We start from the raw sequence: 111,599 nt of genomic DNA, 5'->3' as shown, positions 1-111,599 counted from the left end.
CGCGGCGAGACTCTGGATTGCTTCGCTTCGCTCGCAATGACGGGTGGAAAGAGTTGCGCTCGCAATGACGTGCAGAGGGCCGCGCTCAGCCCCGCCGCTTTGCGTTCGCGGCGATCGCCATCAGCGTGCGCTGGGCGATGGCGGCGGCGAGCATCGATTGCTTGCGGGTGTCGAGCGCCGCGGTCGCGAGCTGCTCGATGACGGCGGCGAGCTTCGCCACGCTGAAATTGCGCAGCGCGGTTTCGACCGCGGGCTTTCGTGAGAAATGCAGCCGCGGGAAGCCGCCATCGAGCACGGCGGAGGCGGGCTGGCCGTCGGCGATGGCGAGCGCGGATTTGTGCAGCCACGCAGCCTGGCGCTGCGCGGCGGAGATGATCACGCCGGGATAGGTGCCCGCGATCATGGCTTTTGCGAACTCGGTCTCGACGATGTCGGGCCGCCCGGCGAAGGCGCCGTCGACGATCGGGTCGAGCTTCAGCTCGGAGGCGTCCGCAACCACGGCCATCACGTCGTCCAGCGTGACCTCGCCTTTGCCGTGGGCGTAGAGCGTCAGCTTGCGCAGCTCGTTGCGCGAGGCCTGGCGGTCGCCGCCGAGGAACGACATCAGCGCCGCGCGGGCGTCCTGCGCGATACGCAGGTTGGCGATACGCAGCTCGTCGTCCATCAGCCTGGCGAGATCGCGCTCGGTGTCGGGATAGCAGCCGATCGCCACAGCCGTCTTGGCGCGCTCGCAGGCCTTGCGCAGCGGCGATTCCGGGCGGAGCTCGCCGGCCTCGATCACGATGCGGCAATCCTTCACGTTCATCTCGGCCAGCGTCTCGATTCCGCCGGCAAAGCTGCGCGAGCCGGCGCGAACGCGAATGGCGCGGCGGCCGCCGAACAGCGGCACCGTCATCGCCTCGTCGACGAGGCGCGAGGGTTCGCCGGAAAGCTCGTCGCCGTCGAGCCTGACCAGGGAGAACGGATCGTTGGGGTCATCGACGCTGGAAGCGATCAACGCATCGGCGCGCTCGCGCACGAGGCCGGCATCGGGACCGTAGAGCAGGATGATCGGACGGCCCGCATCGGGGCGGGCGAGGAAGCTGTCGATCTCTTTTCCGCGCAGCGCGACCATCGGGCCCCATCGTCATTCCGGGGCGCGCAGCGCGCGAACCCGGAATCCGGATATTTTGGATCGAGATTCTCAGGTGCGCAATTGCGCACCATAGTTCGCCCAGCGGGCGCCCCTGGGAGTGTTTACGTCCCCGCGGTAAAGAACGAGGCGAGCCGGGTCGTGATGTTCTCGGCAATCTCGTTGGCGGCACGGTCCTCCGCATCGCGCACGGCGCGGGTGCGGGAGAAGCGCTGATAGGATCCCGGCATGTCGTAGGACACGCGCGAGAAAGTCGAGCCGGTCATGACGGACTTGCCGGTCACCACGTCGATCAGATTGTATTGGGCGTCGATGCCGAGATTTTCGCTGGTCGGCAGTCCCGTCGCGGTGCTGACGATCAGTGAGGAGCGGCTGGAGGTGAAGCGGATGTCCAGCCGGTGGGTCGGCGGCATGCCCGTCGCCGAGCCGTAAAGTTTGAAAGCAAGCGCGTTGCGGATCTCGACGCCGACGCGGGCCTCGCGGGAGGCATTGGGCTTGCTGATCGGGGGCAGCTCGACGCCCATCAGCTTCTCGCGCAGGCCGGGAGTGCCGTCGTTTCGTTCGGCATACATCGGCTGGAAGCAGCCGGCCGTCAACGCGGCCAGGGCGGCGACCGCCAGCAAGCGGGCTGCGATGCGGATCCTAGCCGACAACATTTACGATCCTCTTGGGGACGATGATCACCTTGCGGACGGGCTTGCCGTCCAGCGCCAGCTTTACCGCATCGAGTGCCAAAACGGCAGCCTCGATTTCCGGATTCTGGGCCGCTGTTGCAACTGTGACCTCACCCCGCTTCTTGCCATTGACCTGGACCACCAGGGTCACGCTGTCTTCAACCAGCAAATCGCGTTCGATTTGGGGCCAATTGGCCTCGGAAACCAGCCCGCTCTGGCCCAGAACCTGCCAGCACTCCTCGGCGAGGTGCGGCATCATCGGGGAGAACAGCTGCACCAGGATCTGGCCGGCTTCCCGGATCGCCCAGGCCAGGTCAGCGGACGGCTGGCCGGGGCGCTGCAGGATCTCCGAGAAGCTATTGGTGAATTCGCGGATATGGGCGAGGCAGACGTTGAAGTGCAGCCGCTCGATCCCGGTAGTCACCTTGTCCAGCGCACCATGGGCGGCCTTGCGCAAGAGGGTGGCATCCGGGCCGAAGCTGGCCGGCCGGGCCGTCGGCGCGCCCTTGCCGAGCTCGACGGAATCGTTCACCAGCCGCCACAGTCGCTGCACGAAGCGCGAGGCGCCCTGGACGCGCTCGTCGCTCCAGATCACGTCGCGATCGGGCGGGGAGTCCGACAGCATGAACCAGCGGGCGACGTCGGCGCCGTAGGTCTCGATGATGTCGTCGGGGTCGACCGTGTTCTTCTTCGACTTCGACATCTTCTCGATCGGGCCGATCGTGATGTCCTCGCCTGTGCCGAGCAGCGTCGCGCGGCGCCCATTGCCGCCAACCTCGACCTTCACGTCGGCCGGCTGCACATAGGTACCGTCGGCCTTCTGGTAGGTTTCGTGCACCACCATGCCTTGCGTGAACATGCCGGCGAACGGCTCGTCCAGCGCGATGTGCCCGGTCGCTTTCATGGCGCGGGTGAAGAAGCGGCTGTAGAGCAGATGCAGGATGGCGTGCTCGACGCCGCCGATATACTGGTCGACCGGGAGCATTCGGTTGGCGACCGCGGGCGTGGTCGGCGCGTTCTCGTTCCAGGGATCGGTGAAGCGCGCAAAATACCAGGACGAATCCACGAAGGTGTCCATGGTGTCGGTTTCGCGCTGGGCCTTGCCGCCGCATTTGGGGCAGGTGACGTGCTTCCAGGTCGGATGATGGTCGAGCGCGTTGCCCGGCCGGTCGAAGGTCGCGTCGTCGGGCAGCTTCACCGGCAGGTCGGCATCCGGTACCGGCACCACGTCGCATTTCGGGCAATGGATGACGGGAATCGGGCAGCCCCAATAGCGCTGCCGCGAAATGCCCCAGTCGCGCAGGCGGAAATTGACCTGCCGCTCGCCGACCGGCGCGTTGCCGCGCAGCTCGGTCTCGAGGCGCTTCGCCACCTCGTCCTTGGCCTGCTCGATGGTCATGCCGTCGAGGAAGCGCGAATTGATCATGCGGCCGTCGCCGTCATAGGCGGTGTCGGTGATGACGAACGACTTCGGGTCCTGGCCCTCCGGACAAACCACGGGCGTGTTGCCGAGACCGTACTTGTTGACGAAGTCGAGGTCGCGCTGGTCGTGCGCGGGGCAGCCGAAGATCGCGCCGGTGCCGTATTCCATCAGCACGAAATTGGCGACATAGACCGGCAGCTTCCAGGAGGGATCGAACGGATGCACCGCGCGGATGCCGGTGTCGAAGCCCTGCTTCTCCGCGGTGTCGATGATCTCCTGCGCGGTGCCGATCTTCTTGATCTCGGCAATGAACGCGGCAAGCTCGGGGTTCTTCGCGGCCGCGGCCTGTGCCAGCGGATGATCGGCCGAGATCGCCATGAATTTCGCGCCGAACAGCGTGTCCGGGCGCGTCGTGAAGATCTTCAGCTCGCTCTCGCCGGCCGGCGTCGTCGCCGCATCCAGCGCGAAGCGGATCAGCAGGCCTTCGGAGCGGCCGATCCAGTTGCGCTGCATCAGCCGCACCTTGTCCGGCCAGCGGTCCAGGGTATCCAGCGCCGACAACAGCTCCTGCGAGTACTTCGTGATCTTGAAGACCCACTGATTCATCTCGCGCTGCTCGACGACAGCGCCCGAACGCCAGCCGCGGCCGTCGATCACCTGCTCGTTGGCGAGCACGGTCATGTCAACGGGATCCCAGTTCACCTTGCGCTTCTCGCGCTCGGCGAGGCCTTCGCGCAGGAAGTCCAGGAACATCTTCTGCTGATGCTTGTAATAGGAGGGATCGCAGGTCGCGATCTCTCTGGACCAGTCCAGCGACAGCCCGATCGAGCGGAGCTGCTTCTTCATCGCGGCGATGTTGTCGTAGGTCCAGGCCTTGGGCGCGACCTTGCGCTCGATCGCGGCATTCTCGGCCGGCAGTCCGAAGGCGTCCCACCCCATCGGGTGCAGCACGTTGAACCCCTTGGCGCGCATGAAGCGGGCCAGCACGTCGCCGAGCGTGTAATTCCGGACATGGCCGATATGGATGCGCCCGGACGGGTAGGGGAACATCTCGAGCACATAATATTTCGGCCGCGAATCATCGTTCCTGGAGACGAAGATCGCCTGCTCGTCCCAGAGGCGTTGCCAGCGCGGTTCGGCGTCGCGGGCGTTATAGCGTTCGGAGGTCATGGAATCGTTGGGGTTTTTGTGGGTCCGGCCGTCTCAAGACGGCGGACTAGGCCATAGAAGTCCTCAAGGGGTCAATGGGTTGCCGCGATTTGGAACCATGACCGTCGGCCTCCGCATAACTACGAGGATCGATGTTGGGGCGCGATTAAGGGCTCGATGCCATGTTGCGGCCCGACAGGACGACCGCGATGGATTCGAGCTTCGACGATCCCGACTACGACTATGCCGCCTCCATCGCCGGACGGGCGATGCGCAGCATGGCCGAACAGCGGATCGCGCCGACCCCGACCAATTTTGCGGTCTGGTACCAATATTTCGCGGGCAGCCATGACGATCTGCGCAACGCGATCGATCTCCTGATCGACCACAATCGTCCCTTTGACGCCAGAACCAATCAGGACCTGTTCGAGACCTATGTCGCACCCCAGGTGAGCGCCACCGCCGTCGACACCTCCGAACGGCTGCATGCGCTCATGGGTACGGCGAGGGAATTTCTGGCGACCGCGATCGCTGACAACCATTCGCAGATGCGGGTCATCAGCGCGGTGGCGGACCAGGGCAAGGCTGGCGTCGATCCGAAGGCGCTGGTCGCCCAGCTCATGAACGAGCTGGCCCGGGCCGCCACGAAGGCGACCCAGCTCGAGGCAGGCTTTGCGGAGAAGACCCGCGAGCTCGACGTCATCAGGGATTCGCTCACGAGGTCGGAGGAGCGCGCCCGGACCGACACGCTGACAGGCCTTGCAAACCGGCGGGCGCTCGACGAATTCCTGCGCAAGGCGCAGGCGACCGCGGATTGGGGCGAGCCGCTCAGCGTGCTGATGCTCGACATCGACCACTTCAAATCCTTCAACGACAATTTCGGCCACGGCGTCGGCGACCAGGTGCTGCGCCTGATGGCCAAGGTGTTGCGCGAGAAGGTTCGCCCTCAGGATCTGCCGGCCCGTTATGGCGGCGAGGAGCTGATCGCGGTGTTGCCGGCCGCCGATCTCGCCTGTTGCGCCGAGATCGCCGAGCGCATCAGGCGCGCGCTTGCCGAATGCACGATCACGCGCCGCTCGACCGGCGAGATCCTGCCCAACATCAGCGTGTCGATCGGCGTAGCGCAGTACCGGCCCGGCGAAGCGATCACCGATCTCATCGAGCGCTGCGACCGCGCGCTCTATCTCGCCAAGGGCGGCGGCCGCAATCGCGTCGTGACGGAGACCGAGCTCGAGCGCGCGCGAGCTGCGGGCTAGGTTCGGGCGAGACGATGACCGGTGCGCTCCCTCGCCGCGCTCGCGGGGCGAGGTGAAGCAACAGCCCGCTAGGCGCTGGCCGCCATCATCATATCCGCCGCGCCGCTCTCGATCGCTTGGATGCCGTGCTCGACGACATTGTTGCGGCCGCGATGTTTGGCGGCGTAGAGCGCGGCGTCGGCGGCTTCGATCAGGTCGCCGGGACGCAGACTTTCGTTGGGCTTTGTCGCGGCAACGCCGATCGAGACGGTGACGATCATATGGGCCGAGGTGATGTGCGGCAGGCACAGCTTCAGCACGGTCGCGCGCACCTGTTCGCCGATTTTCACGGCGCGAGCCACATCGGTGTTCGGCAGCAACAGGCAGAATTCCTCGCCGCCATAGCGCGCCGCAAAGCCCATCGTGTCGGCGGCGATGCCGGACAGCGATTCGCCGAGCCTGGTCAGGCAGGAATCGCCTTCGAGATGACCATAGGTGTCGTTGAACAGCTTGAAATGGTCGACGTCGATCATCAGAAGCGCGAGGTCGCTGCCATATTGCTGCGCGCGCATCCATTCGAAGTCGAGCCGGCTCTGGAAGCCGCGGCGGTTGGCGAGGCCGGACAGCATGTCGATCGAGGCCATCACCGTCAGCCGGTCGTTGCTCGCGATCAGCTCGCGTTCGCGCTGGCTCAGTTGCGCGGCCATCGCGTTGAAGGCGCGGGCCAGCGGCACGAACTCGGCCGGCAGGCGATTGCGCGCGGCGCGGGCCGACAGATCGCCCTCGCCGAGGCGCTTGGCCATGTCGACGAGCATCTCGATCGGCTTGATGACGAGCTTCTCGGCAGCGATCAGCGCGCCGAGCAGGACGAACACGACGACGAAAGCGAGCTGGAGATAGGCGGTGCGGATGTCGCGGCTGACCGCCGCCGACACCTTGTCTTCGTCGATGCTGGCAATCAGGCGGGCATTGGTGCCGGCGATACGGATGTAGCTGACCGCGCGGCGCGAGCCGTCGGCGGCGAGGAAAGACAGTGAGCCCTCGTCCTGGTCCGACCGCAGCGCCCGGTCGGCGATGGCCGCCATCAGCGGCATGCTGTCGAGGGGACGACCGATCGAGCTGTGCTGATCGGCCGGTGCGGCCAGCACGGTGCCTGCGCTGTCGACCAGCACGGCGGTGATACCGGCGCGACCGCCCAGATTGCTCATCACCTTCGACATCCAGTCGAGGTTGACCGTGGCGAGCACGACGGCGTCGGCGACGCCGCTGAACGCGGACACCGGGTAAACCGCCATCACGGTCGGCGTCGGTGCCGGGCGCGACAGGATGAAATCGCTCAGCACGAAGCGGCCGCTCTCCTGGGCCTGCTGAAAATAGGGCCGGTCGCTGAGGTCGAGGCCGACATACATGTTGTTGGTGGCGCATTGGATGCGTCCGTCCTGGCCCGCGATCAAGAGCGTGCGGATCCAGGGCAGGTTCGACGGCAGGCTCGCGCGCAGCACGTCGCAGCTCTTGGTGACGCCGCCGGCGGAGGCGCGGATGAAAGCTTCCGCTTTCAGGATGGTCTCGACCGACGAGATCACCTCGCGTTGCGCATCGGCGCTATGTCTTGCGATGGTGGTGAATTCGGCCGTGGCCTGCGCGATCTGCCGCGCGCGGGTGTCCTCGAGCGAGCGGATACGCTCGAACATCAAGGGCGCCACCAGAATCACCGCAAGCAGCGCCAGCCGCGCCCGGATTCCGAGAACCTGCTTGAGTTTCGCCCGCTTGCGGTTGAGACTTATGCTTGCCATCTTCGTTACCCACCCCGCAGGGCAAGGTAAAGCGAAGGGTTCAAAAACTCTTTCTTGAACTCGGTAAAATTAGACTTACCTCGGTTAGGACTACAGCCAATCGACGTCATGACAGAAGCCAACGCCGCGCCGGTAACCGGCCATTCACCAAACGCGCTCGCCGCGGTCGAAGCCGAAATCGCCCGCGCCTGCAAGGATGCGCGGCGCGACCGCGCATCCGTGACGCTGATCGCCGTGTCCAAGACTTTCGCCGCGGATGCCATTACCCCGATCATCGAGGCCGGACAGCGCGTATTCGGCGAGAATCGGGTGCAGGAGGCCAAAGGCAAGTGGCCCGCGTTAACGTCTGTTTACCCGGGCATCGCGCTGCATCTGATCGGACCGCTGCAATCCAACAAGGCGAAAGAGGCGGTCGCGTTGTTCGATGCCATCCACTCGGTGGACCGTCCGAGCATTTGCCAAGCGTTAGCCAAGGAAATCGAATCCCAGAACAAGCACCCGCAGCTCTTCGTCCAGATCAACACCGGCGAAGAGCCGCAGAAGGCCGGTGTGGCGCCGGGCGAAGCCGACGCCTTCCTCGCCAGCTGCCGCGACACCTATGGGCTGACGATCTCCGGGTTGATGTGCATCCCGCCGGTCGACGAACCGCCGGCGGCGCATTTCGCGCTGACCGCCAAGATCGCCGCGCGTAACGGATTGACGAATCTCTCAATGGGCATGAGCGCGGATTTCGCCACCGCGATCATGCTGGGTGCCACCCATGTGCGTGTGGGCAGCGCGATCTTCGGGCATAGGTGATTGTCGTAAGCGAGGGCCGTGCCACAACCGAGCTCTTGAGTTCGTCATTGCGAGCGTAGCGAAGCAATCCAGGATTTTTCCACGGAGGTAGTCTGGATTGCTTCGTCGCAAGGGCTCCTCGCAATGACGGCGGAGCTGCCTACGCAAACCCCACCGACACTTTGCCCAACACCCCAAAGTCCACCGCAAGATGATCGCCGGCCGCAATCGGCAGCGGCGGATGGCACGTGCCGGTGGTCACCACCTGCCCTGCCCGCAAGGTGATGCCGAGCCCGGAGAGCTCATTGGCAAGCCAGGCGAGCGCGGCGCGGGGGTCGCCGAGCACGTTCTTGCCGTGGCCGACATAGCGCTCGCCGCGCAGCGTGATCTGCGGCCGCTCCTCGACGAGATCCATCGCGCGCCAATCTGCAGCGGTCGCCGCGCCCAGCACGAACAGATGCGCGCAGGCATTGTCGGCAATCAGCTGCGCCTCGCCGGCCCGGGCGAAATCGGCAAAGCGCGAGTCCGGAATCTCGATCGCGGGATGGAAGCTGTCGACGGCGGCCAGCACCTCGAAGGCCGTGTACGACGCTGCGCGCGGTGGCAGATCGCGGCCCATTCGGAAGGCGAATTCAGGCTCGCCGACGCGCATCTCGTTGCCCTTCATCGACGCAGTCCCGCCGTCGGCAATGACCGTGTCGCTCATGATGCGGCCGGCCAGCGGTCCCGTGACATTGATGTGCTTCTGTCCTGATACGCTGGTGGCTGCGATCTTCCAGCCGAACAGCTTTCCAGGCGAGTGGGTCTCGAGCGCAGCCTGGATGGCGTAGCCCTCGGTGCGGCTCTGTGGCCGCAACCGCGCGTCCAGCGCGTCAAGCTTGGAGCCGTCGCGCCAATGTTGAACGAGCACGCGCGAAGCGGCCGCGATCTGATCCCTGTCGAGCATGCATCCTCACCCGATGATGATTTTCGTTCGCGGGCCCAGGCGCCGCAGCAATTGCAGCATCGCCGATTTCGTCATCGAGACGCAGCCCGCGGTCGGACCGAAATTGTCGCGGGCCAAGTGCAGGAATACCGCGCTGCCACGGCCGGCGATCCGTGGCCGCGTGTTGTGGTCGATCTCGATGATGAAGTCATAGAGATGGTCGGTGCGCTTGAGCCGGTCGCCGCCCTGCCCTTCGCTCAGCCGGATTCCCTGGTTGTAGTGGCGGTCTCGGGGATCCTCGCACCAGGCGTCCTCGCCAGTGATGATCCGGGCCGGCAGGAAGCTTTGCGGGCGGCTGTGCCGGTCGCCCCGCCACCACAATCGCCGGGGGCGGAAGCTGCCCCTGGGGGTGCCGCCGTCGCCCTCGCGCTTGTTGGCGAGGATGCCGCCCCGCCCCAGCGCGACCGGAATGGTCAGCGATCCCGCCGTCAGCCAGCCTCGCCTGGGATTGCCGGCGGCAGGCTTAACGCGGATCGCGGAGAGCGGTCCGGCACTTCGATTCATGGTGTAACCGACTGAAGCAGCTCTGTTTTTCATGTGAACGTGCAATGTCGAATTCATTACAGGACATTCATCAAAACGCCCTGCTATTCTGGGTTAGAGTGGTTCTGGCTTGTGAATCGGTGCCAGCCCACTACTTCAACACGAACAACAATAACAACAGCGACCCCTAAACTTCCCCTCACGGCTGGGTGCGGCATGGATGCGCGCCGAGCCGGACCCCAAAAGGATGACCCCCTATGGCCAATGCCCGCAAGATCCTGATCGTGGATGACGATACCGATCTGCGCGATACGTTGGTGGAGCAATTATCGCTACACGAAGAATTCGAAGCCTCCGCCGTCGATACCGGCGCCAAGGGCGCGAGCGCCGCCAAGGCCAATGCCCCCGATCTCGTTCTGATGGATGTCGGCCTGCCCGACACCGACGGCCGTGAGGTGGTCCGCTCCCTGCGCAAGGGCGGCTTCAAGGCACCGATCATCATGCTGACCGGGCACGACACCGATTCCGACACGATTTTGGGGCTGGAATCCGGCGCCAACGATTATGTGGCCAAGCCCTTCCGCTTCGCTGTCCTGCTGGCCCGCATTCGCGCCCAGCTCCGCCAGCACGAGGCCAGCGAGGACGCGGTGTTCTCGGTCGGCCCCTATTCCTTCCGTCCCGGCTCGAAAATGCTCACCGCAGCCAATGCGCGCAAGGTGCGGCTGACGGAGAAGGAAACCGCCATCCTCCGCTTCCTCTACCGGGCCGGCCAGATGCCGGTCTCGCGCGAGACCCTGCTCCAGGAGGTCTGGGGCTATAATTCCGGCGTCACCACCCACACGCTGGAAACCCACATCTACCGCCTGCGCCAGAAGATCGAGAAGGACGCCGCCAACCCGGAAATCCTGGTCACGGAAGCCGGTGGCTACAAGCTGGTGCCGTGATACGCTCGAAGGGCAGGCGAATCGTTTTAGATCGCATGCCCTTGAGCCTCGGATCTGAATGTCAATCGACGACGACGTTGCGCTTCTCGAGCGGGTCCCGACACTGCGCCTGTTGGGCGACGCCTCGTTGCGCATGCTGGCGATCGGCTCCGAGCAGCGCGACTTCGTCCGCGGCGATACCTTGTTCAATCTCGGCGATGATGCCGATGCCGGCTTCGTGGTGCAGCGCGGCGCCTTCCGGGTCGAGGACGGCGCCGGCGCCGAGATGATCGCCGGTCCCGGCGCGTTGATCGGCGAGCTCGCGCTGGTGGTGCCGATGAAGCGGCCGTCGAGCGCGATCGCGCTGGAGCATTCCTCCGTCATCCGCGTCGCCCGCAGCCTGTTTCAGCGCGTGCTTGAAAGCGACCCCGCCGCCGCCGTGCGTCTGCGCGACGAATTCGCGGTGCGCTCCAGCCAGATCGCCAGCGACATATTGATGGCAGGCGCGAAGCTGACGTCGTAGCCCCTGTCATTCCGGGTTCGCGCTACCCGCGCCCCGGAATGACGGCAGGCGCTACACCTCCAGCGTCACCGTCACGGGCACGTGGTCCGATGGCCGCTCCCAGCTCCGCGCATCGCGCAGGATCTTGAAATCGCTGACCGCGTCCTTCAACGCGCGCGAGACCCAGATGTGATCGAGCCTGCGGCCGCGGTCACCGACGGTCCAGTCGGGCGAGCGGTAGCTCCACCACGTATAGACCTTCTCGGACATCGGAATGCGGTCGCGCGCGACGTCGACCCATTCGCCGGCTTCGAGCGCGGCCTTGAGCTTCTCGGTTTCCACCGGCGTATGCGAGACCACCTTCAGCAGCTGCTTGTGCGACCACACGTCGTTCTCGTGCGGGGCGACGTTGAGGTCGCCGACCAGGATGTGGCGATCCTCCCCGCGCGGATGCAGCGGGTCGCACGCCTTCATCTCGTCGAGGAAGCGGAGCTTGTGGTCGAACTTCTCGTTCAGCGCGGGATCGGGAATGTCGCCGCCGGCGGGCACGTAGAAATTATGCAGCACCAGCGGCCTTGCGATTTGAGCCTTCTCGCCGAACGAGACGGAGATGTGGCGCGAATCCACCTTGTCGCAGAAGGTGCGGATATCCTTCGAGTCGAACGGAATCTTGGAGACGATGGCGACGCCGTGATAGCCCTTCTGCCCGTTCAGCGCGATGTGCTCATAGCCGAGGCGCTTGAAGCGCTTCAGCGGAAAGGCGTCGTCGATGCACTTGGTCTCCTGCAGGCACAGCACGTCCGGCCGCGCGCTCTTGAGGAATTTCGCGACCAGATCGATGCGCAGCCGCACCGAATTGATGTTCCAGGTTGTGAGGGAAAGACGCATGGGAAATGCGTCTTAGCATGGATCGGCGCGGAGAAAATGCTTGTCCACAACGAGCTCTCGTAGGGTGGGCAAAGCGAAGCGTGCCCACGTGCCTGCCATGAGGTGAGAGATGGTGGGCACGGCGCAAACGCGCCTTTGCCCACCCTACGGCAGCGGAGCGCTTAACCCGGCGACTGGCCGTAATTGGTGAAATCGATCTTGAACATGCCGGGATCGAGCTTCTTGCTCGAATCCAGATTGTAGACCGCGATCGTGGTGTCGTAGCCCTGCGGGTCGGTGACGGTCCATTGCTTGAGCTGGCCGTCCTTGGCGCCGAACATCAGCAGCAAGCGGCTGGTGCCGACCAGCGCCTGCTTCTCCTCGATGGTGACGCTGACGAAGACGTCGTCGGCGGAGACGTTGACGACGTTGGTGTCCTTCATCAGATCGATGCGGTCGGACAAAAGGAAGCGCAGCGGCGTCTGCGACAGCGGATAGACATCCTGCGTCGCAAGCTTGCGGTCGCGCACCACCAGGGACGATCCGTCGGCGACGATGTCGATCGGGCTCGGCGCATCATATTCGAAACGCACCTTGCCCGGCTTCTGAATGTAGAAATCGCCCTGCGTCTTGCTGCCGTCGGGGCCGACCTGGACGAAATTTCCGACCAGCGTCTGCAGCGACGACAGATACGCGCTGACCTTGGCTGCCTGCGCCTTCTGGTTGGCATCGAAGGTCTGGAAGATGCTGCTCGGCACGTTGCGGCGCGGATCCGGGATCACCGGAGTGGGTGGCGTCTGCGTCGCGCCGGTGACAGCGGGTCCACCGCCTCCAGATTGAGCACCATCGCGGCCCTTCGGCGCCGGCTTTGGCACCGGCACGGTCTGCGCAAACGACGTCGCGGTCACCATCGCGGCAGTGACGAGCAGCACGCCAGCCACGCGCGCGCTTCTCGCAGCGATGGTGGCAGCGAATCGAATGTCCGGATGTCTTTCCAACGCGTCGTCCTGTATGGCTGGGCGCCTTTTTAGCGTGATTTCGGGCAAAAGCAGATATCGATTTTGCGTGAAATGATGTTTTGAGGCGACCGCCTCACATATGGCTGTCTTCTTCCTCGACCAGAATCTCGCGCTTGCCGGCGTGGTTGGCAGGTCCGACGATGCCTTCCAGTTCCATGCGCTCCATCAGCGATGCGGCGCGGTTATAGCCGATTTGCAGGCGGCGCTGGATATAGCTGGTCGAGGCCTTGCGGTCGCGCTTGACGATCGCAACGGCCTGCTTGAAGAGATCGCCGCCGCCGTCCGCACCCATGCCGCTGGCGTCGAACACGGCTCCGCCGTCCTCGTCCTCGCTCGGCTCTTCGGCGGTCACCGCCTCGAGATATTCCGGTTGCCCCTGCGTCTTGAGGTGACGGACCACCTTCTCGACTTCTTCGTCGGACGCAAAGGGTCCGTGCACGCGGCTGATGCGGCCGCCGCCGGCCATGTAGAGCATGTCGCCCTGGCCGAGCAGCTGCTCGGCACCCATCTCGCCCAGGATCGTGCGGCTGTCGATCTTGGACGTCACCTGGAAGGCGATGCGGGTTGGGAAGTTCGCCTTGATGGTGCCGGTGATGACGTCGACCGACGGACGCTGCGTCGCCAGGATCACGTGCAGGCCGGCGGCGCGCGCCATCTGCGCCAGGCGCTGCACCGCGCCTTCGATGTCCTTGCCGGCGACCATCATCAGGTCGGCCATTTCGTCGACGATGATGACGATGTAGGGCAGCGGGTCGAGCGAGAGCTTCTCTTCCTCGTAGATCGCCTTGCCGGTCTCCTTGTCGAAGCCGGTATGCACCGTGCGCGTCGGCTCCTCGCCCTTGGCCTTCAGCTCGAGCAGGCGCGTGTTGTAGCCGTCGATGTTGCGCACACCGAGCTTGGCCATGTTCTTGTAGCGCTCTTCCATCTCGCGCACGGCCCATTTCAGCGCGACCACCGCCTTCTTCGGGTCGGTCACGACGGGCGTGAGCAGATGGGGAATGCCGTCATAGACGGAGAGTTCGAGCATCTTCGGATCGACCATGATCAGGCGGCACTGGTCCGGGCGCAGCCGGTAGACCAGGCTGAGGATCATGGTGTTGATGGCGACCGATTTGCCCGAGCCGGTGGTGCCGGCGATCAGCATGTGCGGCGTGCGCGCGAGGTCGATGATGACGGGATCGCCGCCGATGGTCTTGCCGAGGCACAGCGGCAGCTTCGCCACCGTCTCGGTCGCTTCCTTCGCGACCAGCAGTTCGCGCAAATAGACCTTCTCGCGATGCGCGTTCGGCAATTCGATGCCGATGGCGTTGCGGCCCGGCACGACGGCGACGCGCGCCGACAGCGCGCTCATCGAGCGGGCGATGTCGTCGGCAAGTCCGATCACGCGGGACGATTTGATGCCCGGCGCGGGCTCCAGCTCGTACAGCGTGACGACCGGGCCCGGATTGGCTTTCACGATCTCGCCGCGCACGCCGAAATCCTGCAGCACGCCTTCGAGCGAGCGCGAATTGGTCTCCAGCTCGGCCTTGCTGAGCGGCTGGCGATCGCCGGCCTTCGGCGCGGCCAGCATGGAGACGGAGGGAAGATCGAACTTGTCGGAGGACTTCTTGGCGGGAGCCTTCGGCGCAGCCTTCTTGCGCGGGGCGCGCGCGACGGGCTCCTCTTCTTCCTCTTCGTCCTCGTCTTCGTGCTGATCCTCGTAGTCCTCGTCTTCGGACTGCGGCGAGATCGAGGGCGCAGCACGGCCGCCGCCGAGATTCGGCTCCTGGCGGTTGAACGCCACGGCCTTGGTCTTCGGTCCGCTCGAGACCAGCGAACGGTAGGCGGCACCACACAGCCAGATCAGCCGCGCCTTCGTGCTCATCAGCGCATGGAACAGCCAGCCCAGCGACACCGAGCCGCGATCGCCCTCCTCGTCTTCGTCGAGCGGCTTGTCGTCGTCCTCGATCTCGGTGTGCTCCTCGTCCTGCTCACGGGCGCCAAGACCGCAGGCGATCAGGAAGGTCGCGGCCATTGCGGCGAACAGGATCGTGCCGAGCACGATGCGGTAGATCGTGCCGGCGGGTCCGAAAATCACCGCGGGCGCGCGCACCAGGGCGTCGCCGACCACGCCGCCGAGGCCGGTTGGCAGCGGCCATGCGCCGCCATGCGGCCAGCAGCTGACGAAGCCCGCCGCGAGCACCGCGCAGAGAACCCAGGAGCCGAGCCGCAGCGCTTCGCGGTCGAATGGGCGATGCGTCATCATGCGCCAGCCCCAGACCGCGACGGTCAGGACCAGCATGATGGCGCCGAGCCCGAGGATCTGCATCGCGAGATCGGCGCCGATCGCGCCGGCATAGCCGAGGATGTTGCGGATCGGCCGAGAGGTGGCGTGGCTGAGGCTGGGATCCTGAACCGACCAGGTCATCAGCGCGGCCGAGGCAAGGCCCGCGAGCGCGATCAGGCCGAGACCGGTGAGCTCGCGCATGCGCCGCGCCAGACCCTCGCGGATCGATGGCGGCAGATGGCCGACTAGTGGAATGACGCGTTCGATTGCCGACATGCTCATGGGCCCGCCTAACCCAGAGTCTCGACTAGGCGATGCAGCGCCTGCGCCGTGGTCTCGCTGTCCTGCACCAGTGCGAGGCGAATGTAGCCTGCGCCGGGATTGAATCCGTCAGGCTGCTGCCGCGCCAGGAAGCTGCCGGGCACCACGCGGACGCCGGCTTCCCTGAACAGCTTGAGCGTCACGGACACGTCGTCGCCGATCGCGGACGTATTGAGCCAGACGCAGAAGCCGGCATCGGGGCGACGATAGCCGTAACGGTTGCCGATGATCTGGTCGGCGAGATCGAACTTGATCCGGTAGAGCCTGCGGTTCTCCTCGACATGCGCTTCGTCGCCGTAAGCAAACGTCGCGACATGCTGGAGCGGCACCGGCACCTGCGGCGCGGCGATGTTGCGCAGCTCCAGGAACATGCCGATGAATGTCTTGTCGCCGGCGGCGAAGCCGACGCGCAGGCCCGGCAGGTTCGAGCGCTTCGACAACGACTGGAACGCGGCCACACGGGTGAAATCGGGGCCGGCACATTCGAGCGCGCTGCCCGGTGCTTCGCGGGTGTAGATCTCCGAATAGCATTCGTCGCTGAGGATCATGAAGCCGTAGCGATCGGCGAGGCGCTTCAGGTGCGTGAAGTAGTCGCGCGAGGCGACCGAGCCCTGCGGGTTGGCCGGCGAGGCCAGATAGAACGCCACGGTGCGCGCCAGCGTCGCCTCGTCGATGGCGTCGAGATCGGGCAGGAAGCCGTTTTCGATCGTGGTCGGCAGATAGACCGGCTCGCAGGCTGCAGCCAGGGCGCCGGCGCCATAGACCGGATAGAACGGGTTCGGCATCAGGATGGCGGGCGTGCCCGGACGCGGGCCGACGTAGCGCTTTGCCGCAAGGGCGGCAAGGAACAGCCCCTCGCGGCTGCCATTGAGGACGAGAATCTCGCTTTTGGGGTCGAGCGGCCGCGGCAGCTCGAAGCGCGACGACAGCCAGGCGCTTGCTGCCTGGCGGAACGGGTCGGTGCCCTGGTTCATCGGGTAACGGCCGAAATCGGCGATGTGCTTGGCCAGCACCGGTCCGACGAAATCAGGCACGGGATGCTGTGGTTCGCCGACCGCGAGCGAAATCAAGGGCTTGCCGGGCTGATGCGGCGCCAGCAGCTCGTTCAGCCGGACGAAGGGCGAGCGTTCGTTGCTGGAGCTTCCACCGGCCTGCGGCGCGCGGGATGAAGCGGTCATGACCATTCTGGGCGCCAGTACTCTTGGAACGGCCGGTCGCGCACCACGGCGCCGGCGGGAAGCGGTTCAGTTCACCATAGATAGGGCGAGGTTAAGACGCGATTAACCATCGGCCGCCGCCTCCGTCCAGAGCAGGAATATTGAGGCTGGATCACAACGGGATGCGGGGCGGTTCCCCCCCTCCTGGGTCGTGCCTCAATTTGAAATTTCGGCGGTCAGAAGACCGCCGTGTCGGGAGGCGCGATATTGGGCCACCACTCCGCAATGGTGGCACAGGCGGCATCCATGTTGTTGAAGCGACTCACAGCATCGGTTGGAGCGCGATGGCAGACTCCACCCGAGGCATCAATGGTCAAGCAAAGTTGGCCCTCGGGTTCGGCCTCAGGCTCGGTTACCGTCTGATGCAGGTAACCCAGCATAAAGGCCGATTGCCAGTTCGCGACTTCGGGCGAAAGAGACTTGCCCTTGGCGTAGCGGAAGGCCGCGCCTCCGACCCTGATCTTGTTGGTCTTAGTCAGGCGACGGAGCCGGAATTGTATTTCGGTGGTGACCTTGACGCCGTTGAGTTCAATAGGATTAGCCTTACCTGGCGGATGAAACTCGACGCTCGGCAGGTCCAAATCCGGGAAGACCTCCGCAAAACGGTCAATATAGTCAGCATTATGGTCGAGCAGGTCTCGATCAAAATCGCTATCTGCCATACGGTTTCGCAGGCCGTTCGCTTTCTCGGTAAGTGTTGCGGTGCTGCCCTCTCCGTCGCGGAGGAACTTGGATATCGTCGATTTCGCCTCATCGTGCTGAACGAGGCGGGCAATCGGCTGATATTTGCAACCTCTCAAGATCGTGCGGCGCGTGCGCTCTGAGGCCGCCATAAAATCTGCAAGGTAGCGCGCCGAAATTTTCGGTTCGTTAACCACTCGGTGGGTCTTCTGAACGGGCATTAATCAAGCTCCTAGGTGAATGTCATGGCGAACTTCTATTTCAGTGTGAGTCTCGATAACGACCGCACACTTTGCGTTGCGCCCCTGACTAACCGGAAGATGGCAATGGCTGGGGTAGAGGTGCCGGACCCCAGCGGATACTTTTTATTCGAACAGCATGGCTCAGAAGAATTCGGCGGCGTAGAAATAATCGCGCAGGTCTTTTCTGAGGAAGCGGCATTACGGCTTCGCGATATGTTCAACATGGCTTAGGCCACCACGCGTTTCTTATAGGGCCGCGCTTCGCTGGGGCCGATTCGCGAGCGTCAATCAATGCTACCACATCGCTCATATTCATGGACGATTTTGCAATGGCGGCGGCCATTGCTGGGGTCATACGGAGCGTCTTGTGCATCTTCGCGAAGTTGTACCAAACGAAGTAGAGCGAGAGCGCGTGATAGTGGTTCTCCAACTTCTTTGAGAACGCATTTGTGAGCCGGGTAAAGCTGCGCATTGACATGCGCATGGTGAGGTTCTGGCGCTCCACGTAGGACGTGGAGATGTGGGCCACGTCGGGCGAACCAAGGATCAAGTCCTTATCGACGCCGATTAGCTTCGCCAGGCTGTAGCGCTTCTGAGCCTGCGGATCGCTGCCGTACAGTGTCGCCAACATGCCGTAGTCAACGCCATCGGCTCCAAATGCCTCGCTCACGGCGTTCAGATAGGCCTTGTGGCCGCCAGTGGTGAGTTGGACGCGCGGTTGGTGAGGCGGGGCTTAGGATCGGCAATGAAGTCGCTGGCGGCGCTCGCGTCACGGTCGCCAATCAGCCAAGAGATAATCAGTTTGGCATCAGCGTCGATAGCGGTCCAAGTCCAGACATCGCCAGAGCCGATGGGGGCCGCCTTCGCGCTCGGCACGTTCTCGGCCTTGGCATAGGCAAAACTCCTAATTTCATCGCACTGAACGCGCTGGGCCTTCACGTTGCGAACGGTTGCGCCGTGGAAGGCAGAGCAGGCACGACCGGCATCGATCAAGAGCTTGGTGACCGTGTTCAAGGAAACGTCAGCCACCCGAGAGATGGAGCGCATGGAAGAACCCTTGCAGAGCATCTGGAGGATCTGGGCGCGCTTCTCCATTCTGAGACTTTGACAAGTGAAAACCTCAGTTTGAAATAGATTCAGAGCCTGGGCGAGCAATGCCAGCCTAGGAAAATGTTGCTGAATCAATGATGTGTGCTATATTGAGGTGGCCCCGGCGACGGGGTTCGGACCGTGAACTCCCGTTTAGCAGACGGGTGCTCTGTCCACTGAGCTACGCCGGGGGTGAACCTCAAGCCGGCCGCAAGGCAACGATCACGCTCGCAACGCGATCATTGCCTCCGGTACCGATAGCTTCATGTTGTCATGTACCACCTACCTTTCGACCCGCCTTCAACGGGTGCCACACTTGGTTCGATCGGACTGCGTTATCCGGGGCTTAGGCCCCGGATTTCGTTAGGAGGTCAGGCCCTTTGCTGATGCCCCATTCGGCCAGACCATAACCTCCATATTCGCGAACGTTATTCAGAGCCTTTGAGTTGGATAGATAGGCTGACAGCGCTTTAGCTGGTTCGGCTCCGGTGATTTCAATGCCGGCCGCCGTAATCGCATTTAGCAATTCGCTGGCTGGAGCCCTTGCGGCCTTGGCTGCAAGGTATTTGATCGCAGCCGATTCAATGCGCTGAGTTTTGGTGCTTGCCAGCCAAAGCCGTTTTGGCGGTACGGGGTTATTAATTTTGACCTCAGCCGAAGGGCTGGGTTTGGGCCGGCCGAAATTGGCGGCATGTTCGCCGACATACCGCGCGTCAGGAGTGGCTCGATACAAATTGACCACCTTTTTGGCGAGCTGAAGTTTCTGGTAGGCGGGGGTCGCCTCCAGTTCCTTTTCGAGCCTTGCAACTTCAGCCTCTGCGGCCTTGAGCATGTCAGAGTCGGACATGGTTAATCCTCTGTTACTGGAACTCCAGTATCAGAGGTTCTGAGTCGCTTCAAGGGATTCTGGCTCAGAGACCCAGATTCACACCAAAAAAGTGAGGGAGCCGAATCTGCTACCCCTCGCGTTTGGCTTTTGCCGCCGCTGCTCTCTGAGCGATCCGAACGCGCTCATCCGGAGCAAGAGCGGCGGCCCTTGCCCTGCCGCCCGCTCGGCCGCCCTTCGCCCGATTCGGCGCCTTGCTGGGCGTGTTCTCGACCACCGGTCGCGATCCTGCCGATCAGCATGGCGCTCTGTACAGTGTCGGTGTGACGTTTCTCGCCCCTTGGACCTCTTGGCATCTTCAAACGTTCCTATGCGTGGGGCTATTTCCAACTAAGAGTACAACAAAATGAGTGATAATTTCGATCCAGCGTATATTGGCTGGGACCTACTTGAATCAGTCGGCGTCAACGAGCAGGGCTGGTATCTTCTCAACGACAACTTCAAGGTTGTGGCTGGCCCCTTCGCAAACAAGAAGGCCGCCCAAGATTACTCAGACGACCTCTAAGCTGGTCAATCGTCAAGGTGCCTCAGATTTCAAACTAAGGCACCCCCCTCTTGCAAGGGGAACCAGCCAAAAAGAAAGGGGCTCCAGCTTGCGCTGGAGCCCCTCGACGGTCAGGGCATTGCCGGGTATGTGCCCGAACCGTAGTTCTGGGCGCGATCCCCGAAGGAGACCGCGCCCGGGAGGAGTCACATGTTGTAGGCGCGCTCGGTGTGCTCGGTGATGTCGAGACCTTCACGCTCGCTTTCGACATTGGTGCGCAGACCGACGATCACGTCGACGACCTTGTAGAGGATCGCCGAGCCGACGCCCGACCACACCAGCGTGGTGACGACGGCCTTGATCTGGGCCAGCATCTGCACGGCGAAGTCGTAATCGGCGACCTTCGGCGGGATCGCGGTGTAGTCGATGATGCCGGCACCGCCGAGGGCGGGGTTGACGAGAATGCCGGTGCCGAGGGCGCCGACGATGCCGCCGATGCAGTGCACGCCGAACACGTCGAGGCTGTCGTCATAGCCCAGCGCGTTCTTCACGACGGTGCAGAAGAACATGCAGACCACGCCGACGACCAGGCCGAGGACGATCGCGCCCATGACACCGGAGAAGCCGGCGGCAGGGGTGACGGCCACGAGGCCCGCGACGGCGCCGGAGATGACGCCGAGCACCGACGGATGACCCTTGATGATCCACTCCGCGAACATCCACGACAGCGCGGCGGCCGCGGTGGCGACGAAGGAGTTGGTCATGGCAAGCGCAGCGCCGCCGCTGGCTTCGAGGTTGGAGCCGGCGTTGAAGCCGAACCAGCCGACCCAGAGCAGCGAGGCGCCGATCATCGACATCGTCAGCGAGTGCGGGGCCATTAGCTCCTTGCCGTAACCGACACGCTTGCCGATCAGGAGAGCACCGACGAGGCCTGCGATGCCGGCGTTGATGTGCACCACGGTGCCGCCGGCGAAGTCGATCGCACCCATCTTGAAGATCCAGCCGGCGTCGGCGTTGATCTCGTCGAGCTTGGCCTGCGCCGCGGTCTTTGCCGCCGCGTCAGTGGCCGCGGCGAGCGCCTTGGCAGCGTCCTGGATCATGTCCGGGCCGGGCCAGTACCAGACCATGTGCGCGATCGGGAAGTAGATCAGCGTGACCCAGAGCGGGATGAAGAGGGCGATCGCCGAGAACTTCATGCGCTCGGCGAAGGCGCCGACGATGAGGGCGGGCGTGATCGCCGCGAAGGTCATCTGGAAGCACATGTAGATGAGCTCCGAGATGTTGGCATCGACCGAGAAGGTCGCGGCCTTCGAGTCGGTGGTGACGCCCATCATGAAGGCCTTGGAGAAGCCGCCGATGAAGTCGGAGCCGCCGGTGAAGGCGAGGCTGTAGCCGTACACGGCCCAGATCACGGTGACGATGCAGACGGTGTAGAACACCTGCATCAGGACGGAGAGCATGTTCTTGGAGCGGACGAGACCGCCGTAGAACAGGGCGAGGCCGGGGATCGTCATCAACAGCACCAGCACTGTCGATGTCAGCATCCAGGCGTTGTCTCCCTTGTTGACCGTTGGCTCGGCGTAGGCTGCGGTCGCAGCGAACAGGCCGACTGCGAGAGCCGCCAATCCCGCGCCATAGGGACGCTTGAACGTCATAATATTCACTCCTGCTTGGATAAGGTTGAGCGCGAAATCAGAGGGCCGCGGCATCGGCCTCGCCGGTGCGGATGCGCACCGCGTGGTCGAGGTTGATGACGAAGATCTTGCCGTCGCCGATCTGTCCGGTTTTCGCGGCGGACGTGATGGCGTCGATGGTCTTGTCGACCTGGTCGGAAGCGACAGCGACCTCGATCTTGATCTTGGGCAGGAAGCTCACGGCATATTCGGCGCCGCGATAGATTTCCGTATGGCCCTTCTGGCGGCCATATCCCTTGACTTCCGTCACCGTGAGACCATGAACGCCGATGGCGGTCAGGGCGTCACGGACTTCTTCCAGCTTGAATGGCTTAATGATCGCCATAACAATTTTCATGGGTCCTATCCCCGCTTGGGCCCGGTCCGGACATGGCCGGGCGTTCTCGACTGGTTCGCCACGAGGGAGAAGTTCACTACGCGGGCACAGCCAGGACCCTTAGAATCAAATGCCGTGCCAGATCAGGCGTGTTGCCTAACGGACTATGAAGACGGGGGTTTTCGCGTTTGACGGGTATCGCGGTGCGGTGCGCTATTCCGTCGCGCCCAAAACGTGGTCACGTCTGCTCAAAATGCAAGCACGACAGGCTGCCGACACAATGTTGCTCATGTGTCGGGCAGCGAAATGGTAATTAAGTAGCGTCGGCGCTCATTGCAGGGCTTCACCGTGCTGCGAAATATCCAGCCCCTCGAGTTCCTGCTCACGGGATACGCGCAAGGGCACGAACAGGCCGACCAGCTTGAGCAGGATGAAGCTCACGCCTGCCGACCAGACGAAGGTGACGGCGACCCCGTAGAACTGGATCAGTAATTGCTGCGGATGGCCCTCGAACAGGCCGGCGGTGCCGCCGATGGCGCTGGTGGCGAACACGCCGGCGAGCAGGGTCCCGGTCAGGCCGCCGATGCCGTGGACGCCGAACACGTCGAGGGAATCGTCGTAGTCGAAGCGGTGCTTCAGCCAGGTGCAGGCCCAATAGCAAATCGCACCGGCAATGATGCCGATGACGATGCCGTGCCAGGGCGCCACGAATCCGGAGGCCGGCGTGATGGTGCCAAGCCCCGCCACCGCGCCGGAGATCATGCCGAGCACGGAGGGCTTGCGCCGCGTCGACCATTCGATCGCGCCCCAGGTCAACGCGCCGGCGCAGGCGGCGAGGTGCGTTGCGATAATCGCCATCACCGCGCGCGAATTGGCTCCGCCGGCCGAGCCGCCGTTGAAGCCGAACCAGCCGACCCACAACAGACCGGTGCCCATCACCGCAAGCGAAAGATCGAACGGCGAGAGATTTTCGCTGCCGTAGCCGTGGCGACGCCCCATTACCTTCGCTGCAACGAGGCCGCCGGTGCCGGCCGACAGGTGCACCACGAGACCGCCGGCGAAGTCGAGCACGCCCATGCTGTTGAGGAAGCCGCCGCCCCACACCCAATGCGCCAGCGGAATGTAGACGAAGATGAACCAGGCGACGGAGAACAGGAGATAGGCGGAGAACCGCATCCGGTCGGCGACCGAGCCCGCGACCAGCGCCACCGTGATGATGGCAAACGTCATCTGGTACAGCATGAACAGCGCTTCCGGGATGGTCTTCGCTGCCGGATTGACGCTGTCCAGGGTCATGCCGGCGAGAAACCAGCGGTCGAGCGTGCCGATCCACGGCCCATCGCCGACGAAGCACAGCGAATAGCCGAACGCGACCCAGAGAATGGAGATCAGCGCGACCGCGGCGAGGCTCTGCGCCATGGTGGCGAGCACGTTCTTCTTGCGCACCATGCCGGAATAGAACAGCGCGAGGCCCGGGATTGTCATCATCAGCACCAGCGCGGTGGCGACGATCATCCAGGCGGTGTCGGCGGCGTTGATCTCACTTGCCGCGGCTTGCGCCGATGATGTCGTGACCGACACAAACCCGATCGGCGCAGCGATACACGCCGCGCGGCGCAACAATCCGGCCATCTCGTTTCCCCCGGCATAGAAATGACGTCGCACCCTATGGCCTCGTTGCCCGGTGCGATCGACGAAGACGTTATTTGGTCAGAGCGCGTCGCTGTCGGTTTCGCCGGTGCGGATGCGCAGCGCGTGGTCGATCGGCGTCACGAAGATCTTGCCGTCGCCGATCTGCCCGGTGCGCGCGGAGGCGGTGATCACGCCCACGGCCTTGTCGGCGATGTCGGAGGCGACCGCGATCTCGATGCGCAGCTTGGGCAGGAAGTTCACGACATATTCGGCGCCGCGATAAATCTCGGTGTGGCCCTTCTGGCGGCCATAGCCCTTGACCTCGGTCACCGTCATGCCGTGGACGCCGATCGCCGTCAGGGCCTGGCGGACCTCATCGAGCTTGAAGGGTTTGATGATCGCGACGACGAGTTTCATGGTCAGGCCTATTCCCCGGGATGCGCTGCGCCGCATGTGCCGGGCGCTGCGTCAATCTGGCATCTTTCCGGGCAAATGGCACAAAAAACTTGCAGACTGAAGCGGAAAAACGTTTGGCCATGTGAACGGCCGCCTCTGTACAGGGCAACCGTTCATCCTTCACAATGCATTTTTGGCATGGATGCGGTGAACCCGGGCCGGCCAGGCGGGACATAAGTATTTTGAGGGGACGCTTCATGGCGAGTTGGTTCTACGCATCCGAGGGCAAGCAGCAGGGGCCCTTTCCGGAAGGGCAATTCCGCGATCTGGTCGCCCAGGGGGTCGTGCGCCCGGACACGCTGGTGTGGACCGAGGGCATGGCCGGCTGGCAGAAGGCCGCTGAAATTCCCGGCCTGGTCGGGGGCGGCGGCGCGCCGCCGATGATGCCGGCGGGCGGCCCGCCGATGACGGGCTCCGGTGGCTATGCCGGTGGCGGAGGCTCGCTGGCCGTCGATTTCGGCATCCTCGAGTTCACCTGGCGCACGCTCGTGCTGGTGATCGGCTCGTGCTTCATCATCCCGGTGCCGTGGCTGTTCGTCTGGTACACGAACTGGATCGTGCCCTGCTTCAAAGTCCCGGGACGACCCAATCTCAGCTTCACCGGCAACGCGATGACGCTGGTGCCCTGGTTCTTCGGCTTCATCGCTCTGGCGATCGCCCTCGGCTTCATCGGCAGCGAGATCTTGAGCAACCTGCTGTTCGTCGCGCAGATCGTGCTCTACTGGCTGCTGATCAAATGGATGGTCGCGAACCTCGCCTCCAACGGGCAGCCCCTGGGCTTGAGCTTCACCGGCTCGGTCTGGGCCTATATCGGCTGGAATCTGCTGTTCGCGATTTCCATCATCACCATCATCGGCTGGGCCTGGGTCGCTGCAGCGCAGATGCGCTGGTTCTGCCGCAGCATCGAAGGCACGCGGCGCGAGATCGTGTTCAAGGGCAGCGGTCTCGACATCCTCTGGCGCGGGATCGTCGCTGCGATCCTGTGCACCCTGATCATCCCGATTCCGTGGGTGTATCGCTGGATCATGAACTGGTTTGCCTCGCAGACCGTGCTCGCGCCGCGCGGCTCTCTTGGTGCATGATCCGGAATGCCTCGAACGCGAGAGAGACCTCGCGTTCGAGCTGATCATCCCTTGCGCTCGCGCACGGAGCCTTCCTGCGCGACCGAGGCGACCAATGTGCCGTCGGGCTTGAAGATGGAGCCGCGGGTCAAGCCGCGGCCGCCGCGTGCGCTCGGCGAATCCTGGGCGTAGAGCAGCCATTCGTCGGCGCGGAACGGGCGGTGAAACCACATGGCGTGGTCGAGGCTCGCCGGCATCATGCGCTTGTCGAACAGCGTGCGGCCATAGCGCGCCATGATTGCGTCCAGCAGCGAGAAGTCCGAGGCGTAAGCGAGCGCGCACATGTGCAGCGCCGGATCGTCAGGCAGCTTCGCCGCAGTCTTGATCCAGACATGGATGCGGCCGTCGTCGATCTTCTGGCCGAAATAACGGCCAAGCTCGACCGGACGCAGCTCGATCGGCCGATCCGATTCATAGTAGCGGCGGATGAACTCCGGCATCTCCTTGAACATCGGCTGCTTCGCCACCTCCTCCGCCGTGAGCTTCTCCGGCGGCGGCACGTCGGGCATCTTGTCCTGATGATCGAAGGCGCTTTCCTCCTCGGCATGGAACGAGACCATGATCGAGAAGATCGCATTGCCGTGCTGGATCGCGGTGACGCGGCGGGTCGAGTAGCTCTTGCCGTCGCGCAGGCGTTCGACCTGGTAGATGATCGGAATCTGCGGATCGCCCGGCAGGATGAAATAGCAATGCAGCGAATGCGGCAGGCGTCCCTCGACGGTGCGGCAGGCCGCCACCATCGCCTGCCCGATCACCTGACCGCCGAACACGCGCTGCCAGCTCGTCTTCGGGCTGTTGCCGCGGAACAGGTTCACCTCGAGCTGTTCGAGGTCGAGGATCGAAATGAGGTCGATCAGGCTTTTGGACATGGAATGAACTCTCAAATGTCTCGTCATTTCCGGGCATCGCGACAGCGAAGAACCCGGAATGACGGAACGAAGGGCTCGCCGCCCTCGTTTCACCGCACTGTTTCGCCCAGCTCAAGTCTGCTAGCAAGACCGAGAATTGACCAGGAATTTGGGTATGTCGGTACAGGGTAGCATTGTCATTGGTGGCGGCGCGTTTGCCGGCCTCGCGCTGGCCCTGGCGCTGCGCCAGGGGCTTGGGCCCGAGATTCCCGTCATCGTCGCCGATCCCGCGCTCGGCACGCGGCCGAGCCGCGACCCCCGCGCCACCGCGATCGTGGCCGCCTGCCGCCGCCTGTTCGAGGCGATCGGCGCCTGGGACGACGTCAGGAGCGAGGCGCAGCCGATCCTCGACATGGTCGTCACCGATTCCAAGCTGGAGGACGCCACCCGTCCGGTGTTCCTCAACTTCGCCGGCGACGTCGCGCCGGGCGAGCCGTTCGCGCATATGGTCGAGAACCGCCGCCTGATCGATGCGCTGACGGCGCGTGCGGAGGCCGAGGGCATCGACCTGCGTGCCACCATTGTGGCGTCCTATGAGGCGCGTGACGAGGGTATCGACGTGACGCTGGGCGACGGCAGTGTGATCGCCGCCAGCCTGCTGGTCGCCGCCGACGGCGCGCGGTCAAAACTGCGCGAGCGCGCCGGCATTCCGACCCATGGCTGGGAGTATGACCAGGCCGGCATCGTCGTCACCGTCGGCCACGAGCGCGATCACGAGGGCCGCGCCGAGGAGCACTTCCTGCCGGCAGGTCCGTTCGCGATCCTGCCGCTTTCGGGCAAGCGCTCCTCGCTGGTGTGGACCGAGCGCCGGGCCGAGGCCGCGCGTATCGTCGCGCTCAGCGACGAGGAATTTCACGCCGAGCTCGAACAGCGGTTCGGCCTGCATCTCGGCGAGGTGAAGGCGCTCGACAAGCCGCGCGCGTTCCCACTGTCCTATTTCGTCGCGCGCTCCTTCATCGCCACCCGCCTCGCGCTGGTCGGCGACGCCGCCCATGTCATCCATCCCATCGCGGGCCAGGGCCTCAACATGGGGCTGAAGGATGTCGCGGCGCTGGCCGAGGTCGTCGTCGATGCCGCGCGGCTCGGCATGGATATCGGCGGGGCCGACGTGCTCGAGCGCTACCAGCGTTGGCGCCGCTTCGACACCATGGCGATGGGCGTTGCCACCAACTCGCTCAACTTCCTGTTCTCGAACCAGTCGACGCTGCTGCGCACCGTCCGCGACATCGGCCTCGGCCTGGTCGACCGCGCCCCGCCGCTGAAGAACCTGTTCATCCGTCAGGCCGCCGGGCTGACCGGCGAGGTGCCAAGATTGCTGAAGGGCGAGGCGTTGTAAGGGGTGAATAGGGAGTAGCGAGTAGCGAGTGGTCCATTCGCTATTCGCCATTCCCCACTCGCCCTCTCTCAATCGATCTTCCGCGCCTCTTCCGGCAGCATGATCGGGATGCCGTCGCGGATCGGATAGGCGAGCTTGGCGCTGCGCGAGATCAGCTCCTGCTTTGCAGCATCGAATTCCAGCGGGCCCTTGGTCAGCGGGCAGACGAGAATCTCCAGCAATTTGGGATCGACGCTGGCTTCGGCACGTTCGGTGGACGCGTTCATGGGGGTCTCCGGCGATCGGCTGCCTCTAGCACAGAAATTCGCGCCCGCCCATCGCGGGCTCAAGCCGAGACCATCGTGAAGACCTCGTCGAGCAGGGCCTGGAGCCGTGCCGCCGGCACCGGCGCGCCCGACAGGGCAAAGCCGAGAAACGTCCAGTAGAGGATCTGTGCGCGGGCCTGCGCCGTCGCCGCCTCGAGCCCGCGCCTGGCCAGCAGCTGCTCGATATAATCCAGCCTGCGGCGGTCGATTGCGCGCACGGCTCCTTGCGCCGCCGCGTCGAAGGCCGCCCAGTTGCGCACCGCGCGTTCGAGATCGAGCCGCGTGCCGAACGACCTGCGCAGCAGCGCCCTCAGCGGCTCGTCGCCGCCGGCCTCGACGTCGGCGATGATCTGCTCGGCCGCGATCTCGCGCCAGCGCTTCAAAACGGCGGCCTGGAACGCGCCGAGATCGGCGAAATGCCAATAGAAGCTGCCGCGCGACACCCCCATGGCCTTGGCCAGCGGGTCGGCCTTGAGCGCGGTGAAGCCGCTTCTGGCGAGCGCCTTGAGGCCTTGCTTGATCCAGTCGTCGGCGGAGAGCTGTTCGGTGGTCATGTCGGGTTTCCAAGCCTTGACCATACACTAATGTATTGACAGTCCGAAGCAAGCAAGCGCATAACCATACATCACTGTATGGAGATATTCCCATGCGCGACCTGCTCCTGCAATGTTCCGGCCTCGCGGCGATCGCGATCGCGCTGATCCACGGCATGCTCGGCGAGACCAAGGTGTTCGCGCGCGCCAGCATCGAGCCGGCGCGATTGCGCACGCTGATCCGGCTAGTGTGGCAGACCAGCACGGTGGCATGGATCGGCGGCGGCGTGCTGCTGCTCGCCGCGCCCTGGATGGACTCGAACCCCGCCCGGCACTGGATCGTCGCCACCTTCGCGGTCGTGTTCGGCTTTGCGGCCTTGGCCAACGCCTTCGCGACGCGCGGTCGGCACTACGGCTGGGTCGGCATGGGCGCCGTCGTCGCGCTCGCCGTGGCCGGCTATTAGCGGCCGCACTCGGGCCGTGAGGCGTAGGGCCGCAGCGGCGGCTCGAATCCGCGCTGCGCCCCGACAGCATTCGCGTTGTCACGCACGCTAGAACTCGTCTAACACGAATCATTAGAACTTATCTAACGTGATCGAGGCCCATACCGGATTGACTTCACCTCCCCCTTTGCTTCCTTCGGAACCGCTTCGCGGCTCGCGTAGCGCGCACGACAGAAGAGGAGATGTTCGTGAAGGTCATTCGTGTTGCTGCCATTGCACTGACGATCGGGATGGGCATGGGGTCGGCCGCCATGGCCGACGGTTTCAAGGACTGCACCAAGCTCGACAAGGCGTCGTGGAAGCCGGCCAGCGAAGCCGAAGCCAAGGCCAAGGCCCTGGGTTACGAGGTGCGGCGCTCGAAGATCGAAGGCTCGTGCTACGAGGTCTACGGCGTCAAGGAAGGCAAGCTTTACGAGCTGTTCTACAGCCCCGAAGACCTCAGCCTGAAGCACACGATCGCCAAGTAAATTGCGCCAAGTAAATTGCGAGGTAAACTGCCGACTCAATCGACAAGCAGGCCGTGAAGGAGGCTGCGCGGATTGATCTGCGCAAGGCAGGGCTCGAGGATGGTCTTCGCTTGATTGAAGAAGCGATCCCAGAAGCGCGCAGGGCGTCCGACAGGACCCCCGCAGATCGAACCGCCTCGCGGACGGTCGCAGTCTGGGACCTCCCGCTGCGCCTCTGGCACTGGAGCCTCGCGGCCTGCGTTCTGGCCGCGTGGTTCACGCCCACCATCTATGACCGAACTCACCGCATCGTCGGCTATGCGGTGCTCGGACTCCTCGCCTTCCGGCTCGTCTGGGGCTTTTGGGGAAGCCGCTATTCGCGCTTCCGCATGATCAGGGCCAGGCTCCGGGCCGCGCCAAGCTATCTCTGGAATCTGCGCCGCGGCATCACCGGCCGCTATATCGGACTCAATCCCGCCGGCACGGTGATGCTGGTGGCGCCGCTGGTCTCGCTCGCGGTCTCGGCGATCACGGGCGCGATGTCGGTCACCGTCACGTTCTTCGGCGTGTGGTGGGTCGAGGACACCCACCATTATTCGTCGGACGCGGTCATCGTCCTGGTCGTGCTGCATGTGGTCGGCGTGCTGCTGATGGGGATTCTCCAGCGCGAGAATCTGACCCGCGCAATGCTCACCGGCCGCAAGCACATTCGCAATCGCCCTTAGACATTCGCTGCCGGTCGCGCCTGTGGCGCTTCCGGCGCGGAGTCGTCGCGCGACCAACGGTCGGCGAAAAGTTCAAATTGCGCGGATGAGCTTAATGCGTCGATAAGCATCCAATCAGTCACGGCACAAAATTAACGCGATTGGCCCGTTTCTAAATCGACAATGTTGCCGATGGAGCGGCCCGGATGTTTCGCGTCTTGTCTTGCCTTACCGTCGAGCATGATCTTCGGCTCGTCGTGCTCGCCGGCCTGGTCTGCTTCGTCGCCAGCATCGTCGCGGTCAGTATCTTCCGTCGTGCGATCGCGGCGCGCGCAAGAACGCGCCTGATCTGGATCGCGATTGCCGGCGCCGCCATCGGCTACGGCATCTGGGCAACGCATTTCGTCGCCATGCTCGCCTACGAGCCGGGCGTTGCGACCGGCTACGGCATCGTGCTGACGTCGCTTTCGCTGGCCACCGCGATGTTTCTGACGTCAATGGGCTTCGGCATTGCGGCCGGCGATTCCAGCCGGTGGCGCCCGGGGACAGGCGGCATCATCATCGGCGGCGGCATTGCAAGCATGCACTATCTCGGAATGTGGGCGCTTGAAGTCCCGGGCCGCGTCGCGTGGTCGCTGGATCTCGTGCTCGTCTCGATCGTTCTCGGCGTGTGCTTCGGCTACGCCGCTTTGGCTGTCGCGATCAAGTATCGGAACTACCAGGGAACGCTCGCGGCGGCAGTCCTGCTGACGCTTGCCATCATATCGCATCACTTCACGGCGATGGGTGCGGTGCATATCACGCCGGATCCAACGCGCGCGACGAGCGCCCTGTCGCTGTCTCCGGCCGTTCTCGCGCTTGCGATCGCCGGTGTCGCGCTGTCCGTGCTGGGGATGAGCCTGATCGGCGTGCTGGCCGATCGTCGCCTGGCAAGCAGAACCGCCAGGTTCGAGGAGATCATCAGCCAGCTTTCGGTCGCCCGTCAGCAGCTCGAAGGCTCGCAGAACGATCTAAGCCAGCAGAAGCTGAGGCTGGACACGGCCATCAACCACATGGTCGAGGGCCTTTGCATGTTCGATGCCGAGAAGCGCCTCGTCATATGCAACGAGCGCTACGCCAGATTATACCGGCTGCCGCCGGAATTGTTGCGCGCCGGAACTGCGCACCGCGACATCATCCGACATCGCATCATGAACGGCATACTCGAAGGCGACGCCAGCGATTCTGCCGCCGAACGCCAGATCGCCAAACTCGATGCATTGCCGGTCCATGCGGTTTCGAGCCGGATCGATGCGTTCGCCGACGGCCGGCTGATCTGTGTGACGCGACAGCCGATGGCCGGCGGCGGCTGGGTGGCCACGCACCTCGACGTCACGGAGCAGCGTCGGTCCGAAGCGAAGATCACCTACATGGCGCAACACGACGCCCTGACTGAGCTGCCGAACCGCGTCCTGCTCAGAGCGCGTTTGGAGCATGCTCTGGCCGACACCCGTGACGGGAATCTCCATTTGGCGGTTCTGATGCTTGACCTCGATCGATTCAAGGAGATCAACGACACGCTCGGACACCCAACAGGCGACTCGCTGCTACGTTCAGTCGCGGCCCGCTTGCAGGATTGTGGCAGGGAGACGACGTTCATTGCTCGACTGGGCGGCGACGAATTCGCCGTCGTCGACTACGTGACAAGCCCGGCGATGGACGCGGTGGCTTTGGCCGAGACGATCAAGGCTGCGCTCTGCGAGCCGTTTGATCTCGGCGATCACCAGGTCATCGTGGGCACCAGCATCGGGATTGCCATTGCACCCCGGGACGGGGCCGATTCAGACACGATCCTCAAGAGCGCAGATCTTGCCCTCTACGCGGCGAAGGGCGGCGGACGCGGCGCATTCCGCTTCTTCGAGCCCGAGCTCGATCAGCTCATGCACGTCCGGCGCAACCTGGAAAAGGATCTGCGGAAGGCGCTGGCGCGGGGCGAATTCGAGCTCCATTACCAGCCGTTCGTGAGTGTGGAGACCGGACGAATCTGCGGCTATGAGGCGTTGTTGCGGTGGCATCACCCCGAGCGTGGTCTGGTCTTGCCGGGCGAGTTCATTCCGCTCGCGGAGGAAACCGGCCTGATCCTGCCCATGGGCGAATGGGTCTTGAGGACCGCCTGCGCCGAAGCAGCCAAGTGGCCTTCCGATCTGAAGATCGCGATTAACCTGTCGCCCGCGCAATTCAGAGGCAAGGAGCTCGTCTCCTCGATCGTCGGCGCATTGGCAAATTCGGGAATTGCCTCACACAGGCTTGAGCTCGAGGTCACCGAAACCGTCATCATGCACGACAGCGGGGCTGTCTTCGCCGCGCTCGGCCAATTGCGCGAGCTCGGCGTGCGCATTGCCCTCGACGATTTCGGCACGGGCTATTCGTCGCTGAGCTTCCTGCAGAAGTTTCCGTTCGACAAGGTGAAGATCGACCGCAGCTTCGTCAGCGAGCTGGCCAGTGCGACGGAAGAGTCTCGTCGGATCGCTCGCGCAGTGGTGCGATTCGCCACGAGCCTCGGCAAGACATCCACGGCCGAAGGCGTCGAAACCGCGGAGCAGCTGGCCATCCTGCGCGAGGAGGGCTGTGTCGAGGCGCAGGGCTATTATTTCAGCCGGCCCCTGCAGGCCTCCAGGATCGCGCCACTGGCGCAGCGCAAGGCCGAAGCGGCAATCTACGCAGCCTGAAGCGCTATGGGGTTAGGGCTGAACGCCGTCCTCACTGCAGCGGCGGATCGCCGCTGGTGCGCTTCTTGGCGAGATCCATCTCGGTGACGGCGATCAGGATCTCGGCGCGGGTCTTCAGGTCGGGCGCCTCCAGCATGGCCTGCTTCTCGGCGGGGCCATAGGGCGACATCATCGCCAGCGCGTTGACGAGCGCTTCGTTGGGCGCGCTTTCGACGCCCTCCCAGTCGACCTTGAGATTGTTGGCTTTCAGGAAGTCCGCCAGCACGGCCAGCAGCGCCTCGCGGTCGACCTCCTCCTCGCCCATGCGCGCGGTGAAGTCATTGGCGTAGGCGAAGAAATCCACCCTGCACTGCCGGTAGGCGGTGAGCACGTCGAGCTCCTCGACCACCTTGAAGCGCGAGACGCCGGTGAGCTCGAGGATATAGCGGCCGTCGCCGGATTCGGCGAGCTGGGTGATGCGGCCGACACAGCCGACCCGGAACAGCGTCGACTTGTCGGAATCCTTCGGCGAGTGCGCAACGTCGGGCTGGATCATGCCGATCAGGCGATGGCCGTCGCGGAAGGAATCGTCGACCATCGCAAGGTAGCGCGGCTCGAAGATGTTGAGCGGCATCTGGCCGCGCGGCAGCAGCAGCGCGCCCGGCAGCGGAAACACCGGAATGATCTCCGGGAGGTCGGCGGGGCCGCGATATTCGATATTGATCGGCATCTGCCCGGTCCCCCTGGCCTTGCTAGCGCATGATCCGGAAAAGCGTGCAGCGGTTTTCCGAGCAGATCATGCTCAAATGAGGGCCTTACGAAAACAGGATCGTCGACAAGCGCTTGCGTCCCTCGACGGTTGCATCATCCGTGCCGCCCCAGGCCTCGAAGAACTGCACCAGCTGCTTGCGGGCACCGTCATCGTTCCACTTGCGGTCGCGCTTGACGATCTCGAGCAGCTGCGCGGTGGCAGCAGTGCGGTCGCCTTGCGCGTTGAGCGCAGTCGCCAGGTCGAATCGGGCCTGATGATCGAGCGGGTTTGCGGCGACTTTCTGTTCCAGCTCCGCGACCGGTCCGAGCGACTGGGCCTGCTCGGCGAGATCGATCGTGGTCTGCACGGCCTTCACCGCGGGGTCGTTGCGCTTGGATTCCGGCACCATGGCCAGCGTCTGCTTGGCCTGCTCCATCGCACCGGCGACGGCGTAGCACTTCGCAAGGCCGGCCAGGGCCGCGATATTGGTCGAATCATGCTGGAGCGCTTCGGCATAGATCTGCGCTGCCGCAGCCGCGTCGCCGTCGGCGAGCACCGCCTCGGCCTCCTGCACGATCTCGGCGACGTTGACCTCGCCCGGCGCGACGACGCCCTTGGTCAGCTTTTCGATGAAGGCATTGAGCTGGCTCTCGGGCACCGCGCCCATGAAGCCGTCGGCCGGCTGGCCGTTGACGAAGGCGATCACGGCCGGGATCGACTGGATGCCCATCTGGCCGGGGATCGCCGGGTGCTGGTCGATGTTCATCTTGACCAGCTTGACCTTGCCCTTGGCCGCCCTGACCGCCTTTTCCAGCACGGGCGTGAGCTGCTTGCAGGGGCCGCACCACTCCGCCCAGAAATCGATCAGCACCGGCTGGCGCTTCGATTCCTCGATGACGTCCTTCACGAAGGTCTGGGTGGTGGTGTCCTTGATCAGATCTGCGGCGGCCGGGTTTGCGGCTCCGTTACCCTGGTCGATGATCGTCACGGGATCCCCTCGTCTGATGTCCGGAATGGCGGCTCTTTAGCATGCCGCCGCTTCCTATGCTGCGCTGTCGGCTCCTAGATTGGGCCGAATGGGCCGAATTTCAATCCGCCGCCGCCGATTCGCCGGTTCCGGGGCGTTTTCGGGCTGTTTGGCCGCATCAGGGGTCGATATTGGGCCCCGGATTGCGCATCTATGCCGCCGGTAGCTGTTGCATTCCCCTCCCGCTTTTGGCATACGACAGCCGTTGCCGGCGCGTCACGCGACCGACACAGGATGCGGGTGTAGCTCAGTGGTAGAGCACGACCTTGCCAAGGTCGGGGTCGAGGGTTCGAGCCCCTTCGCCCGCTCCAATTTTTCCCAGAGCATCCAGCTGATCCGGTCGGAAACGTGGTTCTCCACGCCGCCGGCGGTTGTCTTGGGGATGCAATGACAATCCTGGTTACGGGCAGCGCGGGTCACCTCGGGGAGGCCGTCTTGCGGACGCTCCAGCGTCGCGGGGCGCCCGCGCGCGGGCTCGATCTGAAGCCATCGCCCTTCACCGACGCGGTCGGCTCGATCGTCGATCCCGGTTTCGTGCGGCGCCAGATGGACGGCGTTACGGCGGTGATCCACACCGCGACCCTGCACAAGCCGCATGTGGCGACCCACAGCAAGCAGGATTTTGTCGACACCAACGTATCAGGCTCGCTCAATCTGCTCGAGGCGGCCGCGGCGGCCGGTGTGAAGAGCTTCGTCTTCACCAGCACCACCAGCGCGTTTGGCTCGCAGCTTCGGCCGGAGGCGGGACAGGCGGCGGTGTGGGTCACCGAGGATCTGCCGCCCGTTCCCAAGAATATCTACGGCACCACCAAGCTGATGGCGGAGACGCTGTGCGAGCTGTTCTTCCGCGAGCGCGGATTGCCGGTCGTGGTGTTGCGGACCTCGCGCTTCTTTCCGGAGGACGACGACGATCCGGCGATGCGGTCGGCTTACGCGATGGACAACGCGCAGGCCAACGAGCTGCTCTATCGCCGGCTGGATATCGCGGACGCGGTGAGCGCCCACCTGCTCGCCGTCGAGCGCGCGCCAAAGATCGGTTTCGCCCGTTACATCATTTCGGCGACCAGCCCGTTCGAGCCGCGCCATCTCGCCGCGCTTGCACGCGATGCCGCCAGTGTCGTGCGCGAGCTCTATCCGGATTGCGCCCAGCTCTATGCGGCGCGCGGCTGGAACCTGTTCCCCACGATCGACCGCGTCTATGCCAACGAACGCGCGCGGCGCGAGCTGGGCTGGCGGCCCGAATTCGACTTCGCGCATGTGCTGCGCTGCCTGCGCGAGGGGCGCGATTTTCGCAGTGCGCTGGCGCGCGAGATCGGGGCCAAAGGTTATCATGACACGGTGTTCGACGATGGACCCTACCCGGTCGCCGGTTGAGCGCCGCGATTGATATTTTGCTCGACAGGTCAAATGCCTGCCGGGTCTCACCCCGAGCAGCGCGGCTTGCGCCGTTCTACTGTGCATGGGGTTGTTTTCGCGTTTTGTGTAGTCCGGCCTCCTCCCTGCCCGCACATGAGGCGTGCGCCGTCTTGATTCCGCGTTGCAGCGAGACCGCCCTCGCCGCGCGTTTGGCCTCGTTGACATTCCGTCTCAATTTTTATGCCGCGCAACCGCGGTGCATGTGCCGCGCTTCTCAGCGCTTGCAGATGTGCTAACCTTTTTTTGCGTCTGTCGTTACGACGGACCAAAACTTCGCCTCTCGACTAGCAAAAGAAAATAATGCGCAGCCCTTACGGCTGCCTCAGGGGAGTGACGCGATGACATTCCATAGATCCGTCTTTCAATCCGTTCTGGCGCTTGCAGCGGCTGCTCTTCTCGCGGGGACCAGCGCCGGCAATGCGCAGCAGCAGGACAAGAACCGGGCGCTGAAGAAATACGAATCCGGCACCAAGGAGTTCTGGACCCATCCGCCGGATGACTGGTTCCTGGGCGACGAGACCGAGGCGCAGAAGGGTCTCGCGCCGCCCTCGGGTCCGCCGACCGGCGCCTCCGACGCCGAGCTCGCCAACATCATCAAGAAGATCAAGCTGCCGGCGGGTTTCAAGATCGAGGTCTACGCCTCGGGCGTGCTGGCGGCGCGTCAGATGGCCTGGGGCGACAAGGGCACCCTGTTCGTCGGCTCGTTCGGCCTCGGCAACGTCTATGCCATCAAGGACAGTGGCGGGAAGAAAGAGGTCAAGACCATCCTCAAGGGGCTGAACATGCCCACGGGGCTCGCCGTCAAGGACGGCGCGCTCTACGTCATCGCGGTCGACAAGCTGATCCGCTACGACGACATCGAAAACAAGCTCGACAATCCCGGCGACGGCAAGGTCGTCTATGACGACATGCCGTCCTATGCCGCGCATGGCTGGAAGTACATCGCGGTCGACAAGGAAGGCTGGTTCTTCCTGCCGTTCGGGCCGCCCTTCAATATCGGCATCCCGCCGACCAGCGTCTCGCAGATCCGGCGCGTCGATCCCAAGACCGGCAACGCGGAGATCTGGGCGCTCGGCGTGCGCAACTCGGTCGGCGGCGACGTCGATCCGCGTACCGGCAAGCTCTGGTTCACCGAGAATGCCCGCGACTGGATCAGCGATGATCTGCCCTCGGACAAGCTGAACATGATCAACCGGATCGGCGAGCATTTCGGCTATCCCTATTGCCACCAGGGCAATCTGCCTGATGACAAGTTCGCGATGGGCCACAAGTGCTCCGAGTTCACGCCGCCGGTGCTGAATCTCGGCGCCCATGTCGCTCCGCTCGGCATGAAGTTCTATACCGGCGACCAGTTTCCGCCCGAGTACAAGAACAACATCCTGATCGCCGAGCATGGCTCCTGGAATCGCCACAAGTACCAGGGCGCACGCATCGTGCGCGTGATCGTCGGGCCGGACGGCAAGAATCCCAAGCGGGAGATCTTCGCCTCCGGCTGGCTCGAGGGCGACCAGGGCTATCTCGGCCGTCCCAACGACATTCTTCTGGCCAAGGACGGATCGATCCTGGTTGCCGACGACTGGGCCGGCGCGATCTATCGCATCAGCTACAGCAAGAAGTAACGCGACGTCACGGAGAGGCTGCGAGCGGGCGACCGTCGCAGCCTCCTTCATTTCAAAGCAGATGCCGTCGTTCCGGATTGCGCGCCAGCGCAAGTCCGGAACCCATAACCCCAAGCGGTGGTTATGGATCCAGGGCACGTGCTCCGCATGCCCCGGAAGCGACGCAGTTGATCAGATCGGAATTCCATGATGCGCCGGCAGTTCATCTCGCACGCAATCAGCGCGCTTGCGCTTCTGGCGCTCGGTGCCGTTCCGGCGGGTGCTGCCGATAGTTCCGCGATCAAGGAGAAGGCCGCCGCCTGCTCCGGCTGTCACGGCGAGAACGGCATTTCGCAAACCGAGAACGTCCCCTCGCTCGCCGGGCAGCCCGATCAATTCATCCAGTGGCAGCTGGTGTTTTTCCGCGCCGGCGCGCGCAAGAACGAGCAGATGATGCCGATCGCCGAGGAGATTACCAACGAGGACATCCGCAACTTCGGGGCTTACTTCTCGCAGCTTGCGCCGCCGAAAGGGGTGGAGGACAAAGATCCGGACCTGTCGAAAAAGGGCGCGCAGGTGGCCGCCGGTCGCCGCTGTGCTTCGTGCCATACGGACAGCTACGCCGGCACCAAGGCGGTGGCGCGGCTCGCGGGCCAGCGCGAGGAATATCTCGTCAAGGCGCTGCACGACTACAAGGCCGGCCAGCGCATCGGCAACGGCGTCGCCGCGATGGTCGATGTCGCCTATCGCATGAGCGACGAAGAAATCACCGCCGTCTCGCACTATCTCGCGCATTTGAAGTAGCGCAGGATGCAAACACGGCTCGTCATCCCGGGGCGCGCAAAGCGCGAACCCGGGATCCATAGCCACAGGATGGCGTTTTTGCGAAGACTCGGAGTCACCACTTCGCTCCATAACTACTCTCTGTGGTTATGGGTCCCGGGTTCGCGCTCCGCGCGCCCCGGGACGACACCGAGTGTGTGGTCCGCAGCTACCCCAGCCGCTGCTTCTCATACGCCTTCAAATGCGTGTAGGCGATCCGCAACTTCGGCACCGGCACCTTGGCGGCGTCGGCGCGCGCGATGAGGTCGCCGATGACGTGATCGGCCTCGACCGGCAGGCCGGCCTTGATGTCGCGGAACATCGACGCCGTCATCGGCGATCCTTCGGTGGTGAGGTTGCCCTTCACCCGCTCGAAGAACGGCCCGCCCGGCGGGTAGCCCGACGCGCTAGCGATCGCGCTGGTCTCATCCAGCATGCCGAGCAGGAAATCCCGGCCGCCGGGCGCTGCTAGAATGTTGCCGACAGAGGTCCGCATCAGGCTGGTGGATGCTGCGAGCGAGGAGAGGAACACCCACTTCTCCCACATGTCCTGCATGATGTTCTGGCTGGCGGCGGCGCCGGTGATGCCGCTCCTGAAGGCTTCGTCGATCGCCTTGACGCGATCGGACAGATTGCCGTCGCGCTCGCCGTAGCTGATCGCCTGCATCGGCTGAAGCTGCACCACCTCACGCTGCTCGTTCAAGGTCGCGGCGATGGCGCAGAGGCCGCCGAGCACACGCTCGGCGCCGAAGGTCTGGTCGAGAATGTCGAGATGCTTCATGCCGTTCAGCATGGGGATGATCGCGGTGTTCGGCCCGACGGCGGCCGCGAACGACTTGATGGCGTCGTCGAGATCGAACGCCTTGCAGCTGAGCAGCACGACGTCGAACTTGTCCTTGAGCGCGTCGGCCTGCACGGTCGGCGGATTCTTCAAGGTCACATCGCCATTCGGGCTCTTGATGACGAGCCCGGCGCTGGCGAGCTCGCCGGCCCGGCGCGGACGGACCAGGAAGGTGACGTCGCGGCCGGCCTGCAACAGCCTGCCACCAAAATAGCCGCCGATGGCGCCGGCGCCAACCACGAGGATACGCATGAGACAACTCCGTTCGATTATTGGCGAATGGCGAATAGGGAGTAGCGAATAGTGAGCGCGATTTCCACTCGCTATTCGCTACTCGCCATTCGCGCGCTTCACTTCCCCGACACCATCTCCTCGACTTCGCGGAGCTGTTCCTTGCCAAAGAACATCTCGTTGCCGACGAAGAAGGTCGGCGAGCCGAACGCGCCGCGGGCGACGGCCTCCTCGGTGTTCCTGATCAGCTTGCCCTTCACCTCGGGCTCCTGCGCGCGGGCGAACAGCTTCTGGGCATCGAGGCCGGAGGACGCCAGCGCCTTCGCCACGACTTCAGGATCGTCCATCTTCTTCGGTTCGCGCCACATGTGGTGGAAGGCGGCCTCGACATAGGCCTCGAACACGCCTTCCGCTTGCGCCGCGATCGCCATGCGCATCAGGTTCAGCGTGTTGACGGGGAAATGGGGATTCCAGACATAGGGCTGGACTTTGAAGCGCTTGATGAAGCGTTCGGTCTCGACCTGCTGGAATTCACGCTTGTTCTTGATGCCGGCGAGCGTCTCGGCCGGCGACCTGTTGTTGGTCGACTTGAAGATGCCGCCGAGCAGGATCGGAACGTATTCGAACTTGACGCCGATGCGCTGCTCGATCGCGGGAATCGCGAGATGGCTGAGATAGGCGTTCGGGCTGCCGAAATCGAACAGGAACTGCGGGGCAATGCGGGTCAAACTCGTTCTCCCTGACCTGACTTTCTGGTCTGGCTTTTCCTCTATTGTGGCGCAGGGTGCGCCACAGGTCCACCGTTTAATGATGGTCGTAATACTTTGAGCGTTAGATCAGACGCTGGATCGCGCGCTTGCGCCAGACCGCGAGGTAATAGCCCATCTGCAAAACGAACATAGCGCAGAACACGATGGGATAGGCGGCCCATACGCCCTCAAGGCCGATCGTGCGGCTCAGGATCACCGCGGCCGGCAGCTCGATCGCGACAATGGCGAAGATCGAGAGCAGCATCGGCGTCAGCGCGACGCCCGCCGCGCGCATGGCCCCGGAGAACACCGTGGCCAGGCCGAACGGCACCGAGCTCCACAGGGCGATGTCGAGCAGGCCTTTCGCCAGATCGAGCACGGCGGCGTCGGTGATGAAGATGCCGAGGATAGCGCGCGGCGCCAGATAGATCAGCGCCACGAGCCCGCCGGTCAGGACGAAGTTGAAAGCGAGCCCGGTCCGCACGATGCCGTCGAGCCGGGTTCTGTCGCCGCCGCCGACCGCCTGCGCGCCGAGGATCGAGACCGCGATCGAAATCGACATCGCCGTGAACTGCGTGTAGCCCATCACCTGGTTGACGGCGCCGTAGGCTGCCGTCGCGTCCGACCCGAAGCCGTTGACAAGGCCGAGCAGGACCAGCTCCGCGATCGCCATCACCACCATGCCGATGGCGCTCGGCAATCCGATGCCGAGAATCTTGCCGAGCATGGCGCCATCGAGCCGCAGCTGACGCAGCAGAGCTGCGTCCGGTGCGAGCGCGTGCTTCTTCCGCAGCAGATAGACGGCGAGCGCGATCAACGTGAGCGCATTCGCGATCGCGGCCGCCCATGCCGGGCTGGCGATCCCAGCCGCCGGCAATCCGAACGACCCGTGGATCAGCATCGGCGTCAGGATCAGGCCGATCGCGGTCGACAGCGCCAGCGCCAGCAGCGGTGTCAGCGCGTCGCCGACGCCGCGGATCATCGCCGTCATCAGCAGGAAGACGAAGCCGAGCGGCATGGTGAGCAGCATGATCCGCGCATAGGCGCTGGCCTGATCGAGAATGTCCGCGGGCGTGGCGAGCGCCATCATCAGCTGACGGCTGAAGAGCCCGCCGATCAGCGCAACCGAAGTGGAGAGCAGAAGGCCGATCGCAAGCGTCGTGCCCGCGATGCTGCTGATCTTGTCGTGCTCGCGCGCGCCGAAGGCCTGGCCGATCAGGACGGTCGCGCCGGTGCTGAGCCCCATGACGAAGGCGAACAGGAAGAACATCACGGGGAAGAACACCGAGACCGCTGCCAGCGCGTCGACGCCGATCATCTGGCCGAGATAGACGTTGCTGACAGTGCCGAACAGCGATTGCAGCGCGTTGCTCAGCATCAAGGGCGCGAGGAAGCGGAGGAATGTTGTCCAAAGCGGTTTGGTGGTGGACATGAATGTGTCTTTCGTCAGGGCGTGCGGAGCCGTTGCCGCGCAATGCGCGGCTCGGCCATCGACGGGCTTGTGAAGAGCGCCGCGCGGTCTACGCGCGGTCGCTGTAGGCGAGCTTGACGATGTGGTCGCGGATGTCGGCCGGCCAGTCGGCGATCAGTGCGGTGAAGCGCCGCCGGTCATCTGCGAACAGCGCCCGCGAAGCTTCCTCGAACCGCGGCAGATTGCCGGCCATCGTCGACATGAAGTGATAGGCCGCATCGCGCGCCTGCCGCTCGCGGTCCTTGTCGCCGCTCGCGCGCCTCGCCTCGTCGACGAGCTTGCGCAGCGCGACCGAGGCGCCGCCCGGCTGCGCGCCGAGCCACTCCCAGTGCCGCGGCAACAGCGTCACCTCGCGCGCAACCACGCCGAGCTTGGGTCGGCCGCGGCCGCGCGGCTCGCTCGGCGGTGTGCTCTCCTCAACCGGCGGCGGGACAAGCTTGGCCAGCCGCGCCAGCACCTCGCGATCCCCGCCGCGCAGATCGAAGTCGATCGATCGGCCGGTGGCGTCCTCGAAGATGACGATGGCCTCTTCCGGCCGTGGCGCCACCCGCTTGACCACCAGCGCGACTTCGCCTGCGGGTCCGGACACCAGGCGACGCGGTCCCTGGAAGGCGGTGAAGGTCCTTTGCATTGAAATCATTGCCATATTGATCACGTTAGGGCCATTTTATACCCGGGTAAATTATCAAGGTCAATATACCCGGGTGAAAATATCCGCAGCCACGGCTCGACATTGTGCCCCCGGGCTGGCACCAACGGCGCCGCCGACCGACCACGCTTGGCCACCGCGCCTACCTTGGGGACCACACCGATGCTGACCGTTCACCACCTCAACAATTCCCGCTCGCAGCGCGTGCTGTGGCTGCTCGAGGAGCTGGGCGTGCCCTATGAGATCGTGCGCTACCAGCGCCAGCCGGACATGCGCGCGCCGAAGGAGCTGCGCGCCATCCACCCGCTCGGCAAGTCGCCCGTCATCACCGACAACGGCAACATTATCGCCGAGTCGGGTGCGATCATCGAATATCTCATCGGGACTTACGGCAATGGCCGGCTGATTCCGCCGCCGAACACGCCGGAGCGGCTGCGCTTCACCTATTGGCTGCACTATGCCGAGGGGTCGGCGATGCAGCCGCTGCTGCTGAAGCTGCTGTTCACGCTGATGCCGAAGCGCGCGCCGGCGCTGCTTCGTCCGCTGGTGCGCAAGGTCTCGAACCAGGCGCTGACCACGCTGGTCAATCCGCAGCTCAAGCAGCATATGGATTACTGGGAAGGCGAGCTTGCGAAGAGCGAGTGGTTCGCCGGCAACGAATTCACCGCAGCCGACATCCAGATGAGCTTCCCGCTCGAAGCGGCGCAAGCGCGCGGTGGGCTCGAGCAGGGCCATCCCAAGGCGATGGCATTCCTCGAGCGCATCCACGCCCGCCCGGCCTATGCGCGTGCGCTGGAAAAGGGTGGGCCGTACGAGGTGGGGCGGTAAGTCTCTCTCCCGTCATTCCGCAGGCAATCGCATATGGGAGCGATCTCGCCTGTGGCCATCCTTCGAGACGCCCGCCGTTGGCGGGCCCTCAGGATGAGGACCGGGGTGCGCGGCCCTGGTATCAACGAGCACCAATGCTGCTTAGCCGCATCCTGCGCTCGTGCCATGCAAAGGACGTGGTCAATGGCCGGCCGCTTCTGCCCCCCGCGTGCGGGGGTCGGGCGCGCCGAGCGGCCCGTTCGGCGTCACGAGAATCGAATTGGCCGATGTCTGCCCCATCGGCTCGACGATCGCATGGCCCATCGCTTTCAGCTCGAGCAGCACGTCGTTGGGAAAGCCGCGCTCGACGCGCACTTCGTCAGGCAACCATTGGTGATGCAGCCGCGGGGTCGCGACGCCGGCGGCAACATCCATCTTGTAGTCCAGGACGTTCACGATCACCTGCAGCACGCTGGAAATGATGCGGCTGCCGCCGGGCGAGCCCGTCACCAGCACCGGCTTGCCGTCCCTGAGCACGATGGTCGGCGACATTGACGACAGCGGACGTTTGCCGGGTCCGGGCAGATTGGCCTCGAAGCCGACGAGGCCATAGGCATTGGAGGCGCCGACCGCGGCGGTGAAATCGTCGAGCTCGTTGTTGAGCAGCACGCCGGTGCCGTCGGCAACGAGGCCAACGCCGTAGCTGAAGTTCAGCGTGTAAGTGTTGCTGACGGCGTTGCCGCGGGAATCCACCACGGAGAAATGCGTGGTGTTGCTGCCCTCGCGCGGCGACGGGGCCGCGGCAGCGAGTTCTTTCGAGGGCGTGGCGCGATCGGCCCGGATGCCGGAGCGCAGCTTGGCGGCGTAGTCCTTCGCGGTGAGCGTCTCGATCGGCGCGTTGACGAAGGCGGGATCGCCGAGATAGCGCGCGCGGTCCGCATAGGCCCGCTTCATCGCCTCGATCAGGAGATGCAGCGATGCCGGCGATCCCTGCTTCAAATCGGCAAGCTGAAAGCCCTCGAGGATGTTGAGCGTTTCCACCAAGACGGTGCCACCGGACGAAGGCAGCGGCATCGACACGATGTCGTAGCCGCGATAGGTGCCCCGCACCGGCGCCCGGATCACGGCCTGGTAGGCCTTCAAATCGGCCGGCGTCATGATGCCGCCGGCATCAGCCACGGCTTTGGCGAGCTTCTCCGCGACCGGTCCCTCATAGAAACCGCGCGGGCCCTGTGCAGCGACGGCCGACAGCGTTTCGGCGAGCTCGCCCTGGACCAGCCTGTCGCCCTCACGAAGCGGCGTGCCATCGGGCCGCGAAAAGATTCTGGCGGCGGAAGGCCAGCGTGCCAGCCGTCGGTGCCAACCGGGCAGCGTATCGGCGATGTCGTCACTGACGACGAAGCCATCGCGGGCGAGCGCAATCGCAGGCTCGAGCAATTGCGCCAGCGTAAACTGGCCCGAACCGTATTTCTCCAGTGCCAGACTGAGGCCCGCGACCGTGCCGGGCACGCCGACGCCGAGCGCGGAATCCCGTGACTTCGCCGGATCTGGCTTGCCGTCGGCGCCGAGGAAGATCTGCGGCGTGGTCGCCGCCGGCGCCGTCTCGCGGTAATCGATCGTGATGTCTTCGTTGCGGTCGGCGGAATGGATCACCATGAAGCCGCCGCCGCCGATATTGCCGGCGCGTGGATAGGTCACGGCCATCGCAAAGCCGGTCGCGACTGCAGCATCGACCGCATTGCCGCCGCGCCGCAGGATCTCGGCACCGACTTGCGCGGATAGCTTCTCCTGCGCGACCACCATGCCGTGCTCGGCGGCAATGGCGCGCACCGTGCCGGGCGCGGCTGGAACATAGGCCTGTCGCGCATCTTGGGCCGTCGCGGGTGCGAGACCGAACGCCAGAGCGGCCACGAAAGCGAAAAATGTCCGCCGAGTCGAATATGACGACATGATCAAATTTCCGCTGGGGCTTCGAACCGGTTCACACGCCTCGCTGCAATGCTATACGGTTTGGCTCAACAGAGGCAAAACTGTTCGTGATGAGGCCTGCGTGATGACGACGATCGCCCCGGATGCGCGCATGGTCGATGCGCAGCGGACCTATCCGCCGCACGCTGCCGTCGTCAGCTGGCTCTTCTTCGATTGGGCCGCGCAGCCCTATTTCACGTTGATCACGACCTTCGTGTTCGCGCCCTATTTCGCCACCAGCATTGCGCCGAATCCCGCCGCCGGCCAATCGCTGTGGGCATTTGCGATGGCGGCTGCGGGACTTGCGATCGCGCTGTTGTCGCCGGTGCTGGGGGCCATCGCGGATGCCTCTGGCCGAAGGAAGCCGTGGATCGCGGGATTTGGCGCGGTGCTGGTGCTGGCATCGTGCACGCTATGGATCGGCAGGCCCGGCGATCACGCCATCATTCCTCTGCTGCTCACTGCGGTCGCGCTAGCCAGCGTCGGCGCGGAATTCGCCACCGTCTTCAACAACGCGATGATGCCGACCCTGGTGCCGCCGGAGCGAATCGGCCGGCTCTCCGGCACCGGCTGGGCGACCGGCTATGTCGGCGGCATCGTCAGCCTGATCATCGTGCTCGGCCTCCTCGCCGCCAATCCCGAGACCGGCCGCACATTGCTGGGCCTGACGCCGTTGTTCGGGCTCGATCCGGTCAGCCATCAGGGCGATCGCATCGTCGGACCGCTGACCGGAATATGGTTCGTGATCTTCGTGACGCCGCTGTTCCTGTTCACGCCGGATTACCCGGCGAAACGCCCGCTGCGCGACGCCCTGCACGAAGGATTGTCGGAGCTGAAGCGATCGATCAAAGGCCTGCCGAAGCAGAAGTCGCTCGCGGCGTTCCTGCTCGCCAACATGATCTACACCGACGGCCTGGTGTCGCTGTTCGCCTTCGGCGGCATTTATGCCGCGGGCACGTTCGGCTGGCACACCATCCAGATCGGCACCTTCGGCATCATGCTCGCGATCACCGGCGCGTTTGGCGCCTGGCTGGGTGGCAAGTTGGATGATCGTCTCGGGCCGCAGCGCGTCATCGCCGGCAGCCTGCTGCTGCTGCTGCTGTCGGTGGCGGCGATCCTCCTTGTCGACAAGGATAGTGTGTTGTTCGTCAAGGTGACGCCGCCGCAAGCCGGCGCGCCCTTGTTCTCGAGCGCGGCCGAGCGCGCCTATCTGGTGTTGGGCTGCCTCATCGGCGCGGCCGGCGGTCCACTGCAGGCCGCCTCACGCACGCTGTTGATCCGCCTCGCACCGAAAGACCGTATCGCGCAGTATTTTGGCCTGTTCGCGCTGACCGGGAAGGTGACGTCCTTCACCGGGCCACTGCTGATCGGCATGATTACGGCTGCGACCGCTAGCCAGAAAGCCGGCATGGCCGTGCTGGTGGTGTTCTTCGTCGCGGGGCTGGGATTGTTGATGCGCGTGCGGGATTAGCATCCCTTCATCGTCATTCCGGGGCGCGCCACTCGGCGCGAGCCCGGAATCCATTTCTCTGCATGGAGCGCTGCACGATAGATTCCGGGTTCGCGCCTCGCGCGCCCCGGAATGACGGCAAGCTCAATGCCTGAAGTGCCGCGTGCCCGTGAACACCATGGCGATGCCGTGCTCGTCGGCGGCCTTGATCACTTCGTCGTCGCGCATCGAGCCGCCGGGCTGCACCACGGCGGTGGCGCCGGCCTCGATGCAGGCGAGCATGCCGTCGGCGAACGGGAAGAAGGCATCCGAGGCCACCACCGAACCCTTGGTGAGCGGCTCGGCGAGCTTCAGCTCGTTCGCCGCGTCCTGCGCCTTGCGCGCCGCGATCCGGGCGGAGTCCACCCGGCTCATCTGGCCCGCGCCGATGCCGACGGTGGCGAGATCCTTGGCGTAGATGATGGTGTTGGACTTGACGTGCTTGGCGACGCGGAACGCGAATTTGAGGTCGCGCATCTCGGCCTCGGTCGGCGCCCGCTTGGTCACGACCTTGAAGGTCATGTCGTCGACCACGGCGTTGTCGCGGCTCTGCACCAGCAGGCCGCCGGCCACCGTCTTGGCGGTCAGGCCCGGCGCGCGCGGGTCGGGCAGGCTGCCGGCGAGCAAGAGGCGCAAATTCTTCTTGCCGCCGATGATGGCGATCGCTTCCTCGGTGGCGTCGGGCGCAATGATCACCTCGGTGAAGATCTTGGTGATCTCCCGCGCGGTGTCGGCGTCGAGCGCGCGGTTCATCGCAATGATGCCGCCGAAGGCCGAAGTGGAATCGCAGGCCAGCGCCTTGCGATAGGCCTCGACCAGGTTCGCGCCTTCGGCAACGCCGCAGGGATTGGCGTGCTTGACGATGACGCAGGCCGCGGTGCGCCTGGTGTCGAACTCGCCGATGCATTCATAGGCCGCATCGGTGTCGTTGATGTTGTTGTAGGAGAGCTCCTTGCCCTGAAGCTGCCGCGCGGTCGAGACGCCCGGGCGCTTGTCGGGCGTCGCATAGAACGCCGCGGTCTGGTGCGGGTTCTCGCCGTAGCGCAGCGACTGGATCAACCTGCCGCCGAAGGCGCGGAAGTCGGGCGCGTCGATCTCGAGCTGCCGGTTGAACCAGTTCGAGATCGCGGCGTCATAGGCCGCGGTGCGTGCATAGGCCTTTGCCGCAAGCCGCCGGCGCAGCTTCAGCGTGGTCGCGCCCTTGTTGGCGGCGAGCTCGTCGAGCACGGCCTGATAGTCCTGCGCCTCGACCACGACGGCGACGTCGTCATGGTTCTTGGCGGCGGCCCGGATCATCGCGGGGCCGCCGATGTCGATGTTCTCGATGCAGTCTTCGAAGCCGGCACCTTTGTCGACGGTGGCTTCGAACGGATAGAGGTTGACGACGAGCAGGTCGATCGGCGCGATGCCGTGCGCCTTCATCGCCTCCGCATGCTCCTTGTTGTCGCGGATCGCGAGCAGGCCGCCATGCACCTTCGGATGCAGCGTCTTGACGCGGCCGTCCATCATCTCGGGGAAGCCGGTGAGGTCGGAGACGTCCTTCACCTTGAGACCGGCGGCGGCGATCGCTTTCGCGGTGCCGCCGGTCGAGACCAGCTCGACATCATGCGCGGCCAGCGCCTTGGCGAACTCGATCAGGCCGGTCTTGTCTGAGACGGAGAGAAGAGCGCGGGTGACGCGGCGGGGATGGTCAGTCATGAGCAAGATCCTCTGTCTTAAGGAGTGTCTATGCCCAGGCGCGCGGCGGATGTGGCCCGCGCTTCCCGATGGTGCTCCATCCAAGGTCGCCAGTCGCGCGAGCGACGGCTCGATAGCAGCTTTCGGCCGTTTTCACAACGGCCGGATCGGACTGAATCGCACGTCTACAGCGGGAGTTCCGGCTCGCGGCGCGCATTCCGGCGGGCATTGGTCACCGCCGGCGAGGCGGTCGAACGCACAAAACTCCAGCGGATCGAGGGCGCCTGCCGCGCATCCTGCCGGATCACGATCTGCGCGGTGCGGCGCGGGCCGTCATTGCCGGCCAGGAATACGCTGTCCTCGAGGTCGACCTTGTCGTCCAATGCTTCAAAGGTCCAGACGTCGCGGTTCGGCAGCACCAGCATCACGCCGCGGGCGTCCGAGAGCCGGCTGGCCTTCACGGCGGGATGCAGATGGAAGCGCAGCGCGAAATCGGCATTCGCGCCCTTGAAGCGTCCGCCCTGCGGCGGCGACAGCGTGTCCTCGCCGTCGATGCGCGCGCCGTCATTGGCGATCATCAGCACGCGGCGGTGGATCGCGCCGAATTTCGAGAGGTAACCGTCATGCGAGGTCGTGAGCAGCGTGCCGTTCTGCACGATCTCGCGATAGCTCTCGACCTCGACGGGTCCGCTGGTGACGGGCGAGCCGTGCAACAGGCGCTTCATCGCCGACATCTCGATGAACTGGCAGGACGAGGTGTCGTGATAGGTCAGCGTGGAATGCGCCGCGGTGCCGCGTGCGAATGGCCGCCAATTGTCGCGGCCGGTGGTCGGCATGCCGCAATTGGTGACGATCCGGCTGATGCCGGAGGACAACTCGAACGACAGGCAGCCGGCATGGGCGTCGTGACTGACGCCGGCCGGCGGCGGCGGGCCGGTGTCGATGATCACAGTGGTCTGGCCGGCATCGAGGCGCTGAAAGCCGGTATGCGGCATGTTCGCCATCGGCGCGCCGTGGGTGTCGTCATAGGCGAGCAGGGTGGCGAGCAGATCCGAAGATGTCGCGCTCATGCCGTTGAACAGCGCGAAATTGCCGTCGCCGTGCCGGAAGAAGCGCAGCATCGGCATCATGCGGTCGATTGCGTTGAGAAGCGCCGGCGGCGGCGCGATGTTGCGTGCGGCAAAAGTCTGCCGCAGCGGCAAGAGGTCGATCAGGAGTTCGATCAGCGCGCCCGGGTTGCGGGAGATGTGTCCGCCATCGGGCAGGATCTGCCGCTGCAATTCGTCCGACAGCTTCTTCGATGCGCTGCGGATGTGACGCGTCTGGTTGGCAAGACACAGCGCCGCATAACACAGCGCGATCAGCACCTGCAGCTTCGGCACTCCGTCCGGAATGTCGACCATGGTGTAGCGCAGGAAGCGGATCTCGCGTGCGAGGGCGCGCAAGTAACGGCGGTAGAATTTGTTGTCGGTCTCGCTCAGCACCAGCGGCGCCTGCGACAGCAGCGAGATCACGCGCCTCGCCAGCACGTCGGCGCGGCGCGCGACCGGGCGACGCTTGTTGGCGGGGTTGGCGATCCAGTCCTCGATCAGAGCGCGCGCATTCGCCCGTGTCAGCGCGGTGTCGGCGGCGCGCAGATGGCGCAGCCAGCCGAAGCCGAGCAGCGCAACCTCCCAATCCTCCGACGGCGGCTCGAGATCGAAGATCGAGCGGCCGTGGCAATTGACGATCTTGCCGGCGAAGACGAAGCGACCGGCATAGATTTCGGCGGCGCGGGTCGCATCCGCGGTGCGCAGATCGTGCGGCGCGATGATCAGCCGGTCGGTGCGGCTGGGCCAGACTCGCGACAGCGCAACCGAACCGCCGCTCGCGCGCGCGAGCATGTTCCGCGCGAAGCGGTTCATGACCAGCGTCGAGATACGTCTGCGTTGAGCGACCGACACGCCTTGCCTTGAAGGGGGAGAGGATTAGCGACGAATCCCTATTAATCCCAAAATCGGTCGTCTGACACCACCTTGAACGGCGCGAATCAGCGCTACGTCGCAAAATCCAGTGCAAAATCAGGATTTAACGAGCCGGGCCGCGAAAAATCCGTCGAGTCCGCCGAGCTTGGGATCGGGGTTCGGCAAATGGCAGGGCAGGGTGCGCAGATCGCCCTCCAGCGTGAGGATTTCGTCCAGGCCCGCGACCTCCGACGCCGCGATCGGGACGCGGCGAAGCGCAGGCTCGGTCGCCAGCAGCGTCGCCACGGCCTGCTCGCCCTCTTCGGGTTCCAGCGAGCAGGTGCAGTAGATCAGCGTACCGCCCGGCTTGAGCAGCGACACCGATTTTCGCAGCAGCCGTTGCTGGAGTGCGGCCAGGGGGGCGATGTCGGATTCCTGCCGCAGCCAGGCCACATCGGGATGGCGGCGGATCGTGCCGGTCGAGGTGCAGGGCGCATCGATCAAGACACCGTCGAAGCTCTCGACGGGGCCGGCCCATTCCACGGCGTCAGCGACGACGGTCTCGGCCTGCAGCGACAGCCGCGCCAGGTTCTCGCGCAGTCGTGCCACTCGGGCGGGCGAGCGGTCGATCGCCGTGACCTGCGCGCCTGCCAGCGCCAGTTGCGCGGTCTTGCCGCCAGGGGCGGCGCAGAGATCTGCAATGGACTTGCCCCTAATGTCGCCGAACAGCCGGGCCGGCAGCGCGGCGGCGGCGTCCTGCACCCACCATTGTCCCTCGGTGAAGCCGGGCAGCATGGTCACCGAGCCGTGCAGCAGCATGCGCACCGTCCCGGTCGGCAGCGTCTCGCCGTGCAGGCGGCTCGCCCATTGCGCGGGATCCGACTTCACGGTGAGATCGAGCGAGGGCTCGTGGCCGAGCGCCAGCGCCATTTCTCGTGCGGTGGCTTCGCCATACTGCGCGCTCCAGCGCGCGAGCAGCCATGGCGGAAGGTCCAGCGATTGCGTGGCGACCTCATCGACCAGCGCCTTGCCCTCGCGCGCGCAGCGGCGCAGCACGGCATTGACGAGACCGGCATAGCGCGCGGCGCGCCGGTCGGACTGTACCAGGCGAACGGAGAGGTCGACGGCGGCGTGATCCGGCACGTCCATCCAGAGGATCTGCGCCGCGCCGATCAGCAGCGCGCTCTGCGCGCGCGGCGCGTCGGAGGGAATGCCCTTGTCGAGCAGGCGCGACAGCACGTGGCCGAGCGTGCCGAGCCGGCGCAGCACGGTGGCGACCAGGCGCCGCATCAACGCCCGGTCGCGATCGGCCAGCGTCTTCAGTCCGGGATGGGCCCCGCTGCCGTCGAGCTGATCGTCAAGTGTGCGGTGCTTGTGCAGCACGCCGTCGACGATGTCGGCGGCAATCCGTCGTGCCGCAAGGCCTGGCACTTCGGGCGGAGGAGCAAAACGTTGAGAGGGCATGCGGAAGCAAGGTTCTGAGCGAGCGGCAGTTCCGCCGCAATGGCGCATGCCTCGAGAGACTGATCTCTGGCACGCGAATATGCCAAATGTAAGAATCGCTTCCGGCTTTTTCAGCCCTCCGGGCCTGATTTCAGGAATGCGTTATTGCACGTCGCATTGCGGCTCGTCCTGCGCTAGAAGACCGGACGATGAGTGACCAGCCTCCCGTTCCCGATCGCAAGCCGCTCACGCCGGCAGCCCAGCGCGCGCTGGACGAAGCCGAGGCACGCCGGCAGGCTGCTGCCGCGGAGGCCAGCAGCGAGGCCAAGGCGAAGGAGTTGCAGGGACCGAAGGGACCCGAGCCGACCCGCTACGGCGACTGGGAGCGCAAGGGCATCGCCTCCGACTTCTGAGGTGGCGCCTTACGCGCGCTCCTCACGAGCCATCTTGCCGGTTCAGCCGACTCAGCCCTAGCGTGCGCGGATGTCGCGCTTCGATCACAGCCGTCCCTACCGGACTTCATACAGCGGCTCGCCGTTCGGCCGTCGCTTCTCCGGACTGTTGCCGTGGATGTTCGTGGTCGGCGTTGTGACGGCCGTCGTGCTCGGCTTCCGCCAGGGAACGATCTGGCCCATTCCGCATGTGGATGACGAACAGTCGCGCGATGCCGAAATCATCCTGAAGCAGTCCGGCAATTCCGATGTGAGGCAGCCGGTCGAGGTCGTCCGCACCATCGACGGTGATACTTTCCTCGCGCGCGTGCATCTGCGCGACGGCCGCAATCTCGTCGCAAGCGTCCGTCTGCGCGGCATCGATGCGCCCGAGATGAAAGCATCCTGCCGGGACGAGCTGGACAAGGCGGAGGCCGCCAGCGATGCGCTACGCAATCTGCTCGGCCAAGGCGGCGTGATGGTCTACAATCTCGGTCAGGACAAATACGGCCGCGTTCTCGCCGATGTTGCCACCAAGCGCACCGCCAACGTCGCGGCTACGCTGCTCGCGAGCGGTCATGTGCGCAGCTACAATGGCGGCCATCGCGACGGCTGGTGCGCGCGGGGCTGGCGATTCTGGTAACGAAGAAGCCGGAGTCGCAACTGCGGCTCCTGTCTCGACTGATTCAGGCGATCAGCGCGTCACGACCACCGTCGTGCCGACGGAGACGCGGCCATAGAGATCGGTGATGTCGTCGTTGAGCATGCGGATGCAGCCATAGGAGACGAAGCCGCCGATCGAACCCGGCACATTGGTGCCGTGGATGGCGTATTCGCCGCCGGCCAGCGTCATCGCCGCGACACCCATCGGGTTGCGCGGCGAGCCGCCCGGAATCACGTCGGGAATGTTGGGCTTGTCACGCTTCACCTCGGCGGGCGGCGCCCAGGCCGGGTTGAGATACTTGCCGTCGATCTTCGTGGTGCCGGCCCATTGCTTGCCGGCCTTGCCGACGCCGACCGGATAACGCACGGCATGGCCGTTATCGAGAATGAGATAGAGTTTGCGCTCGCTGGTTTTGACCACGATCGTGCCCGGCGAATAGTCCGCGAGGTGCGTGCCCACCATTTCCGGCCGCGCTTCTGCCGCCGTCGACATCAAGACCCCAGCTCCGATGGTGGCGGCCATCGCCACCGCAATCCTCATCGACATCGATCTCCCCCTTACCCCAATCGGATCGTCCAAAATGACGCAGAACCCGCAATCGCCGCCGCGCCAAGTCCTCGTGAGGGGACATCTTAACCGTGCCCGTTAACCGGATGGTTTCCACGCGCGGTCACCGAAGGCCGGCCAGCGGGGGAAACAAAGGAAATGTTCGAAATAAAGTAAATGACCTGGAAACAACACTCGGCGGGAAATAGACGGGCGCGCCGCCGCGCGCGCTGACAAGCGCGTGAGGCTCTGAACGGCTGTTGTTCTGGGGGCGTAGCGCGGAGGGGCAGTATCGTGTCCCGGACGCGCTGCAGCGTGCAACGCTGCTGCGCAGAGCCGGGACCCAGTTCTTTCTTTCCACGGAAGGATGGGCCCCGGCTCAGCAGCGCACCACTTAGGTGCTGCGCTGCGTCCGGGACTCGGGATCGGAGCCTTACGCCGGCTTCCGGTTCTGCCGGTTCTTGACGAGGTCATCGACCACGGCGGGATCGGCCAGGGTCGAGGTGTCGCCCAGGCTGCCCGGCTCGTCCTCGGCGATCTTGCGCAGGATGCGGCGCATGATCTTGCCGGAACGGGTCTTGGGCAGGCCCGGCGCGAATTGGATCTGGTCGGGCGAGGCGATCGGGCCGATCTCCTTGCGCACCCAGGTGACGAGCTCCTTGCGCAGATCCTCGGTCGGCTGCACGCCGGCCATCAGGGTGACATAGGCATAGATGCCCTGGCCCTTGATATCGTGCGGGAAGCCGACCACCGCGGCCTCCGAGACCTTCTCATGCGCCACCAGCGCGCTCTCGACTTCCGCGGTTCCCATGCGATGCCCGGAGACGTTGATGACGTCGTCGACGCGACCGGTGATCCAGTAATAGCCGTCGGCATCGCGGCGGCAGCCGTCGCCGGTGAAGTACTTGCCCTTGTAAGTCGAGAAATAGGTCTGCTCGAAGCGGGCATGGTCGCCATAGACGGTGCGCATCTGGCCCGGCCATGAGCGGGTGAGGCAGAGATTGCCTGAGGTTTCGCCCTCCAGCACCTTGCCGTCGGCATCGACGATCTCGGGCACCACGCCGAAGAACGGCTGGGTTGCCGAGCCGGGCTTGAGCTTGGTCGCACCCGGCAGCGGCGTGATCAGGATGCCGCCGGTCTCGGTCTGCCACCAGGTGTCGACGATCGGGCAGCGGTCGTCGCCGACGACGCGGTGATACCACTCCCAGGCTTCCGGGTTGATCGGCTCGCCGACCGAGCCGAGCAGACGCAAGCTCGCGCGCGAGGTCTTCTTCACCGGCTCGTCGCCCGACTGCATCAGCGCGCGGATCGCGGTCGGCGCGGTGTAGAAGATGTTGACCTTGTGCTTGTCGATGACGTTCCAGAACCTGGAATTATCCGGGTAGTTCGGCACGCCTTCGAACATCAGCGTGGTCGCGCCGTTCGCCAGCGGCCCGTAGAGGATGTAGCTGTGGCCGGTGACCCAGCCGACGTCGGCGGTGCACCAGTAGATGTCGCCGTCGTGATAATCGAAGACGTATTGATGCGTCATCGAGGCGAACACGAGATAGCCGCCCGTGGTGTGCAGCACGCCCTTGGGCTGGCCGGTCGAGCCCGAGGTGTAGAGGATGAACAGCGGGTCCTCGGCGTGCATGTGCTCGACCGGGCATTCCGTCGTCACCATTGCCGCCGCCTCGTGATACCAGAGGTCGCGCGACGGGTTCATGTCGACCTTGCCGCCGGTGCGCTTGACCACGACGACCCAGTCGACGCCGTCGGCCTTGGCGAGCGCCGCGTCGACATTGGCTTTCAGCGGCACCTTCTTGCCGCCGCGCAGGCCCTCGTCCGCGGTGATGATGACCTTGGATTTGCAGTCGTTGATGCGCTGGGCGAGGCTGTCCGGGGAGAAGCCTGCGAACACCACGGAGTGGATCGCGCCGATGCGCGCGCAGGCGAGCATCGCATAGGCCGCTTCCGGAATCATCGGCAGGTAGATGGTGACGCGGTCGCCTTTCTCGACATTGCGGGTGCGCAGGATGTTGGCCATCCGGCACACCTCGTCGTGCAGCTCCCGATAGGTGATGTGCCTGGACTGCGAGGGATCGTCGCCTTCCCAGATGATCGCGGTCTGGTTGCCGCGCTTGGCGAGATGCCGGTCGATGCAATTGTAGGCGACGTTGAGAATGCCGTCCTCGAACCACTTGATCGAGATGTTACCGGGCGCGAACGAGACGTTCTCGATCTTCGTCGGCGCGTGCATCCAGTCGATGCGCTTGGCCTGCTCCGCCCAGAAACCGTTCGGGTCCGAGATCGAGCGAGCGTACATCTCCTTGTACTTGGCCTGGTCGACCCAGGCGCGCTTCGCCCACTCCGCAGGGACGTCGTAGATCTTCTCGGACATGCTTTCCCTCCACATACGGCAGGCCGAACGCTAGCGACCGGCGAGCCGACTTGATCATTGACTGATTATGCGTCGGGCTAACCGGACCCGACAAGGAGCACAAGCTGGACCTTCGGCGGGCCGCCCGCCATGCGAAGGATCAAGCCCGCCTGCGGTGACTGTCGCAGATCTGAAACAGGCCCCACCGGCGGCGTTGAGGCCTTTACCCAACCCTCAGGAATCGGCCGGTGCAGAGCGCCCATGCGACCGGGGCGGTATTTGGCAACCTCTCGTCACTGATTCGGGACTCGCAATGCGGTTCGGAACACCCTAAATGGCCAACCCGGGTCCCAAAGAGGCCCTTCGGAACAAAAATCAGAATTGCGGCATTGACCGATAACAGACAGGGCTAAGGCATAAGACTATGATGGATCAGCAGAATTTCGGGACGATACGGCCCGCTTCAGCCGATCCTGCGGCCATTGCGCTGGCCAAAGCCCTCGGACAATGGCCCAAATCGGCCCCTTTCAGGCGTCCCAGCCCCAAAAAGACCTTTGACACGGCGCCGGCGACGGTCGAGGCGCTTGCCAGGGAGCTCGGCCTGCGGCTCGGCGACCAGAACGAGCTGACCATTCGGCGCATCAGGCGCGGCAAGGGCTATTCCTTCGTCCGCCCCAACGGCGCACACATCCGCGACGCCCGCACCATCCGCCGGCTGCACGCCATGGCGGTGCCGCCGGCCTATCGCGAGGTGCGCTACTCGGCCGATCCGAGCTCGCATCTTCAGGCCGTGGGCCGCGATGCCGCGGGCCGGCTGCAATATCGCTATCACGTCGATTGGGAGAAGGTCCGCGAGCATCGCAAGGCGCATCGCCTGGAGAAGCTCGTCGGCGCGCTGCCCAAGATCCGGCGCAAGGTCTCGGCGTTCCTGTCGGGCGACGAGCCGACACGTGAATTCGCGCTCTCGGCCGTGATCGAGCTGATCGCGCGCACCGCGATCCGCCCCGGCAACGAATCCTACGCCCGCCTCAACGGCACCCGCGGCGCGACCACGCTGCTCAAGTCCAACGTCACGCTGGAAGACGATTGCTTCGTGCTGACCTTCAAGGCGAAGGGCGGCAAGGCAGTGCGCAAGGAATGCGACGCGGCCAAGCTGGTGCGCGCCATCGGTATTTTGCAGGGCGTCCCCGGCAAGCGGATGTTCCAGTATCGGGACGCCAACGGCATCGTGCGCGCGGTCAGCACCACGCAGGTGAATGCGTTCCTGCGCGAGATCGCCGGCATCAAGATCTCGCTGAAGGATTTTCGCACGCTGATGGCCTCCGCCGTGGTCGTGGAATCCCTGTCGCGGATCACGCCGGCGACCAGCCAGCGCGGCCGCAAGAAGCAGGTGCTGGACGCGATCCGCGCCGCCGCCGACAAGCTCTCCAACACGCCGGCGATCTGCCGCAAGAGCTATGTCCACGACACCATCGTCACCGCTTTCGAGGAAGGCATCCTCGAGCGCTTTGCCGCGACCATGAAGGGCCAGCGCTCGCAGGCGCGGCGCGAGCAGCTCTTGCAGCAGGTGGTCGCGACGGCGGCGGTGTAACGACACTGCCGTAGGTGGTGAAATAGGCGCGCGTGCCGTAGTGCTGTAGGGTGGGCAAAGCGTAGCGTGCCCACCACCTCTCAGTGATTACGTAAGACGTGGGCACGCTTCGCTTTGCCCACCCGACAGAGCTACGACCTGGTCGAGACACCGTTATCGGGACCGGGATCGCCGCCTGCGGCCACGATCGTCAGCCGTTCCAGATAATGCGCCCACCCCGTCGCATGCGAAGCCGCCTGCGCTTCGCTCGGCAGGCCGCTATGGGTCATGCGCAGCAGCGTGCCGCCATCGCGCTCGATCAGGTCGATCTCGATCAGGCTCGAGCCTGGCGGCACTTCCTGGCCGCCCTCCCAGCCGAACGTGTAGGCCAGACGATGCACCGGCACGACCTCGCGGAAGGCGCCCCGGGCGACGCCGCCGCGCGGACCGACGCCCTTGAGCAGATAGAGCCCGCCGGGATGCGGCTCCGTGGTCGCGTCGGAACCCATCCAGCTCAGGATCTTCTCGGGGTCGGTCAGGTAAGCGAAAACGGTAGCGCGTGGAGCCGCGATCTGGGTCTCGCGTCGCACGATGAAGGGTTCAGTCATGGGCGATCATTCCTTCCCGGACACTGGGACATGGCGGCGCGTGGGCGGCCCGTCAAGGATAGGCCGTGACAAACCCGGCCCGCCTTCGCCATGATCGGGCCATGCAGCTCTCCCCGACGCTCGCCTGGCTTGTCGATGTCGCCTCGGATAGTGCCGGGGCCGACCGCCTGCTCGCGGAACTCGGCGCTCATCTCGTGGCCGACGGCGTGCCGCTTGCGGCGGGCGCCCTGACGCTGGAGGTGCCGCATCCGCTGATCGCGAAGCGGACATGGCTATGGCGGGTCGACAGCGGCCAGGTGATCGAAGCGCTCGGCTTCGCGCCTGGCGGGCTGGCTCCGGATCCGCCGAACGATGCCGGTCGCCGCTGGCTGCGCGACATCGCGCGCGGCGAGTTGCACGAAGACATCGTCGGACGGCAAGATGGGCCGCTGCTCGGCTGGATCGGGCCGCGGCCGTTCACCGCAGATGAAATCGGGCAACTGCGCCAGGCCGCGCGTTTCGCCGCAACGCCCCTTGCCGTGCTCGCCGCGCGCGCCACGTTGCGGGCAACGCTGGATGCCTATCTCGGCAGGCGCAGCGCCGAGCGGGTGCTGGCGGCACCCTTGCGGCGCGATCTCGGCGAGACCATCCAGGCCGCGCTGCTCTATGCCGATTTGCGCAATTTCACGACGCTGTCGGAAACCTCACCGCCTGGCGAGGTCATCGCCGCGCTCGACGCCTGGTTCGATCGCATCGCCGGCGCTGTTCACGCCTTCGGCGGCGAGGTGCTGAAATTCATCGGCGACGGCGTGCTCGCGATCTTTCCGGTGGTCGGGGCATCGCCGCGCCCTGCCTGCGAGGCCGCCCTGCGTGCTGCCGGCGCAGCCGAGGCCGGGATGGCCTATCTCAACGCGGAGCGCGGCGCCAAGGACCTGCCGCCGCTGGCGTTCGGTGTTGCGCTCCATCTCGGCGAGATGCTCTGGGGCAATATCGGCGCCGCGAACCGGCTCGATTTCACCGCGATCGGTCCCGCCGTCAATCTCGCCAGCCGCCTCGAAGGATTGTGCAAGCCGTTGGGGCGGACCGTGCTGGTGTCGGGCGCGCTTGCCGCCGAGACGGACATGAAGCTGGTCGCGCTCGGGTCGCATTCGCTGCGCGGCATTGCAGCGCCGTGCCAGGTGTTCACATTGCCAAAGACGTGAGGGATTACATCCCGCCCATCTTGCAGACGAGCTTCCACTCCTCCGCCGTCACCGGCTGCACCGAGAGCCGCGAATATTTCACCAGCGCCATGTCGGCCAGCTTCTTTTCGGCCTTGATCGCAGCCATCGTCACCGGATTCTTCAAGGGCTTGTCGGCCTTGATGTCGACGCAGACGAATTTGCCGGTCTTGTCGGTCGGATCGGGATAGGCTTCCTTGATGACCTCCGCGATGCCGACGATCTCCTTGCCCTCGTTGGAATGATAATAGAACGCCTTGTCGCCTTTCTTCATGGCGACGAGGTTCTGGCGCGCGGTGTAATTGCGCACGCCGGTCCAGGCCTCGCCCTTGGCGCCCTTCGCCACCTGCTGATCCCAGGACCACACCGACGGTTCGGATTTCACCAGCCAGTACGCCATGTTCATTCCTCAGACTTGAAGGGGCGCGTCAGCAGCCCCGAAATCGCCGCGTCGATCGTGCTCCGGCCGCTCAGGATCGACGCGACCGCTTCTGATACCGGCATCTCGATGTTTCGCGAAGCTGCGAGCTCGATCAGCACCGGCGCGGTGAACTCACCCTCGGCGAGCTTGCCGGCGGGCGGCTGCTCGCCGCGGCCGAGCGCGAGCCCGAGCGCGAAATTGCGCGATTGCGGGCTCGCGCAGGTCAGGATGAGGTCGCCGAGACCGGACAGGCCCGCGAGTGTCTCGCTGCGAGCGCCCAATGCGCGGCCGAGGCGGGTCAGCTCGGCAAAGCCGCGCGTCGTCAGCGCGGCCTGGGCGGAGGCCCCGAGCTTGCGTCCGACCGCGATGCCGACCGCGATCGCCAGCACGTTCTTGGCGGCGCCGCCGATCTCGACGCCGCGGATGTCGGTGGAGTGATAGGGGCGGAATGTCGGCGAGCCCAGCGCCTGCACCAGGCCCCTCGCCAGCGCCTCGTCCCTTGCCGCCAGCGTCACCGCCGTCGGCAGGCCGCGCGCGACATCGTCGGCAAAGCTCGGGCCCGACAGGATCGCCGGCCGCGCGTGCGGCGCGGCCTCCGCGATCACGTCGGTCATGAATTTGTGGGTGCCGTGCTCGATGCCTTTGGCGGAGGCGATGATCGGTACCGGTCCTGCCAGATGCGAGGCCAGCATGTTGACCGCGCTGCGCAGATGTTGCGCAGGCGTCGCAATCAGCAGCATGTCGGCGCGCGCAGCGAGTGCCAGATCGCTCGTTACGACGATGTCAGGGGCGATCCGCACCCCGGGCAGCCGTGGATTATCGCGTGTCGAGGCGATCCGCGCGGCGTGCTCGGCATTGCGTGCCCAGAGCGTGACGCTCCGTCCCGCCCGCGCCGCCACGGTCGCCAGCGCCGTGCCCCAGGCGCCCGCCCCGATCACCGCGACGGATTGGAACGTGGTCATGGCGCGATCCCTCTACTCCCTCGCCCCGCTTGCGGGGAGAGGGTCGGGGTGAGGGGGGCTCTCCGCTGGGACGGTGCCAGCGAGACTCGCGGAGAGTCCCCCTCACCCGCCGCGCAGCGCGCGTCGACCTCTCCCCGCAAGCGGGGCGAGGTGAAGCGGGGCTTGTGGCGGCACCACGGCATTCAATATCCCGCCCGGGTCTTGCCGTAGCCTGCGGGCGCCGTCGCGTTGGCGTCGAGCAGCCAGCGTGCCCGCGGCTGCGCGTCCATCGTGTCGGTCATGCCGAGTGCGAGGCGCTCGGCACCGGCCCAGGCGATCATCGCGCCGTTGTCGGTGCAGAGCGCGGGCGGCGGCATGATCAATTGTGTCCCGGCTTGCTGCGCGACGTCATCGAGGGCGCCGCGGATCGCCTGATTGGCGGCGACGCCGCCGGCCGCGACCAGCGCGCTCGGCGCGCCGAACTTTTCGCGGAACAGCCTGAGGCCGACGCTCAACCGGTCGGCCGTCGATTCGAGCACCGCCGCCTGAAAGCTCGCGCAGAGATCGCTGATGTCCTGCGGCGTGATCTCGGCCAGCCGGCTCGCCTCGGTGCGCACCGCCGTCTTCAATCCCGACAGCGAGAAATTGGCATCGGGTCTGCCCTGCATCGGCCGCGGGAACGCAAAGCGCGTGGCGTCGCCGCTCGCCGCCGCGCGCTCGACCTGCGGGCCGCCGGGATAGGGCAGGCCCAGCATCTTCGCAACCTTGTCGAAGGCCTCGCCGATCGCATCGTCGACGGTGGTGCCGAGCCGCACATATTGGCCGACGCCGGTGACCGCGACGATCTGGGTATGGCCGCCGGAGGCGAGAAACAGGCAATAGGGAAACGCGATGCCATCGGTGAGGCGCGGCGTCAGCGCATGCGCCTCCAGATGGTTCACTGCGACCAGCGGCGTGTCGTGCACCATCGCGATCGCCTTGGCGGTGGTGAGTCCGACGATGACGCCGCCGATCAGGCCCGGCCCCGCGGCGGCCGCGACGCCGCCGAGCTGGCCGAAGCCGATGCCGGCCTCGCGCATGGCGCGATCGACGATGCCGTCGAGCAGGTCGACATGGGCGCGGGCGGCGATCTCCGGCACCACGCCGCCGAAGCGGGCGTGCTCCTCGATCTGCGACCGCACGATGTTGGACAGGATCTTGCCGCTGCCGTCAGACGCGCGCTCGACCACCGCCGCGGCGGTCTCGTCGCAGGTGGTTTCGATGCCCAGCACCAGCATTGGCGAATTGTTATCCAATTTGCGCCCTTGCGCTCATCCGTAAAGCAGAGTTCTGGTACGTCCGGTAGCATTCCGGAGCCAGATTGCGCAATCGTCACGAAGCAAGCCGTCCGGGTCGTGCGTCACCGCCACGTGGTTCGGGAACACCAGCGATGTCCATTCTTGTCACACGGCCGCATCCCGACAATGAAGCGACGGCGGCAAGTCTGCGCGCGCGGGGCCATGCGGTGCTGCTTGCGCCGGCGCTCAAGTTCGAGCCGGTCGCCTTCCACGACAAAGGTGAAGCTCGCTACGGTGCCGTCCTCGTCACGTCGGCCAATGCGATCCGTGCCGTCGCGCCGCAATTGCGCGAGCTTGGTCTTCTGGAGCTGCCGTTGTTTGCGGTCGGCGAGCATACCGCCGCCGCGGCGCGCGACGCCGGCTTTAGCCGGGTGATCATCGCCGGTGGCGATGCCGCGTCCCTGCGCGACAAGGTGATGCAGGGCGCGCGCGACAAGGTGCTGAAGAAAAAGAGCACGCTGCTGTATCTGGCGGGCGCGGATCTATCGCGCGACCTCGGCGCTGAGCTCGATGCGGAGGGTTTCTCCGTGGTCACGCAGACGACTTATCGCATGGCGCCGGTCAAGCATCTGCCGCGCGAGGTCTGCGAGGGCTTTGCCGCCCACGGCGTCGAGGCGGTGCTGCACTACTCCCGGCGCAGCGCCCGGGCGTTCCTGGATGCGGCCAGGGACGAGGGCGTCGAAATCTCGGCGCTGGCGATACCGCAATGCTGTCTGTCCGAGGCGGTCGCGGGCGCGCTGCGCGAGGCCGGCGCGTCGCAGGTTCTGGTTGCCGCGACCCCGGACGAAAGTGCCTTATTTGCCACCTTGGAGCGTGCTTTGCGGACCCGTTTGGCGTAAGAGGTCGGGCCGAATCCGACGCAATCTAGTTCACCTTGATATGGAAGTGTGAGGAACCGTCACGATGGCCGACGACAAGCCTGAAGACGCAGGATTGGCGCCCGACAGCGGACGTGCCAAGCGCACTCCGCCCACTATTGATCTTGAAGCCACCGAAGTCGCGACCCAGCCGCAGGAGACGGCGGTCGAGCCCGAGGCCCCGCCGGCGCCGGAGCACGCCGCGCCTGAACAGGCAGAATCCGGCAAGGTCGACGCAGAGCCGGAGCGTATCGAAGCGCAGGCTCCGGCGTCGTCGATTTCGCCCTGGGCCATTGCGCCGTTCTCCGGCGCTGTCGCAGCTGCAATCGTGATCGCGGTCGGCTGGATGCTGGGCTGGCCTGCGGTGCAGGCGCCGCCTGCCGCACCGCAAGTCACCAGCGCGACGGTCGATGCGCTGAGCGGACGCGTCAGCGCGGTCGAGGCCAAGGCCGGCAAGCCCGTCGCCGATCCGACGATGGCGGCGCGAATCGACGCGATCGAGAAATCGATCGGCAGCCTGCGCGGCGACATCGCCAATCTGCGCGCGCAGTCCGACAAGACAGCGGCTGCACTGAACGACGTGAGGTCCGCGCCAGGTGCTGCCGCGCCCGATCTTTCCGCGCTCAGCGACCGCATCGCGCAGCTCGAACGCGCCAGCAGGGCCGAACGGGCCGAGCTCGCCCAACAGGGCGAGAAGATCGCCGATGCAACGGCGAAGGACGACAAGCCCCTGCGCAACGTGGTGGCGGCGGCTTTGCTCGACGTCGCTGTTCGCCATGGCGATCCCTATCAACAGCAATTGGCCGCGGCGCGGTCGCTGGCAGCCAAGCCCGACACGCTGAAGCCGCTCGACACGTTTGCATCGTCGGGCATCCCGACGCCGGTCGCGTTGAGCCGCGAGCTGCTCACCATCGTGCCGAAATTGTCGCCGCCGGCGGAAGCGCCGGCCGCGAGTGCCGGCATCGTCGAGCGTCTTCAGGCCGGCGCGTCGAAACTCGTCCGTATCGAGCGCACCGACGGCGTCGGCAACGACCGCGGCGCGATCGTCGCGCGGGTGACGGCCGCGGCGCTGCGCAACGATTTCGTGGAAGCGCGGCGCGAGCTCAAGACGCTGCCGGAGGCCGATCGCACCGCGGCACAGGCCTGGCTCGACAAGGCCGATGCACGCGACGCCGCGCTCGCGGCCTCACGCAAATTTGCCGACGATGCGATGGCGGATCTCGCCAAATCTGATCCGGCCAAGCCTGCTCAATAACGTTCGCGCAACAATCGGCGCGTAATAGGGATCGTCATGCTTCGCATCGTCCTCTTTCTCGTCCTGATCGCGCTGGCGGCGGCCGGCGCGGCCTGGGTTGCCGACCAGCCGGGCGATCTCGTCCTGACCGCAGGTAGTTTCCGGATCTCGACGACGCTTCCCAGATTCGTGTTCCTGCTCGGCCTCTTTGCCGCGGCTGTCGTGCTGGTCTGGAGCATTTTGACGATGGTCTGGCGCACGCCGAAGCGCCTGCGGCGCCGCCGCCACGACAAGCGCCAGGCCCGCGGCCGCCACGCCATCACCCACGGCCTGCTCGCGATCGGTCATGGCGATTCCGCGCTCGCCCGCCGTCACGCCGAAACGGCGCGGCGGCATGCACCGAACGACCCGCTCGCGCTGCTGCTGCATGCGCAGTCGGCCCAGCTCGATGGCAATCGCGACGAGGCGCAGCGCGTCTTTCGCGTCATGGCCGAGCGCGAGGACACGCGGCTGCTCGGCCTGCGCGGCCTGTTCATCGAGGCGCAGCGCGCCGACGATGCGGTCGGCGCGGTGATGATCGCGGAGGAAGCGATCAAGCTGTCGCCGTCCTCGACCTGGGCATCGCATGCGGTGCTCGGCTTCCGTTGCGCGCGCGGCGATTGGAGTGGGGCACTCGCGATCCTCGACTCGAATCTGCGCGCGGGGCAGATCGATAAGCAGACCTATCGCCGGCAGCGCGGCGTCCTGCTCACCGCGCGTGCGCTGGAATTGCAAACGATGGACCGCGACGTCGCGCGCGAGAGCGCAATGGAGGCGGTCAAGCTCGCACCGACCCTGGTGCCGGCGGCGGTGCTCGCGGCGAAATTCGAGAGCGAGGCGCATCAGGTGCGCCGCGCCATGAAGCTGGTGGAAGCCGCCTGGCTCGCCAATCCGCATCCCGATCTCGCGGACGCCTATGCGCATGTGAAGCTCGGGGATACAGCATGGCACCGCTTGCAGCGGGTCGAGACCCTCGCCGCGAAGACGCCGGCCGACAAGCCCGCTCATTTCGAAGGGCAGCTCGCGATCGCCCGCGCTGCGATAGATGCTTCGGAGTTTGCCCGCGCGCGCGAGGTGCTCGCGCCTTATCTCAAAGATCCGACCCAGCGCGTCGCGCTGCTGATGGCCGAGATCGAGCGCGCCGAGCATGGCGATAGCGGCCGCGCCCGCGCCTGGACCTTGCGCGCGGTGCGCGCCCGTCACGATCCGGCCTGGACCGCGGACGGTTACGTCAGCGATAGTTGGCGCCCGGTCTCCCCGGTCACCGGCCGCCTCGATGCGTTCCAGTGGCAGACGCCGGTCGCGAGCCTGCCCTCGGACAGGGGCACCACGATCGAATCTTCGGCCTTCGAGGAAGCCATGCTGGCGGCGCCGCCACCGAAGCGCGTGACGGTAGCGGCCAGCGAAGCCCCGGCGGAACCGCCCGCGCCGGAGGCTCCGGCGCCCGCGGCGCAGGACAATTCGCCGCCTGAGACCAAGGAAGCCGCCAAAGAAACCATCAAGGAAACGATGAAGGACGAGCCGGCGGTCACGCCCGCCGAACCGGTCCAGGCGGCTCCCGAGCCCGCCGAATCATCGCCGCCGGCGGCCACACCGGTGTTCCGGACCCGCGCCGACCTCGGCAAACCCGCTCCAGCGCCGATTCCGGCGGTCATCCCCCTCGTCCGGGCCCCCGACGACCCCGGGATCGACGACGAGGGTCCGAGCGATGAATTCACGGAACAAATCGGCACACCCAAGGCCCAGGCAGGGGGCTGGCGCGGGTTCTGGTCGCGCTGGGGCGCGTGAGCGGCAATTCGGAGCCGGCTTGTCCTTGCCAATTCGGGCCATGCCCGATATCAGGAGCGCGCGTATCGGGGCCGGCATCGCCCGGGCCCCGGCAGGTTCGCCGCAATAGCTCAGTCGGTAGAGCACGTCATTCGTAATGACGGGGTCGGGGGTTCGAATCCCTCTTGCGGCACCACCACTTAGCTGAATTTTGATCTGATGGTAAGCGCGCTCGGGTAACCCAAGGGTAAGCCGCCGCGGCGGCGCGATGTGCGAACATCCAGGATGGCGTCCCGCTCGGGCTCCTGCGGAAATGGCACGCTGGCCTGTTCCGAAGCGCTACATCTAGTATGGTCGATGCGTGAGTCCCTTAGAGTCAATCCGATTCTTCAGCGGTTTTCCCGGATTATTGTGCTCGCCCGCATTGCGCCATCGCGATTCCCCTTGTAAGCGCAAAAAGGCCCCGTCTTTTCAGACGGAGCCTTCCGCTACGGGGACGTGGTGGAATGGCAGACACAGCGGTCTTTAAAACCGACGCTCGCAAGGCATTGTGGGTTCGAATCCCACCGTCCCCACCGCACCACGCAGCCCCCTCCATCAGGAGGGGGCTTTTTTATTGAAGCAAAACCAAAAGGACGAGTCGAATCTCGCACGAATCGATTCGCTCGGCAACAGTTATAATGCCATTATAACCGAGTTAGAAAAGTCCGGTTGGTGTATGGCCCGCCCCAAAAATCGCTCGGAAGGTCATTCTCTCACGCTTACGTTGCCGCGGGACACGTTCAACTATCTTGTCCATCTGGCGACCGCTGGCAAACTTGGCCTCACAGAGAATGAGGTCGCCGCTCACATCATCATTCGCGAGGTCGTCAGCATGCAGCGGGACGGCTTTCATCAGATCAAGCTGCCTTAGCGCGACCAATGATGATGGATCAGCTACCGTTGCAATGTCGTGAGACCTGCACGCCGGTCTTATGTGCCCAAAGCCGTTTCGCGAAAAATGTCCACAAGTGATCCCAGAGAACGAGTCGTCTCTTGACGTGTGTCGGGCGATCACATCGCATTGGGGGTTGTAAAGTTGATTCCCAGACATTCGGGATGCCTATGCCGAAACCAGCCAAACGCTCGAACCCCGTGTTGCTCGCCAAGGGTATGAACATCGGTAGCATCTCAGCGGAAACCGACGACGATTTTCTGTTTGAATGCTTTGTTCACAATCCGGCCGTTGAAACAGCGAGCCGTATGCAAGCACCGGGAATGGTGCTGTCCGGCAGAACAGGTTCAGGGAAGACGGCAATAATTCGCCACATAGAGCGGAGTGGGCATCCTCACGTAACCATCGATCCCAATGAAATGTCACTCAGCTACGTCTCCAACTCCGACGCGCTTCGCTTCTTGCAAGCGATTGGCGCGGACCTCGATTTACTCTTCCTAGCTCTTTGGAAGCATGTGCTCTGCATCGAATTTATCCGCCTCAAGTATAAAGTTGCGGATGAGGACGGATCACGCTCGATATTCGGCCGCCTGTGGGACCGCTTCAGCGCAGACGACCGCAAAAAGCGTTCGTTGAAATACTTGAAAGAGTGGGAAGGAAAGTTCTGGATCACTATGGACCAGAACATCAAAGAAATTACCGAGAAGTACGAATCGAAACTCCAAGCCGAAATGGGAGCCGATATTGAAAAGTTCAAAACCAGGGGCCAATACGAAAAGCAGTTGAGCACAGAGAAGAAATCTGAGCTTGTTGCCAGAGCGAAGAAGATCGTCAACGCCGAGCAACTAGCTGAGCTTGCCGGCGTCATCGACATGATTGCCGACAGCAGCGAAGGAGACCTTACGAAGTATTTCATACTGATAGATAAAATGGATGAAAGATGGGTCGATGTTTCGATTCGCTTTCATCTCACGCGAGCACTAATCGAATCCCTCAAAGCCTTTCGCAAAATTCGCAACCTAAAAATTCTTCTCGCGCTCCGCACTGACATTCTTGAACGTGTGGTGCAGGAGACTGGTGATCTAACGTTTCAGCGTGAGAAGTTTGACGAATACTTTATAAGACTGCTTTGGGAGCCTGGAGAGCTAAAAGACGTCGTTCAAAAACGCGTTCGTTTGCTTTTTCGGAGGCAATACACCGGCGGGGAAGTTTCGTTCGAGGACGTGTTCCCCTACAACGTTGGTAGAATCGACCCTTTTGTTTACATGCTAGAGCGCACACTCTTGCGACCGCGAGACATAATTGCGTTTGTGAATGAAGCCTTGAAGCTCGCATCAGGCCAATACGAAGTGACCTCGACTCAGATTCGGGAAGCAGAGGGCGCTTACTCGGCAGGCCGCCGTCAAGCATTGGAGCAGGAGTGGAAGACAACCTTTCCGACGCTGCCAAAGGTTTTAGACCACCTAACAAAGATGCGCCGAACGGTGATCAGCCTCGAAGAGCTTAGCGAACGAGAACAAATAGAAGATTTGGCGCTGAAGATCGGAACGGAAAAGCAAATCGATTTTGACCCACTCCATCCTCTAGCTGTGGCAGCAATCGAGTCGCCTAATAACATTTCGACATTTGTCAGAACTATTGTGGAAATACTATATCGGGTTGCGGCAGTGGGCATAAAATTGAGCCCTACGCAGCGATACAGCTATTCACACATCGATCAACCATACTTTGCTGCTTCTTCTCTGCCCGACGATCTGAAAATTCGCGTTCATCCGATGTTGCTGCGTGCCCTAAGTCTCGACCCGCACGATCGCCAATGATCTACAGCAAGACGCACTTAGGCCGTGCTGATATCCAAGACGCTCGCGCGGTCTATCGACCCAGGACGACGTAAGAGATGAGCCAAGGCCGATAAATGCCTGTCACGCGGACATTGAACCCACTTCCGTTCAACGATCTTGAACCGCGACGCTTCGAAGACCTAGTTCGTCAGCTTGTGTATGACTTCAGGCCGTGGCTCCGTCTGGAGGCGACAGGCCGTGCGGGCTCCGATGATGGCTTCGACATTCGTGGTATTGAACTAGGAGGTGCACAGACAGAAGAACCCGATGGCGGCAACGATGAAGATGATGACATCGTCGTAGCCAACAATCCGGTCAGCGAACGAACGTGGTTGATCCAGTGCAAACGCGAAAAGGCGATCGGCCCCACGAAGCTCCGGAAGTATCTAAGCGAGATAAGTGCTGAGGAACGAAAAGGCCTCTACGGGATCATCTTCGTGGCATCAGCCGATTTTTCGAAGACCTCACGCGACGCGATGGCAGCTTGGGTTCGAGAAAATGGTCTCTCGGAATTCCAAATTTGGAGCGTCAGCGATATCGAGACTATGCTGATGCAGCCGAAGAACGATCACATCCTCTTTGCTTTCTTCGGAATCTCGCTCCAGGTCCGTAAGCGTTATGTCGCCTCTGCCCTTCGCGCACGGATCACAATGAAACGAAAAATCGCTAGAATTCTCAGCAAGAGGATGTATGCGCCTTTTCTCTTGCGTGATCCGGAGGCTAGTGACTTTCCATACGTAAACGAGGGCGAAGAGTTGCAATGGATGATTCGGACCAACCGCGGGATGGACTTCCGCGGTGTCGGGTTTGAATTCAAAGAATACTATGCCTATGTCGGCAGCGACGGCGAATGGGACATGGCGAACAAATTTAATCGCGCAATCCCGGAGCACGACCATCCTTGGCGCGAACTTGAGAAGCGGCGTTTAAATGCAGCAGAACGGGAGGAGCTTCGAAAGTTCTGGACTGACATTCCACAGGAGAATTCTGCGCGCTTAACAGTCACCGCATACATTCCATTTGAGGATATCGTTGCGATAGACGATATTGGTGACGAGTGTTGGGGAAGATGTAGAGACATGCCCGTGCTTTTCGTGCCTATCGAGGGCGGGACTTTGAACGTGCACCCCGATAAGGAAGTTCGTCTGCGGGGCTTTGCGGAAAGCGACCCTGAACAGCCTGATTCAAAGAAGCGAATCAACTTCTTTCCCGAGAAGTTCCGGGCTGAAGAGTTAGGCTAACGTGCCGCGCGCGGTGGACTTAGCCAAGTTGGACGCAACGGTCCTTGATAGAAGACCCTGCCGCCTTCAAACCGGTCTACGAACCGCGCGAGTTTCAGCCGGCGCGGACAGTCTTCCAAGTCCCGAACCAGAATCTCGCCTTCTGCGTCGAGCGGCGTTTCATCGGCGTGCCGCCGCTTGAAGTCGATCCGCCTGCACCGGTTGCCACAGAATTTTCGCTGCCCATCGTGCAGGGGCGCGCCGCACACTACGCAGTTCGGAAATCGAGCGGGCGGCATGGAGCCCGCTCGCCCGTTGCGGGTGACATATTGCACCCACCTCTGTTGCCGGCGTACGACGTCGAGGCAAGTCTGAGAGCAATACTTCCGGTGGCCGTGATCCGACACGAACGCCTGCCCACAATGCGCGCAAGTCCGCGTCCTCATCGTCGAGCCGCCTTCAGTCCGGCGTCGATCAGTCGCCTAACGACTTCTGACTCGCCAGAGTTCCACGGAGGCGGTCCAGACAAACGTGCAATGGCTTTCGCTTGATCAGCGCGCAATCGCACCGTGATCCTTGACGAATTCTTGCCCAACCGGTTCGAACGTTTAGGCAGCTTGGACATGAGGGTCCTCCCCAGAAATCGCGCCCAGCGTGTCGTTGATGACGTCCTGAATCACCATTGCGACTACCGCCGATTCTTTGCGTCCGACCGGGTCCGAGTCCGCTAGCGCGCCAAGCGCCTTCGCGACAGCATCAGGGAGGGAACGCAGATGCTTTCGGATGATGTTCGCTTCTTCGCGATAAACGGTGACTGCTTCGTCAATGGTTACAAGCTCGCGCCGCGTCTCGGCGTTCTTCAATTCTAGTTTCTCGACTTGCGACAGGGTAAGCCTAATCTGATTCCGACGCAGCGGCGACAAGTCAGGGTCCGCCGTCGTCTTCGCAGCGTCCTCAATCATCCAACGCAGCATGTCACCAGCGGGAATTTGCCACGGCTCGAATTTCGTTCCACGTCTCAGGACGGGGCCGCCGCGCTCGACTGCGCGATCAAGATCGTACCGCGCGACCCCGAAGGTCCGGCAGAACTCTTGCTTCGTCATCGTCGCGCCGGGGCCGACCCGGTCGGGATGGTTCACCGGTTCATAGGGCAGCGTTTCCATGGACTCGAACTCCGGATAGTTGCTCTTTGTCATAGGAGACTCCTCACAGCCACGGGGCGACAGATTTCCGGCTGAACGTCCGACAAGCCCGCCGGGCTCGCGGCCGATCGTCTGCCGGGGTGTATGCAGGCAGACGGTCCCGGCCGGCGGCAACATCAGCAAAGGCGCGCGCGAGCGAATCGAAGTTGCCGAGCTGAACGGTGTTGAGGTTTGCGCTCCCACTGTAGCCGCGCCAGCGCACGACCCTGCGGGCCAGGGCAGGGCCGTATCGCTCCGCGAAGTCGTGATAGATCGATTGAAGTTCCGCGCGGGTCATGCGTCTGTCCTTTGTGTCGGACAACCCTATGAGCCGTGGTGCTGACGAGTCAAAGTAACAAACGCCTGCGAGTCGGCGGCGCCGACGCTACCCGCGCAAAACGCGATTGCGAATCTAGCCAAGCCACAGAGCATCGTTGCTAAGGAAATATTCTTTTCCCGACACTGAGCTTGGTTGTGCGACTCCGATTGGCCCTCGTAACGTTTCGCAATTTTCTAAGGACCCGAAGAAAAATTTCTCAAGCTTGTGCGTAGAACGCCATGCTCATTTCAACGCGCCGAAATATTTCTCTTCGGCAAATATTGGGGCGAGGCGCGTCGTCGGGTCGTGGAGCACGTGACAGCATCGCGAAAGCGTATGCTCAGCACTCAATGGGGTACACCAAGTATTTCTCTAAAGCGTTGGGTCTAAAGGCTTATGGGTGTTGAGCGCTTCGCAGTGTCATGTGATCTATCTGCGCCCTTCAGCGATCGGCAGAGGTGGGACATTCATTGGCCGATGCGCGACGGGCCGCCAAACGATCAACGGTCGGCGTCGGGCCATAGAAGGCGCGCATATGCGAGTGGTTCGAAGTGAGGACGGCCCCGCCATGGGAGGGGCGGGAGTGTCACTTATTCATGTCACTCTGTCACTCGAATGTCACCCATCAGGGTGACACAAAAAATCCCTATATTTGTAGGCCCAAACTGTCCTCTGTCACTTTTTTTGTAAGATTATTCAAAAAGGTATATAGGGGGACAGAGCGAGCGCGCCCTATTGTGTGGTGTGGCCTTAGGTGCCGACCTGAAAAAGTAGGGTGACACTGTGACATATTGCTGAAGTGCCTGCGGCACAGCCACTTCTCATATTTTTGGTGTGACAACGAGCGGGACACTAGGGGGACAGAAGCTCCGGGTGGAATTCCCGCTTCAGCTTTAGGCCCACGAAGCGCGCTCTGACGCGCTCGCCGTTGCCGAGTTTCGATAGGTGGGGGTCGTGCCACCTAATCTGATTTGTGGCGTATCGCACGCCGCGCGCTCGCAGGGCCGCAATCATGTCATCCTTGAAGTCGCTGCGGTTTCGACGCTCGCGCATACTCAGCGATTCTCTGTCGGCCCACTCCCGATAGGCATCGAAAGCGAGCGCGACGGGCAAGACGTCACTCTCGTCCCCGGTAGTGCTCAGGCATTCTTTGGTGAAGCGCAGCGCAGGCGACTGCGAGTCTGTCAGCTGCTCTTGAGCGACCCGACCGCGCTCGCCGATCGTGAATTTGCCATTGCGTCGAAGCCGCTTCAGGCCCTCGACTGCCCAATTTGCGATGCCGGGCAGTTCATCCGTCAGGCGGGCCTTTAACGTCAGGTCTTCCTTTCCGGCGAAGGACCGATCGAACACGAACACCAATTCGCGGATCGCGAGCGCGCCCGACTCGTCGATGAACTTCGGATGCTTGTTCGCCAGCAATGTGATCTTCGCCGGGATGCGAACTTCCGACAGCATCGCCTTGTTCTTGCGGTTGACAGACACGGCGTCGTTGCCGCTAATGCTCTTCATCCTCTCAAGAGCCATGCTGCGCTTCGACAACTCGGTGTCGGATGCGTCGGGAATGATCATCAGACGCTTATCGATCATCGCCTGAAGACCGAAGTCCCCGGCAAGATCATTGAGCATGATGGATGCCCGATGATGCCTGCCAACCAGCTGCTCAAGGACTCCTTTGATGGTGCCCTTGCCGCCGCGGCTCGCGCCGATCATGGCGGCGATCTTCTCGAAGCTGGTATCAGGGACAAGATTGAGCCCGAACCACTCTTGCAAGGTTGGGTGAAACGACGGCTCAAGCCATTCGCCAAGCTTCGACTTCCACATCGGACAGTCGGCCTCACGATCGAACGCCCAATCGGGAACGCCGGTCGCAAAGTAGTCGGGCGTCAGGTCCATCAGTTCGTCGGTTGCGACGTTGAAGATTCCATTGTTGGCTAAAATCAGATCGTTCGGTGACGGGGCGTCATCGCGCGCGTTGATCCACTCGAAGGGGCGAGCGCTGACGCTCCGGGCAATCTTAATCTCACGAACCATTAAGCCAAGCTTGGTGATGTCGAGTCGGACTTCCTTGTCCGTCTGACGAATCTCGCTTTGCACCTGCGCGTCAGTCATTAGCTCATAAGTATTGTTTCCGGTCAGCGTATACAGGTCGCCGTCCGAACAGATCAGCCGGGCGTGATCGTCCCGGGCGCACAGGAACCGGTGAGCGTTGTTGCTTGCATGCCTCGATGGATCATAATCGACTTCGCGCGGCCACAAGGGTTCATCCCAATCGAAGTCGGAATGGGCTTCAAACTCGGGATACCTAGACATTTTCAAAGTCCTTCGAAGCATCATTAAAGATTCTGAAGATCACGTCGCCGGGAACGCCGTGGTCTCTACAGAGCTTGCGCAACGTCCCAGCGGTTAGACCGTTCGCACGATTGGAATCGAAGGACTCCCATCGGGCCTGATTGCAGGCGTCATCATAGTCGTTGCAGTAGGTCGGGTCCGACAGGCAGAAGTCGAAGAAGAGCCGGGCAACCTCTCCGTGACCATCGCAGGCCGCGTGAAGAGCCATCGCGAACGTGAGCCAAGCTTCGTTGCTGTTGAGGGCTTCAATGGGGTAGTGCCTGAACAGAAGGGCCGCCGCCTTTGCATCGACGACCCCAATCCCGCCTTGGGATGACCGGCGCGACTGTTCCGGCATCTGCGGCAGAAAGTCGAAGCGGGACAGCTTCACCGGCGGCTCGAAACCAAGGTGTAGGATTCGCGAGCTAAACGGCTTGCGGCCCGGCTTTTGATGCAGGAACCCGGCGAGGCGAAAGACATGCGACGCGTCGCAAACCTTCGGGTCCCCGTGATAGCGCAAGGCGAGGCGGCGCGAGATGTCTTCGGCCGCACCAATATCCGTCGTTGGCTCAATGCACCACGTACACTGATATTTGCCGCGCGACGTCTCGACGACGATGTGAGGCGGAATCCGGAACCCGCGCGGCGGCAATGGCGCGCCATCGAGGTCCAGGACAACGTTACGTGCCCGGCGGATATTTGCCTTCTTTACCCCCTTGCCGTCCGTGTCGTTGGGCGTGATGAAGACGGCCCAGCCATTCACATTCCGGGAGCGTAGGGCCGACGACAATTGGTCGTATCGCCCGTTGAACTTGAATCTATGCTGCTGCTTGTCAGACGGTGATTTGGAGTGCCCGAACACGCGGGCAACGCAGGCTTCCGATTCCGGAGTGGTCCGGATGTTGACCACGGCATCAGCGGTACCGAAAAGCGTCTCGATATGAAGGCGGGCAGCCTGTGAGTCGAAGAACGTAGTCATAGCCCACCCAAAATGTCACCACGCGCCGCTTTCATGCTGAAGGCTCTTGCTAGAACTTGGCGCTCATCAGCGGAACAGTTGAAGGGCCATCGCGTCACTTGCTCAGCCAAGAACAGGCCCGGGCTGATGTGACGCCATGTCCAAATCTGCAAGGGCGTGGCCTTCGCATAAAGGTCGGCCATCGCCGTCAACCGACTCTCGATAAAGGGCGGGGTCACGACACATCACCTATGAGCCGAAGCCGCAATACTGCTCTTCTTCAGCCAAGACGTCTTGGAGGATGTCCCACGCGGCGTCCTCAACTTGGCGCTCAATTCCCTCAATGATCTCTTGGGCCTTCCGCTCGGCGGCCGCTTCAGCCTCGTCGGCCTTCATCTCGTCGTAGCCGATCCGGTAAAGCTCCAACTCGAAGGCTGCCCGCATCTCTTGACGTGCCTGCCAACGCCGCCAATAGGTGGTTGCTGCCGCGTGGTTACCTGCTGGAATGTCAGCGGGCTTGCCGGACTTGCTTCCATAGTGTCGGCAGATGTCTTCGAGCGCTTCGTCGTGGGCTTCGCGCTGATAGGCCATCTGTTCGTCAAACCATTGCTTCCATTCCTGAGGAACATTCTCCGGTGTCTCATCGGGCGACCATGCTCGGAAGCATACGAACTTGACGCGCGATTCGGGGACACCGAGGCGCATGGCTCTAACCGGGCCTTCGTGATTCGATCCCGTTTCACAGTAGTCGTCGAGATACATCGAGTCATATTCGGGATCGAACGGCTGAATGAAGCTTTTCATTAAGCCGGCGTGCAAGAGCGCCGGGCGCTTCAGTGCCTTGCGATGCCATGCTTCTGTGGTGGCTTGACTGTTATGCGCGGCAATAACCACAGCCTCTTTGTCTGCGGCCGACTCGCAAAAGCGCAATGCGTCCGCTTGCCAGAGTGCTGCATAGGCTTCTTCGTACCGATAGCGCGCCTGAAGGCGGCGCCGATCGAACTTGTTCGCGATTCCCCGAGGTGTGCCATCCACGCTGCCAAAGCAAAATGCGAGGTACTTCTTACGCTGCGACCCTAAAAGGACCGGCCATTCTGATGAATCGGACATGACTGTGACTCGTTGAGAGGGGGTGGGGAGCGCTGCACTGTGCGCTTACTTGCTGCGGTCAGCGGGAGGCGGATTATTCCAGCGATCAAAGATCGCAACCGGATCAAGCTCCCGTGCAGGCCTCACCCGTTCGTCGTGGCCGTAGGCGGCATTCGCCATTCGCTGCAATCTCGATTCCGTCTTCGCCTGTCCGCCGTCTCCCTTGAACGTCAGTTGCTCAAGGTCCGTGATTGCCTTGGCGGCGTCAGCTTCCTTGACCTTTCGCCAAGCGTGGGGGCCGCGTGCACCATTCGTGTATTTCTGGATTGCCTTGTCGCTGGCGTCGCGGCCGCGAGCCGCAAGCGCGCTAAGATAGGCCCGCTTTAGCGGCGCCATTTCAGTGTTGTCGGTCATTGTCATAGTTCCTTTCGCTGATTGATCTGTCATGCAAAAGCATCGAGTCCGCCGTCGCTGCATTCACACCAATCTTTGACGATCGGCGGACTCTCTGCCCGTCGCTGCGGCCGGATAAGAACCGCAGCTACCCCAACGCATCGCGCCAAAACAAAAGGATTTCACCACGGCGTAATGCGTCGGAATTGCGTTAAGCGTAGTCGATGTCCAAGATTGCAAGCGGGCTCGCCGCGAGGCGCGGGCCGGTGTTGATGCCTCGGGCGCGACCGGTTCGGTAGATGAACTCTGCCTTCCGTTCGATCTCCAAAATCTCGGCGTCGATCTTCTTCAGCATGGCCGCGCGGTCAGCGATCGGAATCGCGTTTTCGGCGTCGTGACCTGCGAGAGCCATTGCCTTCAGTCGCTCGCGAATTTCGGTCCCGAACACGGCGAAAAGCAATGTGGCGGTGTCGTTCAAACGAGAGAGACCGCCGGCGCCATTGGGGATTGTCAGCATTGGAAGCTCAAGAGACCGCGGGGAGAAGCGTCCGGACTGAGTGCGGTGAGGCGTGCGAAGGGTTCGTAGCGCATGTGCAACGCTGGTCGATGCGGTGGCAAAAGTGCGATCGATGGCCGATTCGATTTGGTGTGCGGGTACGTGCGCAAGCGTGATAGCTTTGGCTTCTTCGAGCTTGGCGGATTTTGCGTCACGGCAGGCGTCATGCTCTGCCACAAGATCAGGGCCAAGCTCACACTTGTAATTGCGTGATTTTAGCTTCTTCAGGGCGTTGGCATTCGCGAATTCGAGCGCAGTCTGGTGGAAGCCTCCCGGCTGAAGCCGCCTCTCGTCCTCATAGGACCTTTCGAGCGAAACAAGTTCTGCTTCCCCCTCGGCGATGCGCCTAGCGCAATCGTCCGCCAGCTCTTGAGAGGGCTTCGGCTCTCGCTCATTTTGGATCGACTCGAGTTTCGCGTCGGCGATGCCGCGGCGAATCTCGGCTGCCCGATTCTGCTTCGCTTCGTATCGTGCGTATGCCTGTTGGCTCAGCGCTTCTTCATGCTTGAAGAGCTTGCGCGCAAGAATAGGCAGGTTGTCATACGGCGTCGGCGGCGTTGCGCCCGGCGTCGTTGGGAAGTGAGTGATGTTTTCGGTGGGCATCGAAGTGACTCCGGGTTGAGGAATTCGTTGTGAGCTAAGAGCTACCGCGCGACAGCGTGCGTTGTCTGGTCCGACTTTCCGGACTCAAGGTCCGACTTTCCGGACCAGAAACGGTTCGATAGCAGCCTGAAGTTCCTGTAGATGGGCAACGTGTTCAGTCGGACGTTGTCGTATCCAGTTTTGAATCCGCACAGACTCGGCACTCGACGCGCCGGACATGCCGGAACCTTTCGCGGCTTTTTTTGCGGCGCTAAATTCGACGGTTGGTCGGCCGAAATGAGTTTCGGTCACGCAGAGGAGAATCGCGTCTTCGTCCGCGACTCCAAGATCATCGCGTAGGAAGTGAGCAGTCGCGTTTCCTTGGCCGATTTTACGATCGCGAGATTGTCGCGGCTGCAACATCTCAGGTGGCAAGTCGTGCTCGGTGGCCAACACTTCGGCGTTGCCAAAGGCGATTAGTCTGCGGATCGCTGTCAGATGCGCTAGCGGCGGGGCAATCATGGCTGCACCTTGCGCCGCTTGGTCGGCGCGCAGCCGCGCTCAATCATCGCGCGTTCCCATGCGACGACGTCGGACATGCGCCAGTAGCGTGTTGGGGTGCCGAAGTAGACCGGCTTTGGAAATTCATCATCGCGCATGCGACGATGAATCCACATATCGGAGGCTCCGCCGAAGCGAAGCTTGATCTTGGCAGATGTTACGTATTCGGCGTCATCGCCGGGTTGGCAGGTGATGGACATGGGCGCGCCTACGCAACGCCATTCGGCGTTGTCTTTTGGATCGATGGCGCGGGTCATGTCACCGGCTGTATCGTAAACCGGGAAAGCAGTTGCGAGGCGAAATCACTTTGGTCTGCCGACCTAACGCCGTAGTCCGCCTGTCGTGCGGCGCATTCAACGGTCGGGAGCGCGTACAACATACCCGAACAGTTGGTTTTGTCCAAGTAACACTTACGGACTCCGCGGGAGTCCGACAATTCGCAACACCTCCGACGACCACGCTTCGAACGCACGAACTTTCTGTTCATAGAAGTCGTGTTGCAGATAAGCGTCGTCATCTACGTGATTGAGGCAGGCTTCAGCGACTTCGTTATCAAAACCAAGGCGCTGCATACGGGTCGAACCCGTGCGACGTAGGTCGTGAAGAGTCCAGTTTGGAATCGACTCGACGTCGGAGTCTTCTGCTCGCGCGATTTCGAGCATGGCGGCATCAAGCCGCTTTTTCGCCTTTGAGAACCCAGAGAAGGCGTTCTCACCATCGGTGCAGAACAGATATCCGGCGTCGTTCTTCACGGTCGGAATGGCATTGATGACGTCGAGCATGGCGTCGGTCAGAAAGATTTCGTGTTCGTGATGATTCTTCGTTCGCTCGGCAGGAATGATCCACGTGCGGCGATTACCCATGTGCAATTCGCGTTTTCGGAGGCCGGCGACTTCGTTGCGGCGCGCAAGCGTTAGAATCAGTAAGCGAACAAAATGACCCATGGGGAACGGCTCTTTTGCGCACGCAAGCCATAGCCAACGTAGTTCATCATCTGTCAGCTTGCGCTTCCGCTTGTTCCGCTTTGCCGATTCCAGACCTTCGCACGGGGATTTTTGAATGCGGCCCTTCGCGACACACCAATTGAAGAACGATGCTAGGACGCGATGCAGCCGCGCCGCGGCCTGGGGGTGCTTCTTGGCGATGCCGTCGAGCAGGGCGGACACATCCGCTTTGGTGACTTCGTCGAGCCGCCGCTTGCCCCAAACCGGCTCTAGGCGCCGCTCGTAGTCCTGCTTGGCTCGCAGGGCTGTCGATGGCCGCCAGCCCTTCTTGCTGCGGCTCTTGGGCTTCGGCGCGTTCGTCCAGTCGGCCCACGCCGTCGAAAACATTGCCCCATGGTCGATACCGGCGGAAGCCTTGCGCCGGGCCTCTGCCTTCTCCGCGGCCGGGTCGTCCCCTTCGGCGATTTTGGTCCGGAACCGGCTGGCGAGCTTCCGGGCGGCGGCCAGTCCAAATTCACGGCTATAGGGCTCTAGCGTGAGCTTACGTGGCACGCCGGCCGCTTCGTACCGAAGAACCCATGTCTTGGCGCCGGAGGGCTGCACGACCAACCCAAGGCCTCGCACGTGGTCCTTCCCACTGTCTCGAAGCTCATAGCGCCCCCTCTCGCGGTCGCCCTTGGCATCGGCGGCCTCCCTTGCGGTCAGGCGCGGCAACGGACGGGCCGAGCGGCGGAGCTTCTTCTCGACGATTTCACTCATTTCGGAGCCCTACCAGACGGCCGGGGTAAGCTTGGGGTAAGAGGATCGGCCGGAATAGGGTGTTAGATAGTGTTGGGCGACCGGCGGCACAACTGAACAAAAACCGCTTTAAAAATAGGGGTTAATAGCGCATTTGCGTCCGAAAGTGTTCGGTGCTGTTCGGCCTATATCCGTTATTCGTAATGACGGGGTCGGGGGTTCGAATCCCTCTTGCGGCACCAGCGCCTGACTGTCCAGCCCGGACACATAGGTAACGAAACGTACCTGAGACATGGGTGACAACCTCGTGCCGATCGGGGTGTCGAGCGGTTTCAAAGCTTTCACTCCAATCTCGATCGCGTTTGCGGCTCTGATGCTGTGGGCTCGGCGACGATCCGTCGCGCGCATGGATGCGGAAAGGGCGTGCGCCTGCTCAACAGCATGGGTCTTACGGACGGGACGCTGCGGGTTTATCGGGGCGGGTGTTGACCGCGGCAGTCCGGTTCGAAATTGTGCCGCGCTTATGTGAGGCCAATCACTTAACCCCCAGCACGTTGCCCGTAATGTCCCGGTCACGCCAACACGGGGAGAGTTCACATGCGCAAGATCATTCTGGTTGCCGCCATGGTCCTGAGTGCCGGATCTGCCCACGCCGACGGCTCCCGCAGCCTGTCGCTGTCAGCGTCGGGCGCTCAGGCTCCCGCTCCGCTGACCGCGCCGACCAGCACCACGGCGCAGGCAAGCGAAGCCGCGCCGGCCACCGAGGCGCCGAAATATTCCGATCGTCCGCCGGCCGTGACGCTGTCTGCGCCGCCGGCCACGACAGCCGCACCTGCGGCTGCCGCGCCTACGACCACCACCACCGCGGCGCCGGTCGCGACCGCCAAGCCTGCCACCAGGAAAACCGCAGGGGCGGACAAGCCGAAGCCCAAGCGCAGCTGGACCGAGCGCCGCATCATCGGCGAGCTGCACCGCCACGGCATCTATTGGTAAGCCGCAGACCTTTACCCAATCTCGCTGTCATGCCCGGGCTTGGCCCGGGCATCCACGTCTTCGCCCAGATCCAAGAACGTGGATGGCCGGGACGGGCCCGGCCATGACGCAAGAGTTTTGACTTTGACCAATCGCGCTTACTGCGAGACCGTCTGCACGACACTCGCGATCGGACGGGCGTTCGTGCCCGCGGTCGGCACCTTCATGTCCTTCATCAGTGCCTCGTCATATTCCGGCAGCGTCTGGAGGCTCGCCTTGGCTTTCATCTGCACGACCTTGTAGCCGCCGGCCTTCAGCCGCGCGAGCAGCGTCGGCAGGGCAAGGCCCGTGTTCTTCTGGAAATCGTGCATCAGGATGATGCCCTTGCCGAGCTTGTCCAGCCTCGTCATCACAGTCTCGACGATCTTCTCCGGCGTCGCGCCCTTGCGGAAGTCGAAGGAGTCGATCTCGGTCGAGAACATCGCGACGTTGCGGGTGCCGAAATAGCTCACCATCGCGGGATTGTGCTGAAGCTGCGGGAAGCGGAAGAACGGTGCCGGATTGGTGCCGAGCGCGAATTTCACCGCACTGAAGCCTTTCTCGACCTCGTCCTTGACCTGCTGCTCCGTCAACTTCTTGCTGTTCAGATTGACATGCGACCAGGTGTGCGTGCCGACCGTGTGGCCCTGGGCCAGCACCTGCTTCAGGATCTCCGGATGGTAGGTCGCGTGCTTGCCGACCGAGAAGAACAGGCCCTTGGTGCATTCGTCCGCGAGCGCCTTCAGCACCGTGGGCGTGTTGACCGGCCACGGACCGTCGTCGAAGGTCAGGACGACCTCCTTCTCGGTCAGGAAATCGAATTGCTTGAAGTGCTCGAAGCCGAATCCCGGACCGCCCGTCGTGTCGATCTCGACGACGCGGGACACGCCCAGCGCGTTCGGATTGGCGCAGGCCTGCTTCGGCTGCACCGGCATGACGGGAGCGGGCGCCGGGGCGGCTGCCGCCGGCTTGGCCGGCACCGTCGCGGTGGTCTCGACGTCATCTCTGGCAGCGAGCTTCGCCGGTGCCGGCAATGGATCGCCGGCACGGGCCGCAACTGTCTTGGGAGCGCCCTGATCGGCGCGCGCGGAATAATAAAACCAACCGCCGGCGGCGATCACGACCGCCGCAACTACACTGGCCAGCATCAGGCCCAACGCATTACGCATCGCTACTCTTTCCAATTACGCAACCAAACCTGCGGAATTTCCCGCGCGACGCGCCATTAATGCGAAGTAACAGTTAACGTGACACCAACACGACGGCGGTTGTGGAGGAATTTCAGGGCGGTGCGCCAACGTGACCGAGGTCACAGTCGGGGTGGGGCGCGTGACGGTCATCACGGTGGAAACTGTTTTGCCGGAGCATCGTAGTTCCCATCAACAACGGGCCCGCCCTGCGCGGTGCCAACGGGAGCTTCAAATGACCAAGTCCTTTTCTGCCCGTCTCCGCGACACCAGCCTGGCTCTGGGCGTTGCCGCCATCGTCTCGATCGCTTCGACGAGCTCGAGCTTCGCCTTCACGGCCGAGGCGCAGCAGATGTGCACTGGCGATGCCTTCCGCCTGTGCTCGTCGGAAATCCCCAACATCCCGAAGATCACGGCCTGCATGATCAAGCATCGTTCGGATCTGAGCGCCGGCTGCCGCGCGGTGATGGACAAGGATCTCGCCAAGGGCGCCTCGCGCAAGGTCGCTGACGCCCGGAACAGTCAGTAACAGCGCGCAGCGACAACGATCGTCGCATCGGTCAGCTCCCCCACCGCGATGTGCCCCGGCGTCATGCCGGGGCCACGCGTCGGCACCCTTCCCGCCCGGCAATAAAGCCGTTGCAGGTGCGGGATCGTCGCACTAGCTTCCCCGCACATCTTTCCGGGTAAGAGGCATTACGCGATGACCAGATTTCTTTTCATCATTCCTTTGCTCCTGTGCGCCTCGAGCGCATCCGCGCAGCAGCAGCCCGGCCACGATGCCTGCGCGCGCGATGTCAGCCGCTTCTGCCGCGCCGTGATGAACAATGGCGACGGCGCCGTGCTCGCCTGCCTGAAGCAGAACCGCACCAAGCTGAGCAAGGCCTGCGACAAGGTGCTGACCCAGCACGGGCAGTGAGACGAAACGTCGTAGCCCGGATGAGCGAAGCGATATCCGGGACTTCTGGCCCCGCATGTCGCTGCGCTCATGCGGGCTACGCGCTGACAGGACCTACGTACTGCTTCCCGCCGCGGTCGCGACCACCGGCAGCACCTCGCCATCGGCGCGATCCGGCGTATCGTCCTTCCAGCGCACCGAACCGAACGGGCGCTCCAGCATGCGGCGGATCCGCACCGGCTCGGGGCCGATGTGGAAATCGATCGCCTGCTGATGCAGCGCGCGCTCGGACTGGGTCGAGCGGTTGCGCTGGCGTAAGTAGTCGAACCAGGTCGGGCAGTGATAGCGCTCGGTCCACAGCTCGGGATCGGCGATGTCGCGCGCGATCGACCAGCCATAGGCGCCGTTGCGCTGGCGCGAGAGCTGCACGTCCTGCATCACGTTGTGGAAGGCGCGCGCGTTCTCCTGCGCGACGCGATATTCGATCTCGACCACGAGCGGGCCGCTACGCCCGGTCAGCGACAGCTTCACCTCGGGATCGGCGAGCATGTCCGCATCCTCGTTGCGGGCGCCGACGCGCGGCATCGTGAGCCAAAGCCCGAGCAGCGGCGAGATCAGCATCAGGCCGGCCGCCGTCAGCAGCGCCATCTCGACGCCGGCATAGTCGGTGAGATGGCCCCAGCCCCATGCGCCGATCGCGATGCCGCCGGCGATCGCGGCCTGGAACGCCGCGAGCGAGCGGCCCGCGACCCAGCGCGGCGCCGAGAGTTGCACGCCAATGTTGAACAGCGCGATCGCCGCCATCCAGACCGCGCCGCCTAGCACCAGCGCGGCCGCCGTCAGCACCGGCTCCGTGCTCAGGGCGAGGGCGGCCATGGCGAAGGCCATCGTGATGGTGCAGGCGCGGATCGCGGCCTCGCCGCTCATGCGCTTGCGCAATTCGTGGATATTGAGCGCGCCGATCACCGCGCCCATGCCGAAGGCACCCAGCATGATGCCGTAGGTCTGCGCGCCACCATGCAGCAGGTCGCGCGCAACCAGCGGCATCAGCGCCATCACGGCGCCGCCGATCAGGCCCATCACCAGCGTCCGCAACAGCACGATCTTGATCGGCGGCGAATTGGTGATGTAGCGGAAGCCCGAGACCATGGCGCGATTGAGCTTCTCCCGCGGCAGGCGCGACGGCTCGGTGCTGCGGCGCCAGAGCAGCAGCACCACCAGCAGCGGCAGATAGAGGATCGCGTTGCAGGCGAACGCGGCCACCGCGCCGAGCGCAGCGACGATGACGCCGCCGACCGCGGGGCCGAAGCTGCGCGCGATATTGTAGCTGATGCCGTTCAGCGCCACGGCCGAGGCCAACGCCTCAGGCGGCACCTGTTCGCTGACCGAGGACTGCCAGGCCGGGCCGAACAGCGCGTTGCCGCTGCCGACGATGAAACAGAAGGCGAGCAGCAATTCGGGCGTGATCAGGTTGAGGCCGGCCAGCACGGTGAGCGCACTCGCGCCGACCAGCGCGACCGACAGCGAAATCACGCTGACGATGCGACGGTCATACATGTCGGCAATGGCGCCGGCCGGCATCGAGATCAGCATGATCGGCAGCATCAGGGCGGTCTGCACCAGCGCCACCTGGTCGGCCGATGCCGACATCTGTGTCATCGCCCAGGCTGCGCCCACGCCCTGAATCAGCAGGCCGAGATTGGAGAGCAGGCTGGCGAGCCAGATGCGCCGGAACACGGTGTACCGCAGCGGCGCGGCAATGCCGTCGGCGGCCATTTTCTGACGGTTTGGCTGCTCGGTCATGTCCTCTTCCAAATGGGCTGGCAGAAGTGGTGCTGGCGATTCCGGCAAATTCTTTGATGCCTGCGAAAGTCCTTCGCTGTCCAGTGATTAGGCCGCTATAAGCGGTGCAAAGAGACGGTTTGCCGGGGAGGAACAGATGAAGCTGTCGCGACGGACGATCTTGCTGGCGGCTGGCAGCTTGCCCTTCGCAACTGCGAGCTTGCGGACGGGCGCAATCGCCCAGACCACGGCTGCTGCGCCGGGCAATGAGGTGCCGCCGATCCTGTTCGTGCACGGCAATGGCGACTATGACGCGCTCTGGATGACGACCTTGTGGCGGATGGAATCCAACGGTATCGCGCGCGATCGCATGGCGGCGATCAATTTCACCGATCCCAATGCGCGCACCGACGACAAGGTCGAGCAGGCGAACCGCTCCTCGACCGAGGACCAGCGCCGCGAGCTCACCGCTGCCATCGCCGAGCTCAAGCGCCGGACCGGCGCGGCGCGTGTCGCGCTGGTCGGCAGCTCGCGCGGCGGCTATGCCATTCGCAACGTGATCAAGAATGGCGGTGCCGGCGACGTCAGCCACGCCGTGTTGTGCGGCACGCCCAATCACGGGGTGTTCGCAACCGACGATCAGCCCAACAGCGAGTTCAACGGCCGCGGTGCGTTCCTGCGCGCGCTTAACGAGGGCGAGAGCGAGGTGACGCCGGGCGTCGCCTTCCTGACGCTGCGCAGCGACGGCATGGACAAATTTGCTCAGGCCGACGGCCGCTTCATCGGCAAGCCCGGCACGCCGACCGGCGTCACCAATGAAGGGCCGGAGCTGAAGGGCGCCACCAATCTCGTGCTCGGTGCGCTCGACCATCGCGAGGTGGCCTTTCACCCCAGGGCGTTCCGCGAGATCTACAAGTTCATCGCCGGCCGGGAACCCGCGCGCATCGCGATCGTGCCGGAGCCGGTCGTCAGGCTGAGCGGCCTCGTCACCGGCACGCCCGGCGGCGTGCCGACCAATCGGCCTGTGGCGGGCGCAACCGTCGATATCTTCCGCGTCGATCCTGATACCGGCGAGCGCAAGGGCGGCGCCGTGCACAGCGCGACCACGGGCGCCGACGGCCGCTGGGGCCCGGCGCAGATCGAGCCCTCCTGGTCGCTCGAGTTCGTTCTGACGTCGCCGGGCGCGCCGATCACGCACATCTATCGCTCGCCGTTCCCGCGCTCGTCCGACGTCGTCCATTTGCGCGCCGCACGGCCGCTGGGGCCGGCCGACAAGGACGCCGGCGCGGTCGTCATCATGTCGCGGCCGCGCGGCTATTTCGGCCTGCCGCGGGACGTGGTGCTGCTGGACGGCAAGGAGCCCGCCGACGTCAAGTCGGGCGTGCCGACCGATTCGGCGGCAACATTGCGGCTTGCAGCCGGCGAGGTTGGACGTAACATCGTGGCTCAATTCGGCGAAGAACGGATTGTGGCGCGGGCCTGGGCCGCCCAGGAGAACCGGATTGCGATTGCCGAGCCGACTTACTAGCTGTTGCCTGCGTACATCTTGCGGGAGAGAGCCATGAATATCGCCAGCGTGCGTCGGCCCATCATCCCTCCGGCTCCTCCGCGTGCGCCCGACGACATGTCGTTCTTCGGCCGTCTCGCCGTGATCCGGCGCAATATGATCGCGACCTGGAGCCAGCGCGCCTATGAGGAAGACGTCATCAAAGGCCGCTTTTTCCTCCGCAACAGTTTCATCCTGAACCAGCCGGACGCGATCCGGCACGTCCTGCTCACCAATTACGAGAACTACACGCGCACGCCGGCCGGCATCCGCATGCTGCGTCCGGTGCTGGGTGACGGGCTTCTGATCGCGGAGGGGCATTCCTGGACGTTCCAGCGTCGTACCCTCGCGCCGGCTTTCACGCCGCGCGCCACCGCGAATCTCGTTCCGCACATGACGGCGGTGCTCGACGAGACCATCGCCAAGCTGGACGCGCGGGTGGGGGAAGATATCGACCTGCGCGAGACCATGCAGCGCATGACGCTGGAGATCGCCGGGCGGACGATGTTCTCGTTCGGCATGGACCGGCATGGCGCGACCCTGCGCAACTTCATCATGGAATATGCCGCGCGGTTGGGACGCCCGTATCTTCTCGACATGGTGCTGCCGGTGTCCTGGCCGAGCCCGATGGATTTCGCCCGCGCCCGTTTCCGCAAGCGCTGGACCGAGTTCGTCGCCATGCTGATTGCGGAGCGGCGTGCGGCCGGCAAGAAGGAGGGCGCGCCGCCGCGGGACCTGTTCGATCTCATGGACGCGGCGCGCGATCCTGAGACCGGCAAGGGCTTTTCCGACGAGCAACTCGTCGACGAGGTTGCGACCATGATCCTTGCGGGTCACGAGACCACGGCAACGGCGCTGTTCTGGGCGCTCTATCTGCTCGCGCTCGACCCGGAGACCCAGGAGGAAGTCGCCTCCGAGACGCGCGGCGAGCATCTCGACAGCATCGCCGACATCGACCGGCAGAAGTTCACCCGCGCGGTGATCGAGGAGACGATGCGGCTCTATCCGCCGGCGTTCCTGGTCGCGCGGGCCGCGCGCGACAAGGACAATGCGGCCGGAATCGAGATCGGCAAGGGCGACATCATCATGATCGCACCCTGGCTGCTGCACCGGCACGAGAAGCTGTGGGATCAGCCGAACGCGTTCATTCCAAAGCGCTTCATGTCGAAAGAGGCGCCCGATCGCTTCGCCTACCTGCCGTTCGGCGCGGGTCCGCGCGTCTGCGTCGGCGCGCCGTTCGCGCAAGCCGAATCCGTGCTGGCGCTGGCCCGGCTGATCGGCGCCTTCCGTGTCGAGCTCGCCGATATGGCAGATCCCGTGGTCCCGCTCGGCGTCGTCACGACCCAGCCCGACCATTCACCCATGTTCCGCATCACGCGTCGGTGACAGGCCCATTCCTGGCCGGCGGCGTGATCCGCCCGAGATAGAGACCTGCCATGAGCGACATCCAGGCCCAGTATTCCGTTCTGAAGCAGACTGCCGACGCGAAGGTGGTCGATGCGATCGTGCGCCTCATCGAGGATGGCGAGGATCACGAGCTCAACCGCGTCAACGTCCTCGATTTCTCCAGCCAGCACGCCCTCGACGAAGAGCGCGCGATCTCCGCCTTCCTGCATTCGGCGCGGCTCGGGCTGTTCGATCTCGGCTGGAACGTGCTGTGCCCGGGATGCGGCGGCGTGCTCGGCGCGCATTCGACGCTGAAGGCGCTCAAGCCCGACGATTATCATTGCGCACTCTGCGCCTGCGGCTACAAGGCCTCCGTCGACGATCAGGTCGAGGTCTCCTTCACCGTCAACCCGCGCGTCCGGCGCATTGCGGCGCACGACCCTGATACGCTTCCCGTGTGGGAGTATTTCAAGCAGGTGTTCTGGAGCTCCGGCGTCGACTTCAACAAGGAATCGTTCGCGACCCTTGCCAATGAGGTGACGCTCGACACGATGGAGCTGCCGGCAGGCGAGAAGGCGACCATGTCGCTGCAGCTGCCGAGCGACTTCGTCATCATCTTCGAGCCGGTGACGCACGCCGCCCATTTCATCGACGTCCAGGGCGAGCCGACCAAGGACCGGCAGCAGCTCGCCATCATTTACAACAAGGTGCAGGCCCCGACCGGCACCACCACCATGCGGCCCGGCCCGCTGCGGCTGTCGCTGGAGAACCAGGCCGGCGTGCGCGTGTTGCCGTCGGTGTTCATTGCCGCCGAAGCGCTCCACCATCTCATCGGCAAGCGCAAGCCGTTCCTCACCGCCAAGCGGATGCTGTCGAACCAGACCTTCCGCGACGTGTTCAAGGCCGACAATCTCAGTCTTGATCAGCGGCTCCAGATCACCTCGCTCACCTTCCTGTTCACCGACCTGAAGGGCTCGACCGCGCTCTATGAACGGGTCGGCGATCTCGCCGCCTTCGACCTCGTGCGCGCGCATTTCCATGCGCTGCTCGAGATCATCTCCTCCGAGAAGGGCGCGGTGGTGAAGACCATCGGCGATGCCGTGATGGCGACCTTCGTCCGTCCCGAGCACGCCATCGTCGCGGGCTTGCGGATGCGCGCGGCCATGGACGAGCTCAACAAGCAGCGCGGCACCGACGATCTCATCGTCAAGATCGGCATCCATGAGGGCCCGTGTCTTGCGGTGATGCTCAACGAGCGGCAGGATTATTTCGGCCAGACCGTCAACATCGCCGCCCGCGTGCAGAGCCTGTCGACGGCGCAGGAAATCCACATTACCGGCCCGGTGCTCGACGCGCCCGCGGTTGCGGAGGTGCTGGAGCAGCGCGCGATCAAGCCGATCCAGAAACAGGCGGCGCTGCGCGGCATCGCCGACAAGATGGTGGTGTACGAGATTCCGTGAGAGTGGTCGTCGGCCGCTCCAAGTCCCGTCATTGCGAGGAGCCCTTGCGACGAAGCAATCCAGAATCCCTCCGCGGAAAGATTCTGGATTGCTTCGCTGCGCTCGCAATGACGTGGCGGTGGATGTGCGTCACACTCTCGCCGTCATGCCCGGGGCTTATCCAGGGCATGGAAGGAGCCGGCCCATATTGCCGAAACGTAATGCGGCGCGGGGAACTGACGCACGTTGCGCCGGTTGAGTTTCCTGCTCATATAATGCCAGTAACAGCTGCGCTCCTCGCGGCTGCATCGATTTCGGTAGGACCTTATGCTCGACGGCTTGCGCCAATTCATCGCCGACATTGTCGCCCCCCATGACCAGAACCGCACCTTCGGTGACAGCGATTATCGGTTGGCGGCGACCGCGCTGCTGGTCCACGTTGTCTCGCTGGACGGCCAGCCGACGGCCGCCGAGCGGCGCAAGCTGCACAGCCTGATCGAAAGCCATTTTGGGCTCGATCAAGGCACGGCCGATCGCCTGATCGCGGACGCCACCGAGGTCGAGGGCGAGGCGGTGGACCTCTATCACTTCACCAGCATCATCATGCGCTCGCTCGACGAAGAGGGTCGCAAGCGCATCGTCCGGATGATGTGGGAGCTAGTCTATGCCGACGGCCAGGTCAGCGAGTTCGAGGACAATGTCGTCTGGCGCGCCTCCGATCTGCTCGGGATTTCCCAACGGGACCGGATCGAGCTGAAACATATTGTGGCCGAGCGCGCCGCTAGCCAGGTGAAGGATGGTGCCGTCGGTGGTCGACCTCTCCCGCCTGGTGGATTGGCTCCCACGCGAGCCACATGACGAAACTTTAATGTAACCCCGGCTCTTGGCGGATTCGCCTGCAAAATACCTGTCCTTCCTGCTCCCCTGTCGCCCGCTCAAGCCGCCATTCCGCCAGCGACGCTTGCCTGTCGCGCACGGCTTATGCTCTCGTTCAGCCATTGCGGGGCCAAAGACTTCAATTCAAGAGACTTCGATCGTGACTGAGCGGGTAACGTTGATCACCGGTGCCTCGGCGGGCATAGGCACGGAGCTGGCGCGCGTATTTGCCGCCAACGGACATCGCCTGGCATTGACGGCGCGGCGCGCGGATCGGTTGGAGGCGCTCGCGAGCGAGCTCGCTGCCAAGGGCGGCAAGAAGCCGATCGTGATTGCCTGCGATCTCGAGGACCCCGCCGCCGGCGAGACGATCGCGGCGGCGCTCGCCGCCGAAGGCATCGAGCTCGACCACCTCGTCAACAATGCCGGCTTCGGCGTGTTCGGCGATGCCATCGAGCGCGATCGCGACGAGCAGATCGGGATCGTCGATGTCAACGTGCGGGCCCTGACGGATCTGTCGCTGCGCTTTGCCGATCAGTTGATCAGGAACAAGGGCGGTCTTCTCAATGTGGGCTCGGTTGCGGGCTTCCTGCCCGGCCCCGGCATGGCGGTCTACTATGCCTCCAAGGCCTACGTGATTTCCTTCACCGAAGCGCTGCGGGCGGAGCTCGCGCCGCGCGGCGTTCGCGTCACCGTGCTTTGCCCGGGCCCCGTGCCCACCGAATTCCAGGCGCGCGCCGGCGTCGGGTCCCAACACGATACGGCCCTTCTCAATGTTTCAGCCGCCGATGTCGCGCAGGAGGCATACCGTGGCCTGATGGCCAACAAACGGGCAGTGCTGCCCGGTCTCGGCATCAAGATTGTGCCGTTTGCGCTGCGCTTTTTCCCGCGCGGCTTCATCCTGGCCGCGACGAGCCGATTCCAGAGGCGCAGGCATTAGAGAAATCCTGGAGCTCCCGTAGTGGCCCGGAGCTTGCTTCACTTTCGATGTGTGCGCGAACTCACACGATGTTAACCATCGCTTAGCTATGCTGGCGGTCTGAACCGATAGCACTCGCAGAGGCCATGTCGTTCCGGACGGACAGGTTTGGTGGCGCAGAATTGGTGCCCTTCCGAAAGAAGGCGCCGAGCACTGCCGCCTCCGAAAGCCAATTGCCGGTCTTGATCGTGCTGCATCAGGAATGCTCGACCCCGGGCCGGGTCGGCAATGCGCTCCGTGCGCTCGGCCACTCCTTGGACATTCGCCGTCCCCGCTTCGGCGATCCGCTGCCGGAGACGCTCGACGAGCATGCCGGCGCCGTATTCTTCGGCGGCCCGATGAGCGCCAACGATCCCGACGATTACATCCGGCGCGAGATCGACTGGCTCGAAATTCCGCTGCGCGAACAGCGGCCGTTCCTCGGCATCTGCCTTGGCGCCCAGATGCTCGCGATGCAGCTCGGTGCCCGCGTCGCGCCGCATGCCGATGCGCTGACCCAGATCGGTTACTACCCGATCCGTCCGACCGCCGCGGGCCGCGCGCTCTGCCCGGCCTGGCCGGCTCAGGTCTATCACTGGCATCGCGAGGGATTCGAGCTGCCTGCCGGCGCCGAGCTGCTTGCAGAGGCCGACGATTTTCCAGTGCAGGCGTTTCGCGCCGGCAATGCCTTCGGCGTGCAGTTTCATCCTGACGTGACCTACGCCATGATGCATCGCTGGACCACGCGCGGCTACGACGGCTTCAGCGCGCCCGGTGCGCGGCAGCGGCACCATCATTTTGCGGATCGTGCCGTCTACGATGCCGCAGAGCGCGCCTGGCTCGATCACTTTATCAATGTCTGGCTGGAGCGCCGGCCGGTGCTGGCCCAAGCCGCCGAGTAACCCGCGCGCCTTTCGCGCAGGCTCCTGGCGCAAGTCCGCGCCGCCCCCGATATGCTAGGCTCTCCGCCAACGAGCGCGCACCAATGCGTGCCGGCAGACAAGGGAGAGCGTCATGGCCTACGAGCACATTCTCTATGAGGTGAGCGACAAGATCGCGACCATTACGCTCAATCGCCCCGATCGCATGAATGCGTGGACGCCGATCATGGAGCGCGACGTGCGTCATGCGATGGAAGCGTCGAGCGCCGACGACGATGTCCGCGTCATCGTGCTCACCGGCGCGGGCCGCGCCTTTTGCGCCGGCGCCGACATGGATGCGTTGAAGGGGCTCGATCCTGATGACGTCAGGCGCGCCTCGAACCTGCCGCCCTTCGACATGAACCGCCGTCCGGATTGGCAGACGCGCTACGGCTATTATCCGTCGATCAGGAAGCCGGTCATCGCCATGCTCAACGGCGCCACCGCGGGCATCGGCCTCGTCCACGCGCTCTATTGCGATCTGCGCTTTGCCGCCGACAATACGGTGTTCACCACAGCCTTCGCGCGGCGCGGACTGATCGCCGAGCACGGCATCAGCTGGATGCTGCCGCGCATCGTCGGTCATGCCAACGCGATGGATCTGCTGCTTTCGGCGCGGCGCGTGTCGAGCGAGGAAGCCTTTCGGATCGGCCTGGTCAATCGGCTCTGCTTGCCTGAAAAGCTGCGCGAGGAGACCTACGCCTATGCCCGCGATCTCGCCGATTTCGTCTCGCCGAGTGCGATGGCCGTGATCAAGCGTCAGCTCTACGAGGTGCCGTTCCAGACCCTGGCCGAGGCAACGATCGAAGCCAACCGGGAGATGATGGTGGCGCTGGCCGGCAGCGATTTCCGGGAGGGGGTGGCGAGCTTCATGGAAAAGCGGCCGCCGAGGTTTACGGGGAGGTAGGGGGATTTCGGAGAGAGCCCGGCTTCGCCCTTCGGGCTTCGCCGCGGCAGCCTTCGCTACGAAAGGGCTTGCCGAGCCGAAGCAGGCGTAGCCTGCGAAGGCTGGTGGAGCCAGGCGGGATCGAACCGCCGACCTCGTCATTGCGAACGACGCGCTCTCCCAGCTGAGCTATGGCCCCTTTGCTGGCCGCTCTGGTAAACGCGGCCGACAACCGGGCGCCATTTAAGTCCCCGCCAAGGTCAAGTCAAGGACGGGTGTCACCCGGTTTTAGCCATTCGGGGCGCGACTTCCCTTGTTTGGGCGGGGGGGAACCGATATCTAGCAAAGGCGTCAATCCGACCGCAGCCAGAGTTTCCAAAAGCCAGAGTCCTCAAAAGCCATGCGTGCCGTTCTCGACATCGTCATCATCGTGCTCGACCTCTACGTCTGGCTGCTGATCGCCTCCGCGATCCTGTCCTGGCTGATCGCCTTCAACGTGGTGAACACCCGCAACCAGTTCGTCTCGGCGGTGGCGGAGTTCCTGTACCGCATCACCGAGCCCCTGCTGGCACCGATCCGCAATTTCCTGCCCAGCCTCGGCGGTCTCGACATCTCGCCGATCATCCTGATCCTGATCATCATGTTCATCGAGCGGGTGATCCTGTACTACGTCTACCCCAACGTGATCTGAGCAGGCTGGAGCGCCTTGGTTGCCCGAGAAGCCGGCAAGGAGCCTTGGCGTTACGCGGCCGCAGGAATCAGCATCGCATTGCGGGTGACGCCGCGCGGCGGCCGCGACGACATCGACGGGATCGAGCAGCTGGCCGATGGCCGCAGCGTGCTCAAAGTGCGGGTGCGCGCCATCGCCGATGGCGGCGAGGCCAACAAGGCCGTCCTGGTCCTGTTGGCGAAATCGCTCGGCGTTCCCAAGGCCAGCGTGAGGCTGCTGTCCGGAGCTACCTCGCGGCTGAAGCAGATCGCGGTCGACGGCGATCCGGCACGGCTGGGCGAAGCCCTGCGCCAGCTCGTCTCAGCCAAATCGACAGATTGAGGAACTGACATGACTGCCAAGATCATCGATGGAAAAGTCATCGCCGCGGAGCTTCGGGGCCGCGTCGCCGACGAGGTCGCCCGGGTCAAGCGCGAGCACAATCTGGTGCCGGGCCTTGCGGTGGTTCTGGTCGGCAACGATCCCGCCAGCGAGGTCTATGTCCGCTCCAAGCACACCCAGACCCAGGCCGCCGGCATGGCCTCCTTCGAGCACAAGCTGCCGGCCGACGTCTCGCAGGCAGACCTCCTGGCGCTGGTCGCAAAGCTCAACCGCGATCCTGCCGTGCATGGCATTCTGGTGCAGCTGCCGCTGCCGAAGGGGCTGAACACGGAAGCCGTCATCAACGCCATCGACCCCGCCAAGGACGTCGACGGCCTGCATCCGAACAATGCCGGCCGGCTCGCCGGCGGATTCCAGGCACTGTCGCCGTGCACGCCGCTCGGCTGCATCATCCTGACCAAAAGCGTGCACGCTTCGCTGGAAGGCATGAACGCGATCGTCATCGGCCGCTCCAATCTGGTCGGTCGTCCGCTGGTGCAATTGCTGCTGAACGAGAACGCCACGGTGACGATCGCGCATTCGCGCTCGCGCGACTTGCCCGGGCTGGTGAAGCAGGCAGATCTCGTCTATGCCGCGGTCGGCAGGCCCGAGATGGTGCGCGGCGACTGGCTGAAGCCGGGCGCAACCGTGATCGATGTCGGCATCAATCGCATCCCGAAGGAGGACGGCAAGACGCGCCTCGTCGGCGACGTCGCCTATCAGGAAGCGCTTGGGGTGGCCGGCGCGATCACGCCGGTGCCGGGCGGCGTCGGTCAGATGACGGTGGCCTGCCTGCTGGTGAATACGCTGCGTGCGGCCTGCGCGATCGCGGGGCTGCCGAAGCCGGCGGTGTAGGCTTTCTTCACCTCGCCCCGCTTGCGGGGAGAGGTCGATCGCGAAGCGATCGGGTGAGGGGGACTCTCCGCGCGTTCAACTCTCACCGTCCTCGCGGAGACTCCCCCTCACCCCGACCCTCTCCCCGCAAGCGGGGCGAGGGAGCTGACTCAACCCTTCTTCTTCTTCTCGCGGTCCATGCCTTCGAGGATCAGCTTGTGCGCTTCCTCCGGGCCGCCCCAGCGCAAGATCTTCACCCATTTGCCCTTCTCGAGATCCTTGTAGTGCTCGAAGAAGTGCTGGATCTGCTGCAGCGTGATGTCGGGCAGGTCGGAGTACGACTTCACCTTGTCGTAGCGCTGCGTGAGCTTCGACGACGGCACCGCCAGAATCTTCTCGTCGCCGCCGGCTTCGTCCTCCATGAACAGCACGCCGACCGGGCGCACGCTCATGACGGCGCCGGGAATGATGGCGCGGGTGTTGACGATCAGGACGTCGCAGGGGTCGCCGTCATCCGACAAGGTGTGCGGGATGAAGCCGTAGTTACCGGGGTAACGCATCGGCGTGTAAAGGAAGCGATCGACCACCAGCGTGCCGGCCTCCTTGTCCATCTCGTATTTGATCGGTTCGCCGCCCACGGGGACCTCGATGATGACATTGACGTCGTGGGGGACGTTCTTTCCGATCGAGACCGCATCAATACGCATTCAAGGCTCCGTTGTTGCCGAGGATAAATCGCGCCCGGCAGCGATTTTGGCGCTGTCATACGCGGGCTTGGCCCGCTGATCCATCGCGTTCTTGTGAAATAATGAATCCGGAAATCACCGGCTCAAAGGCAACGGTATCGACGGACGGGAAACGCTGCCGCTTCTGCTTTCAGCAGCTCAATTGGTCCAAGCGAAGGCAACCTTGTCGAGCGCCTTCGGCCCGAAACGCTCCGACGAGCGCGCCACCATACGGCCCCCGAGCGCCCGGTAAAACTCGGTCGCCGGGTCGTTGTCCGAGAGCGCCCACACCACCATGCTCTTCAGCCCGCTTTGCATCAGGTCGCGGCGGGCGGCGGCGAACAGGCGACGGCCGAAGCCGAGGCCCTGGAATTCCGGGCGCAGATAAATCTCGTAGATCTCGCCGTCGAAATGCAGGCTGCGTGCGCGGTTGCGACCGTAATTCGCGTAACCCGCGATCTTGTCGCCGAACACCAGCACGCTGACGCGGCTGCCCTTGCGGATCGCACTGTCCCACCATTGCGGGCCGCGGCGGTTGATCAGCTTTTCCAGCTCGGCGCCGGGAATGATGCCCTGATAGGCGGAGCGCCAGGCTTCGTCATGAGTGGACGCCACCGCAGTTGCATCTGCAGCTTTGGCCGGCCGGACCTCGATCAGGGTTGTGCTCATGGACACAATCAAACCAAGTCGCCGCCTCGGCGGCAAGACCTATCGTTAATTATCGGTTAACGTGTGGACTTTGTGCATCAGTATCTTGGCCCTGTTGTGCCGAAAAAAGACAAGACGCCGACTCAAACGGCATCGGCATGCCGTGCGTCGGTGCAAAACTCGTTCTGTGGCAATGAATGAACGACAATGGCAGCGCAAAAAGTCCGCCCAGGGTGATTCGTTCCGATTAGTGTGGCGGTCGCTTTCCGTGTCGCCCTCGGCCATTCATGCGGCTCCTCAACATCATCGCGCTCCTGCCTCTGCTGGCCTTGCTGACCGCGGCGCCTGTGTGCGCTCAGGTCACGTTTGGCCCGTCGGGCGAAGAGGGTGAACCGCTTCGCCGACAGAAATGGCTTGTGCCGTCGCTGGATACCGCCATTGCTGCCCATGCCGTGCTGTTTCGCCCCGCCGGCGCAGGTCCGTTCCGGCTTGCGGTCATCGCGCACGCCTCGACGCAGAATGGCTTGCGTCGTGCTCAAATGCCGCAGCCGGAATATCGTCCGCTTGCCGCCTATCTCGTCGCGCGCGGTTATGCCGTGCTGGTGCCGGAGCGGCTTGGCCATGGTGCGACCGGCGGCCGCTATGTCGAGGATCAGGGCGGATGTGACGAGGCCGATTATGCGCGTTCGGGCCGTGCAACGGCCGAGCAAATCCGGCTCGCGCTGGACCATTTGCGAAAGCAGGATTTCATTCGCAAGGAGGCCGCCATCGTAATCGGCCATTCCGCCGGCGGCTGGGGCGCGCTGGCGCTCGCCAATGCCGACCCGAAGACGATCTCCGCCATCACAGTGCTTGCGCCTGGGCGCGGCGGCCATGCCAATGATGAGCCGAACCGGATCTGCGCGCCCCATGCGCTTCTTGCTGCCGCGGCGGAGTTCGGCAAGGGCGCGCGTATCCCCGTCACATGGCTCGTTGCGGGCAATGACAGCTACTTCGCGCCGGCATTTTCGAAGAGCCTGGCTGACGCGTTTCGCAGCGGCGGCGGCAAGATCGAATTTCGCATCCTGCCAGCGCTCGGCAGCGAGGGGCATTGGTCGATCGAGAGCGAGGCCGGTGTCAAAGCCGCGAGCGGCGATCTCGCGCGGGCGCTGAACCAGGGCGGGCCAAAGGCGACCAAGAAGCCATGACGCCGTATGTCCTGGTCAAATTTCTGCATGTGCTCGGCGCCATCGTCATCCTCGGCACAGGCACCGGCATCGCCTTCTTCATGCTGATGGCGCATCGCACCAACGACGTGGCGTTCATCGCGCGCACTGCCTCGGTGGTGGTGGTCGCGGATACGATCTTCACGCTGTCGGCCGTGCTCCTCCAGCCGGCCACGGGCGGCCTGCTGATGATGCTCACGGCGACGCCGATCACGGAGCACTGGTTGCTCGCCTCGCTCGCCCTTTACGCCGTCGCCGGCCTGTTCTGGATCCCTGTCGTGTTCATGCAGATCGAGATGCGCGACCTCGCGCGCAAGGCCGCCGCGCAGCGCAGTGCGCTGCCGCAGCGCTATTTCGTGCTGTTCCGGCGCTGGTTCGCATGCGGCTTCCCCGGCTTCGGCGCGACGATGCTCATTCTCTGGCTGATGATCGCAAAACCGTTCTGAGGATTCCGATGAATCAGCGAACCATTTTGGTGCTCGGCGCCTCCGGCCTGATCGGCCGCTTCGTCACCGATGATCTGCGTATGCGAGGATTCCGCGTGGTCGGCGTGGCGCGCAGCCTGTCGCCGGCACAGAGGATGAGCGTGCTCGACATCGAACTGCCCATCCTCTCGCTCGATGCTGCGGCTCTGGCGCGGTTCCTGCGCGAACATGCCGTCGATGTCGTCGTGAATTGCCTCGGCGTGCTCCAGGACGGCCCCGGCAGCGACACCGGTGCCGTGCATCGCGATTTCGTCGCGCGGCTGCTTCAGGCAATCGGCGACAGCGGTCGTGCGATCCGCCTGGTGCACATCTCAATTCCTGGGACCGCGGAGGCTGACCGCACCGCGTTTGCGACGACCAAGCGTGAGGCCGAGCGGCTGATCGCGGCGTCCGGCATTCCCCATGCAATCTTGCGGCCCGGCTTCGTCATCGCGCCTGCAGCTTATGGCGGCAGCGCCATGCTCCGCGCGCTCGCGGCCTTCCCGCTCGATCTGCCGGGCAGGGAGATGGCAACGCCGTTCCAGCCCGTCGCGGTGGAGGACATTGCCGCCACCATCGCCTGGCTTGCCACGCGTGACATCGACGATGTCTCGGTAAATGCGGTAGGCTGGGATCTGATGCAATCCGAGCCGGTTGCGATGGCCGAGGTCATCAAACATTTCCGGCATGCGTTCGGGACGTCCGGCTGGCCGCGCATCGCGATGCCAGCGGCGCTGCTCCATCTCGGCGCCAGGATCGGCGATCTCGCCAGCTATCTCGGCTGGATGCCGCCGATGCGCTCCACCGCCATCGCCGAACTGCGCCGTGGCGTGCGAGGCGATCCCTCAGCCTGGATCAGCGCCATCGGTATCACGCCGAAGACGCTTGCCGAAACGATCGGCCGCCATCCCGCCACCATCCAGGACAAATGGTTCGCGCGCCTGTTCCTGGTCAAAGCCCTGATCCTCGCGAGCCTGGTCGCGTTCTGGCTCGTCTCCGGCTTCATCGCGCTGTTCGTGTCCTATCGCGCCGCCGCCGGTATCCTGACCGCGCACAATTTTCCGCCGGCCCTGGTCGATCCCATCACTGTCGGTACCAGCCTGATGGACATGAGCATCGGCGTGCTGATCGCCTTCCGCCGCACGGCGGCGCTCGGGCTCGTCGCGGGCATCGTCGCTTCGCTCGGCTATATGGCCGGCGCGGCGGTCCTGACGCCCGATCTCTGGATCGAGCCACTCGGCGCGCTGGTCAAGACCGGTCCGGCGATCGTCCTGATGCTGGTCGGCCTCCTGATGCTGGACAACCGCTGATGAGCAAATGGCCGGACGATGACGTGATCCTGTTCGACGGCGTCTGCATCTTCTGCTCGCGCTGGGTCCGCTTCGTCGCCAAGCGCGACACCGGGAAGCGGTTTCGCTTCACGCCAATCCAGTCCGACTATGGCGCCCGGCTCGCACGCACATTCGGCATCGACCCCGCTGATCCCGACACCAACGCGGTCGTCCACGGCGGCGAAGTGTTCATGAAGTCCGACGCCGCACTGACGGTGCTGTCGCAGCTTCCTGGCTGGCGCTGGGTGCGGGTGCTTTTCGCGGTGCCGAAGCCGCTGCGCGACTTCGTCTACAGCCTCGTGGCGCGCAATCGCTATCGCATCTTCGGCAAGTACGATGCGTGCTTCGTTCCTGATGCTGATTTGCGCGCGCGGGTGATCGAGTAGCCGCGTCATTGCGAGGAGCTCTTGCGACGAAGCAATCCAGATTGCCTCCGCGGAAAGCTTCTGGATTGCTTCGCTGCGCTCGCAATGACGGAGTCTGCGACTAAAGCTGCCCCAGAGCAGCCAGTACTTCCCTGCCCGCCCGCTCTCCGCTGTCCCGCGCGCCATGCGCCGTCGTGAAGAACTCTGGCGACGTCGCCTCGCCGGCGAAGAACAGCCGCCCGTCCACCGGCGCGGCCAGCACCGCGCGATCGCCGGCACGGCCGGGCAGGGCGTGCGAATACGATCCCCGTGCGAACGGATCGCGCGCCCAGCGCGACTCGTACAGCGGCTTCAGCTTGCGCCTGATATCGTTGCCGAGAAAGCCCGCGATCTCGTCGATGGCTTGCGCGGCGATGGCACCTTCGCCGGAACCCTCCAGGGCGCGGGCAAAGCTGCCGCCGAAAAAGCCTTCGATGCAGGGCTGGCCGAACGGGCGGATGTGGTAGGTGCCCATGTCCGTGCGCATGGTGGCGCCGCGCAGATTGGCTTCATTCGGAAAAGCTTCGGCGTCCTCGAGCGCCAGCGTCACCTTGTCGTCGACGCCGAGCGGCAGGCCGGCTGCTGCGTCGACCTTGGACGGCAACGGCGGTGAGAAGCGGATCGTCTCGTCGGCGATCAGGTTGGTCGGCACGGTGACGATCGCCTTGTCCGCGGTCAGCGTGCCCTGCGATGTCTCGATGCGGATGCGCTTGCCGGAATGATCGATCAGGGTGACGTTGCAATTCAGGGCCACCGGGCAGGGCGCACCGTAAGCCGAAACAAGCGCGCCATAGCCGCGGCGGACGCGCCAGTTCAGGTCCGTGTCCTCATAGGCGTCCCAGTCCAGCGTGGACATGTCCTTGAGCTCGCAGCCGTTGACGTAGGTCGAGATCGCGTCGATCATCGGGTTCCAGCGATTGCCCACTTCAAGGCTCAGGCTCGCGGGCTCGTCCTTGCCCTTCTGCGCGGCCTGCCAGAGGCGCTCGTAGAATGCGTCCATGGCGCGCATGAAATCGTCGCGCTCGCTTGGCGGAAACGCGTTGCCATAAGCGCGCTCGCGCCAGGGCGGCAGGTCCTTGTTGAGCTCGAAGCCAAGCTGCTTTGCGATCGCGACGAAGGAGTTCTTGTCGGCGGAGTGCAGCCAGCCGCAGCCGACGTCGAAGGTGACCTCGGGCGAGGCCTGCACCGTCCAGGCCCGGCCGCCGAGCCTGTCACGCGCCTCCAGCACGATCGCCGAGAGGCCGGAGCCCGCCAGCGCATGCGCCGCGCCGAGGCCGGCGGCACCGGCGCCGATGATCGCGACGTCGACGGAAGAGGGAAGGGAGCTCATGGGCGGGCTCTAGCACGTTCGGGATACGCGCTAAAGGCATCACACACCAGGTGTCATCACCCGCGAAAGCGGGTGATCCAGTATTCCAGAGGCAGTCGTTATAGGGCCGAGAGAGCGCGGCGTACTGGATGCCCCGGTCAAGCCGAGGCATGACAGTGAGTGAGAACGGCGGTCCTACGCCACCGCTTCCTTGGCCTTTTCCGCGCGCTTGCGCTCGTTCGGATCGAGGTGCTTCTTGCGCAGTCGGATCGACTTCGGGGTGACCTCGACGAGCTCGTCGTCCTCGATATAGGCGAGCGCCTTCTCCAGCGTCATGCGGATCGGCGGGGTCAGGCGCACGGCTTCGTCCTTCGAGGTCGTGCGGATGTTGGTGAGCTGCTTGCCCTTGAGCACGTTGATCTCGAGATCGTTGTCCCGGGTGTGCTCGCCGACGATCATGCCCTTGTAGACCTTCCAGCCCGGCTCGATCATCATCGGGCCGCGATCTTCCAGCTTGAACATGGCGTAAGCCACCGCTTCGCCCTGGTCGTTGGAGATCAGCACGCCGTTGCGGCGGCCCTGGATCTCGCCCTTGTACGGCGCGTAGCCGTGGAACAGGCGGTTCATGATCGCGGTGCCGCGGGTATCGGTGAGCAATTCGCCCTGGTAACCGATCAGGCCGCGGGTCGGCGCGTAGAACACCAGGCGCTGGCGGTTGCCGCCCGAGGGCTTCATCTCGATCAGCTCGGACTTGCGCTCGCTCATCTTCTGCACGACGACGCCGGAATGCTCCTCGTCGACGTCGATCACGACCTCCTCGATCGGCTCCAGGGTGGCGCCGGTGGCCTCGTCCTTCTGGAACACGACGCGCGGGCGCGACACCGAGAGCTCGAAGCCCTCGCGGCGCATGGTCTCGATCAGGATCGCGAGCTGCAATTCGCCGCGGCCCGAGACTTCCATCGCGTCCTTGTCCGCGGCCTCGACCACGCGCAGCGCGACATTGCCTTCGGCCTCGCGCAGCAGACGGTCGCGGATCATGCGGCTCGTCACCTTGTCGCCTTCGGTGCCGGCGAGCGGGGAATTGTTGACGATGAAGGACATCGACACGGTCGGCGGATCGATCGGCTGCGCCGGCAGCGGCACCTCGACGGTCGGATCGCAGAAGGTGTCGGCGACGGTGCCCTTGGTCAGGCCGGCAATGGCGACGATGTCGCCGGCTTCGGCTTCATCGAGCGGCGTGCGCTCGAGGCCGCGGAAGGCCAGGATCTTGGTGATGCGTCCGGACTCGACCAGCTTGCCCTCGGCGTTCAGCACCTTGACCTGCTGGTTCGGCTTGAGCACGCCGGACGAGATGCGGCCGGTGATGATGCGGCCGAGATAGGGATTGGCTTCCAGGATGGTGCCGATCATCCTGAACGGACCTTCCTCGACCGTCGGCGGCGCGACGTGGCGCAAGATCAGGTCGAACAGCGGCTCCATGCCCTTGTCCTTCGGACCTTCCGGGCTGTCGGCCATCCAGCCCTGCTTGGCCGACCCGTAGAGGATCGGGAAGTCGAGCTGCTCCTCGCTGGCATCGAGCGCCGCGAACAGGTCGAACACCTCGTTGATGACCTCGGTCGGGCGCGCGTCGGGGCGGTCGACCTTGTTGATGACGACGATCGGCTTCAGGCCGACCTTGAGCGCCTTGGAGACCACGAACTTGGTCTGCGGCAGCGGGCCCTCGGCGGCGTCGACCAGCACCAGGGCGCCGTCCACCATGTTCAGGATGCGCTCGACCTCGCCGCCGAAATCGGCGTGGCCGGGGGTGTCGACGATGTTGATGCGGGTGTCCTTCCACTGCACCGAGGCCGCCTTGGCCAGGATGGTGATGCCGCGCTCGCGCTCCAGGTCGTTGGAGTCCATGGCGCGATCCGTCACCTTCTGGTTCTCGCGGAACGTGCCGGACTGCTGGAGGAGTTTGTCGACCAGGGTCGTCTTGCCGTGGTCGACGTGGGCGATGATGGCGACGTTACGAAGATTCATGAGTGAGCTTCTTTGCGGTCGAACAATGGGTTAAGCGCGATCTCGCCGGTCAGACCGGGACCTCTTCTCGAAACAACGCTGGAAGACTGGAAACGGGCGCTTTCCGCCCAAAAAGGAAGCCCGGCCATCTGGACCGGGCACCCTACGCGTTGCGGCGCAATATATGCAAAAACCGCCAAAAAACAATGCGTTCTTTGGGCCTTGGTTGACTGAATTTTGCCCGGGAATCTCCGGGGCTTAGCTATCGTTCCGGGCCGGCGGGGCCTTTCGCCCCACGATGGCCGCCCAGATCATGACCACGCCTCCGATGCCGATGACCAGTCCCAAGAAGACCAGCGAGGCGATATCGGAAGGGATCCGGCCACCGTCGACCACCGACATTCCGCCGAACAGGAGCGCGCAGAGCCCCGGCAGCAGCATGAAGATCCCGGCGATCGCCATCAGCGCGGTCGCGCAGCCGCTGCGCTGGTGCTGGTTCTGCGCAGGCACTTCCGGTGGGGTGTGGCTGGAATCGCTCATGATCTCTTTCTCGCGGCTCTGATCAGCATGACCCCGGCGAATGCCGTCAGCAATCCGAGGAGGAGGACCGGCATGAAGCGGCTGTCGAAATGTGAGTCGACGGCGAAAATCAGGGCGCAGAAACCGGGCAGCAGCAGGAGCACCCCGAACATGACCATGAAAGCTGTGGCGCATCCGCTCCGTGGCTGCGGCCCGGGAGAGAGCGTGTCGCTCATCGCGGCACCTCCTCGCGCCGGCTGGCCTCCCGATAGGTTTCGCCGGCCAGCGCCGCGCGGATGCCGTCGATCTTACCGTTGCGGTAGAACAGATTGTAGGTGTCGAACGGAATGATCGCGCCCTGCTCGGTCACGAAATGGATGCAGCTGCGCTTGACGTTGCCGACGCAGAAATTGAAGCGATCGAGGAACTGCACGATGGTGACGCGGAACACGTTCTCGTAGGACAGCCCTTCCGGCACCTGAAAGCTCGGCAGGCAGCACAGCAGTTCGCAGACCCGTTCCGACGTGTTGAGCGGACCCGATGACAGCGAGAACAGATCGACGAATTTTTCCCGCAGCATCGGATATTTCTCCGGGCTGATCGTGTTGGGCATCACCGCAACCAGCTGCTCCTGCGGGATCAGCGAGGTCAGCGGCAGCACCTTCTCGCCGTTGCGCAGGCCGTAGCCGATCGAGATGCTTTCGGGATTGCAGGGCAGCGGGATCATGTCCTTGTCGCCGAACACGCCGGTCTCGATCACGCGCTTGCGGATCTCCGACAGCATGATGCGGTCGGTCTTGCCATCGAAATTCTCGTTGCGGCCGGCGTCCTGCACCGGCTGCAGCGTGACGCCGCGCACGCATTTCCAGGTGAGCGCGTGGCGGACGATGTCGCCGATCTCGGCATCGTTGACGCCGCGCTTGATGGTCGCGACCAGCGTGGTCGACACGCCGAAATGCTCGAGATTTTCCAGCGCCTGCTGACGGATCCTGCGCAAATCCGCGCCGCGCAGATCGATCAGCGCTTCGCGCTGCAGCGAATCGAACTGGAGATAGACCTCCAGCCCGCGCTTGTTCTCGGCGAGCCGCGCCACGAAATCCTTTTCGCGCGCGATGCGCAGGCCGTTGGTGTTGATCATGACGTGGCGGATCGGACGGGCGCGCACCGCGTCCAGGATCTTGAAGAAATCCGGATGCAGCGTCGGCTCGCCGCCGGAGATCTGCACGAGATCGGGCTCGCCCTCGCTTGCGACCAGCGCGTCCAGCATCCTCTCGATGGTTGCGAGCGGAGTGAATTTCGTTCGTGCCGGCGAGGATTCCGCGAAGCAGACCGGGCAGGTCAGGTTGCAGTGCTCGGTGATCTCGATCAGCGCCAGGCAGGAATGCTGCTCATGATCGGAGCAGAGCCCGCAATCATAGGGGCAGCCGAATTCGGTGCGCTGCTGGAATTGCAGCGGCCGGTCGCCGGGCTTGATGAAGTCCTTGCACAAGCGCCAATAGGCGGCATCGGTGGACACCAGCGTGGACTGGACGCCGTGCTCCTTGCAGCGCTTTTCGTACCAGACCTCGTTGTCCAGGATCTGGATCTTGGCCGGCACCAGCTTCAGGCAGGTTTCGCAGAGAGATTGGGTCTGGCCCCAGAAGATATAGGGACGCGACTTACGCAACGGCGCGTTCATGCAGGGGTCTCGCTTTGGGCGCCGTCGCCAGCATGACGCCGGCGTAGAGCAGGATGGACAGCGACAGCAGGTGAAACAGGGTGAAGGGGCCGATCAGCGTGCCGTAGGGCTTGAGGAATTCCCACAGGAAGCGTTGCGCTCCATAATAGGCGAGCGCCAGGTAGAACCCATTGGTGATCACAAACGCGTTCCGGTTCAAGACCGCCAGCACATAGAAGAGCGCGAACACGGCCATGGCCGCGCTCTCGTAGAGCTGGACCGGATGGCGCAGAACGCCGTCGCCGAAATCATGGCCGAAAGGCAGCGTGGTCGGCGTGCCATAGGTGAAGTCGTCGAGGCCCGCGAAATAGCAGCCGAGCCGGCCGATCGCGATGCCGACGGCCAGCGGCAGCGCGAACCGCGCACCGGTGCGGAAGCTGATGCCGGCCGTCCATTTGTAGAGCTCGATCGCCACGATGCCGCCGGCCAGCGCGCCCTCGACCGAACGCGCGATGCCGCTCTGACCCGACAGCCACAGATTGGCGGAGCCGAACAGATAGGCGCCGAGGCCCGCGCCAAACACCAGCGCGGCGATGTAGGGCAGTGCGAAGGATTGCGCCGGAAACCGCAAACCCTGTCGCGCCAGCCCGTAGGCGGCCGCGGCCGCGCCCAGCCACGCCAAGACGTCGAAGACGGTGTGAAGCAAAGCCCCGCTCATGCCGGGGATACTAGCCAAGTTCCGGCAGCGCGGGATAGTGCACCCGCGCGTCTTGCGCGGGGAAAGCAAGGGCTCGCTACCCCGCCTCCCGCTCCTCGGTCGGGTAGACGCCGCGCAGCACCTCTTCGAAGTGCATCTTCACCGCGTCGTTGCACAGGCAGGCGCGAAGCCTCAGGCCGTCGCGGCTGCGGACCAGGATCGAGCCGCGCCGCGTGTCGAGGATCCGTTCTGCCTTGAACGACTGAAGCACGCGGCTGGCATAGGAGCGGCCGACGCCGAGCAGCGTGGCGAGCTGCTCGTGGGTCAGCGGCACGCTGCTCTCGTCACCGGTCCGCTCCATCGCTGCCAGGATCCATTTGGCGGTCCGCTGCTCGATCGAATGGATCGCGTTGCAGGCGGTCGACTGGAAGATCTGCGCCAGCAGGCAATCGGCATAGCGGGCAAAGATGTTGCGCAGCGACGCCGAGCGCAGCTTGGCCGCCTCCAGCTTGGCGACATGAACGCGCGCGATTGGCCCGCCGAATTTCACGCAAATCCGGGTATAGGCCGGCAGGTATCCCTCGCTGACGATACCGCCCACCGCGCCTTCGCGGCCGACCAGGATGGTTTCGACGTCGCGGCCGTCCTCGTTGGGAACGAGAAAGGTCGCGAGCGCCGGTCCGCAGGGGAAGTGGACGACCTGGACGTCGTCGCCGGGATTGTAGAGCAGCTCGCTTGCCGCGCAGTCCTCGACGGAGACGTGAGCTGCGAGCAGTGCGTAGTCGGCTTGGCTCAAACGCCTCAGCAGATTGTTGGCCGGCCGGCTCTCCACCTCGGTGGTCTTGTTGATGCGCGCATCCATCGTGAACTCCCTTCCTCCTCGGACCTTAGCGAGTTCCGTACCGTTCCTGCGTGCACAAGTGGACAGACTGGAGAACGGCGATGTGGTGGGTTTCGTTCCGGGAACCCACCGCGCTGCGCGCAAGGCATCGTGTCGCGGCAGTCCTGAGCCAAAACCCCACGCCCCAGATCTGATCATGATACCCGTAGTTCGCGATGGCACAGGCTGGCCGGCCGACGTCCTGATTGTCGAAGACGACCCCATCATCGCGATCGATTTCGAGGATCGCCTGCTTGGATTCGGCGTGACAAGCGTGCGAACGGTCGGGTCGGTGGCTCAGGCGCTGAGCGCCGTTGCGCAGCGTGCGCCCGACTTCGCGCTGCTCGATGTCGAGCTGATCCGCGAGACGAGCTTTGCGGTCGCCGAACGGCTTCTCGCCCTGAAGATCCCGTTTGTGTTCGTCACCGGCTATGGTGCCGAAGCGCGCATTCCGCCGGAATTCTCCGGCCAGCCACGGTTGCAGAAGCCGTGTTCGAGCGATGCGCTGGAGGCAGCTTTGCGGACGCGCGGTTCATGACGTCTTATTTGCTGGAGCCGATGCAGAGTTCGGCGAGGTCCTTCTCGATGCCTCGGAAATACGTGTGGGGAAGCGGTGGCGGTACTGACGTCTTGCTGATCGCGGCTCGCTGGGCGAGCGCAGCTTGCTCCGACAATCGCAGGAAGCGCTCCAGCGCGGACGATTTAGACTTCGCGACGAATTTCTCCAGCGCGTCTTCGGTCGCTTCCGTCGGATTGCGATCGAGCAATTCCTTGTTGCCGGTCGCGACAGGCGAGACCGTGCCGAGCTTGCTCCGGCTGATCAAGACGTAGCGATCGAAATGCTCGAAGATCAGATCGAGGATCTTAGCCTGCCGCATCGGCTGTTCGATTGCGAGAAATCGTCTGACGTCAGCATTGCGTTCGAGGCGTTCCCGCTCGGCTGCGCCGGGAAACGGATTGGCGGCATTTTGCCGGTCGATGAGAGCGCCCGTGCTCTCGAACATGCGCGTGCCCCATGAAATGATGATGTCGCGGCCGCGCAGCTCGAGCTGATCGGCCGCGAGCCCCTTCTCCGTCAGGCACGCGGGATCGGCGCTCGCCCGCAACGCTTTGCCCAGCTCGGCGGTCAGCGCCTGGCCGTAAGGCGATGCGAAGGCTTCGCGGACCAGCCTGGCCCTGTCCTCAGGCTGCGCCCATGTGGGGGATGCTGCGCTCAGCAGGAGTGCGATGACGAGGCTTCGACGGCTGCACAGCACGGGTCAACTCGAAGGGCGGGACGGCCTCGGGCGTGAAAATGCACGGGCCTGCAATAGTCGTCCGGGCCGGCCGGACGGTTCATCGCCATCCGGCTTCTATGACCCCTACGCGAGCTTCGGATCAAGCGTGGTCGACCACAGCGCCACATCGGCGCGGTCGCGCAAGGTCACAATCATCTGGCCGGAGGCGCCGTCGATCTTGACGTGACCGAAGAACTGCATGCCTGCGGAGGGCGGCAGATTCTGGCTGTTCTTGCCCGGCGCCTTGACGAAGCGCACCTCGGGTCCAAAGGTGTTGTCGAGCGCGGCCGGACCGAACGTGCCGGCATGCAGCGGGCCCGAGACGAATTCCCAGAACGGCTCGAACTCCTGGAATTGCGCCTTGTTCGGATCGTAATAATGCGCGGCGGCGTAGTGCACGTCGGCGGTCAGCCACACCGTGTTGCTGATCGGCGCCATCTTGATGAAGCGCAGGATGTCGGCAATCTCGAACTCTCGGCCGCGCACCGGACCATCGCCTTGCGCGACGGCCTCCGAGCCGCCTTTCGGCCCGTCTGATACGACGAGACTGAACGGCATGTCGGAGGCGATCACCTTCCAGGTCGCGCGCGAATTGAGCAGGCCGCGCTTCAGCCAGGCGATCTGGTCCGGGCCGAGGAAATAGCTCGCGGGGCCGTATGCGGTTTCGAGATTGGGGCCGTTCGCGCCGCGATAGCTGCGCTCGTCGAGCATGAACACGTCGAGATGCGGACCGTAGGAGATCTGGCGATAGACCCGGCCAGGCTCGTTGATGCTTTCGCGCAGCGGATACATCTCGTGGAAGGCGCGCGCGCCGCGCGCGGCGAGCAGCGCGATGTCGCGCTCCTTGTAGGTCCCCGGCAGCTCTTTCGAGGCCGACCAATTGTTGGTCACTTCGTGGTCGTCCCACTGCACGAAGATCGGCACCTCGGCATTGAAGGCGCGCAGATTGTCGTCGGTGAGATTGTATTTGTGCGCGGCGCGGTACTCGTCCAGCGTCTCGGCGACCTTGGCCTTCTCGGGAATGGTGACGTTCTTCCAGATCTTGCCGTCGGCGAGCTTCACCTCGGATGCAATCGGGCCGTCGGCGTAGATGGTGTCGCCGGAATGCAGGAAGAAGTCCGGCCGGTGCTTGCGCATCGCCGAGAAGGTGAACATGCCGCCGTCATCAGGGTTGATGCCCCAGCCCTGGCCGGCGACGTCTCCACCCCAGACGAAGCTGACGTCGCGGCGGTCGGCCGGCGCGGTGCGGAAACGGCCGACGACCGCCTCGCCCTCGACCGCGCTGTGCGAGAGATCGCGGAAGCGGACGCGGTAAAAGATGTCCTGGCCGCCCGGCAGGTTCTCGATCAGCATCTTTGCGGTGAAGTCGCTCTCGGGGAGCGCCGCGATCGGCGGCAGCGCACGGGCATCCCTGAACGTATCGGTCGTCGCCACCTCGACCAGCATCTGCGCGGGCCGGTCGGTGCGCGCCCACACCACGCCGCCATCGACCGTGACGTCGCCCGACTGTACGCCGTGAGTGACCGGCGGCCGATCGGCCGCGCGCGATAGATAAGGCATCGCGATGGTGCCGAGCGCACCCGCGCCGGTGGCGAGGAAGCGGCGGCGGGAGAATTTGATGTTCATGAAGATGGCTCGCTGACTGGCGCAGCTTTCGCTGTCATTCCGGGATGGTGCGCCAGCACCAGACCGCAGGTGCGCAATTGCGCACCGGGGAATCTCGAGATTCCGGATTCATGCTGGCGCATCGCTCCGGAATGACAGTGGGAGCTATATTGAGACAATGTGACGCAGCCATTACGCCGGCAAGCGTCTACGCGTTGCCGGCGGCCCTGAACTGTGCGCCGGCGCGCTGCAGGTTCTGCGGCAGGCTCATCAGCAACGCCTTGCGGTCGGCGACTGCAGAGTGGAACTGGTCGAGCGCGATGTTGAAGGCGGTGAGTGCGCCTTCCTCGATCGCGCCGTGGTCATAGCAGCGCAGCGTGTCGCGCAGGATCTCGTCAGCCTCGGTCTGCATCTGGTCGAGCTCTTCGGTCGTCTCGCACTTGCGCGCTGCCGCGATCATGTCGAGCAGACGTTCGCGCTGATGATTGTTGCTGTCGCGCTCGTCCTTCTTCAGGTAGCCCGCGAACCAGGCGCCGATCGAGCCCATGGCCGAGAGCGCCATCAGGCTCCACCAGATGTAGTCGCTGTATTTGTCGAGGAAGGTCTTTTCCTCGCCGTCGACAAAGGCGGCGGCGCCGGGATGCACCGGGATCACCGCATCCTTGTCGGTATCGGGCGTTTCGATCTTGGCCGCGAGCGGGAATTCGGTCACCAATTGCTGGCGCACGGCGAACAGCTGGCGCGTGAACGCCGCGATGGTGGTTTCGGACACGCCTTTGCGCGCCACGATATGGTGCGAAAAGCTGATGGTCTTGACCTCGTCCTCCGGGCGAGCAGGCGAGCCGCCATAGGTGCCCGCGGGAATCTCGGACGCTTCGTAGACCGGATGGTTCTGCGCGATCGCATCCGCCGAATCGATCGCAATGAAGCTGGGCGCGCCGAAATCCTTGGTGGAGGCGGCGATCGCATCCGCCGTGATCTTGCTGTTGACGGGGCCTGCCGCCAGATAGACGTCGGCTTTCTGGGCCTTGATCGCCTCGGCCACCTCGTTGGCGGGGAATTGCACGATCTCGACCTTGGCGGCATCGACGCCGTATTGCTGCAGGATCACCTTGAGCAGATTGACGTTGGCCTGGGTGCGGCCGACCACGCCGACGCGATGGCCGGCGAGCTGCGAGATCCTGGTGATCTTCGCGCCCCGCTTCTTGCCTTTGCCCGGGACGGACCACAGCACGACGACGTTCTTGCGCAGGGTCGCGACCGCTTGCGCGTTCTTGGGCACATCGAGGTCGCCGCGCACGATGGCGAGATCGACCTTGCCTTCGGCGAGCGCATTGGCGCTGGCCGTGGCGCCGTCGGTCTGGATCGGCCGCAGCCGCACCTGGCCCTTGCTCTGGCTGAAGGCCTGCGTCAGTGTCTGCACGACCTTGACGTCATCGCTGTTGGCCGGGCCGACCGCGATCTTCAGCGTCACCGGCCGCATCGCGAAGTAATAGCCGCCGGCGAGCGCGCCGACGATCGCAAGCACGAATGCGAGAGACGCCAGGGCCGTCTTCCGCGCCGCAGATCGCGGCGAAGGCGGAGGGGGCGCTTCGGCCAGGTCCAGTCCCCCGGTCATCGATCTCCCAGACAGGCGCTTGAGGCTCAGTTTCATCTCGGCCGGCGATTTACGCCCGCAATTGTAGCAAATTTCTTGTCCGGCGGGGTTACATCTCCGTCATGGTTAGCGGATGTCGCAAATCCCCGTATGAACCCGGGCCGTACGCACGGTGTTAGGGTAAAGTTCCCCTGAAGGATGGAGACGACCATGGCAGAACGGCTCTCGGCGGAGGCGCGCAAGCAGGCGCTCGGCGGACTTCCGGGCTGGAGCGAGGTTCAGGACCGGGATGCCATCGCGAAGACCTTTATCTTCAAGGATTTCAACGAGGCATTCGGTTTCATGACCCGCGCCGCGCTGGTTGCCGAGAAGATGGATCACCACCCCGAATGGCGCAACGTTTACAAGACGGTGGAGGTGGTGCTGTCGACCCACGACGCCGGCGGCGTCACGGCGCTCGACGTCGCGCTGGCCAAGGCGATGAACGCGATCGCGGGCTGAGACCTTGCCGACGTCTTGCAGCGATCGGCTACATCCCCATCTTGTGATCAGCCCGGATGCGGCGGTCCGCCGCCCGGGGGCTGAACGGGGAGTTTATCGAACATGGCTGCCGAACACAGCGTCGGTTTCGAGCCGGCCGATCGGCTCGCGGAGGATCGCGAGAGCGTTCGCCGCCGCTTCTGGCGCAAGCTGAAGCGCGTCGCCGCGCATCTGCCGTTCGCCGAAGACCTGCTGGCCGCTTATTACTGCGCGTTCGACCGGCAGACCCCGCGCCACGTCCAGGCCTCGCTGCTTGGTGCGATCGCCTATTTCGTCCTGCCGTTCGACTTCGTCACCGACGTGATGCCGATCCTCGGCTTCGCCGATGACGCCGCCGTGCTCGCCACCGCCATCCGCATGGTCGCCGGCCACATCACGAATGAGCACCGCGAAGCCGCGCGCGCCGCGCTGAAGCGTGGGGTTGAGGAGATGGAAGAAGAGGCTGCGTAGCGGGATTCAACCACACGCACCGCTGTCATTCCCCGCGAAAGCGGGAATCCAGTACGCCGCGGCGTCGCGGTTCAATCGCTACCGTCTCTGGAGTACTGGATCGCCCGCCTTCTGTTTAGTCCGGGGACATGGCTGACACCTGTTCGGACACATCACTGACAGGTTGGCCGTTGGTCAAGTCGATTGATG

107 protein-coding genes, 4 tRNA genes, 1 pseudogene and 1 riboswitch are annotated in these 111,599 nt (G+C 64.1%); of the genes and pseudogenes, 49 read left to right on the top strand and 63 right to left on the bottom strand.

Annotation, left to right across the window (positions count from 1 at the left end):
• Window positions 1-85: 85 nt before the first annotated feature.
• The 3 genes from holA to leuS all read right to left on the bottom strand — a co-directional run bounded on the left by holA (window position 86) and on the right by leuS (window position 4,399).
• Window positions 86-1,114: a DNA polymerase III subunit delta gene (holA, locus tag D6B98_RS10110; RefSeq protein WP_126256868.1), complete on the bottom strand. Its 1,029-nt coding sequence runs from the start codon at window positions 1,112-1,114 to the stop codon at window positions 86-88.
• 122 nt (window positions 1,115-1,236) lie between these two features.
• Window positions 1,237-1,788 (bottom strand): LPS assembly lipoprotein LptE, encoded by a 552-nt coding sequence (lptE, locus tag D6B98_RS10105; RefSeq protein ID WP_126256867.1) that lies wholly within the window; start codon window positions 1,786-1,788, stop codon window positions 1,237-1,239.
• Complete coding sequence (gene leuS / locus D6B98_RS10100) at window positions 1,775-4,399, bottom strand: leucine--tRNA ligase (protein WP_126256866.1); 2,625 nt, start codon at window positions 4,397-4,399, stop codon at window positions 1,775-1,777. The genes lptE and leuS overlap by 14 nt, the downstream gene beginning before the upstream one ends.
• A gap of 188 nt (window positions 4,400-4,587) precedes the next feature.
• Here leuS and D6B98_RS10095 point away from each other — a divergent pair, with 188 nt between their 5' ends.
• Complete coding sequence (locus D6B98_RS10095) at window positions 4,588-5,634, top strand: GGDEF domain-containing protein (protein WP_205680473.1); 1,047 nt, start codon at window positions 4,588-4,590, stop codon at window positions 5,632-5,634.
• Between the two features lie 68 nt (window positions 5,635-5,702).
• Here D6B98_RS10095 and D6B98_RS10090 read toward each other — a convergent pair whose 3' ends face one another.
• Window positions 5,703-7,406, bottom strand: a complete 1,704-nt coding sequence (locus D6B98_RS10090; protein ID WP_126256865.1) for a diguanylate cyclase domain-containing protein — start codon at window positions 7,404-7,406, stop codon at window positions 5,703-5,705.
• 108 nt (window positions 7,407-7,514) lie between these two features.
• Between D6B98_RS10090 and D6B98_RS10085 the strand changes: the two genes are divergently transcribed.
• Window positions 7,515-8,204 (top strand): YggS family pyridoxal phosphate-dependent enzyme, encoded by a 690-nt coding sequence (locus D6B98_RS10085; protein ID WP_126256864.1) that lies wholly within the window; start codon window positions 7,515-7,517, stop codon window positions 8,202-8,204.
• Window positions 8,205-8,343: 139 nt separating this feature from the next.
• Here the strand turns inward: D6B98_RS10085 and D6B98_RS10075 are convergent, their stop codons facing one another.
• Both D6B98_RS10075 and D6B98_RS10070 read right to left on the bottom strand, forming a co-directional pair.
• Window positions 8,344-9,129 (bottom strand): 2-keto-4-pentenoate hydratase, encoded by a 786-nt coding sequence (locus tag D6B98_RS10075; RefSeq protein WP_126256862.1) that lies wholly within the window; start codon window positions 9,127-9,129, stop codon window positions 8,344-8,346.
• 6 nt (window positions 9,130-9,135) lie between these two features.
• Window positions 9,136-9,672, bottom strand: coding sequence for a L,D-transpeptidase family protein (locus D6B98_RS10070; protein WP_235885141.1), 537 nt, complete (start codon window positions 9,670-9,672; stop codon window positions 9,136-9,138).
• 236 nt (window positions 9,673-9,908) lie between these two features.
• Between D6B98_RS10070 and D6B98_RS10065 the strand changes: the two genes are divergently transcribed.
• Together D6B98_RS10065 and D6B98_RS10060 are read left to right on the top strand one after the other, a co-directional pair.
• Window positions 9,909-10,595 (top strand): response regulator transcription factor, encoded by a 687-nt coding sequence (locus tag D6B98_RS10065; RefSeq protein ID WP_007598630.1) that lies wholly within the window; start codon window positions 9,909-9,911, stop codon window positions 10,593-10,595.
• Window positions 10,596-10,653: 58 nt separating this feature from the next.
• Window positions 10,654-11,097, top strand: a complete 444-nt coding sequence (locus D6B98_RS10060; RefSeq protein WP_028133428.1) for a cyclic nucleotide-binding domain-containing protein — start codon at window positions 10,654-10,656, stop codon at window positions 11,095-11,097.
• Between the two features lie 51 nt (window positions 11,098-11,148).
• Here the strand turns inward: D6B98_RS10060 and xth are convergent, their stop codons facing one another.
• From xth to D6B98_RS10035, 5 genes are all read right to left on the bottom strand, one after another.
• Window positions 11,149-11,964 (bottom strand): exodeoxyribonuclease III, encoded by an 816-nt coding sequence (gene xth, locus D6B98_RS10055; RefSeq protein ID WP_126256860.1) that lies wholly within the window; start codon window positions 11,962-11,964, stop codon window positions 11,149-11,151.
• Between the two features lie 161 nt (window positions 11,965-12,125).
• Window positions 12,126-12,884 (bottom strand): outer membrane lipoprotein carrier protein LolA, encoded by a 759-nt coding sequence (locus D6B98_RS10050; RefSeq protein ID WP_126256859.1) that lies wholly within the window; start codon window positions 12,882-12,884, stop codon window positions 12,126-12,128.
• Window positions 12,885-13,035: 151 nt separating this feature from the next.
• Complete coding sequence (locus tag D6B98_RS10045) at window positions 13,036-15,510, bottom strand: DNA translocase FtsK (RefSeq protein WP_126256858.1); 2,475 nt, start codon at window positions 15,508-15,510, stop codon at window positions 13,036-13,038.
• A gap of 8 nt (window positions 15,511-15,518) precedes the next feature.
• Complete coding sequence (locus tag D6B98_RS10040) at window positions 15,519-16,733, bottom strand: aminotransferase class I/II-fold pyridoxal phosphate-dependent enzyme (protein WP_126256857.1); 1,215 nt, start codon at window positions 16,731-16,733, stop codon at window positions 15,519-15,521.
• A 209-nt stretch (window positions 16,734-16,942) separates the two neighbouring features.
• Complete coding sequence (locus tag D6B98_RS10035; protein ID WP_126256856.1) at window positions 16,943-17,668, bottom strand: hypothetical protein; 726 nt, start codon at window positions 17,666-17,668, stop codon at window positions 16,943-16,945.
• A gap of 24 nt (window positions 17,669-17,692) precedes the next feature.
• Between D6B98_RS10035 and D6B98_RS10030 the strand changes: the two genes are divergently transcribed.
• Window positions 17,693-17,920 (top strand): hypothetical protein, encoded by a 228-nt coding sequence (locus D6B98_RS10030; protein WP_126256855.1) that lies wholly within the window; start codon window positions 17,693-17,695, stop codon window positions 17,918-17,920.
• Here the strand turns inward: D6B98_RS10030 and D6B98_RS41690 are convergent.
• From D6B98_RS41690 to D6B98_RS10015, 3 genes and pseudogenes are all read right to left on the bottom strand, one after another.
• Window positions 17,907-18,784: pseudogene (locus D6B98_RS41690) on the bottom strand (IS1 family transposase). The gene D6B98_RS10030 and the pseudogene D6B98_RS41690 sit on opposite strands and share 14 nt — an antisense overlap.
• A 110-nt stretch (window positions 18,785-18,894) precedes the next feature.
• A tRNA-Ser gene (locus tag D6B98_RS10020) sits at window positions 18,895-18,969 on the bottom strand.
• 155 nt (window positions 18,970-19,124) lie between these two features.
• Window positions 19,125-19,625, bottom strand: coding sequence for a hypothetical protein (locus D6B98_RS10015; RefSeq protein ID WP_126256854.1), 501 nt, complete (start codon window positions 19,623-19,625; stop codon window positions 19,125-19,127).
• 385 nt (window positions 19,626-20,010) lie between these two features.
• Here D6B98_RS10015 and D6B98_RS39775 point away from each other — a divergent pair, with 385 nt between their 5' ends.
• Window positions 20,011-20,169 carry a hypothetical protein gene (locus tag D6B98_RS39775; RefSeq protein ID WP_164718505.1) on the top strand — a complete coding sequence of 53 codons (159 nt, stop codon included), beginning with the start codon at window positions 20,011-20,013 and terminating at the stop codon, window positions 20,167-20,169.
• 185 nt (window positions 20,170-20,354) lie between these two features.
• Here the strand turns inward: D6B98_RS39775 and D6B98_RS10005 are convergent, their stop codons facing one another.
• The 4 genes from D6B98_RS10005 to D6B98_RS09990 all read right to left on the bottom strand — a co-directional run bounded on the left by D6B98_RS10005 (window position 20,355) and on the right by D6B98_RS09990 (window position 24,207).
• A complete protein-coding gene (locus D6B98_RS10005; protein WP_126256853.1) occupies window positions 20,355-21,803 on the bottom strand; it encodes an ammonium transporter in 1,449 nt (482 codons plus the stop codon).
• Between the two features lie 37 nt (window positions 21,804-21,840).
• Window positions 21,841-22,179, bottom strand: a complete 339-nt coding sequence (locus D6B98_RS10000) for a P-II family nitrogen regulator (protein WP_008142813.1) — start codon at window positions 22,177-22,179, stop codon at window positions 21,841-21,843.
• A 309-nt stretch (window positions 22,180-22,488) separates the two neighbouring features.
• Window positions 22,489-23,790, bottom strand: coding sequence for an ammonium transporter (locus tag D6B98_RS09995; protein WP_126256852.1), 1,302 nt, complete (start codon window positions 23,788-23,790; stop codon window positions 22,489-22,491).
• A 78-nt stretch (window positions 23,791-23,868) separates the two neighbouring features.
• Window positions 23,869-24,207 (bottom strand): P-II family nitrogen regulator, encoded by a 339-nt coding sequence (locus D6B98_RS09990; protein WP_027535359.1) that lies wholly within the window; start codon window positions 24,205-24,207, stop codon window positions 23,869-23,871.
• Window positions 24,208-24,443: 236 nt separating this feature from the next.
• Between D6B98_RS09990 and D6B98_RS09985 the strand changes: the two genes are divergently transcribed.
• The gene (locus D6B98_RS09985; RefSeq protein ID WP_126256851.1) at window positions 24,444-25,328 is read left to right on the top strand and encodes a DUF4339 domain-containing protein; all 885 of its coding nucleotides are present in this window, start codon (window positions 24,444-24,446) and stop codon (window positions 25,326-25,328) included.
• Window positions 25,329-25,372: 44 nt separating this feature from the next.
• On the opposite strand, the gene tesB is transcribed toward D6B98_RS09985, so the two are convergent.
• On the bottom strand, window positions 25,373-26,236 hold the full coding sequence (tesB, locus tag D6B98_RS09980; protein WP_126256850.1) for an acyl-CoA thioesterase II: 864 nt from the start codon (window positions 26,234-26,236) through the stop codon (window positions 25,373-25,375).
• A gap of 154 nt (window positions 26,237-26,390) precedes the next feature.
• Between tesB and D6B98_RS09975 the strand changes: the two genes are divergently transcribed.
• Window positions 26,391-27,611: a ubiquinone biosynthesis hydroxylase gene (locus D6B98_RS09975; RefSeq protein WP_126256849.1), complete on the top strand. Its 1,221-nt coding sequence runs from the start codon at window positions 26,391-26,393 to the stop codon at window positions 27,609-27,611.
• A 68-nt stretch (window positions 27,612-27,679) separates the two neighbouring features.
• Here the strand turns inward: D6B98_RS09975 and D6B98_RS09970 are convergent, their stop codons facing one another.
• Both D6B98_RS09970 and D6B98_RS09965 read right to left on the bottom strand, forming a co-directional pair.
• Window positions 27,680-27,877: a Trm112 family protein gene (locus D6B98_RS09970; protein WP_126256848.1), complete on the bottom strand. Its 198-nt coding sequence runs from the start codon at window positions 27,875-27,877 to the stop codon at window positions 27,680-27,682.
• Window positions 27,878-27,936: 59 nt separating this feature from the next.
• Window positions 27,937-28,470, bottom strand: a complete 534-nt coding sequence (locus tag D6B98_RS09965; protein WP_502699881.1) for a TetR/AcrR family transcriptional regulator — start codon at window positions 28,468-28,470, stop codon at window positions 27,937-27,939.
• A 92-nt stretch (window positions 28,471-28,562) separates the two neighbouring features.
• Here D6B98_RS09965 and D6B98_RS09960 point away from each other — a divergent pair, with 92 nt between their 5' ends.
• The 3 genes from D6B98_RS09960 to D6B98_RS09950 all read left to right on the top strand — a co-directional run bounded on the left by D6B98_RS09960 (window position 28,563) and on the right by D6B98_RS09950 (window position 30,123).
• Window positions 28,563-28,913: a hypothetical protein gene (locus D6B98_RS09960; RefSeq protein WP_126256846.1), complete on the top strand. Its 351-nt coding sequence runs from the start codon at window positions 28,563-28,565 to the stop codon at window positions 28,911-28,913.
• Window positions 28,914-29,140: 227 nt separating this feature from the next.
• A complete protein-coding gene (locus D6B98_RS09955) occupies window positions 29,141-29,419 on the top strand; it encodes a PepSY domain-containing protein (protein ID WP_164718504.1) in 279 nt (92 codons plus the stop codon).
• Between the two features lie 110 nt (window positions 29,420-29,529).
• Entirely contained in the window at window positions 29,530-30,123 is a 594-nt protein-coding gene (locus tag D6B98_RS09950) for a cytochrome b/b6 domain-containing protein (protein WP_164718503.1), read from the top strand.
• Between the two features lie 131 nt (window positions 30,124-30,254).
• On the opposite strand, the gene D6B98_RS40815 is transcribed toward D6B98_RS09950, so the two are convergent.
• Entirely contained in the window at window positions 30,255-30,503 is a 249-nt protein-coding gene (locus D6B98_RS40815; RefSeq protein WP_245481318.1) for a hypothetical protein, read from the bottom strand.
• 9 nt (window positions 30,504-30,512) lie between these two features.
• On the opposite strand from D6B98_RS40815, the gene D6B98_RS09945 reads away from it, so the two are divergent.
• On the top strand, window positions 30,513-32,810 hold the full coding sequence (locus tag D6B98_RS09945; protein ID WP_245481316.1) for a bifunctional diguanylate cyclase/phosphodiesterase: 2,298 nt from the start codon (window positions 30,513-30,515) through the stop codon (window positions 32,808-32,810).
• 31 nt (window positions 32,811-32,841) lie between these two features.
• On the opposite strand, the gene D6B98_RS09940 is transcribed toward D6B98_RS09945, so the two are convergent.
• Both D6B98_RS09940 and trxA read right to left on the bottom strand, forming a co-directional pair.
• Complete coding sequence (locus D6B98_RS09940) at window positions 32,842-33,519, bottom strand: LON peptidase substrate-binding domain-containing protein (RefSeq protein WP_126256843.1); 678 nt, start codon at window positions 33,517-33,519, stop codon at window positions 32,842-32,844.
• Between the two features lie 85 nt (window positions 33,520-33,604).
• Window positions 33,605-34,528, bottom strand: coding sequence for a thioredoxin (trxA, locus tag D6B98_RS09935; protein WP_164718502.1), 924 nt, complete (start codon window positions 34,526-34,528; stop codon window positions 33,605-33,607).
• 275 nt (window positions 34,529-34,803) lie between these two features.
• Between trxA and D6B98_RS09930 the strand changes: the two genes are divergently transcribed.
• From D6B98_RS09930 to D6B98_RS09910, 4 genes are all read left to right on the top strand, one after another.
• Window positions 34,804-34,878 (top strand) — tRNA-Gly (locus D6B98_RS09930).
• A 76-nt stretch (window positions 34,879-34,954) separates the two neighbouring features.
• On the top strand, window positions 34,955-35,941 hold the full coding sequence (locus D6B98_RS09925; protein ID WP_164718501.1) for an NAD-dependent epimerase/dehydratase family protein: 987 nt from the start codon (window positions 34,955-34,957) through the stop codon (window positions 35,939-35,941).
• Window positions 35,942-36,321: 380 nt separating this feature from the next.
• Window positions 36,322-37,602 carry a PQQ-dependent sugar dehydrogenase gene (locus D6B98_RS09915; RefSeq protein WP_126257269.1) on the top strand — a complete coding sequence of 427 codons (1,281 nt, stop codon included), beginning with the start codon at window positions 36,322-36,324 and terminating at the stop codon, window positions 37,600-37,602.
• Window positions 37,603-37,791: 189 nt separating this feature from the next.
• The gene (locus tag D6B98_RS09910) at window positions 37,792-38,385 is read left to right on the top strand and encodes a c-type cytochrome (RefSeq protein ID WP_126256840.1); all 594 of its coding nucleotides are present in this window, start codon (window positions 37,792-37,794) and stop codon (window positions 38,383-38,385) included.
• A gap of 187 nt (window positions 38,386-38,572) precedes the next feature.
• Here D6B98_RS09910 and panE read toward each other — a convergent pair whose 3' ends face one another.
• The 4 genes from panE to D6B98_RS09890 form a co-directional block, all read right to left on the bottom strand.
• Complete coding sequence (gene panE, locus D6B98_RS09905) at window positions 38,573-39,496, bottom strand: 2-dehydropantoate 2-reductase (RefSeq protein ID WP_126256839.1); 924 nt, start codon at window positions 39,494-39,496, stop codon at window positions 38,573-38,575.
• Between the two features lie 98 nt (window positions 39,497-39,594).
• Entirely contained in the window at window positions 39,595-40,203 is a 609-nt protein-coding gene (locus tag D6B98_RS09900; protein ID WP_126256838.1) for a 2-hydroxychromene-2-carboxylate isomerase, read from the bottom strand.
• A gap of 103 nt (window positions 40,204-40,306) precedes the next feature.
• Window positions 40,307-41,656: an MATE family efflux transporter gene (locus D6B98_RS09895; RefSeq protein WP_126256837.1), complete on the bottom strand. Its 1,350-nt coding sequence runs from the start codon at window positions 41,654-41,656 to the stop codon at window positions 40,307-40,309.
• An 88-nt stretch (window positions 41,657-41,744) separates the two neighbouring features.
• Entirely contained in the window at window positions 41,745-42,341 is a 597-nt protein-coding gene (locus tag D6B98_RS09890; protein WP_126256836.1) for a DUF2239 family protein, read from the bottom strand.
• 165 nt (window positions 42,342-42,506) lie between these two features.
• Between D6B98_RS09890 and D6B98_RS09885 the strand changes: the two genes are divergently transcribed.
• Entirely contained in the window at window positions 42,507-43,172 is a 666-nt protein-coding gene (locus D6B98_RS09885; protein ID WP_126256835.1) for a glutathione S-transferase family protein, read from the top strand.
• Between the two features lie 180 nt (window positions 43,173-43,352).
• On the opposite strand, the gene ggt is transcribed toward D6B98_RS09885, so the two are convergent.
• On the bottom strand, window positions 43,353-45,101 hold the full coding sequence (gene ggt / locus D6B98_RS09880; RefSeq protein WP_205680471.1) for a gamma-glutamyltransferase: 1,749 nt from the start codon (window positions 45,099-45,101) through the stop codon (window positions 43,353-43,355).
• Between the two features lie 103 nt (window positions 45,102-45,204).
• Between ggt and D6B98_RS09875 the strand changes: the two genes are divergently transcribed.
• The gene (locus tag D6B98_RS09875) at window positions 45,205-46,590 is read left to right on the top strand and encodes an MFS transporter (RefSeq protein WP_126256834.1); all 1,386 of its coding nucleotides are present in this window, start codon (window positions 45,205-45,207) and stop codon (window positions 46,588-46,590) included.
• A gap of 123 nt (window positions 46,591-46,713) precedes the next feature.
• Here the strand turns inward: D6B98_RS09875 and purH are convergent, their stop codons facing one another.
• The 3 genes from purH to D6B98_RS09860 form a co-directional block, all read right to left on the bottom strand.
• Window positions 46,714-48,306: a bifunctional phosphoribosylaminoimidazolecarboxamide formyltransferase/IMP cyclohydrolase gene (gene purH, locus D6B98_RS09870; protein ID WP_126256833.1), complete on the bottom strand. Its 1,593-nt coding sequence runs from the start codon at window positions 48,304-48,306 to the stop codon at window positions 46,714-46,716.
• 25 nt (window positions 48,307-48,331) lie between these two features.
• Window positions 48,332-48,413, bottom strand: a riboswitch (ZMP/ZTP riboswitch).
• Between the two features lie 57 nt (window positions 48,414-48,470).
• A complete protein-coding gene (locus D6B98_RS09865; protein ID WP_164718500.1) occupies window positions 48,471-50,189 on the bottom strand; it encodes a heparinase II/III family protein in 1,719 nt (572 codons plus the stop codon).
• A 156-nt stretch (window positions 50,190-50,345) separates the two neighbouring features.
• Window positions 50,346-51,692, bottom strand: coding sequence for an RsmB/NOP family class I SAM-dependent RNA methyltransferase (locus tag D6B98_RS09860; protein ID WP_126256831.1), 1,347 nt, complete (start codon window positions 51,690-51,692; stop codon window positions 50,346-50,348).
• Between the two features lie 188 nt (window positions 51,693-51,880).
• Here D6B98_RS09860 and D6B98_RS09855 point away from each other — a divergent pair, with 188 nt between their 5' ends.
• Together D6B98_RS09855 and D6B98_RS09850 are read left to right on the top strand one after the other, a co-directional pair.
• Complete coding sequence (locus D6B98_RS09855) at window positions 51,881-52,084, top strand: DUF1674 domain-containing protein (RefSeq protein ID WP_126256830.1); 204 nt, start codon at window positions 51,881-51,883, stop codon at window positions 52,082-52,084.
• 70 nt (window positions 52,085-52,154) lie between these two features.
• Window positions 52,155-52,745: a thermonuclease family protein gene (locus tag D6B98_RS09850; RefSeq protein ID WP_126256829.1), complete on the top strand. Its 591-nt coding sequence runs from the start codon at window positions 52,155-52,157 to the stop codon at window positions 52,743-52,745.
• Between the two features lie 51 nt (window positions 52,746-52,796).
• Here D6B98_RS09850 and D6B98_RS09845 read toward each other — a convergent pair whose 3' ends face one another.
• Entirely contained in the window at window positions 52,797-53,312 is a 516-nt protein-coding gene (locus D6B98_RS09845) for a L,D-transpeptidase (protein WP_126256828.1), read from the bottom strand.
• Window positions 53,313-53,745: 433 nt separating this feature from the next.
• The gene (gene acs, locus D6B98_RS09840; RefSeq protein WP_126256827.1) at window positions 53,746-55,692 is read right to left on the bottom strand and encodes an acetate--CoA ligase; all 1,947 of its coding nucleotides are present in this window, start codon (window positions 55,690-55,692) and stop codon (window positions 53,746-53,748) included.
• A gap of 403 nt (window positions 55,693-56,095) precedes the next feature.
• Here acs and D6B98_RS09835 point away from each other — a divergent pair, with 403 nt between their 5' ends.
• Window positions 56,096-57,262: a DNA topoisomerase IB gene (locus tag D6B98_RS09835; protein ID WP_126256826.1), complete on the top strand. Its 1,167-nt coding sequence runs from the start codon at window positions 56,096-56,098 to the stop codon at window positions 57,260-57,262.
• 131 nt (window positions 57,263-57,393) lie between these two features.
• On the opposite strand, the gene D6B98_RS09830 is transcribed toward D6B98_RS09835, so the two are convergent.
• Window positions 57,394-57,849: an SRPBCC family protein gene (locus D6B98_RS09830; protein WP_126256825.1), complete on the bottom strand. Its 456-nt coding sequence runs from the start codon at window positions 57,847-57,849 to the stop codon at window positions 57,394-57,396.
• Window positions 57,850-57,950: 101 nt separating this feature from the next.
• On the opposite strand from D6B98_RS09830, the gene D6B98_RS09825 reads away from it, so the two are divergent.
• Window positions 57,951-59,030: an adenylate/guanylate cyclase domain-containing protein gene (locus tag D6B98_RS09825; RefSeq protein WP_126256824.1), complete on the top strand. Its 1,080-nt coding sequence runs from the start codon at window positions 57,951-57,953 to the stop codon at window positions 59,028-59,030.
• Window positions 59,031-59,034: 4 nt separating this feature from the next.
• Here the strand turns inward: D6B98_RS09825 and D6B98_RS09820 are convergent, their stop codons facing one another.
• From D6B98_RS09820 to tsaD, 3 genes are all read right to left on the bottom strand, one after another.
• Complete coding sequence (locus tag D6B98_RS09820; RefSeq protein ID WP_126256823.1) at window positions 59,035-59,448, bottom strand: EVE domain-containing protein; 414 nt, start codon at window positions 59,446-59,448, stop codon at window positions 59,035-59,037.
• Between the two features lie 2 nt (window positions 59,449-59,450).
• A complete protein-coding gene (locus D6B98_RS09815; protein WP_126256822.1) occupies window positions 59,451-60,431 on the bottom strand; it encodes an NAD(P)H-dependent glycerol-3-phosphate dehydrogenase in 981 nt (326 codons plus the stop codon).
• 182 nt (window positions 60,432-60,613) lie between these two features.
• A complete protein-coding gene (gene tsaD / locus D6B98_RS09810) occupies window positions 60,614-61,681 on the bottom strand; it encodes a tRNA (adenosine(37)-N6)-threonylcarbamoyltransferase complex transferase subunit TsaD (protein WP_205680480.1) in 1,068 nt (355 codons plus the stop codon).
• 158 nt (window positions 61,682-61,839) lie between these two features.
• Between tsaD and D6B98_RS09805 the strand changes: the two genes are divergently transcribed.
• The 7 genes from D6B98_RS09805 (at window position 61,840) to D6B98_RS09775 (ending at window position 69,660) form a co-directional block, all read left to right on the top strand.
• Window positions 61,840-62,586 (top strand): uroporphyrinogen-III synthase, encoded by a 747-nt coding sequence (locus D6B98_RS09805; protein ID WP_126257267.1) that lies wholly within the window; start codon window positions 61,840-61,842, stop codon window positions 62,584-62,586.
• 64 nt (window positions 62,587-62,650) lie between these two features.
• Entirely contained in the window at window positions 62,651-63,859 is a 1,209-nt protein-coding gene (locus tag D6B98_RS09800) for a COG4223 family protein (protein ID WP_126256820.1), read from the top strand.
• Between the two features lie 36 nt (window positions 63,860-63,895).
• Entirely contained in the window at window positions 63,896-65,665 is a 1,770-nt protein-coding gene (locus tag D6B98_RS09795; protein ID WP_126256819.1) for a heme biosynthesis protein HemY, read from the top strand.
• A gap of 99 nt (window positions 65,666-65,764) precedes the next feature.
• Window positions 65,765-65,840 (top strand) — tRNA-Thr (locus D6B98_RS09790).
• A 420-nt stretch (window positions 65,841-66,260) separates the two neighbouring features.
• A complete protein-coding gene (locus D6B98_RS09785; protein WP_126256818.1) occupies window positions 66,261-66,557 on the top strand; it encodes a hypothetical protein in 297 nt (98 codons plus the stop codon).
• Window positions 66,558-66,742: 185 nt separating this feature from the next.
• The gene (locus D6B98_RS09780) at window positions 66,743-68,398 is read left to right on the top strand and encodes a P-loop ATPase, Sll1717 family (RefSeq protein WP_205680469.1); all 1,656 of its coding nucleotides are present in this window, start codon (window positions 66,743-66,745) and stop codon (window positions 68,396-68,398) included.
• Window positions 68,399-68,493: 95 nt separating this feature from the next.
• The gene (locus D6B98_RS09775) at window positions 68,494-69,660 is read left to right on the top strand and encodes a restriction endonuclease (RefSeq protein ID WP_126256817.1); all 1,167 of its coding nucleotides are present in this window, start codon (window positions 68,494-68,496) and stop codon (window positions 69,658-69,660) included.
• Between the two features lie 587 nt (window positions 69,661-70,247).
• On the opposite strand, the gene D6B98_RS09770 is transcribed toward D6B98_RS09775, so the two are convergent.
• The 10 genes from D6B98_RS09770 to D6B98_RS09725 form a co-directional block, all read right to left on the bottom strand.
• Window positions 70,248-70,835 (bottom strand): hypothetical protein, encoded by a 588-nt coding sequence (locus tag D6B98_RS09770; protein ID WP_126256816.1) that lies wholly within the window; start codon window positions 70,833-70,835, stop codon window positions 70,248-70,250.
• A gap of 10 nt (window positions 70,836-70,845) precedes the next feature.
• Window positions 70,846-71,118, bottom strand: coding sequence for a hypothetical protein (locus D6B98_RS09765; protein ID WP_126256815.1), 273 nt, complete (start codon window positions 71,116-71,118; stop codon window positions 70,846-70,848).
• An 873-nt stretch (window positions 71,119-71,991) separates the two neighbouring features.
• Window positions 71,992-73,449 (bottom strand): phage/plasmid primase, P4 family, encoded by a 1,458-nt coding sequence (locus tag D6B98_RS09760; RefSeq protein ID WP_164718499.1) that lies wholly within the window; start codon window positions 73,447-73,449, stop codon window positions 71,992-71,994.
• Window positions 73,442-74,446, bottom strand: a complete 1,005-nt coding sequence (locus D6B98_RS09755) for a DNA-primase RepB domain-containing protein (RefSeq protein WP_126256813.1) — start codon at window positions 74,444-74,446, stop codon at window positions 73,442-73,444. Before D6B98_RS09755 ends, D6B98_RS09760 begins: the two co-directional genes overlap by 8 nt.
• A 228-nt stretch (window positions 74,447-74,674) precedes the next feature.
• On the bottom strand, window positions 74,675-75,535 hold the full coding sequence (locus D6B98_RS09750; RefSeq protein WP_126256812.1) for a hypothetical protein: 861 nt from the start codon (window positions 75,533-75,535) through the stop codon (window positions 74,675-74,677).
• Window positions 75,536-75,580: 45 nt separating this feature from the next.
• Window positions 75,581-75,928, bottom strand: coding sequence for a hypothetical protein (locus D6B98_RS09745; RefSeq protein ID WP_126256811.1), 348 nt, complete (start codon window positions 75,926-75,928; stop codon window positions 75,581-75,583).
• A 190-nt stretch (window positions 75,929-76,118) separates the two neighbouring features.
• Window positions 76,119-77,066, bottom strand: a complete 948-nt coding sequence (locus D6B98_RS09740; RefSeq protein ID WP_126256810.1) for a hypothetical protein — start codon at window positions 77,064-77,066, stop codon at window positions 76,119-76,121.
• 84 nt (window positions 77,067-77,150) lie between these two features.
• Entirely contained in the window at window positions 77,151-77,567 is a 417-nt protein-coding gene (locus tag D6B98_RS09735; RefSeq protein WP_126256809.1) for a hypothetical protein, read from the bottom strand.
• Window positions 77,564-77,863 (bottom strand): helix-turn-helix transcriptional regulator, encoded by a 300-nt coding sequence (locus D6B98_RS09730; RefSeq protein WP_126256808.1) that lies wholly within the window; start codon window positions 77,861-77,863, stop codon window positions 77,564-77,566. The genes D6B98_RS09735 and D6B98_RS09730 overlap by 4 nt, the downstream gene beginning before the upstream one ends.
• Window positions 77,864-78,016: 153 nt before the next feature.
• A complete protein-coding gene (locus D6B98_RS09725; protein WP_126256807.1) occupies window positions 78,017-79,309 on the bottom strand; it encodes a tyrosine-type recombinase/integrase in 1,293 nt (430 codons plus the stop codon).
• Between the two features lie 576 nt (window positions 79,310-79,885).
• Between D6B98_RS09725 and D6B98_RS09720 the strand changes: the two genes are divergently transcribed.
• On the top strand, window positions 79,886-80,281 hold the full coding sequence (locus D6B98_RS09720; protein ID WP_126256806.1) for a hypothetical protein: 396 nt from the start codon (window positions 79,886-79,888) through the stop codon (window positions 80,279-80,281).
• Between the two features lie 137 nt (window positions 80,282-80,418).
• On the opposite strand, the gene D6B98_RS09715 is transcribed toward D6B98_RS09720, so the two are convergent.
• Window positions 80,419-81,468 carry a polysaccharide deacetylase family protein gene (locus tag D6B98_RS09715; RefSeq protein ID WP_126256805.1) on the bottom strand — a complete coding sequence of 350 codons (1,050 nt, stop codon included), beginning with the start codon at window positions 81,466-81,468 and terminating at the stop codon, window positions 80,419-80,421.
• A gap of 253 nt (window positions 81,469-81,721) precedes the next feature.
• Between D6B98_RS09715 and D6B98_RS09710 the strand changes: the two genes are divergently transcribed.
• A complete protein-coding gene (locus D6B98_RS09710) occupies window positions 81,722-82,015 on the top strand; it encodes a hypothetical protein (RefSeq protein WP_126256804.1) in 294 nt (97 codons plus the stop codon).
• Between the two features lie 174 nt (window positions 82,016-82,189).
• The gene (locus tag D6B98_RS09705) at window positions 82,190-82,405 is read left to right on the top strand and encodes a cysteine rich repeat-containing protein (protein ID WP_126256803.1); all 216 of its coding nucleotides are present in this window, start codon (window positions 82,190-82,192) and stop codon (window positions 82,403-82,405) included.
• Window positions 82,406-82,498: 93 nt separating this feature from the next.
• On the opposite strand, the gene D6B98_RS09700 is transcribed toward D6B98_RS09705, so the two are convergent.
• Window positions 82,499-84,187 carry an MFS transporter gene (locus tag D6B98_RS09700; protein ID WP_126256802.1) on the bottom strand — a complete coding sequence of 563 codons (1,689 nt, stop codon included), beginning with the start codon at window positions 84,185-84,187 and terminating at the stop codon, window positions 82,499-82,501.
• Between the two features lie 136 nt (window positions 84,188-84,323).
• On the opposite strand from D6B98_RS09700, the gene D6B98_RS09695 reads away from it, so the two are divergent.
• The 7 genes from D6B98_RS09695 (at window position 84,324) to D6B98_RS09660 (ending at window position 92,198) form a co-directional block, all read left to right on the top strand.
• On the top strand, window positions 84,324-85,694 hold the full coding sequence (locus D6B98_RS09695) for a hydrolase (protein ID WP_126256801.1): 1,371 nt from the start codon (window positions 84,324-84,326) through the stop codon (window positions 85,692-85,694).
• Window positions 85,695-85,727: 33 nt separating this feature from the next.
• Window positions 85,728-87,098: a cytochrome P450 gene (locus D6B98_RS09690; RefSeq protein WP_126256800.1), complete on the top strand. Its 1,371-nt coding sequence runs from the start codon at window positions 85,728-85,730 to the stop codon at window positions 87,096-87,098.
• Window positions 87,099-87,148: 50 nt separating this feature from the next.
• Window positions 87,149-88,558, top strand: a complete 1,410-nt coding sequence (locus D6B98_RS09685; RefSeq protein WP_126256799.1) for an adenylate/guanylate cyclase domain-containing protein — start codon at window positions 87,149-87,151, stop codon at window positions 88,556-88,558.
• Window positions 88,559-88,864: 306 nt separating this feature from the next.
• The gene (locus tag D6B98_RS09675; RefSeq protein WP_126256797.1) at window positions 88,865-89,395 is read left to right on the top strand and encodes a tellurite resistance TerB family protein; all 531 of its coding nucleotides are present in this window, start codon (window positions 88,865-88,867) and stop codon (window positions 89,393-89,395) included.
• 178 nt (window positions 89,396-89,573) lie between these two features.
• Window positions 89,574-90,353, top strand: coding sequence for an SDR family NAD(P)-dependent oxidoreductase (locus D6B98_RS09670; RefSeq protein ID WP_126257265.1), 780 nt, complete (start codon window positions 89,574-89,576; stop codon window positions 90,351-90,353).
• Between the two features lie 125 nt (window positions 90,354-90,478).
• A complete protein-coding gene (locus tag D6B98_RS09665) occupies window positions 90,479-91,273 on the top strand; it encodes a glutamine amidotransferase (RefSeq protein ID WP_126256796.1) in 795 nt (264 codons plus the stop codon).
• A 112-nt stretch (window positions 91,274-91,385) separates the two neighbouring features.
• Window positions 91,386-92,198 carry an enoyl-CoA hydratase gene (locus D6B98_RS09660; protein WP_126256795.1) on the top strand — a complete coding sequence of 271 codons (813 nt, stop codon included), beginning with the start codon at window positions 91,386-91,388 and terminating at the stop codon, window positions 92,196-92,198.
• 102 nt (window positions 92,199-92,300) lie between these two features.
• Here D6B98_RS09660 and D6B98_RS09655 read toward each other — a convergent pair.
• Window positions 92,301-92,376, bottom strand: a tRNA-Ala gene (locus tag D6B98_RS09655).
• A gap of 201 nt (window positions 92,377-92,577) precedes the next feature.
• On the opposite strand from D6B98_RS09655, the gene D6B98_RS09650 reads away from it, so the two are divergent.
• Genes D6B98_RS09650 through folD form a run of 3 tightly spaced genes read left to right on the top strand, consistent with a single transcriptional unit; the run spans window position 92,578 to window position 94,122 of the window.
• Window positions 92,578-92,868, top strand: coding sequence for a YggT family protein (locus D6B98_RS09650; protein ID WP_024338768.1), 291 nt, complete (start codon window positions 92,578-92,580; stop codon window positions 92,866-92,868).
• Between the two features lie 15 nt (window positions 92,869-92,883).
• The gene (locus tag D6B98_RS09645) at window positions 92,884-93,228 is read left to right on the top strand and encodes a DUF167 domain-containing protein (protein WP_126256794.1); all 345 of its coding nucleotides are present in this window, start codon (window positions 92,884-92,886) and stop codon (window positions 93,226-93,228) included.
• Window positions 93,229-93,237: 9 nt separating this feature from the next.
• Window positions 93,238-94,122 (top strand): bifunctional methylenetetrahydrofolate dehydrogenase/methenyltetrahydrofolate cyclohydrolase FolD, encoded by an 885-nt coding sequence (gene folD / locus D6B98_RS09640; protein WP_126256793.1) that lies wholly within the window; start codon window positions 93,238-93,240, stop codon window positions 94,120-94,122.
• A 149-nt stretch (window positions 94,123-94,271) separates the two neighbouring features.
• Here folD and ppa read toward each other — a convergent pair whose 3' ends face one another.
• Entirely contained in the window at window positions 94,272-94,808 is a 537-nt protein-coding gene (gene ppa / locus D6B98_RS09635; protein WP_126256792.1) for an inorganic diphosphatase, read from the bottom strand.
• A 177-nt stretch (window positions 94,809-94,985) separates the two neighbouring features.
• Window positions 94,986-95,495 (bottom strand): GNAT family N-acetyltransferase, encoded by a 510-nt coding sequence (locus D6B98_RS09630; RefSeq protein WP_126256791.1) that lies wholly within the window; start codon window positions 95,493-95,495, stop codon window positions 94,986-94,988.
• Between the two features lie 266 nt (window positions 95,496-95,761).
• Between D6B98_RS09630 and D6B98_RS09625 the strand changes: the two genes are divergently transcribed.
• From D6B98_RS09625 to D6B98_RS09610, 4 genes are read left to right on the top strand one after another with little or no spacing between them, the layout of a single operon-like run.
• A complete protein-coding gene (locus D6B98_RS09625; protein WP_126256790.1) occupies window positions 95,762-96,661 on the top strand; it encodes a dienelactone hydrolase family protein in 900 nt (299 codons plus the stop codon).
• On the top strand, window positions 96,658-97,125 hold the full coding sequence (locus D6B98_RS09620; RefSeq protein ID WP_126256789.1) for a DUF2269 family protein: 468 nt from the start codon (window positions 96,658-96,660) through the stop codon (window positions 97,123-97,125). The genes D6B98_RS09625 and D6B98_RS09620 overlap by 4 nt, the downstream gene beginning before the upstream one ends.
• Before the next feature lie 8 nt (window positions 97,126-97,133).
• Entirely contained in the window at window positions 97,134-98,453 is a 1,320-nt protein-coding gene (locus tag D6B98_RS09615; protein ID WP_126256788.1) for an SDR family oxidoreductase, read from the top strand.
• Window positions 98,453-98,860, top strand: a complete 408-nt coding sequence (locus D6B98_RS09610) for a thiol-disulfide oxidoreductase DCC family protein (protein ID WP_126256787.1) — start codon at window positions 98,453-98,455, stop codon at window positions 98,858-98,860. The genes D6B98_RS09615 and D6B98_RS09610 overlap by 1 nt, the downstream gene beginning before the upstream one ends.
• Window positions 98,861-98,960: 100 nt before the next feature.
• On the opposite strand, the gene D6B98_RS09605 is transcribed toward D6B98_RS09610, so the two are convergent.
• The 7 genes from D6B98_RS09605 to D6B98_RS09575 form a co-directional block, all read right to left on the bottom strand.
• Complete coding sequence (locus D6B98_RS09605) at window positions 98,961-100,208, bottom strand: flavin monoamine oxidase family protein (protein WP_126256786.1); 1,248 nt, start codon at window positions 100,206-100,208, stop codon at window positions 98,961-98,963.
• Between the two features lie 174 nt (window positions 100,209-100,382).
• Window positions 100,383-102,209, bottom strand: coding sequence for a translational GTPase TypA (gene typA / locus D6B98_RS09600; protein WP_126256785.1), 1,827 nt, complete (start codon window positions 102,207-102,209; stop codon window positions 100,383-100,385).
• A gap of 237 nt (window positions 102,210-102,446) precedes the next feature.
• Window positions 102,447-102,728: a hypothetical protein gene (locus D6B98_RS09595; RefSeq protein ID WP_126256784.1), complete on the bottom strand. Its 282-nt coding sequence runs from the start codon at window positions 102,726-102,728 to the stop codon at window positions 102,447-102,449.
• Window positions 102,725-102,943, bottom strand: coding sequence for a DUF308 domain-containing protein (locus tag D6B98_RS09590; protein WP_126256783.1), 219 nt, complete (start codon window positions 102,941-102,943; stop codon window positions 102,725-102,727). Before D6B98_RS09590 ends, D6B98_RS09595 begins: the two co-directional genes overlap by 4 nt.
• Window positions 102,940-104,385 (bottom strand): radical SAM protein, encoded by a 1,446-nt coding sequence (locus D6B98_RS09585; protein ID WP_126256782.1) that lies wholly within the window; start codon window positions 104,383-104,385, stop codon window positions 102,940-102,942. Before D6B98_RS09585 ends, D6B98_RS09590 begins: the two co-directional genes overlap by 4 nt.
• On the bottom strand, window positions 104,366-105,082 hold the full coding sequence (locus D6B98_RS09580; RefSeq protein ID WP_126256781.1) for a prolipoprotein diacylglyceryl transferase: 717 nt from the start codon (window positions 105,080-105,082) through the stop codon (window positions 104,366-104,368). Before D6B98_RS09580 ends, D6B98_RS09585 begins: the two co-directional genes overlap by 20 nt.
• Window positions 105,083-105,158: 76 nt before the next feature.
• A complete protein-coding gene (locus tag D6B98_RS09575) occupies window positions 105,159-105,923 on the bottom strand; it encodes a Crp/Fnr family transcriptional regulator (RefSeq protein ID WP_126256780.1) in 765 nt (254 codons plus the stop codon).
• Between the two features lie 175 nt (window positions 105,924-106,098).
• Between D6B98_RS09575 and D6B98_RS09570 the strand changes: the two genes are divergently transcribed.
• On the top strand, window positions 106,099-106,479 hold the full coding sequence (locus D6B98_RS09570) for a response regulator (protein ID WP_126257264.1): 381 nt from the start codon (window positions 106,099-106,101) through the stop codon (window positions 106,477-106,479).
• A 4-nt stretch (window positions 106,480-106,483) separates the two neighbouring features.
• Here the strand turns inward: D6B98_RS09570 and D6B98_RS09565 are convergent, their stop codons facing one another.
• The 3 genes from D6B98_RS09565 to D6B98_RS09555 all read right to left on the bottom strand — a co-directional run bounded on the left by D6B98_RS09565 (window position 106,484) and on the right by D6B98_RS09555 (window position 110,477).
• Entirely contained in the window at window positions 106,484-107,197 is a 714-nt protein-coding gene (locus D6B98_RS09565; protein WP_126256779.1) for a hypothetical protein, read from the bottom strand.
• 105 nt (window positions 107,198-107,302) lie between these two features.
• Window positions 107,303-108,844, bottom strand: a complete 1,542-nt coding sequence (locus D6B98_RS09560; RefSeq protein WP_126256778.1) for an alkaline phosphatase D family protein — start codon at window positions 108,842-108,844, stop codon at window positions 107,303-107,305.
• Window positions 108,845-109,031: 187 nt separating this feature from the next.
• Window positions 109,032-110,477 carry a TAXI family TRAP transporter solute-binding subunit gene (locus tag D6B98_RS09555; RefSeq protein ID WP_126256777.1) on the bottom strand — a complete coding sequence of 482 codons (1,446 nt, stop codon included), beginning with the start codon at window positions 110,475-110,477 and terminating at the stop codon, window positions 109,032-109,034.
• Between the two features lie 153 nt (window positions 110,478-110,630).
• Here D6B98_RS09555 and D6B98_RS09550 point away from each other — a divergent pair, with 153 nt between their 5' ends.
• Complete coding sequence (locus D6B98_RS09550; RefSeq protein ID WP_126256776.1) at window positions 110,631-110,921, top strand: 4a-hydroxytetrahydrobiopterin dehydratase; 291 nt, start codon at window positions 110,631-110,633, stop codon at window positions 110,919-110,921.
• A 102-nt stretch (window positions 110,922-111,023) separates the two neighbouring features.
• The gene (locus D6B98_RS09545; RefSeq protein ID WP_126256775.1) at window positions 111,024-111,410 is read left to right on the top strand and encodes a YkvA family protein; all 387 of its coding nucleotides are present in this window, start codon (window positions 111,024-111,026) and stop codon (window positions 111,408-111,410) included.
• Window positions 111,411-111,599: the final 189 nt, after the last annotated feature.

The sequence above is a fragment of the Bradyrhizobium sp. LVM 105 genome (genome assembly GCF_003957705.1).
Taxonomy (GTDB): Bacteria; Pseudomonadota; Alphaproteobacteria; order Rhizobiales; family Xanthobacteraceae; genus Bradyrhizobium; species Bradyrhizobium frederickii.
This window is presented reverse-complemented; position numbering and strand designations above follow the sequence as displayed.

Bases quoted from the DNA above. Each gene is read 5' to 3' on its own strand.
- D6B98_RS09780 (WP_205680469.1), top strand. From the start codon at position 66,743: ATGCCTATGCCGAAACCAGCCAAACGCTCGAACCCCGTGTTGCTCGCC.
- D6B98_RS09685 (WP_126256799.1), top strand. From the start codon at position 87,149: ATGAGCGACATCCAGGCCCAGTATTCCGTTCTGAAGCAGACTGCCGAC.
- D6B98_RS10035 (WP_126256856.1), bottom strand. From the start codon at position 17,668: ATGCCCGTTCAGAAGACCCACCGAGTGGTTAACGAACCGAAAATTTCG.
- D6B98_RS10040 (WP_126256857.1), bottom strand. From the start codon at position 16,733: ATGGTCATGACCGCTTCATCCCGCGCGCCGCAGGCCGGTGGAAGCTCC.
- D6B98_RS09895 (WP_126256837.1), bottom strand. From the start codon at position 41,656: ATGTCCACCACCAAACCGCTTTGGACAACATTCCTCCGCTTCCTCGCG.
- D6B98_RS09730 (WP_126256808.1), bottom strand. From the start codon at position 77,863: ATGACCCGCGCCATCGATCCAAAAGACAACGCCGAATGGCGTTGCGTA.
- D6B98_RS10070 (WP_235885141.1), bottom strand. From the start codon at position 9,672: ATGAATCGAAGTGCCGGACCGCTCTCCGCGATCCGCGTTAAGCCTGCC.
- D6B98_RS09750 (WP_126256812.1), bottom strand. From the start codon at position 75,535: ATGTCCGATTCATCAGAATGGCCGGTCCTTTTAGGGTCGCAGCGTAAG.
- D6B98_RS09665 (WP_126256796.1), top strand. From the start codon at position 90,479: ATGTCGTTCCGGACGGACAGGTTTGGTGGCGCAGAATTGGTGCCCTTC.
- ppa (WP_126256792.1), bottom strand. From the start codon at position 94,808: ATGCGTATTGATGCGGTCTCGATCGGAAAGAACGTCCCCCACGACGTC.
- D6B98_RS09765 (WP_126256815.1), bottom strand. From the start codon at position 71,118: ATGACCCGCGCGGAACTTCAATCGATCTATCACGACTTCGCGGAGCGA.
- D6B98_RS09855 (WP_126256830.1), top strand. From the start codon at position 51,881: ATGAGTGACCAGCCTCCCGTTCCCGATCGCAAGCCGCTCACGCCGGCA.
- D6B98_RS09570 (WP_126257264.1), top strand. From the start codon at position 106,099: ATGATACCCGTAGTTCGCGATGGCACAGGCTGGCCGGCCGACGTCCTG.
- D6B98_RS09740 (WP_126256810.1), bottom strand. From the start codon at position 77,066: ATGCCCACCGAAAACATCACTCACTTCCCAACGACGCCGGGCGCAACG.
- D6B98_RS09620 (WP_126256789.1), top strand. From the start codon at position 96,658: ATGACGCCGTATGTCCTGGTCAAATTTCTGCATGTGCTCGGCGCCATC.
- D6B98_RS09945 (WP_245481316.1), top strand. From the start codon at position 30,513: ATGCTCGCCTACGAGCCGGGCGTTGCGACCGGCTACGGCATCGTGCTG.
- D6B98_RS09845 (WP_126256828.1), bottom strand. From the start codon at position 53,312: ATGTCGATGAGGATTGCGGTGGCGATGGCCGCCACCATCGGAGCTGGG.
- D6B98_RS09605 (WP_126256786.1), bottom strand. From the start codon at position 100,208: ATGAGCTCCCTTCCCTCTTCCGTCGACGTCGCGATCATCGGCGCCGGT.
- D6B98_RS09770 (WP_126256816.1), bottom strand. From the start codon at position 70,835: ATGACAAAGAGCAACTATCCGGAGTTCGAGTCCATGGAAACGCTGCCC.
- D6B98_RS09560 (WP_126256778.1), bottom strand. From the start codon at position 108,844: ATGAACATCAAATTCTCCCGCCGCCGCTTCCTCGCCACCGGCGCGGGT.
- D6B98_RS09690 (WP_126256800.1), top strand. From the start codon at position 85,728: ATGAATATCGCCAGCGTGCGTCGGCCCATCATCCCTCCGGCTCCTCCG.
- D6B98_RS09675 (WP_126256797.1), top strand. From the start codon at position 88,865: ATGCTCGACGGCTTGCGCCAATTCATCGCCGACATTGTCGCCCCCCAT.
- D6B98_RS10045 (WP_126256858.1), bottom strand. From the start codon at position 15,510: ATGAGCATGTCGGCAATCGAACGCGTCATTCCACTAGTCGGCCATCTG.
- panE (WP_126256839.1), bottom strand. From the start codon at position 39,496: ATGCGTATCCTCGTGGTTGGCGCCGGCGCCATCGGCGGCTATTTTGGT.
- D6B98_RS09965 (WP_502699881.1), bottom strand. From the start codon at position 28,470: ATGACCACCGAACAGCTCTCCGCCGACGACTGGATCAAGCAAGGCCTC.
- tesB (WP_126256850.1), bottom strand. From the start codon at position 26,236: ATGTCCAAAAGCCTGATCGACCTCATTTCGATCCTCGACCTCGAACAG.
- D6B98_RS09830 (WP_126256825.1), bottom strand. From the start codon at position 57,849: ATGACTGAACCCTTCATCGTGCGACGCGAGACCCAGATCGCGGCTCCA.
- D6B98_RS09835 (WP_126256826.1), top strand. From the start codon at position 56,096: ATGATGGATCAGCAGAATTTCGGGACGATACGGCCCGCTTCAGCCGAT.
- D6B98_RS09695 (WP_126256801.1), top strand. From the start codon at position 84,324: ATGAAGCTGTCGCGACGGACGATCTTGCTGGCGGCTGGCAGCTTGCCC.
- D6B98_RS09925 (WP_164718501.1), top strand. From the start codon at position 34,955: ATGACAATCCTGGTTACGGGCAGCGCGGGTCACCTCGGGGAGGCCGTC.
- D6B98_RS09630 (WP_126256791.1), bottom strand. From the start codon at position 95,495: ATGAGCACAACCCTGATCGAGGTCCGGCCGGCCAAAGCTGCAGATGCA.
- D6B98_RS09850 (WP_126256829.1), top strand. From the start codon at position 52,155: ATGTCGCGCTTCGATCACAGCCGTCCCTACCGGACTTCATACAGCGGC.
- D6B98_RS09795 (WP_126256819.1), top strand. From the start codon at position 63,896: ATGCTTCGCATCGTCCTCTTTCTCGTCCTGATCGCGCTGGCGGCGGCC.
- D6B98_RS09755 (WP_126256813.1), bottom strand. From the start codon at position 74,446: ATGACTACGTTCTTCGACTCACAGGCTGCCCGCCTTCATATCGAGACG.
- D6B98_RS09615 (WP_126256788.1), top strand. From the start codon at position 97,134: ATGAATCAGCGAACCATTTTGGTGCTCGGCGCCTCCGGCCTGATCGGC.
- D6B98_RS09985 (WP_126256851.1), top strand. From the start codon at position 24,444: ATGGCGAGTTGGTTCTACGCATCCGAGGGCAAGCAGCAGGGGCCCTTT.
- D6B98_RS09915 (WP_126257269.1), top strand. From the start codon at position 36,322: ATGACATTCCATAGATCCGTCTTTCAATCCGTTCTGGCGCTTGCAGCG.
- D6B98_RS39775 (WP_164718505.1), top strand. From the start codon at position 20,011: ATGAGTGATAATTTCGATCCAGCGTATATTGGCTGGGACCTACTTGAA.
- D6B98_RS10095 (WP_205680473.1), top strand. From the start codon at position 4,588: ATGGATTCGAGCTTCGACGATCCCGACTACGACTATGCCGCCTCCATC.
- D6B98_RS09710 (WP_126256804.1), top strand. From the start codon at position 81,722: ATGACCAAGTCCTTTTCTGCCCGTCTCCGCGACACCAGCCTGGCTCTG.
- D6B98_RS09860 (WP_126256831.1), bottom strand. From the start codon at position 51,692: ATGCCCTCTCAACGTTTTGCTCCTCCGCCCGAAGTGCCAGGCCTTGCG.
- D6B98_RS09805 (WP_126257267.1), top strand. From the start codon at position 61,840: ATGTCCATTCTTGTCACACGGCCGCATCCCGACAATGAAGCGACGGCG.
- D6B98_RS10000 (WP_008142813.1), bottom strand. From the start codon at position 22,179: ATGAAAATTGTTATGGCGATCATTAAGCCATTCAAGCTGGAAGAAGTC.
- D6B98_RS09875 (WP_126256834.1), top strand. From the start codon at position 45,205: ATGACGACGATCGCCCCGGATGCGCGCATGGTCGATGCGCAGCGGACC.
- D6B98_RS09545 (WP_126256775.1), top strand. From the start codon at position 111,024: ATGGCTGCCGAACACAGCGTCGGTTTCGAGCCGGCCGATCGGCTCGCG.
- D6B98_RS09800 (WP_126256820.1), top strand. From the start codon at position 62,651: ATGGCCGACGACAAGCCTGAAGACGCAGGATTGGCGCCCGACAGCGGA.
- typA (WP_126256785.1), bottom strand. From the start codon at position 102,209: ATGAATCTTCGTAACGTCGCCATCATCGCCCACGTCGACCACGGCAAG.
- D6B98_RS09815 (WP_126256822.1), bottom strand. From the start codon at position 60,431: ATGACCACGTTCCAATCCGTCGCGGTGATCGGGGCGGGCGCCTGGGGC.
- xth (WP_126256860.1), bottom strand. From the start codon at position 11,964: ATGCGTCTTTCCCTCACAACCTGGAACATCAATTCGGTGCGGCTGCGC.
- D6B98_RS09705 (WP_126256803.1), top strand. From the start codon at position 82,190: ATGACCAGATTTCTTTTCATCATTCCTTTGCTCCTGTGCGCCTCGAGC.
- D6B98_RS10085 (WP_126256864.1), top strand. From the start codon at position 7,515: ATGACAGAAGCCAACGCCGCGCCGGTAACCGGCCATTCACCAAACGCG.
- holA (WP_126256868.1), bottom strand. From the start codon at position 1,114: ATGGTCGCGCTGCGCGGAAAAGAGATCGACAGCTTCCTCGCCCGCCCC.
- D6B98_RS09910 (WP_126256840.1), top strand. From the start codon at position 37,792: ATGCGCCGGCAGTTCATCTCGCACGCAATCAGCGCGCTTGCGCTTCTG.
- D6B98_RS09885 (WP_126256835.1), top strand. From the start codon at position 42,507: ATGCTGACCGTTCACCACCTCAACAATTCCCGCTCGCAGCGCGTGCTG.
- lptE (WP_126256867.1), bottom strand. From the start codon at position 1,788: ATGTTGTCGGCTAGGATCCGCATCGCAGCCCGCTTGCTGGCGGTCGCC.
- D6B98_RS09550 (WP_126256776.1), top strand. From the start codon at position 110,631: ATGGCAGAACGGCTCTCGGCGGAGGCGCGCAAGCAGGCGCTCGGCGGA.
- purH (WP_126256833.1), bottom strand. From the start codon at position 48,306: ATGACTGACCATCCCCGCCGCGTCACCCGCGCTCTTCTCTCCGTCTCA.
- ggt (WP_205680471.1), bottom strand. From the start codon at position 45,101: ATGTCGTCATATTCGACTCGGCGGACATTTTTCGCTTTCGTGGCCGCT.
- D6B98_RS10015 (WP_126256854.1), bottom strand. From the start codon at position 19,625: ATGTCCGACTCTGACATGCTCAAGGCCGCAGAGGCTGAAGTTGCAAGG.
- D6B98_RS09775 (WP_126256817.1), top strand. From the start codon at position 68,494: ATGCCTGTCACGCGGACATTGAACCCACTTCCGTTCAACGATCTTGAA.
- D6B98_RS09745 (WP_126256811.1), bottom strand. From the start codon at position 75,928: ATGACCGACAACACTGAAATGGCGCCGCTAAAGCGGGCCTATCTTAGC.
- D6B98_RS09820 (WP_126256823.1), bottom strand. From the start codon at position 59,448: ATGGCGTACTGGCTGGTGAAATCCGAACCGTCGGTGTGGTCCTGGGAT.
- D6B98_RS09585 (WP_126256782.1), bottom strand. From the start codon at position 104,385: ATGAACGCGCCGTTGCGTAAGTCGCGTCCCTATATCTTCTGGGGCCAG.
- D6B98_RS10005 (WP_126256853.1), bottom strand. From the start codon at position 21,803: ATGACGTTCAAGCGTCCCTATGGCGCGGGATTGGCGGCTCTCGCAGTC.
- D6B98_RS09995 (WP_126256852.1), bottom strand. From the start codon at position 23,790: ATGGCCGGATTGTTGCGCCGCGCGGCGTGTATCGCTGCGCCGATCGGG.
- D6B98_RS09940 (WP_126256843.1), bottom strand. From the start codon at position 33,519: ATGCCGATCAATATCGAATATCGCGGCCCCGCCGACCTCCCGGAGATC.
- D6B98_RS09590 (WP_126256783.1), bottom strand. From the start codon at position 102,943: ATGAGCGACACGCTCTCTCCCGGGCCGCAGCCACGGAGCGGATGCGCC.
- folD (WP_126256793.1), top strand. From the start codon at position 93,238: ATGACTGCCAAGATCATCGATGGAAAAGTCATCGCCGCGGAGCTTCGG.
- D6B98_RS09890 (WP_126256836.1), bottom strand. From the start codon at position 42,341: ATGGCAATGATTTCAATGCAAAGGACCTTCACCGCCTTCCAGGGACCG.
- D6B98_RS09760 (WP_164718499.1), bottom strand. From the start codon at position 73,449: ATGTCTAGGTATCCCGAGTTTGAAGCCCATTCCGACTTCGATTGGGAT.
- D6B98_RS09825 (WP_126256824.1), top strand. From the start codon at position 57,951: ATGCAGCTCTCCCCGACGCTCGCCTGGCTTGTCGATGTCGCCTCGGAT.
- D6B98_RS09575 (WP_126256780.1), bottom strand. From the start codon at position 105,923: ATGGATGCGCGCATCAACAAGACCACCGAGGTGGAGAGCCGGCCGGCC.
- D6B98_RS09970 (WP_126256848.1), bottom strand. From the start codon at position 27,877: ATGAACGCGTCCACCGAACGTGCCGAAGCCAGCGTCGATCCCAAATTG.
- D6B98_RS09975 (WP_126256849.1), top strand. From the start codon at position 26,391: ATGTCGGTACAGGGTAGCATTGTCATTGGTGGCGGCGCGTTTGCCGGC.
- D6B98_RS09735 (WP_126256809.1), bottom strand. From the start codon at position 77,567: ATGATTGCCCCGCCGCTAGCGCATCTGACAGCGATCCGCAGACTAATC.
- acs (WP_126256827.1), bottom strand. From the start codon at position 55,692: ATGTCCGAGAAGATCTACGACGTCCCTGCGGAGTGGGCGAAGCGCGCC.
- D6B98_RS09555 (WP_126256777.1), bottom strand. From the start codon at position 110,477: ATGAAACTGAGCCTCAAGCGCCTGTCTGGGAGATCGATGACCGGGGGA.
- D6B98_RS10030 (WP_126256855.1), top strand. From the start codon at position 17,693: ATGGCGAACTTCTATTTCAGTGTGAGTCTCGATAACGACCGCACACTT.
- D6B98_RS10075 (WP_126256862.1), bottom strand. From the start codon at position 9,129: ATGCTCGACAGGGATCAGATCGCGGCCGCTTCGCGCGTGCTCGTTCAA.
- D6B98_RS40815 (WP_245481318.1), bottom strand. From the start codon at position 30,503: ATGCGTTGCCCAGATGCCGTAGCCGATGGCGGCGCCGGCAATCGCGAT.
- D6B98_RS09700 (WP_126256802.1), bottom strand. From the start codon at position 84,187: ATGACCGAGCAGCCAAACCGTCAGAAAATGGCCGCCGACGGCATTGCC.
- D6B98_RS09725 (WP_126256807.1), bottom strand. From the start codon at position 79,309: ATGAGTGAAATCGTCGAGAAGAAGCTCCGCCGCTCGGCCCGTCCGTTG.
- D6B98_RS09960 (WP_126256846.1), top strand. From the start codon at position 28,563: ATGCGCGACCTGCTCCTGCAATGTTCCGGCCTCGCGGCGATCGCGATC.
- D6B98_RS09625 (WP_126256790.1), top strand. From the start codon at position 95,762: ATGCGGCTCCTCAACATCATCGCGCTCCTGCCTCTGCTGGCCTTGCTG.
- D6B98_RS09595 (WP_126256784.1), bottom strand. From the start codon at position 102,728: ATGAGCGATTCCAGCCACACCCCACCGGAAGTGCCTGCGCAGAACCAG.
- D6B98_RS09715 (WP_126256805.1), bottom strand. From the start codon at position 81,468: ATGCGTAATGCGTTGGGCCTGATGCTGGCCAGTGTAGTTGCGGCGGTC.
- D6B98_RS09990 (WP_027535359.1), bottom strand. From the start codon at position 24,207: ATGAAACTCGTCGTCGCGATCATCAAACCCTTCAAGCTCGATGAGGTC.
- D6B98_RS09720 (WP_126256806.1), top strand. From the start codon at position 79,886: ATGCGCAAGATCATTCTGGTTGCCGCCATGGTCCTGAGTGCCGGATCT.
- D6B98_RS10060 (WP_028133428.1), top strand. From the start codon at position 10,654: ATGTCAATCGACGACGACGTTGCGCTTCTCGAGCGGGTCCCGACACTG.
- D6B98_RS10090 (WP_126256865.1), bottom strand. From the start codon at position 7,406: ATGGCAAGCATAAGTCTCAACCGCAAGCGGGCGAAACTCAAGCAGGTT.
- D6B98_RS09580 (WP_126256781.1), bottom strand. From the start codon at position 105,082: ATGAGCGGGGCTTTGCTTCACACCGTCTTCGACGTCTTGGCGTGGCTG.
- D6B98_RS10065 (WP_007598630.1), top strand. From the start codon at position 9,909: ATGGCCAATGCCCGCAAGATCCTGATCGTGGATGACGATACCGATCTG.
- D6B98_RS09865 (WP_164718500.1), bottom strand. From the start codon at position 50,189: ATGAACCGCTTCGCGCGGAACATGCTCGCGCGCGCGAGCGGCGGTTCG.
- D6B98_RS09660 (WP_126256795.1), top strand. From the start codon at position 91,386: ATGGCCTACGAGCACATTCTCTATGAGGTGAGCGACAAGATCGCGACC.
- leuS (WP_126256866.1), bottom strand. From the start codon at position 4,399: ATGACCTCCGAACGCTATAACGCCCGCGACGCCGAACCGCGCTGGCAA.
- D6B98_RS09650 (WP_024338768.1), top strand. From the start codon at position 92,578: ATGCGTGCCGTTCTCGACATCGTCATCATCGTGCTCGACCTCTACGTC.
- D6B98_RS09610 (WP_126256787.1), top strand. From the start codon at position 98,453: ATGAGCAAATGGCCGGACGATGACGTGATCCTGTTCGACGGCGTCTGC.